The sequence below is a fragment of the Pseudomonas sp. NPDC089752 genome, assembly GCF_044748725.1.
Taxonomy (GTDB): Bacteria; Pseudomonadota; Gammaproteobacteria; order Pseudomonadales; family Pseudomonadaceae; genus Aquipseudomonas.
On sequence record NZ_JBIVGP010000002.1, the window covers coordinates 115,061 to 229,113 of the forward strand.

The 114,053-nt window shown below is 60.1% G+C and carries 99 protein-coding genes, 5 tRNA genes and 1 pseudogene (2 of these 105 running past the window's edge); 41 read left to right on the top strand and 64 right to left on the bottom strand.

From position 1 onward, the window contains the following. Positions 1-275, top strand: the 3' portion of a protein-coding gene (locus ACIPZF_RS03345; RefSeq protein WP_400795212.1) for an endonuclease. The gene continues 697 nt to the left of window position 1, outside the view; only the last 275 of its 972 coding nucleotides appear in the window; its start codon lies beyond the left edge, outside the window; its stop codon occupies positions 273-275. Between the two features lie 10 nt (positions 276-285). On the opposite strand, the gene ACIPZF_RS03350 is transcribed toward ACIPZF_RS03345, so the two are convergent. Continuing rightward, a tRNA-Arg gene (locus ACIPZF_RS03350) sits at positions 286-362 on the bottom strand. A gap of 112 nt (positions 363-474) precedes the next feature. Further along, entirely contained in the window at positions 475-1,062 is a 588-nt protein-coding gene (gene phnN, locus ACIPZF_RS03355; protein ID WP_400795214.1) for a phosphonate metabolism protein/1,5-bisphosphokinase (PRPP-forming) PhnN, read from the bottom strand. A 48-nt stretch (positions 1,063-1,110) separates the two neighbouring features. Between phnN and ACIPZF_RS03360 the strand changes: the two genes are divergently transcribed. Both ACIPZF_RS03360 and ACIPZF_RS03365 read left to right on the top strand, forming a co-directional pair. Beyond that, positions 1,111-1,419 carry a hypothetical protein gene (locus ACIPZF_RS03360; RefSeq protein ID WP_400795216.1) on the top strand — a complete coding sequence of 103 codons (309 nt, stop codon included), beginning with the start codon at positions 1,111-1,113 and terminating at the stop codon, positions 1,417-1,419. Next, on the top strand, positions 1,407-1,733 hold the full coding sequence (locus ACIPZF_RS03365) for an Arc family DNA-binding protein (protein ID WP_400795218.1): 327 nt from the start codon (positions 1,407-1,409) through the stop codon (positions 1,731-1,733). The genes ACIPZF_RS03360 and ACIPZF_RS03365 overlap by 13 nt, the downstream gene beginning before the upstream one ends. Positions 1,734-1,800: 67 nt before the next feature. On the opposite strand, the gene mgtE is transcribed toward ACIPZF_RS03365, so the two are convergent. The 8 genes from mgtE to alaS all read right to left on the bottom strand — a co-directional run bounded on the left by mgtE (position 1,801) and on the right by alaS (position 8,599). Then, positions 1,801-3,243 carry a magnesium transporter gene (mgtE, locus tag ACIPZF_RS03370; protein WP_400795220.1) on the bottom strand — a complete coding sequence of 481 codons (1,443 nt, stop codon included), beginning with the start codon at positions 3,241-3,243 and terminating at the stop codon, positions 1,801-1,803. Positions 3,244-3,654: 411 nt separating this feature from the next. Then, positions 3,655-3,731: transfer RNA gene (locus tag ACIPZF_RS03375), tRNA-Arg, on the bottom strand. A 72-nt stretch (positions 3,732-3,803) separates the two neighbouring features. Then, positions 3,804-3,880 (bottom strand) — tRNA-Arg (locus ACIPZF_RS03380). A gap of 71 nt (positions 3,881-3,951) precedes the next feature. Next, positions 3,952-4,028: transfer RNA gene (locus ACIPZF_RS03385), tRNA-Arg, on the bottom strand. A 106-nt stretch (positions 4,029-4,134) separates the two neighbouring features. Next, a tRNA-Ser gene (locus tag ACIPZF_RS03390) sits at positions 4,135-4,225 on the bottom strand. Between the two features lie 72 nt (positions 4,226-4,297). After that, on the bottom strand, positions 4,298-4,486 hold the full coding sequence (csrA, locus tag ACIPZF_RS03395; RefSeq protein ID WP_003254503.1) for a carbon storage regulator CsrA: 189 nt from the start codon (positions 4,484-4,486) through the stop codon (positions 4,298-4,300). A 167-nt stretch (positions 4,487-4,653) separates the two neighbouring features. After that, positions 4,654-5,889, bottom strand: a complete 1,236-nt coding sequence (locus ACIPZF_RS03400) for an aspartate kinase (RefSeq protein ID WP_400795221.1) — start codon at positions 5,887-5,889, stop codon at positions 4,654-4,656. A gap of 85 nt (positions 5,890-5,974) precedes the next feature. After that, positions 5,975-8,599: an alanine--tRNA ligase gene (gene alaS, locus ACIPZF_RS03405; RefSeq protein ID WP_400795223.1), complete on the bottom strand. Its 2,625-nt coding sequence runs from the start codon at positions 8,597-8,599 to the stop codon at positions 5,975-5,977. Positions 8,600-8,960: 361 nt separating this feature from the next. Here alaS and ACIPZF_RS03410 point away from each other — a divergent pair, with 361 nt between their 5' ends. Next, complete coding sequence (locus ACIPZF_RS03410) at positions 8,961-10,142, top strand: M91 family zinc metallopeptidase (protein ID WP_400795225.1); 1,182 nt, start codon at positions 8,961-8,963, stop codon at positions 10,140-10,142. A gap of 4 nt (positions 10,143-10,146) precedes the next feature. Here the strand turns inward: ACIPZF_RS03410 and astE are convergent, their stop codons facing one another. From astE to acs, 13 genes are all read right to left on the bottom strand, one after another. Continuing rightward, positions 10,147-11,154 carry a succinylglutamate desuccinylase gene (gene astE / locus ACIPZF_RS03415; protein WP_400795227.1) on the bottom strand — a complete coding sequence of 336 codons (1,008 nt, stop codon included), beginning with the start codon at positions 11,152-11,154 and terminating at the stop codon, positions 10,147-10,149. 10 nt (positions 11,155-11,164) lie between these two features. Beyond that, positions 11,165-11,455 carry a topoisomerase II gene (locus ACIPZF_RS03420; protein ID WP_274909289.1) on the bottom strand — a complete coding sequence of 97 codons (291 nt, stop codon included), beginning with the start codon at positions 11,453-11,455 and terminating at the stop codon, positions 11,165-11,167. A 14-nt stretch (positions 11,456-11,469) separates the two neighbouring features. Beyond that, entirely contained in the window at positions 11,470-12,819 is a 1,350-nt protein-coding gene (astB, locus tag ACIPZF_RS03425; RefSeq protein ID WP_400795229.1) for an N-succinylarginine dihydrolase, read from the bottom strand. Between the two features lie 23 nt (positions 12,820-12,842). Continuing rightward, on the bottom strand, positions 12,843-14,306 hold the full coding sequence (gene astD, locus ACIPZF_RS03430; protein ID WP_400795231.1) for a succinylglutamate-semialdehyde dehydrogenase: 1,464 nt from the start codon (positions 14,304-14,306) through the stop codon (positions 12,843-12,845). Continuing rightward, positions 14,303-15,334, bottom strand: coding sequence for an arginine N-succinyltransferase (gene astA, locus ACIPZF_RS03435; RefSeq protein ID WP_400795233.1), 1,032 nt, complete (start codon positions 15,332-15,334; stop codon positions 14,303-14,305). Before astA ends, astD begins: the two co-directional genes overlap by 4 nt. 54 nt (positions 15,335-15,388) lie before the next feature. Continuing rightward, positions 15,389-16,408, bottom strand: coding sequence for an arginine/ornithine succinyltransferase subunit alpha (gene aruF / locus ACIPZF_RS03440; protein WP_400795235.1), 1,020 nt, complete (start codon positions 16,406-16,408; stop codon positions 15,389-15,391). Positions 16,409-16,550: 142 nt separating this feature from the next. After that, on the bottom strand, positions 16,551-17,771 hold the full coding sequence (locus ACIPZF_RS03445; protein ID WP_400795237.1) for an aspartate aminotransferase family protein: 1,221 nt from the start codon (positions 17,769-17,771) through the stop codon (positions 16,551-16,553). 330 nt (positions 17,772-18,101) lie between these two features. Beyond that, on the bottom strand, positions 18,102-19,082 hold the full coding sequence (argR, locus tag ACIPZF_RS03450; protein WP_400795239.1) for a transcriptional regulator ArgR: 981 nt from the start codon (positions 19,080-19,082) through the stop codon (positions 18,102-18,104). A gap of 99 nt (positions 19,083-19,181) precedes the next feature. Beyond that, positions 19,182-19,946, bottom strand: coding sequence for an ABC transporter ATP-binding protein (locus ACIPZF_RS03455; protein WP_400795241.1), 765 nt, complete (start codon positions 19,944-19,946; stop codon positions 19,182-19,184). A 22-nt stretch (positions 19,947-19,968) separates the two neighbouring features. Continuing rightward, the gene (locus ACIPZF_RS03460; protein WP_400795243.1) at positions 19,969-20,667 is read right to left on the bottom strand and encodes an ABC transporter permease; all 699 of its coding nucleotides are present in this window, start codon (positions 20,665-20,667) and stop codon (positions 19,969-19,971) included. After that, positions 20,664-21,353, bottom strand: coding sequence for an ABC transporter permease (locus tag ACIPZF_RS03465; RefSeq protein ID WP_400795245.1), 690 nt, complete (start codon positions 21,351-21,353; stop codon positions 20,664-20,666). Before ACIPZF_RS03465 ends, ACIPZF_RS03460 begins: the two co-directional genes overlap by 4 nt. An 88-nt stretch (positions 21,354-21,441) precedes the next feature. Further along, positions 21,442-22,227 (bottom strand): ABC transporter substrate-binding protein, encoded by a 786-nt coding sequence (locus ACIPZF_RS03470; protein ID WP_400795247.1) that lies wholly within the window; start codon positions 22,225-22,227, stop codon positions 21,442-21,444. 496 nt (positions 22,228-22,723) lie between these two features. After that, a complete protein-coding gene (gene acs / locus ACIPZF_RS03475; protein ID WP_400795249.1) occupies positions 22,724-24,685 on the bottom strand; it encodes an acetate--CoA ligase in 1,962 nt (653 codons plus the stop codon). Positions 24,686-25,110: 425 nt separating this feature from the next. Between acs and ACIPZF_RS03480 the strand changes: the two genes are divergently transcribed. Then, positions 25,111-25,365, top strand: coding sequence for a DUF2790 domain-containing protein (locus ACIPZF_RS03480; protein WP_400795251.1), 255 nt, complete (start codon positions 25,111-25,113; stop codon positions 25,363-25,365). A 46-nt stretch (positions 25,366-25,411) separates the two neighbouring features. Here the strand turns inward: ACIPZF_RS03480 and ACIPZF_RS03485 are convergent, their stop codons facing one another. Next, the gene (locus ACIPZF_RS03485) at positions 25,412-26,971 is read right to left on the bottom strand and encodes a sigma-54-dependent transcriptional regulator (protein ID WP_400795253.1); all 1,560 of its coding nucleotides are present in this window, start codon (positions 26,969-26,971) and stop codon (positions 25,412-25,414) included. 254 nt (positions 26,972-27,225) lie between these two features. Between ACIPZF_RS03485 and phhA the strand changes: the two genes are divergently transcribed. The 4 genes from phhA to ACIPZF_RS03505 all read left to right on the top strand — a co-directional run bounded on the left by phhA (position 27,226) and on the right by ACIPZF_RS03505 (position 30,012). Next, positions 27,226-28,014, top strand: a complete 789-nt coding sequence (gene phhA / locus ACIPZF_RS03490; RefSeq protein WP_400795255.1) for a phenylalanine 4-monooxygenase — start codon at positions 27,226-27,228, stop codon at positions 28,012-28,014. 38 nt (positions 28,015-28,052) lie between these two features. Beyond that, a complete protein-coding gene (locus tag ACIPZF_RS03495; protein ID WP_003254532.1) occupies positions 28,053-28,409 on the top strand; it encodes a 4a-hydroxytetrahydrobiopterin dehydratase in 357 nt (118 codons plus the stop codon). A gap of 188 nt (positions 28,410-28,597) precedes the next feature. Continuing rightward, on the top strand, positions 28,598-28,723 hold the full coding sequence (locus ACIPZF_RS03500; protein WP_255212384.1) for a hypothetical protein: 126 nt from the start codon (positions 28,598-28,600) through the stop codon (positions 28,721-28,723). 89 nt (positions 28,724-28,812) lie between these two features. After that, entirely contained in the window at positions 28,813-30,012 is a 1,200-nt protein-coding gene (locus ACIPZF_RS03505) for an MFS transporter (RefSeq protein WP_400795257.1), read from the top strand. 125 nt (positions 30,013-30,137) lie between these two features. Here ACIPZF_RS03505 and ACIPZF_RS03510 read toward each other — a convergent pair whose 3' ends face one another. After that, the gene (locus tag ACIPZF_RS03510; protein ID WP_400795259.1) at positions 30,138-33,158 is read right to left on the bottom strand and encodes an FAD-binding and (Fe-S)-binding domain-containing protein; all 3,021 of its coding nucleotides are present in this window, start codon (positions 33,156-33,158) and stop codon (positions 30,138-30,140) included. 152 nt (positions 33,159-33,310) lie between these two features. On the opposite strand from ACIPZF_RS03510, the gene ACIPZF_RS03515 reads away from it, so the two are divergent. Next, positions 33,311-34,195, top strand: coding sequence for a LysR substrate-binding domain-containing protein (locus ACIPZF_RS03515; protein WP_400795261.1), 885 nt, complete (start codon positions 33,311-33,313; stop codon positions 34,193-34,195). A 63-nt stretch (positions 34,196-34,258) separates the two neighbouring features. Here ACIPZF_RS03515 and ACIPZF_RS03520 read toward each other — a convergent pair whose 3' ends face one another. The 6 genes from ACIPZF_RS03520 to ACIPZF_RS03545 form a co-directional block, all read right to left on the bottom strand. Then, a complete protein-coding gene (locus ACIPZF_RS03520; protein WP_400795263.1) occupies positions 34,259-35,680 on the bottom strand; it encodes an amino acid permease in 1,422 nt (473 codons plus the stop codon). A 628-nt stretch (positions 35,681-36,308) separates the two neighbouring features. Further along, the gene (gene rluB / locus ACIPZF_RS03525; RefSeq protein ID WP_400795265.1) at positions 36,309-37,376 is read right to left on the bottom strand and encodes a 23S rRNA pseudouridine(2605) synthase RluB; all 1,068 of its coding nucleotides are present in this window, start codon (positions 37,374-37,376) and stop codon (positions 36,309-36,311) included. Positions 37,377-37,649: 273 nt separating this feature from the next. Next, the gene (scpB, locus tag ACIPZF_RS03530; RefSeq protein WP_400795267.1) at positions 37,650-38,393 is read right to left on the bottom strand and encodes an SMC-Scp complex subunit ScpB; all 744 of its coding nucleotides are present in this window, start codon (positions 38,391-38,393) and stop codon (positions 37,650-37,652) included. After that, positions 38,380-39,105 (bottom strand): segregation and condensation protein A, encoded by a 726-nt coding sequence (locus ACIPZF_RS03535; protein WP_400796082.1) that lies wholly within the window; start codon positions 39,103-39,105, stop codon positions 38,380-38,382. The genes scpB and ACIPZF_RS03535 overlap by 14 nt, the downstream gene beginning before the upstream one ends. A 125-nt stretch (positions 39,106-39,230) precedes the next feature. Beyond that, positions 39,231-39,860, bottom strand: coding sequence for an L-threonylcarbamoyladenylate synthase (locus ACIPZF_RS03540; RefSeq protein ID WP_400795269.1), 630 nt, complete (start codon positions 39,858-39,860; stop codon positions 39,231-39,233). 13 nt (positions 39,861-39,873) lie between these two features. Beyond that, a complete protein-coding gene (locus ACIPZF_RS03545; RefSeq protein WP_400795271.1) occupies positions 39,874-40,734 on the bottom strand; it encodes a PHP domain-containing protein in 861 nt (286 codons plus the stop codon). A 67-nt stretch (positions 40,735-40,801) separates the two neighbouring features. On the opposite strand from ACIPZF_RS03545, the gene ACIPZF_RS03550 reads away from it, so the two are divergent. From ACIPZF_RS03550 to ACIPZF_RS03570, 5 genes are all read left to right on the top strand, one after another. Next, positions 40,802-41,395 (top strand): septation protein A, encoded by a 594-nt coding sequence (locus ACIPZF_RS03550; RefSeq protein ID WP_400795273.1) that lies wholly within the window; start codon positions 40,802-40,804, stop codon positions 41,393-41,395. Between the two features lies 1 nt (position 41,396). Further along, positions 41,397-41,696, top strand: a complete 300-nt coding sequence (locus ACIPZF_RS03555; RefSeq protein WP_400795275.1) for a YciI family protein — start codon at positions 41,397-41,399, stop codon at positions 41,694-41,696. 82 nt (positions 41,697-41,778) lie between these two features. After that, on the top strand, positions 41,779-42,456 hold the full coding sequence (locus ACIPZF_RS03560) for a response regulator transcription factor (RefSeq protein WP_400795277.1): 678 nt from the start codon (positions 41,779-41,781) through the stop codon (positions 42,454-42,456). Positions 42,457-42,584: 128 nt separating this feature from the next. Further along, positions 42,585-43,001, top strand: a complete 417-nt coding sequence (locus ACIPZF_RS03565) for a Spy/CpxP family protein refolding chaperone (protein WP_400795279.1) — start codon at positions 42,585-42,587, stop codon at positions 42,999-43,001. Positions 43,002-43,060: 59 nt separating this feature from the next. After that, a complete protein-coding gene (locus tag ACIPZF_RS03570; RefSeq protein WP_400795280.1) occupies positions 43,061-44,401 on the top strand; it encodes an ATP-binding protein in 1,341 nt (446 codons plus the stop codon). Between the two features lie 102 nt (positions 44,402-44,503). Here the strand turns inward: ACIPZF_RS03570 and ACIPZF_RS03575 are convergent, their stop codons facing one another. Beyond that, positions 44,504-45,061, bottom strand: a complete 558-nt coding sequence (locus ACIPZF_RS03575; RefSeq protein WP_400795282.1) for an NAD(P)H nitroreductase — start codon at positions 45,059-45,061, stop codon at positions 44,504-44,506. 102 nt (positions 45,062-45,163) lie between these two features. On the opposite strand from ACIPZF_RS03575, the gene ACIPZF_RS03580 reads away from it, so the two are divergent. Further along, on the top strand, positions 45,164-46,618 hold the full coding sequence (locus ACIPZF_RS03580) for a TrkH family potassium uptake protein (RefSeq protein ID WP_400795284.1): 1,455 nt from the start codon (positions 45,164-45,166) through the stop codon (positions 46,616-46,618). Here ACIPZF_RS03580 and ACIPZF_RS03585 read toward each other — a convergent pair. Next, positions 46,575-47,636 (bottom strand): AraC family transcriptional regulator, encoded by a 1,062-nt coding sequence (locus ACIPZF_RS03585; protein WP_400795285.1) that lies wholly within the window; start codon positions 47,634-47,636, stop codon positions 46,575-46,577. The two genes, ACIPZF_RS03580 and ACIPZF_RS03585, sit on opposite strands and share 44 nt — an antisense overlap. Before the next feature lie 152 nt (positions 47,637-47,788). Between ACIPZF_RS03585 and ACIPZF_RS03590 the strand changes: the two genes are divergently transcribed. Next, positions 47,789-48,100 carry an Mpo1-like protein gene (locus ACIPZF_RS03590; RefSeq protein ID WP_400795286.1) on the top strand — a complete coding sequence of 104 codons (312 nt, stop codon included), beginning with the start codon at positions 47,789-47,791 and terminating at the stop codon, positions 48,098-48,100. A gap of 4 nt (positions 48,101-48,104) precedes the next feature. Here ACIPZF_RS03590 and ACIPZF_RS03595 read toward each other — a convergent pair whose 3' ends face one another. Then, positions 48,105-48,917, bottom strand: a complete 813-nt coding sequence (locus ACIPZF_RS03595) for a UDP-2,3-diacylglucosamine diphosphatase (protein WP_400795287.1) — start codon at positions 48,915-48,917, stop codon at positions 48,105-48,107. A 217-nt stretch (positions 48,918-49,134) separates the two neighbouring features. Here ACIPZF_RS03595 and ACIPZF_RS03600 point away from each other — a divergent pair, with 217 nt between their 5' ends. Then, a complete protein-coding gene (locus ACIPZF_RS03600) occupies positions 49,135-50,025 on the top strand; it encodes a DMT family transporter (protein ID WP_400795289.1) in 891 nt (296 codons plus the stop codon). Here ACIPZF_RS03600 and ACIPZF_RS03605 read toward each other — a convergent pair whose 3' ends face one another. Beyond that, a complete protein-coding gene (locus ACIPZF_RS03605; RefSeq protein WP_400795291.1) occupies positions 50,026-50,307 on the bottom strand; it encodes a SelT/SelW/SelH family protein in 282 nt (93 codons plus the stop codon). A gap of 67 nt (positions 50,308-50,374) precedes the next feature. On the opposite strand from ACIPZF_RS03605, the gene ACIPZF_RS03610 reads away from it, so the two are divergent. Further along, entirely contained in the window at positions 50,375-52,570 is a 2,196-nt protein-coding gene (locus ACIPZF_RS03610) for a patatin-like phospholipase family protein (protein WP_400795293.1), read from the top strand. A gap of 31 nt (positions 52,571-52,601) precedes the next feature. On the opposite strand, the gene ACIPZF_RS03615 is transcribed toward ACIPZF_RS03610, so the two are convergent. Together ACIPZF_RS03615 and recQ are read right to left on the bottom strand one after the other, a co-directional pair. Further along, the gene (locus tag ACIPZF_RS03615) at positions 52,602-53,039 is read right to left on the bottom strand and encodes a MarR family transcriptional regulator (RefSeq protein ID WP_400795295.1); all 438 of its coding nucleotides are present in this window, start codon (positions 53,037-53,039) and stop codon (positions 52,602-52,604) included. Between the two features lie 139 nt (positions 53,040-53,178). After that, a complete protein-coding gene (gene recQ, locus ACIPZF_RS03620) occupies positions 53,179-55,323 on the bottom strand; it encodes a DNA helicase RecQ (RefSeq protein WP_400795296.1) in 2,145 nt (714 codons plus the stop codon). Positions 55,324-55,569: 246 nt separating this feature from the next. Between recQ and ACIPZF_RS03625 the strand changes: the two genes are divergently transcribed. Both ACIPZF_RS03625 and ACIPZF_RS03630 read left to right on the top strand, forming a co-directional pair. Further along, entirely contained in the window at positions 55,570-56,157 is a 588-nt protein-coding gene (locus ACIPZF_RS03625; protein ID WP_400795298.1) for a YecA family protein, read from the top strand. Between the two features lie 7 nt (positions 56,158-56,164). Further along, the gene (locus ACIPZF_RS03630) at positions 56,165-56,527 is read left to right on the top strand and encodes a YbaN family protein (RefSeq protein WP_400795300.1); all 363 of its coding nucleotides are present in this window, start codon (positions 56,165-56,167) and stop codon (positions 56,525-56,527) included. Positions 56,528-56,551: 24 nt separating this feature from the next. Here the strand turns inward: ACIPZF_RS03630 and ACIPZF_RS03635 are convergent, their stop codons facing one another. Beyond that, the gene (locus ACIPZF_RS03635; protein ID WP_400795302.1) at positions 56,552-56,821 is read right to left on the bottom strand and encodes a hypothetical protein; all 270 of its coding nucleotides are present in this window, start codon (positions 56,819-56,821) and stop codon (positions 56,552-56,554) included. A gap of 126 nt (positions 56,822-56,947) precedes the next feature. Then, complete coding sequence (locus ACIPZF_RS03640) at positions 56,948-63,859, bottom strand: retention module-containing protein (protein WP_400795304.1); 6,912 nt, start codon at positions 63,857-63,859, stop codon at positions 56,948-56,950. 467 nt (positions 63,860-64,326) lie between these two features. On the opposite strand from ACIPZF_RS03640, the gene ACIPZF_RS03645 reads away from it, so the two are divergent. The 3 genes from ACIPZF_RS03645 (at position 64,327) to ACIPZF_RS03655 (ending at position 69,339) form a co-directional block, all read left to right on the top strand. Beyond that, positions 64,327-65,700, top strand: a complete 1,374-nt coding sequence (locus tag ACIPZF_RS03645) for a TolC family outer membrane protein (protein WP_400795306.1) — start codon at positions 64,327-64,329, stop codon at positions 65,698-65,700. Positions 65,701-65,776: 76 nt separating this feature from the next. Beyond that, positions 65,777-67,912, top strand: coding sequence for a type I secretion system permease/ATPase (locus ACIPZF_RS03650; RefSeq protein ID WP_400796085.1), 2,136 nt, complete (start codon positions 65,777-65,779; stop codon positions 67,910-67,912). A 71-nt stretch (positions 67,913-67,983) separates the two neighbouring features. Then, a complete protein-coding gene (locus ACIPZF_RS03655; protein ID WP_400795308.1) occupies positions 67,984-69,339 on the top strand; it encodes an HlyD family type I secretion periplasmic adaptor subunit in 1,356 nt (451 codons plus the stop codon). Positions 69,340-69,455: 116 nt separating this feature from the next. Here ACIPZF_RS03655 and ACIPZF_RS03660 read toward each other — a convergent pair whose 3' ends face one another. From ACIPZF_RS03660 to ACIPZF_RS03675, 4 genes are all read right to left on the bottom strand, one after another. Beyond that, complete coding sequence (locus ACIPZF_RS03660; RefSeq protein ID WP_400795310.1) at positions 69,456-69,683, bottom strand: hypothetical protein; 228 nt, start codon at positions 69,681-69,683, stop codon at positions 69,456-69,458. A 472-nt stretch (positions 69,684-70,155) separates the two neighbouring features. Continuing rightward, positions 70,156-70,755, bottom strand: a complete 600-nt coding sequence (locus tag ACIPZF_RS03665) for a tRNA-uridine aminocarboxypropyltransferase (RefSeq protein WP_400795312.1) — start codon at positions 70,753-70,755, stop codon at positions 70,156-70,158. Between the two features lie 352 nt (positions 70,756-71,107). After that, positions 71,108-72,673, bottom strand: a complete 1,566-nt coding sequence (locus tag ACIPZF_RS03670; RefSeq protein ID WP_400795314.1) for a methyl-accepting chemotaxis protein — start codon at positions 72,671-72,673, stop codon at positions 71,108-71,110. A 139-nt stretch (positions 72,674-72,812) separates the two neighbouring features. Next, the gene (locus tag ACIPZF_RS03675) at positions 72,813-73,706 is read right to left on the bottom strand and encodes a LysR family transcriptional regulator (protein ID WP_400795316.1); all 894 of its coding nucleotides are present in this window, start codon (positions 73,704-73,706) and stop codon (positions 72,813-72,815) included. A 226-nt stretch (positions 73,707-73,932) separates the two neighbouring features. Here ACIPZF_RS03675 and speB point away from each other — a divergent pair, with 226 nt between their 5' ends. Both speB and ACIPZF_RS03685 read left to right on the top strand, forming a co-directional pair. Continuing rightward, positions 73,933-74,883 (top strand): agmatinase, encoded by a 951-nt coding sequence (speB, locus tag ACIPZF_RS03680; protein WP_012315641.1) that lies wholly within the window; start codon positions 73,933-73,935, stop codon positions 74,881-74,883. Positions 74,884-75,015: 132 nt separating this feature from the next. Next, entirely contained in the window at positions 75,016-76,395 is a 1,380-nt protein-coding gene (locus tag ACIPZF_RS03685; RefSeq protein WP_400795317.1) for a sodium:solute symporter, read from the top strand. A 67-nt stretch (positions 76,396-76,462) separates the two neighbouring features. On the opposite strand, the gene ACIPZF_RS03690 is transcribed toward ACIPZF_RS03685, so the two are convergent. Beyond that, positions 76,463-76,591, bottom strand: coding sequence for a PA1414 family protein (locus ACIPZF_RS03690; RefSeq protein WP_400795319.1), 129 nt, complete (start codon positions 76,589-76,591; stop codon positions 76,463-76,465). A 124-nt stretch (positions 76,592-76,715) separates the two neighbouring features. Continuing rightward, positions 76,716-77,609, bottom strand: coding sequence for a LysR substrate-binding domain-containing protein (locus ACIPZF_RS03695; RefSeq protein ID WP_400795321.1), 894 nt, complete (start codon positions 77,607-77,609; stop codon positions 76,716-76,718). Positions 77,610-77,715: 106 nt separating this feature from the next. Here ACIPZF_RS03695 and ACIPZF_RS03700 point away from each other — a divergent pair, with 106 nt between their 5' ends. Further along, positions 77,716-78,900, top strand: coding sequence for a YbfB/YjiJ family MFS transporter (locus ACIPZF_RS03700; RefSeq protein ID WP_400795322.1), 1,185 nt, complete (start codon positions 77,716-77,718; stop codon positions 78,898-78,900). Here ACIPZF_RS03700 and ACIPZF_RS03705 read toward each other — a convergent pair. After that, positions 78,851-79,777, bottom strand: a complete 927-nt coding sequence (locus tag ACIPZF_RS03705) for a DMT family transporter (protein ID WP_400795324.1) — start codon at positions 79,775-79,777, stop codon at positions 78,851-78,853. The genes ACIPZF_RS03700 and ACIPZF_RS03705 overlap by 50 nt on opposite strands. A 105-nt stretch (positions 79,778-79,882) precedes the next feature. After that, complete coding sequence (locus ACIPZF_RS03710) at positions 79,883-80,278, bottom strand: transcriptional regulator (RefSeq protein ID WP_400796088.1); 396 nt, start codon at positions 80,276-80,278, stop codon at positions 79,883-79,885. A gap of 227 nt (positions 80,279-80,505) precedes the next feature. Here ACIPZF_RS03710 and ACIPZF_RS03715 point away from each other — a divergent pair, with 227 nt between their 5' ends. Beyond that, complete coding sequence (locus ACIPZF_RS03715) at positions 80,506-80,808, top strand: type II toxin-antitoxin system RelE/ParE family toxin (protein ID WP_400795326.1); 303 nt, start codon at positions 80,506-80,508, stop codon at positions 80,806-80,808. After that, the gene (locus ACIPZF_RS03720; protein WP_400795328.1) at positions 80,801-81,094 is read left to right on the top strand and encodes an addiction module antidote protein; all 294 of its coding nucleotides are present in this window, start codon (positions 80,801-80,803) and stop codon (positions 81,092-81,094) included. The genes ACIPZF_RS03715 and ACIPZF_RS03720 overlap by 8 nt, the downstream gene beginning before the upstream one ends. 3 nt (positions 81,095-81,097) lie before the next feature. Here ACIPZF_RS03720 and ACIPZF_RS03725 read toward each other — a convergent pair whose 3' ends face one another. The 3 genes from ACIPZF_RS03725 to ACIPZF_RS03735 all read right to left on the bottom strand — a co-directional run bounded on the left by ACIPZF_RS03725 (position 81,098) and on the right by ACIPZF_RS03735 (position 84,046). Continuing rightward, positions 81,098-81,901, bottom strand: a complete 804-nt coding sequence (locus tag ACIPZF_RS03725; RefSeq protein ID WP_400795330.1) for a LuxR C-terminal-related transcriptional regulator — start codon at positions 81,899-81,901, stop codon at positions 81,098-81,100. Positions 81,902-81,977: 76 nt separating this feature from the next. Then, positions 81,978-83,210 carry an ethanolamine utilization protein EutH gene (gene eutH / locus ACIPZF_RS03730; RefSeq protein ID WP_400795333.1) on the bottom strand — a complete coding sequence of 411 codons (1,233 nt, stop codon included), beginning with the start codon at positions 83,208-83,210 and terminating at the stop codon, positions 81,978-81,980. A 71-nt stretch (positions 83,211-83,281) separates the two neighbouring features. Further along, positions 83,282-84,046, bottom strand: coding sequence for an SDR family NAD(P)-dependent oxidoreductase (locus ACIPZF_RS03735; protein ID WP_400795336.1), 765 nt, complete (start codon positions 84,044-84,046; stop codon positions 83,282-83,284). A gap of 156 nt (positions 84,047-84,202) precedes the next feature. On the opposite strand from ACIPZF_RS03735, the gene ACIPZF_RS03740 reads away from it, so the two are divergent. Beyond that, the gene (locus ACIPZF_RS03740) at positions 84,203-84,475 is read left to right on the top strand and encodes a hypothetical protein (protein WP_400795338.1); all 273 of its coding nucleotides are present in this window, start codon (positions 84,203-84,205) and stop codon (positions 84,473-84,475) included. A gap of 120 nt (positions 84,476-84,595) precedes the next feature. On the opposite strand, the gene ACIPZF_RS03745 is transcribed toward ACIPZF_RS03740, so the two are convergent. Beyond that, the gene (locus tag ACIPZF_RS03745; protein WP_400795340.1) at positions 84,596-85,918 is read right to left on the bottom strand and encodes a DEAD/DEAH box helicase; all 1,323 of its coding nucleotides are present in this window, start codon (positions 85,916-85,918) and stop codon (positions 84,596-84,598) included. 145 nt (positions 85,919-86,063) lie between these two features. Between ACIPZF_RS03745 and ACIPZF_RS03750 the strand changes: the two are divergent. The 5 genes and pseudogenes from ACIPZF_RS03750 to ACIPZF_RS03770 form a co-directional block, all read left to right on the top strand. After that, positions 86,064-86,768: pseudogene (locus ACIPZF_RS03750) on the top strand (mechanosensitive ion channel domain-containing protein); the annotation flags it as partial. Positions 86,769-87,846: 1,078 nt separating this feature from the next. Beyond that, positions 87,847-89,268, top strand: coding sequence for a tyrosine-type recombinase/integrase (locus ACIPZF_RS03755; RefSeq protein ID WP_400795341.1), 1,422 nt, complete (start codon positions 87,847-87,849; stop codon positions 89,266-89,268). A gap of 2 nt (positions 89,269-89,270) precedes the next feature. Continuing rightward, positions 89,271-91,178, top strand: a complete 1,908-nt coding sequence (locus ACIPZF_RS03760) for a hypothetical protein (RefSeq protein WP_400795344.1) — start codon at positions 89,271-89,273, stop codon at positions 91,176-91,178. Continuing rightward, the gene (locus ACIPZF_RS03765) at positions 91,175-93,184 is read left to right on the top strand and encodes a hypothetical protein (RefSeq protein ID WP_400795346.1); all 2,010 of its coding nucleotides are present in this window, start codon (positions 91,175-91,177) and stop codon (positions 93,182-93,184) included. Before ACIPZF_RS03760 ends, ACIPZF_RS03765 begins: the two co-directional genes overlap by 4 nt. A gap of 77 nt (positions 93,185-93,261) precedes the next feature. Then, positions 93,262-93,699, top strand: coding sequence for a hypothetical protein (locus ACIPZF_RS03770; protein ID WP_400795348.1), 438 nt, complete (start codon positions 93,262-93,264; stop codon positions 93,697-93,699). 451 nt (positions 93,700-94,150) lie between these two features. Here ACIPZF_RS03770 and ACIPZF_RS03775 read toward each other — a convergent pair whose 3' ends face one another. From ACIPZF_RS03775 to ACIPZF_RS03785, 3 genes are all read right to left on the bottom strand, one after another. Continuing rightward, a complete protein-coding gene (locus ACIPZF_RS03775) occupies positions 94,151-95,107 on the bottom strand; it encodes a hypothetical protein (protein WP_400795350.1) in 957 nt (318 codons plus the stop codon). Positions 95,108-95,920: 813 nt separating this feature from the next. Next, positions 95,921-96,241, bottom strand: coding sequence for a hypothetical protein (locus tag ACIPZF_RS03780; protein ID WP_400796089.1), 321 nt, complete (start codon positions 96,239-96,241; stop codon positions 95,921-95,923). A gap of 9 nt (positions 96,242-96,250) precedes the next feature. Then, positions 96,251-96,493, bottom strand: a complete 243-nt coding sequence (locus ACIPZF_RS03785; RefSeq protein WP_400795353.1) for a TetR/AcrR family transcriptional regulator — start codon at positions 96,491-96,493, stop codon at positions 96,251-96,253. Between the two features lie 458 nt (positions 96,494-96,951). Here ACIPZF_RS03785 and ACIPZF_RS03790 point away from each other — a divergent pair, with 458 nt between their 5' ends. Genes ACIPZF_RS03790 through ACIPZF_RS03800 form a run of 3 tightly spaced genes read left to right on the top strand, consistent with a single transcriptional unit; the run spans position 96,952 to position 100,266 of the window. After that, positions 96,952-98,466, top strand: a complete 1,515-nt coding sequence (locus tag ACIPZF_RS03790) for an APC family permease (RefSeq protein ID WP_400795356.1) — start codon at positions 96,952-96,954, stop codon at positions 98,464-98,466. A gap of 13 nt (positions 98,467-98,479) precedes the next feature. After that, a complete protein-coding gene (locus tag ACIPZF_RS03795; protein WP_400795358.1) occupies positions 98,480-99,391 on the top strand; it encodes an NAD(P)-dependent oxidoreductase in 912 nt (303 codons plus the stop codon). Positions 99,392-99,444: 53 nt separating this feature from the next. Next, a complete protein-coding gene (locus ACIPZF_RS03800; RefSeq protein ID WP_400795361.1) occupies positions 99,445-100,266 on the top strand; it encodes a substrate-binding periplasmic protein in 822 nt (273 codons plus the stop codon). A gap of 506 nt (positions 100,267-100,772) precedes the next feature. Here ACIPZF_RS03800 and ACIPZF_RS03805 read toward each other — a convergent pair. The 10 genes from ACIPZF_RS03805 to ACIPZF_RS03850 form a co-directional block, all read right to left on the bottom strand. Beyond that, positions 100,773-101,687, bottom strand: coding sequence for a pyridoxal-phosphate dependent enzyme (locus ACIPZF_RS03805; RefSeq protein WP_400795363.1), 915 nt, complete (start codon positions 101,685-101,687; stop codon positions 100,773-100,775). Between the two features lie 47 nt (positions 101,688-101,734). Then, on the bottom strand, positions 101,735-102,115 hold the full coding sequence (locus tag ACIPZF_RS03810; RefSeq protein ID WP_400795366.1) for a RidA family protein: 381 nt from the start codon (positions 102,113-102,115) through the stop codon (positions 101,735-101,737). Continuing rightward, positions 102,108-102,806 (bottom strand): transcriptional regulator, encoded by a 699-nt coding sequence (locus ACIPZF_RS03815; protein ID WP_400795369.1) that lies wholly within the window; start codon positions 102,804-102,806, stop codon positions 102,108-102,110. Before ACIPZF_RS03815 ends, ACIPZF_RS03810 begins: the two co-directional genes overlap by 8 nt. A gap of 169 nt (positions 102,807-102,975) precedes the next feature. Next, the gene (locus ACIPZF_RS03820) at positions 102,976-103,752 is read right to left on the bottom strand and encodes an aspartate/glutamate racemase family protein (RefSeq protein ID WP_400795372.1); all 777 of its coding nucleotides are present in this window, start codon (positions 103,750-103,752) and stop codon (positions 102,976-102,978) included. A gap of 20 nt (positions 103,753-103,772) precedes the next feature. Further along, positions 103,773-104,702, bottom strand: coding sequence for an electron transfer flavoprotein subunit alpha/FixB family protein (locus ACIPZF_RS03825; protein ID WP_400795374.1), 930 nt, complete (start codon positions 104,700-104,702; stop codon positions 103,773-103,775). Positions 104,703-104,716: 14 nt separating this feature from the next. Beyond that, a complete protein-coding gene (locus tag ACIPZF_RS03830; protein ID WP_400795377.1) occupies positions 104,717-105,466 on the bottom strand; it encodes an electron transfer flavoprotein subunit beta/FixA family protein in 750 nt (249 codons plus the stop codon). Positions 105,467-105,615: 149 nt separating this feature from the next. Beyond that, positions 105,616-106,776 carry an NAD(P)/FAD-dependent oxidoreductase gene (locus ACIPZF_RS03835; RefSeq protein WP_400795380.1) on the bottom strand — a complete coding sequence of 387 codons (1,161 nt, stop codon included), beginning with the start codon at positions 106,774-106,776 and terminating at the stop codon, positions 105,616-105,618. Between the two features lie 24 nt (positions 106,777-106,800). Continuing rightward, positions 106,801-108,306, bottom strand: coding sequence for an FAD-dependent oxidoreductase (locus ACIPZF_RS03840; RefSeq protein WP_400795383.1), 1,506 nt, complete (start codon positions 108,304-108,306; stop codon positions 106,801-106,803). A gap of 8 nt (positions 108,307-108,314) precedes the next feature. After that, positions 108,315-109,280, bottom strand: coding sequence for an electron transfer flavoprotein subunit alpha/FixB family protein (locus tag ACIPZF_RS03845; protein WP_400795386.1), 966 nt, complete (start codon positions 109,278-109,280; stop codon positions 108,315-108,317). Further along, positions 109,280-110,071, bottom strand: a complete 792-nt coding sequence (locus ACIPZF_RS03850; protein ID WP_400795389.1) for an electron transfer flavoprotein subunit beta/FixA family protein — start codon at positions 110,069-110,071, stop codon at positions 109,280-109,282. The genes ACIPZF_RS03845 and ACIPZF_RS03850 overlap by 1 nt, the downstream gene beginning before the upstream one ends. A 300-nt stretch (positions 110,072-110,371) precedes the next feature. On the opposite strand from ACIPZF_RS03850, the gene ACIPZF_RS03855 reads away from it, so the two are divergent. From ACIPZF_RS03855 to ACIPZF_RS03865, 3 genes are all read left to right on the top strand, one after another. After that, a complete protein-coding gene (locus ACIPZF_RS03855; RefSeq protein WP_400795392.1) occupies positions 110,372-111,484 on the top strand; it encodes an NAD(P)H-dependent flavin oxidoreductase in 1,113 nt (370 codons plus the stop codon). A 173-nt stretch (positions 111,485-111,657) separates the two neighbouring features. Continuing rightward, a complete protein-coding gene (locus tag ACIPZF_RS03860) occupies positions 111,658-113,340 on the top strand; it encodes a choline dehydrogenase (RefSeq protein ID WP_400795395.1) in 1,683 nt (560 codons plus the stop codon). Between the two features lie 142 nt (positions 113,341-113,482). After that, a protein-coding gene (locus ACIPZF_RS03865; protein WP_400795398.1) for an APC family permease crosses the window boundary here: on the top strand, positions 113,483-114,053 show its 5' end (the start). It continues 890 nt past the right edge of the window; only the first 571 of its 1,461 coding nucleotides appear in the window; the start codon lies at positions 113,483-113,485; its stop codon lies beyond the right edge, outside the window.

Below are 114,053 nucleotides of genomic sequence, written 5' to 3' on the forward strand. Positions count from 1 at the left end.
GCGAACGGACGTGGACACTGGGTTACAAGCCTAAGGGCGCTACCGACGTTACCGCATCGGTCGCCCCGAAGAGCGTGGAGAAAGAGGTGATTGTTCCGCCCCTGGTGAACCCGTCGATCGATGCTGCAATCTTGGGCAACCGCAACAGTCATGTCTATCACCTGGCGAGTGGTTGCCCAAGTTACAGCCAGATCTCGCAGAAAAATCAAGTGGAGTTTGGCACTGAGGCCGAAGCGCAGGCAGCCGGGTATCGTAAGGCGGCTAACTGCAAGTAGCAGAGGTATATGGCGTCCCAGGGCAGGTTCGAACTGCCAACCTTCCCCTTAGGAGGGGGATGCTCTATCCAATTGAGCTACTGAGACACAACGACCGGCAGCGAGCGCTGCACAGGTGGACGGCGAGCATGTTAACCAGCGGGCTGCCGTTTGTCATGCATCTATCGGGCTTTTTGCACGTAGGGGCTTTCCGACGCATTCAAACCGGCAGCCCCTCCTTGCGCAGCAGCTCGAGCAAGGCACTCACCGCCGTCGCCAGCGCTGCCGAGTTGTCCAGCCGATGCACTGCCGCGTCAGGCTCCGCCTGCAGCCTGGCGCTGCGCGCCAGGCGTTGGTCGACTTCTTGTGGTGTTTCACGCCCTCGAGCGAGCAGGCGTTCGCGCAATACCTCGGGCTTGACCTCCAGACACACGGCCAGAAGGTTCGGATAGCGCCGACGCGCCTCGGGCAGGTACGCCCTCGAACCATTCACAAGAACCGACCGCCCATGCCCAAGCCACTCATCCACTTGTGCGGGGATGCCGTACGCCAAGCCATTGGCTTGCCAACTCATGGCAAATTCCCCAGCCGCACGCATCGCCGCGAAGCGCTCCGGCGTGACACCCTGTGCCGCTTCCCCCTTGGCCTCGGCAGAGCGGGTAATCACCCTGCGGGCAATTTCCACTCCAGCGGCAGCCAGATCCGCTCGGGCAGCATCGATCAGTGAATCTTTTCCCGAACCAGACGGTCCCATCAGAAATATCAGGCGACCTGAGGCTTTGGTCTGGGCGCTTGCGTCATGTTGCATAGCCACTATGCTCTATGGAAGGAAACCCGCGCATTTTAGGGGTTTTCTGTGACCTTTGCTGCGTTTTACGGGTTTTTGACGGCAAAGGGCTGGCGGTACGGTGAACCTGAAAATGGAAAACTTTTCAAACCAGTACTCATTTCTGATAATTGGTACTGGCAAAAAGCCTTTATCGGGATCACTATTTGTCACAGAATTGACGCCAAGGAAACGGCGACCTTGAGGCAAGATGAGCACCAAATTTTCCAGTCGGTTGAACATTTTGTCGTCGCCACGGTCGTACCACCATCCCGTGCGGCCAATTTGAGAACCGCTTCCCCTGAACCAAAAACCGGTCAATTTATATGCGCCCAATGAAACAGGCTATCTATTCGAGCCGCACCGCTGACAAGTTCGTCGTCCGCCTGCCAGACGGAATGCGTGAGCGCATTGCCGAGGTATCGCGCAACCATCACCGCAGCATGAACTCCGAAATCATCGCACGCCTGGAACAGAGCCTTATCCAGGAAGGTGCGTTGGGTGACGAGCTGAGCATGCGCCTGGACAGCCCTGAACTGTCCTTGCATGAGCGCGAGCTGCTGCAACGCTTCCGCCAACTGTCCCATCGCCAGCAGAATGCGCTGGTCGCCCTCATCGCTCACGATGTGGAAATGGCCGCAGACGCTTCCTGAGGCGCGTAGCGAGCACAAAAAAGCCAGCGCAAGCTGGCTTTTTTCGTAATGTCGCACTGGCGTTGGATCAGAGCAGGAACAGCGTCGCCAGCCCCAGGAAGATAAAGAAACCACCACTGTCGGTCACCGCAGTGATCATCACACTGGACCCCATGGCCGGGTCGCGACCCAGGCGTGTCAGGGTCATCGGGATCAATACGCCCAAGAGTGCCGCCAGCAGCAAATTCAACGTCATGGCCGCAGTCATCACCAAGCCCAGGGACCAGCTGCCATACAACCAGAACGCCACCACCCCGATAACGCCACCCCAGATCAGACCATTGAGCAGCGACACCGCCAGCTCCTTGCGCATCAGACGGCTGGTGTTACCAGGCGACACCTGATCCAGCGCCATGGCGCGAACGATCATGGTAATGGTCTGATTACCTGAGTTACCGCCGATACCCGCCACTATCGGCATCAACGCAGCCAGGGCCACCAACTTCTCGATCGACCCCTCGAACAGGCCAATGACCCGAGAAGCGATAAATGCGGTTATCAGGTTAATTGCGAGCCACGCCCAGCGGTTGCGCAGCGAACGCCAGACTGAAGCGAAAATGTCTTCTTCTTCGCGCAGACCGGCCATGTTGAGGACTTCGCTTTCGCTCTCCTCACGAATCAGGTCGACCATTTCGTCAATAGTAAGACGACCAATCAGCCGGTCGCTCTTGTCTACCACCGGCGCCGAAACCAGGTCATAACGCTCGAAAGCCTGCGCAGCGGCATAGGCATCTTCCTCGGGGTGGAAGGACACCGGGTCGGTCGCCATGACCTCCGCCACCTTCTTGTCCGGGTCGTTGACCAGCAGGCGCTTGATCGGCAGCACACCCTTGAGAATGCCGTCGTAATCGACCACGAACAGCTTGTCGGTATGGTTCGGCAGCTCTTTGAGGCGACGCAAGTAGCGCAGGACCACTTCCAGGCTGATGTCCTCGCGGATGGTGACCATCTCGAAGTCCATCAGCGCACCGACCTGCTCTTCGTCGTAGCTCAGCGCTGAGCGCACACGTTCACGCTGCTGAGCATCGAGGGTTTCCATCAGCTCGTGAACGACGTCACGCGGCAGCTCTGGCGCCAGGTCGGCCAGTTCGTCGGCGTCCATCTCCTTGGCTGCGGCAAGCAGTTCGTGATCATCCATGTCGGCGATCAGCGACTGGCGAACCGAATCGGAAACTTCAAGGAGGATATCGCCGTCACGGTCCGAGCGTACCAGCTGCCAGACTGTCAGACGGTCGTCCAGGGGCAATGCTTCGAGGATGTAGGCGATGTCGGCGGGGTGCAGGTCGTCGAGCTTGCGCTGCAGCTCTACCAGGTTCTGACGGTGGACGAGGTTTTCCACCAGGTCGTTATGCTGACCTTCCTGACGATGGGTCAGGTCTTCCACTACGCGCTGGCGCTGCAAAAGGTCGACCACCTGGGCCAGGCGATCCTGCAGGCTCTCTTGCGCTTTTTTTACTTCTACTTCAGTCATAGGCGAACTCCACTCCCAGCAGCGGAGCACGCCGGGGGAATCAATCGGTCAGATCAAGCGGTATGAATCGTGTTAGGGAGTAACTACTGGGTAAGTCCATGGTGGTGTTCCACAAGCCCCGGCGGGGCTGACGGGCGCAATCATACACTGCCTAAGCTGTCAGATCGCTTAAATTTTTGGCCAGAACAATCGTTTGCGCGATAAAGCTAGGACAACGCTTGAAACCGTAGGTGCGATCATGCATGCCCCCAAGTCTCAATAATAGGCTAGGCACGTTGCAACTAATTGTAGGAGCGGATTTATCCGCGATGCGCTGCGCGGGCGGCGCTCGGTCTCGGAGGCGCAGAATGACTGGCGACGAATACAGCAGAAAACAAAAAGCCCGCTCAAATGAGCGGGCTTCTTGATATGTGGCGGACTCAGCAGGATTCGAACCTGCGACCGCTCGGTTCGTAGCCGAGTACTCTATCCAGCTGAGCTATGAGTCCGTGGTGGTAATTTTAGACCAGGTTACCACTGGTTTAGTGAAGCCGCCTTGCAAGCAGAGCCACTTCAAAAAGTGGCGGACTCAGCAGGATTCGAACCTGCGACCGCTCGGTTCGTAGCCGAGTACTCTATCCAGCTGAGCTATGAGTCCGCAATGGTAGTTTTAGACCAGGTTACCACTGGTTATTCGAAACAGCTTTGTAAGCAAAGCCACTTCAAAAGTGGCGGACTCAGGAGGATTCGAACCTCCGACCGCTCGGTTCGTAGCCGAGTACTCTATCCAGCTGAGCTATGAGTCCGTGTCTTGCCGCGCATTATAGGTCGCTGAAACATTTTTGCAAGAACTTTTTCGTTTAAAATCAACTACTTAGCGTTCTTACCGTTTACAGCGCCCTAAGCGAATAATGGCGGTGAAGGGGGGATTCGAACCCCCGATACCCTTATGAGGTATACTCCCTTAGCAGGGGAGCGCCTTCGGCCACTCGGCCACCTCACCGCAACACGAGGCGAATATTAAAGAACCTCTTTCACCTTTGCAACCCTTTTTTTGAAAAAAACTTCAAAAGAATTAAAGGCTTGGCTCTTCATCCTTCTCTTTCTTGATGCGCAGGTAGATTTCCTCGCGGTGAACGGCCACTTCTTTCGGAGCGCTGACGCCGATACGCACCTGGTTTCCTTTCACGCCAAGTACCGTCACGGTGATCTCGCCGTCTCCAATGATCAGGCTCTCGGCGCACCGACGAGTCAGAATCAACATAGCTTTCTCCTTACGCAAAACATTCTGGGATAACAGTCAGGGAACAATCGGCCCGGGTCGAGGACAGCGACGCAGGGCCTTGATGCTGGGCACGCTGGCAGGACAGGGCCTGCGCAACCCACAGAAACGCGAAGGGCGCGGCAAGCCGCGCCCCTCAAGGCAACGTCTTACTCACCCTGTCGGGCAGGAGCGTCAAGCTCGAACGCGGTGTGCAGTGCGCGTACGGCCAATTCCAGGTACTTCTCTTCGATCACCACCGAGACCTTGATCTCGGACGTCGAGATCATCTGGATGTTGATGCTCTCCTTGGCGAGGGCTTCGAACATGCGACTGGCCACACCGGCGTGGGAGCGCATGCCGACACCGACGATCGACACCTTGGCGATCTTGGTGTCGCCGATCACTTCGCGAGCACCGATTTCACGCGCAGTGTTTTCCAGCACGCTGTGGGCCTTCTCGTACTCGTTGCGGTGCACGGTGAAGGTGAAGTCGGTGGTGTTATCGTGCGAGACGTTCTGCACGATCATGTCCACTTCGATGTTCGAGGCGCTGATCGGGCCGAGGATCTTGAAGGCGACGCCAGGAGTGTCTGGCACGCCACGAATGGTCAGCTTGGCCTCATCACGGTTGAAGGCGATACCGGAAATGATCGGCTGTTCCATGGATTCCTCTTCATCAATGGTAATGAGGGTCCCTGGACCCTCCTTGAAGCTGTGCAGCACGCGCAGCGGAACGTTGTACTTGCCGGCGAACTCCACCGAACGGATCTGCAGCACCTTGGACCCGAGGCTGGCCATTTCCAGCATCTCTTCGAAGGTGATCTTCTCCAGGCGGCGGGCCTGCGGCACAACGCGCGGGTCGGTGGTGTAAACGCCATCGACGTCGGTGTAGATCTGGCATTCGTCAGCCTTCAGCGCAGCCGCCAGGGCCACGCCGGTGGTGTCGGAGCCACCACGGCCGAGGGTGGTGATGCTGCCGTGCTCGTCGACACCCTGGAAGCCTGCCACGACCACCACGCGCCCTTCCTTGAGGTCGGCGCGAATTTTCTGGTCGTCGATCTGCAGGATGCGCGCCTTGTTGTGCGAGCTGTCGGTGAGGATACGCACCTGGTTGCCGGTGTAGGACACCGCTGGCACGCCACGCTTGATCAAGGCCATGGTCAGCAGGGCAATGGTGACCTGCTCACCGGTAGACACGATCACATCCAGCTCACGCGGCACCGGCTGATCGGTGATCTGCTTGGCCAGGTCGATCAGGCGATTGGTTTCGCCGCTCATGGCCGACAGCACAACCACCAGGTCGTCGCCCGCTTCACGGTGTTTCTTGACCTTGTCGGCAACCTGCTCGATCCGCTCGATGGAACCGACAGAGGTACCGCCAAATTTCTGTACGATCAACGCCATTTCAATGGTGCCTCAGCCCATACAGGGCCCCAAAAAAACCATCCAACATGAAGGGGCAGGTGACTAGACCACCCGCCCCTTCATCTCAAAGTCCCTGCTCTGCGAATGGCACGGCCAGCGCCAGGGCCTGGTCCAGCGCAGCGACGTCGACGCCGCCACCTTGGGCCATGTCCGGACGGCCACCGCCCTTGCCACCGACTGCAGCAGCAGCTTGTTTCATCAGGTCACCAGCCTTGAGTTGGCTGGAGAGGTCCTTGGTCACGCCGGCCACCAGCACGACCTTGCCCTCATGCTCACTGCCCAGCAGGATCACTGCGTGGCCGAGCTTGTTCTTCAGCTGATCGACCAGGGCCAGCAATGCCTTGCCATCCTGCCCATCCAGGCGGGCAGCAAGGACCTTGGCGCCCTTGACCTCAACGGCCGCGTTGGAGAGATCATCCCCAGCGGCGCTGGCGGCCTTGGCCTGCAGCTGTTCCAGCTGCTTCTCCAGCTGACGGTTGCGCTCGAGCACAGCCGACAGCTTGTCGATCAGGTTGTCGCGGTTACCTTTCACCAGCTGCGCGGCTTCCTTGACCTGCTCTTCGGCAGCGTTCAGGTAGGCCAGCGCGGCAGCGCCGGTCACCGCTTCGATGCGGCGCACGCCAGAGGCGACGCCACCTTCGCTGATGATCTTGAACAGGCTGATATCGCCGGTGCGCTTGGCGTGGATACCGCCGCACAGCTCGACGGAGAAATCGCCGCCCATGCTCAGCACGCGCACGGTATCACCGTACTTCTCGCCGAACAGGGCCATGGCACCCTTGGCCTTGGCGGTTTCGATATCGGTCAATTCGGTTTCAACCGGGGTGTTCTTGCGCACTTCACGGTTGACGATGTCTTCCAGGGCCTTGATCTGCTCCGGTTTCACCGCTTCGAAGTGGCTGAAGTCGAAGCGCAGGCGCTGGCTGTCGACCAGCGAGCCCTTTTGCTGCACGTGCTCACCCAATACCTGGCGCAAGGCTTCGTGCAGCAGGTGGGTGGCCGAGTGGTTCAGCGAGGTGGCGTGCTGCACCTCGGCATCGACCTTGGCCTCGACCGGCGAGCCGATGACCAGCGCACCGCTGGCGACCACGCCGTGGTGCAGGAAAGCGCCGCCGGTCTTGGTGGTGTCGCGGACGTCGAAGCGTGCAGCGCCGGCCTGCAGGAAGCCACTGTCACCGACCTGGCCGCCGGATTCGGCGTAGAACGGCGTGCGATCAAGTACCACGACGCCCTGCTCGCCTTCACCCAGCTGGTCGACGGACTGGCCATCCTTGTACAGGGCGATGATCTTGCCCTGGCCTTCGGTGGCGTCATAACCAAGAAATTCGGTGGCAGTGTCGACCTTGACCAGGCTGTTGTAGTCCATGCCGAAGGCGCTGGCGGATCGCGCACGCTCACGCTGGGCGTCCATCTCGCGCTCGAAGCCGGCTTCGTCGATGGTCAGCTCGCGCTCACGGGCGATGTCGGCGGTCAGGTCCATCGGGAAGCCGTAGGTGTCGTACAGCTTGAACACCACGTCGCCCGGTACCACGTTGCTCTGCAGTTGGGCCAGGTCCTGTTCGAGGATGCGCAGGCCCTGCTCCAGGGTCTTGGCGAACTGTTCTTCTTCAGCCTTGAGCACGCGCTCGATGTGCGCCTGCTGGTTGCGCAGCTCAGGGAAGGCCTCACCCATTTCAGCGGCAAGGGCAGCGACGATCTGGTAGAAGAAGCTGCCCTTCGCGCCCAACTTGTTACCGTGGCGGCAAGCGCGACGAATGATGCGGCGCAGCACGTAGCCACGGCCTTCGTTGGACGGCAGCACGCCGTCGGCGATCAGGAAGCCGCAGGAACGGATATGGTCGGCCACTACTTTCAGCGAAGCCTGGGCGTCGTTGCTGCAACCGATGGCCTTGGCCGCGGCGCACAGCAGGTTCTGGAACAGGTCGATCTCATAGTTCGAGTGCACATGCTGCATCACCGCACTGATGCGCTCCAGGCCCATGCCGGTGTCCACCGACGGCGCTGGCAGCGGGTGCAGCACGCCGTCGGCGGTGCGGTTGAACTGCATGAAGACGTTGTTCCAGATCTCGATGTAGCGGTCGCCGTCTTCTTCCGGCGAGCCGGGTGGGCCACCCCAGATATCGGCGCCGTGGTCGTAGAAGATTTCGGTGCACGGGCCGCACGGCCCGGTGTCGCCCATGGTCCAGAAGTTGTCGGAGGCATATGGAGCGCCCTTGTTGTCACCGATGCGCACCATGCGCTCGGCCGGCACGCCAACTTCCTTGGTCCAGATGTCGTAGGCTTCGTCGTCGCTGGCGTAGACGGTGACCCAGAGCTTTTCCTTGGGCAGGTTCAGCCACTTGTCGGAGGTCAGGAAGGTCCAGGCGAAGGTGATCGCGTCGCGCTTGAAATAGTCACCGAAGCTGAAATTGCCCAGCATTTCGAAGAACGTATGGTGACGCGCGGTGTAGCCGACGTTTTCAAGGTCGTTGTGCTTGCCACCGGCACGCACGCACTTCTGGCTGCTGACCGCGCGCGTGTAGGCACGCTTCTCGGCACCGAGGAAGCAGTCCTTGAACTGGTTCATCCCAGCGTTGGTGAACAGCAGGGTCGGGTCGTTGTTCGGGATCAGCGAACTGGAGGCGACTCGGGTATGGCCCTGCTCTTCGAAGAAGCGAAGGAAGGCTTCACGGATTTCTGCGCTTTTCATAGGTTCTTCCACGGAAACGGCGGCCCTTTGGGGGCAAACACGTCGACGAAACGACGGCAAAGGGCCGCATTATATCGGTCCTGCAATCTCGGTGCAGTGTGTTTATGCGATAGAAAGCGTCGATCTGGCGGTTTTTCGAGCCTGAACAGATCAGAAGGCATATCCGTGATGCTAAAGGCAGCCTTTTGCAGCTGGCAAGCGAATTACCGCCCAACGTAGCGGAAAACGGAACAACCGGTTAATCAGCCTACGCGGGCATGCGTGTCAGCGTACCGGACCGGCCAGGTGCTACACCTGCACCGGCATGCCATGAGGCGCTCCTGCCAGTCTTGCGGCCCGTCACTGTCAGGAACCTTTCAACATGAACAACCGCACGCTCACGGTCTCCCACGGCCAGTCACCCGCCACCTCCAGCGCCCTGCCCTATACCGATCAACGGGTATCGATCAAGGATGCACCTTTCACTGTGATGATCGAAATAATGACCGAAGGTGCCAATCTACTCGTTCAAGCTTCGCCCCCAACGCTTGGCATTCAACTGGATGATGCGCATTACGACATCCTGTTCTCATCCAACGATATCGCGTACATCCGCACCGGCCACGGCAACGATGTGGTACAGGTAGACGCCGATGGCAGCACCCGGGTAGTTGTCGAAACCCGAGAGGGCAACGACCATGTAAAGGTCAACTGCACGCCTTCGATTGAAGATGACCTATGGACACGAGTGGTCGTGGACACGGGCCCGGGTGATGACCGCATCGAAGCCCATGGCATTCAGGAAGCGGAGCTCGACGGCGGGCCAGGCAACGACGAGATCAGCAGTTCTGCCGCCTATGGCATGCTTTACGCTGGGCCAGGCAAGGATAAGCTGACCGTCGAGGACGGGCGCGCCATCATCGAGGCGATGAGTGGGACCAATACGATTTACAACGGGCCACTGGACGACCGGATCTATGGCCATGCGCAAAGCATCGTCGCGGCGGGGGGAGATACGGCCCCACTGTTGCTGGAAGCCGGGAAGCAGACGCTTCCAGAACGCTACGCCGCGACGTTCGCCATTCACGGCGACGCGAATTACACCAACAAGATCCTCGTGCTGCTCAATATGCTCAAGAGCAGCCAGACCGCATCGGCATTGTTGGCCGACCTGGTCTCCAGGCATGCGAAGGTCACCATTCGCGATACGCCCGTCCTCTACAATGCCTATACCCGCAGCGATCGATCGCACGGCGACCCGCGCGTCCATGACGGACAGCGGGGGCACCCGGTCCTAGAGTGCGTGATCGAATTCAACCCGCTGATCAACGTCCGAAGGTCGCCCGCGGTGGTGGCCCTGTACCATGAACTCTGCCACGCGTGGAATCTGGCCACCGGCAGCATGCTGGGCAACAGAGAGCAGCAAGCCGTAGGGCTCGACAGCGGCGAAGCTTTCGATTTCGATGATGACCCCTCGACGCCACCGAGCAGCACCAACCCAGACCCCTTCAACGAGAATGCCCTACGCCGCGAACTTGGCTTGCCACTTCGCCTGAAGTACTGACCCGTCAGCCCAATCGGGCGCCGTTGTCAGGCACGATGAGGATGCCTGCCCGCAGGCCATTCTTGACCTTGGGGTTTGGGAAAATGATACGCGCGCCCTCCTCCTCGACCACCCAGCGCGTCTCAGCCAGGTCTTCGGCGAGCAGGTAACCCTTGCTCAATTCGGAGAAGTTCTCGATATCCGCCGGCAGGTGCAGGCGGAAACCCTCGCTGTGCTTGATGATCTCGCGGGATACGCTGAACAGTTTCAGACCATCCAGCGAGCTTTCGGTTTCCGGCTCGGTACCTTCGATGATCTGGATCAGACGCTCTTCGAGCTTGTCGAGGTTGACCTGCTCGTTTTGCCCGAACGGCCGCGCCTTGCCAAGCTCCAGGGTGAAGGCCTCTGCGTCCAGTTGTTCATAGGTGAAGGCGCTGAAAGTGATCGACGACTTGCTCTGCAGCAACACCGCCTCCATCCCGGCCGCCGCCAGCCGTGCCAGCTCACGCCGGGAATGCTGACGCCCCTCTTTATAGGGATACAAGGCGAACTGCTCGATCTTGGAACCACGAATGGCGGTATGCAGGTCGTAATGCAGACGGGTGCGCTCTGCTTTGCTGAAGAACACCCGGGCAAATTGTTCCAGCTCGGCGGCGCGCAACGCCTCGAAACCACTGGAGAGCTCGTGGCGGCCATTGAACAGGCGGTTGATGTCCTGCTCGATGAAGCGCTCGCCCTTGCGGATGGCCGCCGGGTTGCCGAACAGGAACAGCACCCGTGCACGCGGTTTGATCTTGCCGTTGGCGACGCCGTGCAGCAAACGCTCGAGCAACTCGATCGGTGCTGTTTCGTTGCCATGAATGCCCGCTGACAGCAGCAGGTCCAAACCGCAATCCTCGGCGTCCGGAGGACGAACTTCCAGTGCGCCGTCCCCCAGCCAGCGCAAACGCGCGCCCTTGGGTGTCACTTGGGTTTTCTCGGCCGGCTCGTGATCGGTCAGGGTCAGCTCAAGCAATTTGCCAAGGGCGAGCATAGGCGCTTCCTTAGTGGTGGTGGCCGCAGTCCGGGCCATGAACGTGATCGTCGTCTTCACCGACTTCTGCCGGTTCCATCTCCAGCTGCAGGCTGACCAGGTTGGTAGCCATGGGGCGCAGCAGCAGGTTGGCGTACTCGGTGTCGTTCTCGTCGACGTCGACACCGATCAGCAGCTGGCCACGGCCATCCTGCTGAATCCACACTTCCTTGCCTTGCCAGACCACGGCAAAACGGGTGCAGGAGGTCTCCAGCTGGGTGCCGTCTTCATCTTCAAGGATCAGGCGCAGGGCGTCGGTCATTACAAACTCTCTCTTCAAGGTTGGCGTTGGAACGGATAGACCGAACCCAACTTCAGGATCTGGGTCAACTCATCCAGTGCCGTACGGCATTCGACCAGCAACTGCGGGTCGGCAAGGTCCGCCTCGCCCAGGCGATCGCGGTAGTGCTTGTCGACCCACTGCAGCAGTGTGTCGTACAGCGGGGCGGTCATGATAACGCCTGGATTGACCGCTGCCAGTTCCGATTCCTGCAATGCCACACGCAAGCGCAGGCACGCCGGGCCGCCGCCGTTCTGCATGCTCTGCTTGAGGTCGAACACCTTGACCTCCTTGATTGCCCCGCCTTGGCTGGTCAACTGCTGCAAGTACGCCCAGACGCGTTCGTTGTTGCGGCACTCTTCCGGCACCACCAACAGCATCGAGCCATCGTCGCGGCTAAGCAGCTGGCTGTTGAACAGGTAGGAACGCACGGCATCCTCCACCGCCACCGCCGCCCGAGGCACGCGGATGGGCTGGAAGTTGCCGCCCTTGCTGGCCAGTTTAGCTTGCAGCTGGCCAAGCACCGCGTCGGTCTCGAGGAAGGCATCCTCGTGGTAGAACAGCACCTCGCCGTTGCCCACCGAAATCACATCGTTGTGGAACACGCCCTGGTCGATCACCGCAGGGTTCTGTTGAGCGTAGACCACTCCGTCATCACTCAGTCCATGCAGCCGCGCCACCGCCTGTGAAGCCTCCAGGGTTTGCCGCGCCGGGTATTTCTGCGGCGCCGGGTAGCGGCTGTCGAAGGCACTGCGGCCATAGACGAAGAACTCGACGCCAGCCTCGCCATAGCGACGGCAGAAGCGCGTGTGGTTGGCAGCGCCCTCATCGCCGAACTGTGCCACGGCAGGCAGCGCCGGGTGATGGGCAAAGTGTTTCTCGTTGTTGAACATGGCGGCCAGCACGCGGCTGGTGGTCGGATGCTCGATGCTGCGGTGGTACTTGCAGTTGAGGTTGGCGGCCGTGAAATGCACGCGGCCATCGGCGGTATCGGCACTGGGGCTGACAGTGGCGGCGTTGGCCACCCACATGCTCGACGCCGAGCAACTGGCGACCAGCAGCGGCATGGCCTCTTTGGCGGCACGCTGGATCACCTCGGCATCGCTGCCGCTGAAGCCCAGGCGACGCAGCGCGGCGACATCCGGGCGCTCCTGTGGTGCCAGCACGCCTTGCTTGAAGCCGAGATCGGCCAACGCTTTCATCTTCGCCAGGCCCTGACGCGCCGCTTCGCGCGGGTTGGACGCCTGCTGGCTGTTGCTCTGCGATGCCACGTTACCGTAGGACAGGCCGCCGTAGTTGTGGGTAGGCCCCACCAGGCCATCAAAATTCACTTCATAGGATTTCATCGGCTAGGCTCCGTGACCTGTTGTTATAGGGTGACGCCCGGCGTCAGGGTCGCCGGCAGGGCAAGGCTGGCGGTCTCCAGCGAAGCCACGGGGTATGCGCAGTAGTCGGCGGCGTAATAGGCACTGGCGCGGTGGTTGCCACTGGCGCCCACACCCCCGAACGGCGCGCTGCTGGCGGCGCCGGTCAGCTGCTTGTTCCAGTTGACGATGCCAGCGCGGCTGCGCAGCCAGAAGTACTGGTAGCGGGCACGTGAATCGGACAGCAGGCCGGCGGCCAGGCCGTACTGGGTATCGTTGGCTTCATCGATGGCGGCATCGAAGTCGGCGTAACGGATCACCTGCAGCAGGGGGCCGAAGAACTCTTCGTCACGGCGATCAGCGACCGCGGTGACATCGATGATGCCCGGGGTCAGCAAAGCGGCATCGGCTTGAGGCTGGGTCATCTGCAACAAGCTGGTGGCGCCCTTGCCGAGCAATTCGGCCTGCGCCGCCACCAGCGCCCGGGCAGCCTGCAGCGAGATCACCGCACCCATGAAGGGCGCAGGCTGCTGATCGAAGGCGCCGACCGTGATGGACTTGCACACCTCGACCAACCGCGTGAGCAACGCATCACCCCAGGCGCCCTGCGGCACCAGCAGACGGCGGGCACAGGTGCAGCGCTGGCCGGCAGAGATGAACGCCGACTGGATGATGGTGTACACGGCAGCGTCCAGGTCCTTGACCTCATCTACCAGCAACGGATTGTTGCCACCCATTTCCAGCGCAAGGATCTTGTCCGGGCGCCCGGCGAACTGCTGATGCAGCAGGTTGCCGGTGCGGCTGGAGCCGGTGAAGAACAGGCCGTCGATACCTGGATTGGCCGCCAGCGCCACGCCCGTCTCGCGCGCGCCCTGGACCAGGTTCAGCACACCGGCCGGCAGACCTGCGGCAATCCAGCAGTTGACGGTCAGCTCGGCGACTTTCGGGGTCAGCTCACTGGGCTTGAACACCACACAGTTGCCCGCCAGCAGCGCAGGGACGATATGACCGTTTGGCAGGTGGCCTGGGAAGTTATAGGGGCCGAACACGGCGACCACGCCGTGGGGCTTGTGCCGCAGCACGGCGGTGGCATCGGCCAGCGGGCCGCTTTTCTCACCGGTGCGTTCACGGTAGCTCTGCACCGAGATCGCCACCTTGTTGACCATGCTGGTGACTTCCGTGGCCGATTCCCACAGCGGCTTGCCGGTTTCCTCACCAATACAGTGCGCCAGCGCATCGGCGTGCTGCTTGAGCTGATCGGCGAACTTTTCCAGCACGTCGATGCGCGCCTCCAGGCTGAGCTGCGCCCAGGCCGGGAACGCCTGACGGGCAGCCGCGACCGCCGCGTCGACCTGGCCAGCATCGGCACCGCGTCCCTTCCAGACAATGGATTGGCTGACCGGATTGAGCGATTGCAGGGCTTCACCCTGCCCGGCCTGCCAGTTACCGGCGATGTAATGTGTGGTCATTTACTTGCCTCCCGGCTTGCCGACAGCGGCACCGCGCGCACGTTGTCGCCAGCGCCCATGCGCAGGCGCTTGGCCGTCAGCGGGTCGACCACCAGGGTCCCGGCAGCCAGGCGCGCGGGGGCGGCGGTAATGCGGCAGTCATCGCGCTTGCGGTTGTGGATGATGTAAGGGGTGGCGTCATCGCCCGGCGTGCCCACTGCCAGCACCAGCGTCTGGCTTTCGCGCACGGCGCGAATCTTCGAGGTTTCGCATTCGATGGCCGGGCCTGCATCGAAGATGTCGACATAGCCCTGGTAGTTGAAACCCTCCTGCTTGAGCATCGCGAGTGCAGGTTCAGTGTCGGTGTGCACCCGACCGATGACCTCGCGCGCCGCCTCCGACAGGAAGCAGGTGTACAGCGGGAACTTGGGCATCAGCTCGGCGATGAACGATTTGTTGCCCACGCCGGTGAGGTAGTCGGCCTGGCTGAACTCCATCTTGAAGAAATGCCGCCCCAGGCTTTCCCAGAACGGCGAGCGGCCGTGTTCGTCGGACATGCCACGCATTTCGGCGATGATCTTGTTGCCGAACAGTTCAGGGAACTCAGCGATGAACAACATGCGCGCGCGCGACAGCAAGCGGCCATTGAGCCCGGAGCGATAGTCGCTGCGCAGGAACAACGAGCACAGCTCGGAGTTGCCGGTCAGGTCGTTGGCCAGGAACAGGGTGGGGATCTCGCGGTAGATGCCCAGCTCCTGCGAGGCGCTGACGGTCAGGCCGACCCGGTAGTTGTACCAGGGCTCGCGCAGGCCGACGGCACCGGCGATGGCACTGATGCCGACCACCAGGCCTTCATCGTTTTCCAGCACGAACAGGTAGTCGGTGTCGCCACGCTCAGCTTCGCCACGGAAGGTCTTTTCGGCCCAGCCGACTCGATGCCCGAGGCGTTCCTCGTTGGCTGGCAAGGTAGTCAGCCCAGTGGTGCCGGTGCTGCGTGCCAATTCGATCAGCGCGGGTAAATCGCTGCTGCGTACAGGACGAACGATCATGCTTTCTCCTTGTGCGGCAGCTGCGGCCACCGCAAAACTCTCTGTTCCCAGGCGTCAGACCGCGACCAGGCGCACGCTGGCGCCCTCGCCCACACCCAATGCTTCGGCTGCCTCGGCACTGAGGCTGACCGGCTTGCCCGGCACCCAGTCCAGCTCCACCAGCACGGCCCGGTAATCCTGCAGCTGGCCGTTGCATACCAGGTACGGCCGACCACCTTTGACCGGCGCCTCATCCAGCCTGACCGGCACCACGCGGCTCTGGGCGATCGAGCGAATGCCCGAGGCGCGCGCGTGCAAGGTTGGGCCGCCGTCGAAGATGTCGATGTAGTGCTCGGTCTCGAAGCCTTCGCGCATGAGGATGTCGAAGGTGATCTGCGCCCGCGGATGCACCTGGCCCATGGCTTCCTGGGCGGCATCCGGCAGCAGCGGTACGTAGATCGGGTAATGCGGCATCAGCTCGGCAAGGAAGGTGCGGCTTTTGAGTCCACACAGGCGCTCGGCATGGGCGTAGTTGAGGTCGAAGAAGTTGCGACCGATGGCGTCCCAGAACGGCGATTCGCCCTGCTCGTCGCTGTAACCGACGATCTCGGTGACCACCGAATCGGCGAAGCGCTCCGGGTGCGCCGCCATGAACAGCAGGCGACCGCGCGAATTGAGCTCGGCCCAGCCACTGTCGACCAGTTCGGGCAGCACATAAAAGCTGGTCAGCAGGCTGTTGCCGGTCAGGTCGTGGCACAGCGACAGAACATGGATCTTGTTGTGAATCTTCAGCTCGCGCGAAGCGTGCACGAAGGTTTCGTTACGGAAACTGTAGAACGGCTCGGAATAGCCGGCCGAAGCGACGATGGCCGAGCAACCGGCCAACTTGCCGGTCTTGCTGTCTTCGAGCACGAAGAAGTAGCTCTCTTCACCGTTGAAGCTGACTTCGGCGGCGAACGACGTTTCCGAGGCGGCGATCTTGTCGCCCAGACGGGCAGTATCGTCCGGCAGCGAGGTGACACCAACGGGGCTGTCTGCAGCCATGCGCTGCACTTCGTTCAGATCAGCCATTTGCGCGGGGCGCATCACCAGCATGGTGTCACTCCTTTGGAAAAACGGGCCGCTCAGGACGGCACGGAAAAACGGCAGGCGCGTGATTGAATCTGCAAGCACGCGCCCACACTGGAATTCAGGTATCGCCAGCCCGCTCAGGGCCGGCGAAAGGACCGCAGGCGGTTCAGCCCTGGGTCAGCTTGGCCACGGCGCGCTCGAAGCGGGCCAGGCCTTCGTCGATGTCGGCATCCTCGACCACCAGGCTGGGTGCGAAACGCACCACATCCGGGCCAGCCTGCAGCACCATCACACCTTCCTTCTCGGCGGCGTTGAGGATGTCCTTGGCCTTGCCCTGCCAGGCTTCGGTCAGCACGCAGCCGATCAGCAGGCCGACGCCGCGCACCTGGGAGAACAGGCCGGTCTGTTGGCCGATCTTTTCCAGACGGGTTTTGAAGCGCTCGTGCTTGGCTTTGATGCCAGCCAGGGTCTCAGGGGTATTGATCACGTCCAGCACGGCACAGGCGACGGCGCAGCCCAGCGGGTTGCCGCCATAGGTGGTGCCGTGGGTGCCTACGGCCAAGTGCTTGGCCAGGTCTGTCGTGGTGAGCATGGCGCCGATTGGGAAACCACCACCCAGGCTCTTGGCGCTGGTGAGGATGTCCGGGGTCACGCCGTAGTGCTGATAGGCATACAGCGAACCGGTACGGCCGACACCGGTCTGCACTTCGTCGAAGATCAGCAGGGCGTTGTGCTCGTCACACAGCTTGCGCGCACCTTCCAGGTACGCCTTGTCGGCCGGCACCACACCGCTCTCGCCCTGGATCGGCTCGATGACCACGGCGCAGGTCTTGTCGGAAATCTGCGCCTTCAACGCTTCCAGGTCGTTGTAGGGCACATGGCTGATGCCGGTGATCTTCGGGCCGAAACCGTCGGAGTATTTCGGCTGGCCACCGACGCTGACGGTGAACAGGGTGCGACCGTGGAAGCTGTTCACGGTGGCGATGATTTCATGCTTTTCGGGGCCGAAGCGGTCATGGGCGACGCGACGGGCCAGCTTGAAAGCGGCCTCGTTGGCCTCGGCGCCGGAGTTGCAGAAGAACGCACGGTCGGCAAAGGTGGCGTCGACCAGCTTGTGCGCCAAACGCAGGGCCGGCTCGTTGGTGAAGACGTTGGACACGTGCCAGAGGGTATTGGCCTGGTCGGTCAGGGCCTTGACCAGTGCTGGGTGGCAATGACCCAGGGCGTTCACCGCGATGCCGCCGGCAAAGTCGATGAGCTCGCGACCCGACTGGTCCCAGACGCGGGAACCCTCGCCTCGCACAGGAATGAAGGCCGCCGGAGAATAGTTGGGGACCATGACCTGGTCGAAATCGGCACGTTGCACCGGGGCTTGCTCAACGGACATCTGAGTCTCCTGAAGAGGAACGCTGGCCTGGAAGTGGCGAGCGATGGGGGGATTGTAAGGACTGATCAGCGCCTGTCCTTGCGGCCAAGCGACAACTTGTTACAGCGCAAAACCCTGTTTTACCCAGGCTTTCGGCAATGCGACAAACACTGTCGCAATCGCGCAGTGTACGGGAGAGAGGGGGCTGGGTGAACGGGTGTACACATATGAGGGGAAGTTGCTTGTACCGACCCTTTCGCGGGACAAGCCCGCTCCCACAAAGTTGGCGCTCACCTCAACTTGTGGGAGCGGGCTTGCCCCGCGAATAGGCCGGCACTGACGACTAAGATCTCAACCCTTTTCGGCAGGCGCCGAGCTCAGCTCGAACGGGCTGCTGCTACGCCGCTGATTACGATCTTCCCGCGGCGTTGCGCCAAAGAAGTTACGGTACGCACTGGAAAAATGCGGCCCGGACGAGAAACCGCACGACAACCCGATCTGAATGATCGACTTGCTGGTCTGCATCAGCATCTGCCGCGCCTTGTTCAGGCGCAGTTCCAGGTAATACTGGCTCGGCACCCGATTGAGGTATTGCTTGAAGATGCGCTCCAGTTGCCGGCGCGACACGCACACATGCTGGGCGATTTCGTCGGTGGTCAAGGGCTCTTCGATGTTGGCTTCCATCAGCAGTACCGCTTGGGTCAGCTTCGGATGACTGGAACCGAGGCGGTTCTGCAGCGGAATGCGCTGACGCTCACCACCCTCGCGAATGCGCTCGACCACCAGTTCCTCGGACACCGCCCCGGCAAGCTCGGCACCGTGATCGCGCGCCAGCACCGCCAGCAGCAAGTCGGTCACGGCCATGCCGCCACAAGCGGTCAGGCGATCACGATCCCAGTCGAACAGGTGACTGGTGGCAATCACCTTCGGGAAGCGCTCGGCAAAATCATCCTGCCAGCGCCAGTGCACCGCAGCACGATAGCCATCGAGCAGACCGAGCATGGCCAGCGGATACACCCCTGCGGAAAGACCGCCGATCATGCAGCCGCTGCGAGCCAGTTGCTTGAGCCCCGCCGAAAGCGCAGAGCCCACCGCTTGAGGCACGTCGTCAGCCAGCAGAAACAGCTTGTGACAGCCTTCCAGGCGGCCACTCCAGGGCTCGCCCGGCAACCGCCAGGCGCCCTCCTCGGCCGGCTCCGCCTGCAGGAAGGCCAGCTCGTAGACCACATCGGGATGCACCCGCTGGGCCACCAGCAACACTTCCTCCGCCAGCGCCAGGGTCAAAGGCCTGGTGCTGGGCCAGATGAGAAAACCGATACGCTGGGTGGTCATAGGGTGCGGTCCGAAACCTGGGGTCGTTCGAGTCTGTAGCGCCGGGGCAGGCTGCGCTCGCTGCGCAGCATGCCCTATTCTGGTGCAAAGGTGCAGCCTTTACTTCAGGCTGCCGGAGAGAAACTGCTTGAGCCGTTCCGATTGCGGGTTCGCCAGCACTTCGCGCGGGCAGCCGGTTTCTTCGACCAGGCCTTTGTGCAGGAACACCAGCTGGTTGGACACCTCGCGGGCAAAGCCCATCTCATGCGTCACCACCACCATGGTCCGGCCTTCCTGGGCCAGCGCCTGCATGACCTTGAGCACATCGCCAACCAACTCCGGGTCGAGTGCCGAGGTCGGTTCGTCGAACAGCATAACCTCAGGCTCCATGGCCAGCGCGCGGGCAATTGCCACACGTTGTTGCTCACCGCCGGACATGTGCCCGGGGAAAGCGTCCTTGCGGTGCGCCACGCCTACCTTGGCCAGGTAGTGCTCGGCCTTCTCAAGGGCTTCCTTCTTGCTCACGCCCAGCACGTGCACAGGCGCTTCGATGATGTTTTCCAGCGCGGTCATGTGCGACCACAGGTTGAAGTGCTGGAACACCATCGACAGGCGCGAGCGCATGCGCTGCAACTGGCGGGGGTCGGATGCCTTCAGCGCGCCGTCCTTGCTGGCGACCAGCTTCAGCTCTTCGTTGTTGAGCAGGATCTTGCCGGCGTGCGGCTGCTCGAGCAGGTTTATGCAGCGCAGGAAAGTCGACTTGCCCGAACCGCTGGAGCCGATGATGCTGATCACATCGCCTGCCTTGGCCGCCAGGGACACGCCCTTGAGGACTTCATGGCTGCCATAGCGCTTGTGCAGGTCTTGGACTTCGAGTTTGTACATGCTGTCGGTTCTCACAGAGCGTTCAGTGCTTGCGCGGCGCCAGGTAGCCGAGCCAGCGGCGTTCGGCCATCTTGAACAGGCGCACCAGGATGAAGGTCAGGCACAGATAGAACACGCCCGCCGTGATGTAGGCCTCGAAAGGCAGGTAGTACTGGGCATTGACCGTGCGTGCGGCACCGGTGATGTCGATCAGCGTGACGATCGACGCCAGGCTGGTGGTCTGCAGCATCATGATCACTTCGTTGCTGTACTGCGGCAACGCCCGGCGCAGGGCTGACGGCAGCAGGATGCGGCGGTACATCTTCATGCGCGACATGCCCATGGCCTTGGCCGCCTCGATCTCGCCATGGGGCGTGGCCTTGAGGCTGCCGGCGATGATTTCGGCGGTGTAGGCACTGGTATTGATACCGAATGCCAGGCAGGCACAGAAGGTCGCACTGGACAGCAATGGCCAGAAGATACTCTCGCGCACCGCCTCGAACTGAGCCAGGCCGTAGTAGATCAGAAACAGCTGCACCAGCATCGGCGTACCGCGAATCACGTAGGTATACAGCCATGCCGTGAAGTTCACCACCGGTTGCCTGGACACGCGCATCAGGCCCAGCGGCACAGCCGCCAGCAGGCCGAAGAACAGCGATATCGCCAGCAACTTGAGGGTCGTCAGCAAGCCGCCAAGGTACAGCGGCATGGCTTCCCAGACGACGTTGTAGTCGAAGATCATAGTTCAGCCACCTTGACGCCCACCGAGTAGCGCTTCTCGAGATACTTCAGGGCCAGCAGCGAGACACTGGTCAGCACCAGGTACAACGCCGCCACCGCGAGGAAGAAGGTAAAGGGTTCGCGCGTGGCATCTGCCGCCTGCTTGGCCTTGAACATCATGTCCTGCAGGCCGACCACCGAGATCAGCGCTGTGGCCTTGGTCAGCACCAGCCAGTTGTTGGTGAAGCCTGGGATCGCCAGGCGGATCATCTGCGGCACCTGGATGCGGAAGAATACCTGACGGTTGCTCATGCCATAGGCCACGCCGGCTTCGGCCTGGCCCTTGGGAATACCGAGGAAGGCGCCGCGGAAGGTCTCCGACAGATACGCGCCAAAGATGAAGCCCAGCGTGCCGATACCGGCGACCAGCGGGTTCAAGTCGATGTAGTCGTCGTAGCCGAGCAGCGGCGCCACTCGGTTGATGATGTCCTGGCCGCCATAGAAGATCAGCAGGATCAGCACCAGGTCCGGAATCCCGCGGATCACCGTGGAATACATATCGCCCAACCAGGCCAGCCAGCGCACCGGCGACAAGCGCAGCGCCACGCCGATCAGGCCGAGCACGATGGCCAGGGCCATCGACGACAGGGCGAGCTGCAGCGTCAGCCACGCCCCGTCGAGGATGACTGCCCCGTAGCCTTTCAACATGATGAGGTCCTCGACCTAGAGAATGAAAAATGGTGCAAACCTCAGAGCCTCTGTTGTTTGCACCATTGCACAGGTGAAACTCGACGTCTTAGTTCGAGTCTGGACCGTAGATATCGAAGTTGAAGTACTTCTTCTCGATCTCTTTGTACTTGCCGTTGGCACGGATGGCATCGATGGCGGCATTGATGCGGTCGGCGTTGGCCTTGTCACCCTTGCGCACGGCGATACCGACGCCATCACCAAAGTACTTCACGTCGGTGAACGATGGGCCTACGAAGGCAAAGCCTTTGCCGGCGTCGGTTTTCAGGAAGCCGTCTTCGAGCAGCGTGGCATCGGCCACGGTGCCGTCGAGGCGGCCAGCGGCGACGTCCAGGTAGATTTCGTTCTGGGTGCCGTAAGGCACGACGGTGGCGCCTTGCGGGGCCAGCACTTCCTTGGCGAAGCGGTCGTGGATCGAGCCGCGCTGCACGCCGATCTTCTTGCCTTTGAGTTCAGCCAGGCTGTCGCTCACGGCAGTGCCTTCCTTCATCACCAGACGGGCTGGGGTCAGGTAATAGCGCTTGGTGAAGTCGACCGATTTCTTGCGGTCTTCGGTGATCGACATGGACGACAGGATGGCATCGATCTTACGCACTTTCAGCGCTGGGATCAGGCCATCGAATTCCTGCTCGACCCAGGTGCACTTGGCTTTCATCTCTTCGCACAGGGCGTTGCCGATGTCGTAGTCGAAACCGGCGATGCTGCCATCAGGCTGCTTGAAGGCGAAGGGTGGGTAGGCGGCTTCGATACCGATTTTCAACGGTTTTTCTTCGGCCTGCGACACCAGGGAAAACACGGAAAGCGCCAGGGCGCCAAGCAGTGCGAGCTTCTTCATCAGGTAACTCCATCGGTACGGGGCAATACAAGGCAGAGTAACAGCTGCCCGATATGCGAATGGGTACAACGCAAGCCGCGCAAGGTCGATCGATGACCACGAGCGAGTGAGTGGCATTTTAACGACAGCCCGATAGTCGATATTTCTTCAAAGCGACAACTACTTACAGAAGCGCTTGAAATCGCATCGAGCCAGGTTGACAGCCTTTGCAAAATATGCAAATGCGAGGGAAATAGAACCCATAGATCTAGCAATTACTGGGCCTATTATTGGCAAAGCCTTGTTCTACGGCAAGCGCAGCGTGCTGCGCTACACAAAATGCCAGGAAAAACGCACCCAAAGGGCACTCTATTGTTTCTCAGCACCCCATTTTTGTGCGAATTCGCTGACAGAAGAGTTACCGATGAATGTCGGGTAACAGAGCAAGACTTGATATTTCCTTGAAGCCATTCGCGGGCTTGCCCGCGAATGGGCTGCAGAGCAGCCCCAGTATCGGTCAGGCCGAAGCCAGGTTCATCGCCTTGTGGGTATCGATCAAATGCTGCACCACCCCCGGATCGGCCAGCGTCGAAATATCACCCAGCGCATCGTATTCACCGGTGGCGATCTTGCGCAGGATCCGCCGCATGATCTTGCCCGAGCGGGTCTTCGGCAGCCCCGGCGCCCACTGGATCACATCCGGCGAAGCGATCGGACCGATCTCCTTGCGCACCCAGTTCTTGAGCTCCAGGCGCAATTGCTCGCTCGACTCGACACCGGCATTGAGGGTGACGTAGACATAAATACCCTGCCCCTTGATGTCGTGCGGCACACCCACCACGGCGGCCTCGGCCACCTTGGCATGGGCCACCATGGCGCTCTCGATCTCGGCGGTGCCCATGCGGTGACCGGATACGTTGAGCACGTCATCGACCCGCCCGGTGATCCAGTAGTAGCCATCCTCGTCGCGGCGCGCGCCGTCACCGGTGAAATACATGCCACGGAAGGTCTTGAAGTAGGTGTCGACGAAGCGGTCGTGGTCGCCGTACAGCGAACGCGACTGGCCAGGCCAGGAATCGAGAATCACCAGGTTGCCTTCGGCCGCGCCGTCGATCAGGTTACCGAGGTTATCCACCAGCGCCGGCACCACGCCAAAGAACGGGCGGGTCGCCGAGCCCGGCTTGAGGCCAGTGGCACCCGGCAGCGGGCTGATCAGGATGCCGCCGGTTTCGGTCTGCCACCAGGTGTCGACGATCGGGCAGCGTTCCTTGCCCACGGTCTTGTAGTACCAGTTCCACGCCTCGGGGTTGATCGGCTCGCCCACCGAGCCCAGCAGGCGCAGGCTGGAACCGTCGGCGCCGGCAACGGCCGCCTCGCCTTCGGCCATCATCGCGCGGATGGCGGTAGGGGCGGTGTAGAGGATGTTGACCTTGTGCTTGTCGACGATCTTCGACACCCGGGTGATGTCCGGGTAGTTCGGCACGCCTTCGAACAGCAGCGTGGTCGCGCCATTGGCCAGCGGGCCGTAGACGATATAGCTGTGGCCGGTGACCCAACCGACGTCGGCGGTGCACCAGTACACTTCGCCCGGGCGATAGTCGAATACGCGCTCATGGGTCAGCGCGGCATAGACAAGGTAGCCGCCAGTTGTGTGCAGCACGCCCTTGGGCTTGCCGGTTGAGCCGGAGGTATAAAGGATGAACAGCGCTTCCTCGGCGCCCATCTCCTTGGGCGCGCAGTGGCTGGAGGCAACCTTCATCAAGTCTTCGTACCAGATGTCGCGGTGCTGGTGCCAGGCGATGTCGCCACCGGTGCGCTTGCACACGATGATCTTCTGCACGCTGTTGGTTTCCGGGTTGGTCAGCGCCAGGTCGACGTTGGCCTTGAGCGGGGTACGACGGCCACCACGCACGCCCTCGTCGGCGGTGATCACCACCTTGGATTTGCAATCGATGATCCGCCCCGCCAGCGCCTCCGGCGAGAAACCACCGAACACCACCGAGTGGATGGCACCGATGCGGGCACAGGCCAGCATGGCCACCACGGCCTCCGGGATCATCGGCATGTAGATGGTCACCACATCGCCACGGTGCACGTCCTGGCCACGCAGGGCGTTGGCGAACTTGCAGACCTGCTCGTGCAGCTCGCGGTAGGTGATGTTGCGGTGTTCGGAGGGGTCGTCGCCCTCCCAGATGATTGCCAGCTGGTCGCCGCGCTCGGCGAGATGGCGGTCCAGGCAGTTGGAAGAAACGTTCAGAGTGCCGTCGGCAAACCACTTGATATCGACATGATGGTCGTCGAAAGAGGTCTGCTTGACCTTGGTGAAAGGCTTGATCCAGTCCAGACGCTGGGCCTGCTCACGCCAGAAGCCGTCCGGGTTGATCACCGATTGCTGGTACATGGCCTTGTAGGTGGCCTCGTCGGTCAGGGTAGTGGCCGCAACCTCGGGACGAACGGGATACAGTGGAGCCGCACTCATCTGTGTTACCTCGGTGTAATAGTTGTTTTTGTATGGAACCGTTTGTAACTGTACCAGAGCGGCAAAAGCCATACGACGATGGTAGTAACGCGACCGAATGTAAACCCGGCAATTGGCGGAGAAGGCGCTAGGCCGCAGCCGGCGGCCCGGCGAGGGGTAAAAACGAAATATCCTGCCGATGGATTGTTACAGATTCTGTCAAAAGGCGAAAAAACTTTATCAAAACACCCTCTGTTTCCCTTAATTGGCCAGGCATAAGATTCACCTCGCCAGCAACGGCAAGGGATTAACAACTGGAAACAGTAACAGCCCCCACGAAGGCAACCTGTTAATCCCCTACTAATCCGATAGTTGAAAACTTGGCTTTATTCGCGGCGCCACACGTGCCGCGCGCCCCTTCACGACCTTAGACAGGTAAATAGAAAATGAAAGCTTTACTGGCATTGGTACTTGGCAGTCTTTGCAGCGCGGCGATGGCCGGCGAGGCAAACGATGTCGAGCAGATTCCGGTTGAACAGTACAGTTACTCGCAGCATCTGGACATCGCTCGCGTCATCTCCATGAGCGAAGTGCCGAATGTCTGCGAAGTCGTGCCTGCCCGCATGACCTATGAAGATTCCCAGGGCCAGAAGCACATTCTCGAATACCGCGTGATGGGCAACGGCTGCTCCAACGGCTGATCGTTTCGGCTGAACAGGGCCCCACGGGGGCCCGCTCGCGATCTAACTAATCTGCAGACTTGCCGAGCGAATAATCTCGCAACTTGTTGGCGATCGTTGTATGGGATACGCCCAAGCGTTTACCCAGCGCGCGACTACTTGAGTATTCGCCCAGCAAACTTTCCAATACCGCCTTTTCAAATCGTCCGACAATGTCTGAAAGATTTCCATCCAAAGAAAACTCACCCAGCGGTTGCCGAACCCCATAGTCTGGCAAGCGGATATGCTCGCTCTTCACCACCCCGCCTTCACACAATGAAACGGCTTGGAACAATACGTTTTCCAGTTGCCGAACATTGCCTGGCCAATGGTAGTGCGCAAGTTTGTCCATCGCCGCCGGCGCCAGGCGCGGCATGGCGCAACCGATCTGCCGGCTGGCCTGATCGAGGAAGTGCTGCACCAACCCCTCAAGGCCATCCATGCACTCGCGCAGCGGCGGTATGTGCAACGACAGCACATTGAGGCGGTGATAGAGGTCCTGACGGAACTCGCCACGGGCGCACAATTCGGACAGGTCCACCTGGGTTGCGCAGATCACCCGAACATCCAGGTACACCTCTTCATCGCTGCCGACGCGCCGGAAGCACCCGTCCTGCAGAAAGCGCAGCAGTTTTACCTGCAGCCGGGGGCTCATTTCCCCTACTCCATCGAGAAACAGCGTGCCGCCAGCGGTCAGTTCCAGCAGCCCAAGCTTGCCTTCGGCGCGCGCACCCTCGAAAGCCCCCGGGCCATAACCGAACAGCTCGGTTTCAGCCATGGATTCCGGCAGGCCGGCGCAGTTGAGCGCCATCAACGGCGCCTGGCCGCGCGGGCTGGCCAGGTGACAGGCGCGCGCCAGCAACTCTTTGCCCGTGCCGGTCTCGCCTTCGATCAGCAGTGGCGCATCCAGTGGCGCCATGCGCCGTGCCTCGCGCACCACCGCCGCCATCACCCGCGAACTCTGGAAGATGCTGTCGAAGCCGCGCAGTTCCTGCTTGCGCACGTTATAGATACGCTCGCCAATACGGTCAGCGCGGTGCAGTGTAAGCACGGCGCCAGCCAACGCTTCGCTTTCGTCATGTTCGGACTGCAGCGGTGCAATGTCGGCCAGAAACACATCGCCTTTGACCTTCACCCGCAGACCGTTGATGCGCGACTGGTTGGCCCGTACCAGCTCCGGCAGATCGAAATCCTCGACGTAGCGCGCCAATGGCATGCCGGGCACCTCGTCGACGCGCACGCCGAGCAACTGCGCGGCGCTACGGTTGGCGGCCACGATGCTGCCGCCCATATCCACCGACAGTACGGGGAAATCCAGCGCCCCCAACAGCGCATTGAGCTCCATGTGCCGCCGCTCGCTGGGCATCAGGCCTACGCGCTTGACTCCGAACACCCCGGCAATCGACTCGAATTTTGGCCGCAGTGCCTGGAACTGCAGATTGATCAGATTCGGGCAGTGCAGATAGATGGCGTTGCCATGGTCGCCCCCCACCTCACCACGCAGCACGTTGATGCCGTACTCCACCAGCAGGTTGAGGATGTCGCGAAGGATGCCGATTCGGTTCTGGCAGTGCACTTTGATACGCATGAAAGCTCTCGAAGCAGCGAAGTTTTTTAACTGCGCGCAGAAAAGTCGTAAAGATAAGCTGACAAAAAGAGCCCTAACGCCAGCCAGATGTGTCGAATTTTCCGTGATGACGGGCTTTTTGTAAAATTATCGTTACGAAACGCCCGCAAAAAACCTCGAATTGCACCCTGTGACCGCGTGCATTTGAGCGAATGAAGGGATATTCCTAGCGTATGTCGTGGACATAACAAGAAAGCCCTCACCAGGAGAGCCACATGAAACAGACGCAGTACGTGGCACGCGAGCCCGATGCGCACGGTTTTATCGACTACCCGCAGCAAGAGCATGCGGTGTGGAACACGCTGATCACTCGCCAACTGAAGGTGATCGAAGGCCGCGCCTGCCAGGAGTACCTGGACGGTATCGACCAGCTCAAGCTGCCCCATGACCGCATCCCGCAACTGGGCGAGGTCAACAAGGTGCTGGGCGCCACCACTGGTTGGCAGGTTGCCCGCGTGCCAGCGCTGATCCCCTTCCAGACGTTCTTCGAGCTGCTGGCCAGCAAACGCTTCCCGGTCGCCACGTTCATCCGCACGCCGGAAGAACTGGACTACCTGCAGGAACCGGACATCTTCCACGAGATTTTTGGGCATTGCCCGCTGCTGACCAACCCCTGGTTCGCCGAATTCACCCACACCTATGGCAAGCTCGGCCTGGCTGCAACCAAGGAACAACGCGTGTACCTGGCGCGACTGTACTGGATGACCATCGAGTTCGGCCTGATGGAGACCCCACAAGGTCGCAAGATCTACGGCGGCGGCATCCTCTCCTCGCCCAAGGAAACCGTCTACAGTTTGTCCGGTGAGCCGGAGCACCAGGCCTTCGACCCGGTCGAGGCCATGCGCACCCCGTACCGTATCGACATTCTGCAGCCGCTGTATTTCGTGCTGCCGAACCTCAAGCGCCTGTTCGACCTGGCCCACGAAGACATCATGGGCATGGTCCAGCACGCCATGCAGCTAGGGCTGCATGCACCGAAGTTTCCACCCAAGGTCGCCGCCTGAGCGGCCTTGCGACAATAACTCGAATCGGAAAAAAACCCATGAATGCCTTGAACCAAGCCCACTGCGAAGCCTGCCGCGCCGATGCGCCGAAAGTCACCGACGAGGAGCTGGCCGAACTGATCCGCGAGATCCCAGACTGGAACATCGAAGTACGCGACGGCCACATGGAGCTGGAGCGCGTGTTCCTGTTCAAGAACTTCAAGCATGCCCTGGCCTTCACCAACGCCGTGGGCGAAATCGCTGAAGCCGAAGGCCACCACCCGGGCCTGCTGACCGAATGGGGCAAGGTCACCGTGACCTGGTGGAGCCACTCGATCAAAGGCCTGCACCGCAACGATTTCATCATGTGCGCGCGCACCGACAAGGTGGCCGAAACGGCCGAAGGCCGTAAGTAAACACCACCGACAGGGCCGCAACGGCCCTGTTTTTTTGCCCGATAATGTCCGGTATCCGCCCGCAAAACCGACAAGCGACCGGGAAAAAATCCAAACTGTCATCCAGACTTGTGTATCCTGCCCCAGCTTTGCAAAGCTCCAAACGCGCCTGGCGCAGACTTTTCACTCACACTTGCGAGGACGACGAGATGCACGAGATCCCGAATCTTCCCTTCCCAAGCCTGAACCCAGAAGAGCCCACCGTTGCCGCCCACTCCGAACCGACGCCCGCCGTCGAGGATGGCGACGATCAATCCAGCGCTGACCAGGAATAACCGCGCATCCCCCCGACAGTGTGAAAACGGCTGATCTGCGGACTACCGCCTTCATCACGTTTTCACACCGTCCAGAACAGTAGGCCCCCATGCCCCACTCACCGCGCCCTCTTGCGGTCACCCTGCAAGTCGTCTCCATCGTCCTGTTCACCTTCATCGGCTACCTGAACATCGGCATCCCCCTGGCCGTGCTGCCCGGCTATGTGCACAACGACCTGGGCTTCAGCACCGTGATCGCGGGCCTTGTGATCAGCGTGCAATACCTGGCCACCCTGCTCAGCCGCCCCACTGCAAGCCGCATCATCGACAACCTGGGCAGCAAGAAGGCGGTCATGTATGGCCTTGCCGGGTGCGGCCTGAGCGGTGTGTTCATGCTCGCCTGCGCCTACCTCACTCACCTGCCGTGGCTGAGCCTGACCTGCCTGCTGGTCGGCCGCCTGGTGCTCGGCAGCGCCGAGAGCCTGGTGGGCTCTGGCTCGATTGGCTGGGGGATTGGCCGGGTCGGCGCCGACAACACGGCCAAGGTCATTTCCTGGAACGGCATCGCCAGCTACGGCGCCCTGGCCATCGGCGCCCCGCTGGGCGTGTTGATGGTCAAGCAACTGGGGCTGTGGAGCATGGGCGTGAGCATCATTCTGCTGTGCGTGCTCGGGCTGTTGCTGGCCTGGCCAAAACGCGCGGCGCCGATCGTCAGCGGCGTGCGCCTGCCGTTCCTGCAGGTGCTGGGCAAAGTGTTCCCGCATGGTTCGGGGCTGGCGCTGGGCTCGATCGGGTTCGGCACCATCGCCACCTTCATCACCCTGTATTACGCCAGCCAAGGATGGGCGAATGCAGCACTGACCTTGAGCCTGTTCGGCGCCAGCTTTATCTGCGCGCGGCTGTTGTTCGGCAACCTGATCAACCGGATTGGCGGGTTTCGCGTGGCGATCGCCTGCCTTTGCGTGGAGACCCTGGGCTTGCTGATGCTGTGGCTGGCACCCAGCGCCGAAATGGCATTGACTGGGGCCGCACTCAGCGGCTTCGGCTTCTCGCTGGTATTTCCGGCGCTGGGGGTGGAGGCGGTCAATCAGGTATCAGCGGCCAACCGTGGAGCGGCGGTGGGCGCGTATTCATTGTTCATCGATTTGTCACTGGGGATCACCGGGCCACTGGTGGGCGCGGTGGCGTCCGGGTTCGGGTTTGCTTCCATGTTCCTGTTTGCGGCAGCGGCGGCATTCTGCGGGCTTGGGCTGAGCTTGTACCTTTACAGGCAAGCGTGGCGGGCTCGAGATACAATGCAGCAAGTCTGATCCTGGAGTGTCTGCAGCGGCCCCTTCGCGGGCAAGCCCGCTCCCACAGGGTCAGCATCGCTGCAAATTTTGTGGGAGCGGCGGTCCGGCGATCCGGCTTGCCCCGCGAAAGGGCCGGTACTGACCTAGCGCTGCGCGTACTGCAGCACCACTTCCAGCGGGTGACGCATCTGCCGCTCGGTCATGCGCTTGACCTGGCTGCGGCACGAATAGCCCGTGGCCAGTGGCTCGCCCTCCTTGTCCAGCTTGGTCGCCCACGACTGCTCGAAGATGGTCCGTGACGTGCCCTGGTTACGCGCCTCATGCCCGTAGGTACCGGACATGCCACAGCAACCGGTGGCTTCGGTCGACAACTTCAGGCCCAGGCGCGCAAACACCATCTCCCACTGACGAGTACTGGCCGGCACGTTGGTCTTCTCGGTGCAGTGCGCCATCAGGCGGAAGGTGCCGGGCGCGGTCGGCGCCTGTTCGGGCAGCACGTCCATCAACCATTCCTGTGGCAGCAACACCTTCGGGCAACCTTCCAGGCCCGGCACTTTCTGGTATTCCTGGCGATACACCAGGGTCATCGCCGGATCCAGGCCCACCAGTGGCACACCGCAGTCAGCCAACGCCTTGAGCTGGGTGGCGTTGCGAATCGCCGCCTTGGCGAAGGCGCCGAGGAAACCCTGCACGTGCAGCGGCTTGCCATTGGCACTGTAGGGCGCCAGGAATACTCGGTGACCAAGACGATGCGCCAACTCGATGAACGCGGCCAGCAGCGGCGTCTCGAAATAGCGGGTGAACGCGTCCTGCACCAGCACGATGCTGCGCTCGCGCTGGGCCGGGGTCAGTTCACGCAGTGCCGGCACGCTGGCCACGCCCACTCGGCAGCGGGTCAAGGTGGCCTGGAAGTTGAAGCGGCTGATCAGCGGGCTGTCGACCATGCCGACCTTGTCCGCCAGCAGCTTACTCACCCACTTCGAGCCCATCACCGCGTTGTAAAGCCCTGGTGCGTGGGCCAGGTACGGGATGGTGAACTCCAGCGAGCCGATCAGGTAATCGCGCATCGGGCGCTGATAGCGGCCGTGGTAAAGCTCCAGAAAGCGCGAACGGAAGTCTGGCACGTTGACCTTGATGGGGCATTGGCCAGCGCAGGATTTGCACGCCAGGCAGCCGGCCATGGCGTCGTAGACTTCGTGGGAAAAATCTTCGTGACCCTGACTGCGGCCGCGATTATTGCGCAGCCGCTCTGGCAGCCCCTTGAGCCAGGACACCTTGTTGCGCGCCGCCGCCAGCACGTCGATATTCGCCTCGCCCTGCAGGCGCAGCCATTCGCGCATCAGCGAAGCACGGCCCTTGGGCGAATGCTGGCGCTCGCGGGTGGCCTTCCAGGACGGGCACATGGCGTCGTTGGGGTCGTAGTTGTAGCAGGCGCCGTTGCCGTTGCAGTGCACGGCACTGGGGAAATCCTGCCACACGCGCTCATCGATGGTGCGGTCGAGATCGCCGCGCAAGGTCACGCCATCCACCGGGGTCAAGCCCTCGGCGCTGCCCGGCGGGGTGCAGATCTTGCCGGGGTTGAGCTGGTTGTGCGGGTCGAAGGCGCCCTTCAGGCGCTGCAATGCCGGGTACAGCTCGCCGAAGTACTCCGGCACGTATTCCGAACGCAAACCCTTGCCATGCTCGCCCCACAGCAGGCCGCCGTAGCGCTTGGTCAATGCCGCCACTGCATCGGAGATCGGCTTGACCAATGCAGCCTGGGCCGGGTCTTTCATGTCCAGCGCCGGGCGCACGTGCAGCACGCCGGCGTCGACGTGGCCGAACATGCCGTAGGCCAGGCCGTAGCCATCGAGCAGCGCACGGAAGTCGGCGATGTAGTCCGCCAATTGCTCCGGCGGCACTGCCGTATCCTCCACGAACGGCTGCGGGCGCACTTCGCCCTCGACGTTGCCCAGCAGGCCTACCGAGCGCTTGCGCATCACGTAGACACGGGTAACGGCTTCGGCACCCTCGGCCAGGGTATGCCCAAGGCGCTCGACGCTGGTGTCCGCCTGCAGGTGTTCGACGAAGGCCTGCACCCGGGCATTGACCTCGGCCGGCTCGTCGCCGCAGAACTCCACCAGGTTGATACCCAGGGTCGGACGCTCAGGGTCGGCCGGGAAGTACTCGGCAACGCTGTGCCAGACAATGTCCTTCATCGCCAGCATCAAGACCTTGGAGTCGACCGTCTCGATCGACAGCGGCTTGTGCGCCATCAGCGCGTTGGCATCGCGCAGCGCGTCCATGAAGCTGGTGTAGCGAACGTTGACCAGGACCGCGTATTTCGGGATGGGCAGGACGTTGAGCTTGGCTTCGACTACGTAGCCCAGCGAGCCCTCGGCGCCACACAGCACGCTGTTGAGGTTGAAGCGGCCCTGCTCGTCGCGCAGGTGCGCCAGGTCGTAGCCGGTCAGGCAGCGGTTGAGCTTGGGAAAGGTGGTTTCGATCAGCTCGGCCTGGGTTTCCTGGATCTCGCGTGCCGTGCGATAGACCTCGCCGACCCGGCCAGGCGCGGCGCAGGCCTGCTCCAGCGCGGCATCGTCAATCGGCCGGCTGTGCAGACGCTCGCCACCGAGCAGCACGCTGTGCAGCTCCAGCACGTGATCGCGGGTCTTGCCGTAAGTGCAGCTACCCTGGCCGCTGGCGTCGGTATTGATCATGCCGCCGACGGTGGCGCGGTTGGAGGTGGACAGCTCGGGGGCGAAGAACAGGCCGTGGGCCTTGAGCGCGGCGTTGAGCTGGTCCTTGACCACACCGGCCTGCACCCGCACCCAACGTTCCTCGACATTGATTTCGAGGATGGTGTTCATGTGCCGCGACAGGTCGACGATGATGCCGTCGGTCAGCGACTGGCCGTTGGTGCCGGTGCCGCCACCGCGCGGAGTCAGCTTGACCTGCTGGAAGCGCGCCTCGCCCATCAGCGTGGCGACCCGCGCCACGTCATCGGCGTCCAGCGGGAACACCGCCGCCTGGGGCAGGCGCTGGTAGATCGAGTTGTCGGTGGCCAGCACCGTACGGGTGCCGTAGTCGGCGCTGATCTGGCCCCGGAAGCCGCTGTTGCGCAGGGCTTCGAGGAATTCGGGGTAGTTGGCGCTCGGTGCAACGGTCGGCAGCTGGGCGATCATCGAAGGATGGCCTCTTGATATTGGCTAATTCACGGAATTCCTGTCATGCCGGCATGGGTCAAGCCATGCGGGGATGACGCATAGGCCAATGTTCCTGTAGTTTCGCTTCAGGGGCAAACGGATAATCCTGCCGCTATCGATGACTTTTATGAATGAATTACCGCCACCTGACACCGTCCATGTCGCTGCTGCTGGCTTTCGAGGCCGCTGCCCGGCATGAAAGCTACACCCGCGCCGCCGCCGAGCTATCCCTGACCCAGAGCGCAGTCAGCCGCCAGGTGCAGGCGCTGGAGCAACAACTGGGCCTCACCCTGTTCCGCCGGGAAGGCCGCCAGGTTCAGCTCACCGATGTGGGTCGGCTCTACCAGCGCGAGCTCAGTGAGGCTTTGGGGCGCATTCGCAGTGCCACGTTGCAGGCCCTGGCTTACCAGTCCGGGGTTGGCACCCTGCGCCTGGCCACCTTGCCCACCTTCGGCTCCAAGTGGTTGCTGCCGCGCCTGCACGCCTTCTACAGCGCCCATCCGGGCATGCTGGTGCATATTCATTCACGCATCGAAGCGATCAACTTCGACACCAGCGAGATCGACGCCGCCATCGGCGTGGCCAGCCATGACCTGCCTGGGCTGATCTGTCATCGCCTGCATGCCGAGGAACTGGTGGTGATTCTGCCTCCAGAAGCCGGTGGCGACCCCCAAGGTTGGAACCCGGCACGGATCAGCGCCGAGGTGCTGCTGAATGTCGCCAATAATCCGCATGCCTGGGGAGAGTGGTTTTCGCACCATGGCTTGGCACACCGCTCCATGCGCCTGGGGCCGAGCTTCGAGCTGACGTCGCACCTGATCCAGGCGGTACGCGCCGGGATCGGGATCGGCTTGGTGCCGCGGATACTGGTGGAAGAAGAGTTGGCAAAGGGAGAGTTGTTCAGCCCCGGCGCGGCGATTGCCAGCCAGCGTAGCTACTACCTGATTTACCCCCCGAGAAATGAGGCGTTGCCTTCATTGCGGGCATTTCGCAGCTGGTTGCTGGAGCAGATCTGACCAGGCAACAAAAAACCCGATACCAGTGACCTGGCATCGGGTTTCGCTTACCGCCGGCAGCCCTTACTTGGCCACAGTACCGGCGGCCGCGCCATTACCCAACGTCCTGCGCTTGGGCTTGATCAGGTAGAGCACGAACATCCCCAGGATCCACACCGGCATCGCATACACCGAGATCTTGATGCCATCGATCTGCAGCATGATGCCCAGGATCAGCACCACGAACGCCAGACAGATGTAGTTGCCATAGGGGTACCACAGCGCCTTGAACAGCGGCTTCTGGCCGGTGCGGTCGAGGTGCTGGCGGAATTTCAGGTGCGAGTAGCTGATCATCGCCCAGTTGATCACCAGGGTCGCCACCACCAGCGACATCAGCAGCTCCAGCGCATTCTGCGGCATGAAGTAGTTGAGCAGCACGGCGATCACGGTCACCGCGGCCGACGCCAGGATCGAACGCACCGGCACACCGCGCTTGTCGACCTTGGCCAGGGCGGCCGGGGCGTCACCTTGTTCGGCCATGCCCAGCAGCATGCGGGCGTTGCAGTAGGTGCCGCTGTTGTACACCGACAGCGCCGCGGTCAGCACCACGAAGTTCAGCAGGTGCGCGGCCACGTCGCTGCCCAGCAGGGAGAACACCTGCACGAACGGGCTGCTGCCGTAGCTGCCGCCGGAGGCGTCGATGCTGGCGACCAGGTTGTCCCACGGGGTCAGCGACAGCAGCACGACCAGCGCGCCGATGTAGAAGATCAGGATGCGGTAGATGACCTGATTGATCGCCTTGGGGATCACGGTCTTCGGCTTGTCGGCTTCCGCTGCAGTGAAGCCGAGCATTTCCAGGCCGCCGAAGGAGAACATGATGAACGCCAACGCCATGACCAGGCCGCTGACCCCATGCGGGAAGAAGCCGCCATGCGCCCACAGGTTGGTCACCGAGGCATCAGGGCCGCCGCTGCCGCTGGTCAGCAGGTAAGCACCCAGGCCGATCATGCCGACGATGGCCGCGACCTTGATGATGGCGAACCAGAACTCGGCCTCGCCGAACACCTTCACGTTCATCAGGTTGATGAAATTGATCAGCAGGAAGAAGCCCGCCGCCGTCACCCAGGTCGGGATTTCCGGCCACCAGTAGTGAATGTATTTGCCGACCGCAGTGAGCTCCGACATGCCCACCAGGATATACAGCACCCAGCAGTTCCAGCCCGACATGAAGCCGGCGAAACCGCCCCAGTACTTGTGGGCAAAGTGGCTGAACGAACCGGCGACCGGCTCTTCGACGATCATTTCGCCGAGCTGGCGCATGATCATGAAGGCGATGAAGCCGCAGATGGCGTAGCCGAGGATCATCGACGGGCCGGCGTATTTCATCACACCTGCCGAACCGAGGAACAGGCCGGTACCAATTGCGCCGCCGAGGGCGATCAACTGGATATGGCGGTTCTTCAGGCCCCGCTTGAGCTCGCCTGAATGCATGTTGTGTTCACTCATGAACGTAGTCACCTGCATTGTTTTTATCTGTGACGGGATCGGACCCACCGCGCTCGTGGCGCAGCGGAATGGGCAAGGTGGTTACCTTGGGTTTCTTGAACACAGGTGCCGCCAGAGCGGCTCAGCCGGGTGTGAGCAAGAGTGCGCGGTACGCAAGAGGGTCACAGGTAAAACGCGGCGCACTGTATACCCCTGCAAGCGCGCAGGCGTCAACGCGTTGCGTTGCTCCCTTGGGAAAAAACGCAGCGATCCTGTGGTAGGTGCCTGGTGAGGCGGCGTGATCGGCGTACATGGCGCCTCCATTTGTTGTTTTGTCAGCCCGGCTCTGTGGACGGGCTCTTTGCACACGGCAATGGCCGCAATATCCCCGTGGCACGGGGGTTTGAGCAATAGGGGGACGGGCTGGAGCGGGGCTCTGCGGAGGGAGATGCGGCAAGATCTGTTTACAGAAAATCATTGAGACCCGCGAAATCTGGCGATTTCGTATAGATTTCTTTACAAGCCGGTTTGAAAACTTGCCAGTCGTCCGAAAAAATCTTTTTGTTCAATGTCTTGGCGCTGCGCGGCTGAACCGCAGGCACAAAAAAGCCAGCCCGAAGGCTGGCTCATTCACCACTGCACAAGCAGATCAGCCACGCGGCTTGCCGCGACCACCGCGACCTGCCGGCTTGTCACCGTCAGGCTTGGACTGGCGTTTGCGCATATCGCTCGGGCGCTCGGCCACGGCGCTGCCACGGCTGCCTTTACGCGGCGCTTCTTCACGCGGCTGGCGTGCAGGGCGCTCGGTGGCGCCAGCGTCCTGCGCCGGGCGCAGGCTGCGTACACGCTCGTTGCGGCCCATCGGGCGAGTGGACTTGCGCTGCAGGCGCTCCATCTTGTCCTTGGACTTGAGGTTCATGGCAGGCAAAGCAACCGGCTGCAGGCCCACTTCAGCGGCCAGGATGTCGATTTCACCCTGGGTCATTTCACGCCAGCGGCCCATCGGCAGGTCGGAGTTGAGGAACACCGGGCCAAAGCGCACGCGCTTGAGGCGGCTGACCACCATGCCCTGGGACTCCCACAGGCGACGCACCTCACGGTTGCGCCCTTCCATCACCACGCAGTGGTACCAGTGGTTGAAGCCTTCACCACCCGGCGCCTTCTGAATGTCGGTGAATTTGGCCGGGCCGTCTTCGAGCATCACGCCGGCCTTGAGGCGGTCGAGCATCTCGTCGTCGACTTCGCCACGCACACGCACCGCATATTCACGATCCATCTCGTAGGACGGGTGCATCAGGCGGTTGGCCAGTTCACCGTCGGTGGTGAACAGCAGCAGGCCGGTGGTGTTGATGTCCAGGCGGCCGATGTTGATCCAGCGGCCTTCCTTCGGACGCGGCAGGCGGTCGAACACGGTCGGACGGCCTTCCGGGTCGTCACGGGTGCAGATTTCGCCGTCGGGCTTGTTGTACATGATCACCCGGCGGGTGGCCTCGGCGGCCTCTTCGCGCTTGATCAGCTTGCCGTCGACGGTGATGGCATCGTGCAGGTCGACACGCAGGCCGAGGGTGGCCTCGACGCCGTTGACCTTGATGCGACCCTGGCTGATCCAGGCCTCGACGTCACGGCGCGAACCCACGCCGATGCGGGCCAGCACTTTCTGCAGCTTTTCGCCGGCTGGCGGGGTGATTTCGGTATTTTGCAGGTCTTGCTCACTCATCTGGGCACCTCCCGGTGTAGGAATGAAAACAGAGTTCTGGCGACGAACGCGCCAAAAGGCCGCGCATCATACGCGGTTCGGAGGGGGAACGCACTGCAGCGTAGAGGGTTTTGTGTGGGCGGGGATGGTTTTCTGCCAGGTGGTCGAGGTGCAGTCTGTGCCGGCCCTTTCGCGGGGCAAGCCCGCTCCCACAAATTCCGAGCTGGCCGCGGAAACTGTGGGAGCGGGCTTGCCCCGCGAAGAGGCCGGTACTGACCACCACAGGCTTCAGGGCTAAACCTCAGGCTCTTCTTCGCGCAAATCATCGAAGTCGGTCTTCAACCCCTCCTCCATGGCATCCAGCTCAACCAGCAGGCTGCGGAAGCTGGTCTCCTCCTTCGGCTCGGCCACCTCATCTCCCTCACCCAGGCTGGCATCGGCCAACGCCTGCAGATGTGCCGGCACCGGCGCTTCATCCGGGTCATCGAGCACTGGCGCCGGCTCCATCTCACGCAGCTCGGCCAATGCCGGCAACTCGTCCAGGCTCTTGAGGTTGAAATTGTCGAGAAACGCCTTGGTGGTGGCGAACATCGCCGGCCGCCCTGGCACCTCGCGGTAGCCGACCACGCGGATCCACTCGCGCTCCACCAGGGTCTTGATGATGTTGCTGTTCACCGCCACACCGCGCACATCCTCGATCTCGCCCCGGGTAATCGGCTGGCGGTAAGCGATCAAGGCCATGGTTTCGAGCAGTGCCCGGGAATAACGCTGCGGGCGCTCTTCCCACAGGCGGCCCACCCAAGGCGCGTAGGTCTCGCGGATCTGCAGGCGGTAGCCGCTGGCCACTTCCTTCAATTCGAAAGCACGGCCAGTGCAGGACTTGCCAAGCACTTCCAGGGCCTTCTTGAAGACCTTGGGTTCCGGGCGTTCGGCTTCCTCGAACAACTCGTACAGGCGCTCGAGGGATTGAGGTTTGCCCGAGGCAAGCAGAAAGGCCTCGATCAGCGACGCCAGGTCGCGGGGTTCATTCAGATTCATCAGCTTCTTCGACAGACTCGGCACGCACCCGGACATGGATCGCGGCGAAAGGCTCATTCTGCACCAGTTCGATCAGCGACTCCTTCACCAGCTCCAGAATCGCCATGAAGGTCACCACCACACCCAGCTTGCCCTCTTCGGCCGTGAACAGCTCGACAAAGGGCACGAAACCGCCGCCTTTGAGGCGTTCCAGCACATCGCTCATGCGCTCGCGGGTGGACAGGGTCTCGCGGGTGATCTGGTGGCTTTCGAACAGGTCGTTGCGGCGCATGACCTCGGCCATGGACACCAGCAGCTCTTCCAGGCTGACCTGGGGCAGCAGCTTGCGCACCTTGGCCTGCGGCGCTTCCAGGCGCGGTACGACTACATCGCGCCCCACCCGCGGCAGCTCATCGATGCCCTCGGCGGCAGCCTTGAAGCGCTCGTACTCCTGCAAGCGGCGGATCAGTTCGGCGCGTGGGTCGCCCTCTTCTTCCTCGATTTCGGCCGAGCGCGGCAGCAGCATGCGCGACTTGATCTCGGCGAGCATGGCGGCCATTACCAGGTATTCGGCGGCCAGTTCCAGGCGCACGCTCTTCATCAATTCGACGTAGCCCATGTACTGGCGGGTGATTTCCGCCACGGGGATGTCGAGGATGTCGATGTTCTGCTTGCGGATCAGGTACAGCAGCAGGTCGAGCGGGCCTTCGAAGGCTTCGAGGATGACTTCCAGGGCGTCCGGTGGGATGTACAGGTCCACCGGCATTTCGGTCAGCGCTTCACCGTAGACCAGCGCCAACTGCAATTGCTGGGGCGATTGGGCATCGATACTCGGTGCCTCGGGGCTCTCTACCTGGCTCACGCGTTGACCAGGAAGGGCGTCGGGTCGCCGCAGCCTTCACGGATCAATGCAGGCTCATCACCAGTCAGGTCGATTACCGTGGAGGCCTTGAGGTCACCAAACCCGCCATCGATGATCAGGTCGACATGGTGCTCCAGACGTTGACGGATCTCGTAGGGGTCGGTCATCGGCTCTTCATCGCCCGGCAGGATCAGGCTCACGCTCATCAGCGGTTCGCCCAACTCTTCGAGCAGCGCCAGGACGATCGGGTTGGAAGGCACGCGCAGGCCGATGGTACGGCGCTTTTCATGCATCAACAGGCGTGGCACTTCACGGGTGGCGTTGAGAATGAAGGTATACGGGCCGGGGATATGGGCCTTGAGCAGGCGGAAGGTCGAGGTATCGATCTTGGCGAACAGCCCCATTTGCGACAAGTCGCAGCACAACAGGGTGAAGTTGTGCTGCTTGTCCAGTTGGCGCAAGCGGCGAACCCGTTCAATGGCGGTCTTGTCGCCAATCTGGCAGCCCAGCGCGTAGGCCGAGTCGGTGGGATACACCACCACGCCGCCCTTGCGAATGATCTCGACGGCCTGTTTTATCAGGCGCGCTTGCGGGTTTTCCGCATGAATCTGGAAAAATTGGCTCACGAAGTCGTCCTGTTCATATCGCCATAGGCTGTTCATGGCTGAATCGACGCCACAAAGGTGGCAGATCCTCAGGCAATGGCCGGTAGGCACCGATCTCGCCCCAGGTGCCGGGGCCGTGGAAATCGCTGCCAGCGCTTGCCAGCAGGCCGAACTCACGGGTTAGGATGGACATCGTGCCCACCTGCTCGGCCGGCATCATCCCGTTGACCACCTCAAGCGCCTGCCCGCCTGCCTCAATATAGTTGGCAATCAGCCGCCTGCGCTTGCTGCGGGTCAGATCGTAATGCATCGGATGGGCCAGGCTCACCCAAGCGTTGGACTGGCGCAAGGTGGCAACGGTTTCCTCCAAGGTCGGCCAATGCAGTTTGACGTCACCCAGCTTGCCGGCGCCCAGCCATTTGCGGAAGGCTTCGCCGCGGTCCTTGACGTGCCCGGCACGCACCAGGTATTCGGCAAAATGTGGGCGCGCCGGGGCGTTGCCGCTGTCGCCGAGCTCCTGCTGCACGGCGCGGGCACCGTCGAGCGTGCCGACCATGCCCTTGGCCGCGAGCCGTTTGTCGATTTCCTCGGCGCGCAGCCAGCGGCCGCGGTGCAGCGACTCGATCGCTTCGAGCAACGGCGGCGCATCGAGCGGGAAATCGTAGCCCAGCACATGAATGGTCGCGCCCCCCCAGGTACACGACAGCTCCACCCCGCTGACCCAGCGCATGCCGCGCTCGGCGCAGGCCTGGCGAGCCTCGGCCAGGCCTTCGAGGGTGTCGTGGTCGGTCAGTGCCAGCGTCTGTACCCCGTGCTCGTGGGCCCGGGCGACCAGCACCGTGGGCGACAGGGCGCCGTCGGAGGCCGTGCTGTGACAGTGCAGATCAACATTCATGGAGGGGTGCTACCGCTGGAATCGATGTTTGTTATTATGCCGTCACATCCCGATTCTGGCTGCCATTGTGAAACAATTCATCGATTTCATCCCGCTGCTGCTGTTCTTCATCGTCTACAAGCTCGACCCGCGCCCCATGGAGGTCGCTGGCCACAGTTTCGAATTCGGCGGCATCTACAGCGCCACGGCCATGCTGATCATCAGTTCGCTGGTGGTGTATGGCGCGCTGTTCCTGCGCCAGCGCAAGCTGGAGAAAGGCCAGTGGCTGACCCTGGTCGCCTGCCTGGTGTTCGGCGGCCTGACCCTGACCTTCCACAGCGAGACCTTCCTCAAGTGGAAGGCGCCAGTGGTCAACTGGCTGTTCGCCCTGGGCTTCGCCGGTAGCCATTTCATCGGTGACCGGGTGCTGATCAAGCGCATCATGGGCCACGCCCTGACCTTGCCCGATGCCATCTGGGCCCGCCTGAACCTGGCCTGGATCGCGTTCTTCCTGTTCTGCGGCGCGGCCAACCTGTTCGTCGCGTTCACCTTCCAGGACTTCTGGGTCGACTTCAAAGTGTTCGGCAGCCTGGGCATGACCGTGATTTTCCTGGTGGCGCAGGGTGTGTACCTGTCGCGTCACCTGCATGACGACCCCTCCACTTCCAAGACCAAGGATTGACATGCTTTACGCCATTATCGCCAGCGACGTCGCAAATTCCCTGGAAAAACGCCTGGCTGCACGCCCGGCGCACATCGAGCGCCTGCAGCAACTGAAGGCCGAAGGCCGCGTGGTGCTGGCCGGCCCGCACCCAGCCATCGACAGCAATGACCCTGGCGAAGCCGGCTTCAGCGGCAGCCTGATCGTTGCCGAGTTCGACTCGCTGAGCGCCGCCCAGGCCTGGGCCGACGCCGACCCGTACATTGCCGCAGGCGTGTACGACAAGGTCATCGTCAAACCTTTCAAGCAAGTCTTGCCCTGATCGATACATAAAATGATGGCGTCTGCGGTATCTTTGCCACTGGCGAGCGCGTCAGACGCCGTCGTTTTGAATTGAGTGAGTCATGAGCGAGCTGTTACTGATTGATGATGACCAGGAACTCTGCGAGCTGCTCGGCAGCTGGCTGACCCAGGAAGGTTTTGTTGTCCGCGCCTGCCACGATGGCCAGAGCGCGCGCCAGGCCCTGGCCGAACACGCGCCGGCTGCAGTGGTGCTCGATGTGATGCTGCCCGACGGCAGCGGCCTGGAGCTGCTCAAGCAGCTGCGCAGCGACCACGCCGAGTTGCCGGTGCTGATGCTGTCGGCCCGCGGCGAGCCGCTGGACCGTATTCTCGGCCTGGAGCTGGGCGCCGACGATTACCTGGCCAAACCCTGCGACCCCCGTGAACTCACCGCCCGCCTGCGCGCCGTACTGCGCCGCAGCCACCCGACCGCCACCACCACCCAGATCGAACTCGGCGACCTGGCCTTCAGCCCGGTGCGCGGCGTGGTCAGCATCGACGGGCGCGAGATGAGCCTGACGTTGTCCGAAAGCCGTATCCTCGAAGCGTTGCTGCGTCAACCGGGCGAGCCGCTGGACAAGCAGGACCTGGCGCAGATCGGCCTGGGCCGCAAACTGACCCTTTACGATCGCAGCCTGGACATGCATGTCAGCAACCTGCGCAAGAAGATCGGGCCCCACGCCGATGGCCGCCCACGCATCGTCGCGCTGCGCAGCCGCGGCTATTACTACAGCCTCTGACCACCCCGGGCCGCACTGCGGCCCTGACCGTCTTTACCCTGCCTTTACCCTTCACTGACGGCGCTTGACCTCCATCTCCCTAGACTGAGCTCATCCGGTAACCACCGGCCCATGACAGGAGAGACACCATGCGCAAGACCCTAATCGCCCTGATGTTCGCCGCCGCCCTGCCGACCGTGGCCCTGGCCATGCCTGAAGGCGGCCCGCGTCACGACGGCCCGCATCATCGCGGTGACGCGCCTTTCGCCCAACTGGACCTGAGCCGCGAGCAGCGCCAGCAGATCGGCAAGCTGATGGGCGAGCAGATGAAAAACCGCCGCGACATCACCGAACGCTACCTGGCCAAACTGCCTGCTGCCGACCAGAAGGCCATGAAGGACGAGCTCAAGGCCAGCCGCGACAAGGCCGACAGCCAGGTGCGCGCCCTGCTCAAGCCTGAGCAGCAGAAGAAGTTCGACGAACTGCAGAAAGAGCGTGAAGCACGCAAGGCCGAATGGAAGGAATTCCAGGCCTGGAAAGCTGAAAAAGCCGGCAAGGCTCAGTAAGCTGTCCCCCACTGCCCGGCCCGCCCCCAAGCGGGCCGGGCTTTTCCCGTTTACAGGAGGTGCTCTTGCGTTCTCTGTTCTGGCGCATCCTGGCCAGTTTCTGGCTGGCCATCACTCTGGTTGCAGGCCTGTCGATCCTCCTGGGCCACATGCTCAACCAGGACGCCTGGATCCTCAGCCGTCACCCAGGCCTCAATACCCTGGCCAGCCACTGGGCCAAGCACTATGAACAGGAAGGCCTGGAGTCGGCGCAACGTTTCCTGGAGCGCCGCAAGGAACGCTTCAAGATCGACGTGCAGGTACTCGACGACAGTGGCGAGGCCGTGGTGCCCGGGACCTTCCCACGCCGCGCCGCCGCCTTCGAGGCGCGCCAGCACAATGACGAACGCCGCCTGCCGTGGCGCCGCCTGACCGAGGAATACACCAGCCCCGACAGCGGTGAAACCTACCTGCTGATCTACCGCATTCCGCATCCGGAACTTAACGCCTGGCACCGCGAAAGCCTGCTCTGGCCGTTGAGTGCGTTGGGTATCGCCCTGGTAGTCTTGACCTTGTTCAGCCTGCTGGTAACCCTGTCCATCACCCGCCCGCTGAGTCGCCTGCGCAGTGCGGTGCACGACCTTGGCCAGGCCAGCTACCAGCAGAACAGCCTGGCCCGCCTGGCCGCCCGGCGCGATGAATTCGGCGTGCTGGCCAAGGACTTCAACAAGATGGGCGCGCGCCTGCAAAGCCTGATTGGCAGCCAGCGTCAGCTGCTTCGGGACGTTTCGCACGAACTGCGATCACCACTGGCACGCCTGCGCATCGCCCTGGCCCTGGCCGAACGTGCCGAAGCAGAGCAGCGCCAGGCCCTGTGGCCGCGCCTGACCCGCGAATGCGACCGTCTGGAAGACCTGATCAGCGAGATTCTCACCCTGGCCCGGGTCGATGCGGAACAAGCGCATGCCGAACCTGTCGACCTCAACGCCTTGCTCGGCAGTGTGCGTAAAGACGCCAAGCTCAGTGCGCCGGAGCAGGAAGTACGCCTGGAGGCGCAGCCGGGTTTGACGCTGCAGGGCTGGCCGACGTTGATCGAGCGCGCCGTGGACAACTTGCTGCGCAATGCGCTGCGGTTCAATCCAGCGGGGCAGCCGATCGAGGTGCGCGCTGTGCGCGAGCAGGAGCGCATCGTCGTGAGTGTGCGCGATCATGGGCCTGGGGTATCGGCAGAGCACCTGGCGCAATTGGGCGAGCCATTCTTCAGGGCGCCCGGGCAGGAGGCGGCGGGGCATGGCCTGGGGTTGGCGATTGCGCGCAAGGCGGCGGAGCGGCATGGCGGGAGTCTGGTACTGGACAATCATCCCCAGGGTGGTTTTGTGGCCCGGTTGGAGTTGCCGCTGGCTGTAGAGATCGGCAGTTGAATTGAGGCTGGATCTCCGGGCCTCTTCGCGGGGCAAGCCCGCTCCCACAGGTAATATGCAGAACCTGTGGGAGCGGGCTTGCCCCGCGAAGGGTTCAACGCATTACTCGCCCCAGGCGCTGACGAACTCGGCCGTTTCCAGAATCGGTGCCGTGCGCGGCTCAGCCATCGGCGTGCCAACGTACAGGTAACCGATCAATTCTTCGTTCTCGGCCAGCCCCAGCCCCTTGTGTACATGGGCATCAAAGGCCATGTCGCCAGTACGCCACACCGCACCGATCCCCTGCGCATGCGCCGCAATCAGAATGCCATGCGCCGCGCACCCGGCCGCCAACCGCTGTTCCGACTTGGGCACCTTGTAGTGATCCTGCAACTTGGCGATCACCACGATCAGCAACGGCGCGCGCAGCGGCATGGCGCGTGCCTTGTCCAGTGCCGCCGGGGTCGCGTCACCCTTGTGCTGCACCGCTTCGGCGAACAGCTCACCGAGTTTCTCGCGCCCCTGGCCTTCGATGGTCAGGAACCGCCACGGCCGCAGTTGGCCGTGGTCCGGCGCACGCAGCGCCGCCTGGAACAATGCCTCACGCTGGGCGTCATTGGGCGCCGGCTCGGTCAGGCGTGGCACGGAAACACGGTTGAGCAATGCGTCGAGAGCCTCCATCGGCTACCCTCCTGGCAGGTGAATGTGCCGCCATTCTAGCGTTTACATCACCAGACCCATAGGTAGAATGGCGCCCTTCCGTTCAGAGTCAGAGCAGATCACATGGCGTTGCCGACCTTAAGGATCATTGGTTTCATCATCGGCATCTTCCTGATCACCCTGGCGGTCAGCATGGTCGTACCCATGGCGACCCTGGTGATCTTCGAACGCACCGGCGACATGCCGTCGTTCCTCTGGTCCAGCCTGATCACCTTCGTCGCCGGCCTGCTGATGGTCGTGCAGGGCCGCCCCGAGCATGTGCATCTGCGCCCGCGCGACATGTACCTGCTGACCGTGAGCAGCTGGCTGGTGGTGTGCGTGTTCGCCGCCCTGCCCTTTTTGCTGACCCAGCACATCAGCTACACCGACGCCTTCTTCGAGAGCATGTCCGGCATCACCGCCACCGGCGCAACGGTGCTCAGCGGGCTGGACAGCATGTCGCCGGGCATCCTGATGTGGCGTTCGATGCTGCACTGGCTCGGCGGCATCGGCTTCATCGCCATGGCGGTGGCGATCCTGCCGCTGCTGCGCATCGGTGGCATGCGCCTGTTCCAGACCGAATCGTCCGACCGTTCGGAAAAGGTCATGCCGCGCTCGCACATGGTCGCCAAGTCGATCGTCGGCGTATACGTCGGCTTCTCGGTGCTGGGTGCGCTGGCTTTCTGGTGGGCCGGCATGAGCCCGTTCGACGCCATCAACCACGCCATGTCGGCCATCTCCACCGGCGGATTCTCCACCTCCGACCAATCGCTGGCCAAGTGGGACATCCCGGCGGTGCACTGGGTGGCGGTGGTGGTGATGATCCTCGGCAGCCTGCCCTTCACCCTGTACGTGGCGACCCTGCGCGGCAACCGCAGGGCGCTGATCCGCGACCAGCAGGTGCAGGGCTTGCTGGGCATGCTGGTCGTCACCTGGCTGGTGCTTGGCACCTGGTACTGGTACTCCACCAACCTGCACTGGCTGGATGCCCTGCGCCACGTCGCGCTGAACGTCACTTCGGTGGTCACCACCACCGGATTCGCCCTGGGCGACTACAGCTTGTGGGGCAACTTCTCGTTGATGCTGTTCTTCTACCTGGGCTTTGTCGGTGGCTGCTCCGGCTCGACCGCCGGTGGCATCAAGATCTTCCGCTTCCAGGTGGCCTACATCCTGCTCAAGGCCAGCCTCAACCAGCTGATCCACCCGCGCGCGGTGATCAAGCAGAAGTACAACGGGCACCGCCTCGACGAAGATATCGTGCGCTCGATCCTGACCTTCTCGTTCTTCTTCGCCATTACCATCTGCGTGATGGCCTTGCTGCTGTCGCTGCTGGGCGTCGACTGGATGACCGCACTGACCGGCGCCGCCGGGACCGTCTCGGGCGTAGGCCCGGGCCTGGGCGAAGTGATCGGGCCGTCAGGCAACTACGCCACGCTGCCGGACGCCGCCAAGTGGATTCTGGCCGGCGGCATGCTGCTCGGGCGCCTGGAGATCATTACGGTGCTGGTGTTGTGCATGCCGGCGTTCTGGCGTCACTGACGCCTTCGCTGTCACCTCCCAGGCGGGCACGGTACTCGCTGGGAGTCACGTCGAACCAGCGGCGGAAGGCACGGTAGAAGTTGCTCGGGTCGGCGAAGCCCAGCAGGTACGCGGTTTCCAGCAGAGTCATGCCGGGCTGGGCAAGGTATTGCTCGGCCAACTCGCGGCGGGTGTCGTCCAGCAATGCCTGGAAGCTGGTGCCCTCTTCCTGCAGGCGCCGCTGCAGGGTGCGCTGGGACAGGTGCAGCGCCTGGGCCAGGGTTTCCCGCTTGGGTTCGCCTTGCGGCAGGATGCGGCACAGCACCTGGCGGACCCGATGGGTCACCCGGCTTTCCGAGAATCGCGCCAGATATTCCCCGGCAAAGCGGTCATGCAAGATGGCCATGGCTTCGTTGGCCGTTGGCAGGGGGGCTTCCATGTCGGCGCGTTCGAATACCAGAGCGTCGTGAGGTGCGCCGAACACCAGTGGGGAATGAAACGCCACCTTGTAAGGCTCGATGTTCTTCGGTTGCGGGCCCTGGACCAGTACTCGCCGTGGCTGGATCGGCCGGCCACTGAGCCATTTGCACAATGCCAGCGCGCAGGCGAGCGAAGCCTCGGCGCTGTGCCGGGTGGGTGGGAGGTGATCACCGTGCACGGTAAGAATCAGCGAATAGCCTTCTGGCCCCAGGCGGAAACTCAGGTCGGAGCTTTCGGCAATGATGCGCTGATAGCGCACAAGGCGATCAAAACCTTCAGCCAGGGTACGGCTGGACATCAACGCATAGCCGACCACATGGAACGAAGCAGGCCGCACTACCCGCGCCATGTTCAGGCCAATGGCTTCGTTGCCCGACAGTTCGACGGCCAGTTGCCAGAGGCGGGTCATGGCGTCTTGTGGGAAGCGGGCGTCCGGGTCATCAAGTGCGGCGAAATCCAAACCGAGCTGCCTGAACATGGCCGGGCAATCGAGCCCTTCCAGCTCCAGCGCTTTCACAATCCCTGATGCCCAGCTGGCAGACGTTGTTCTCTCACTCATGACAGGCTTCTTCTTACCGCTTCATGCGGTGAACTCCAAGGATACTCAAATGGCGCCCGTGGTCACTGGCGAGCCCCGTCAATGACTCTAGACTCGATTCAGGCTCCACGCCGTGTATCCTGTCAAAAAGTGTTAATCCCGGAGCACTGCCCATGAACAGCACAGCGCAGTTTCGCAGTTTTGCCGAGTTCTACCCCTACTACCTGGGGGAGCACAACAACCCCACCTGCCGGCGCCTTCATTTTGTCGGCACCAGCCTGGTCATCGCCCTGTTGGCGTACACGATCGGTAGCGGCAAATGGTTGCTGCTGTTGGCGGTACCGCTGTTCGGTTATGGCTTCGCCTGGGTCGGCCACTTCTTCTTCGAGAAGAACCGCCCGGCCACCTTCAAGCATCCTCTGTACAGCCTGATTGGCGATTTCGCCATGTTCCGCGACATTCTGCTCGGCAGAATCAGCCTGTAGCTAGCTAGGCAGGCTCGCGCAGCGCCGCAGCAGCTACAGCCTGCCGCGCCTGCGCGTCGGCCAGGCGGTACAGCTCGATGCTGCCGTCCCAATGCTCGATCAGCGCCGTGCACGATTCCACCCAATCGCCACAGTTGAGGTAATCCACCTCGCCGACCTTGCGGATCTCGGCATGGTGAATGTGCCCGCACACCACCCCGTGAAAGCCCCGTTTGGTGCACTCATGGGCAATGGCATCCTCGAAGTCGCTGATGAAGTTCACCGCGCCTTTGACCTTGTGCTTGAGATACGCCGACAACGACCAGTACCCATAGCCGTAGCGCGCACGCCAATGGTTGAGCCAGCGGTTGAGCACCAGGGTGAACTCGTAGGCGCGATCACCGAGAAAAGCCAGCCAGCGGTGATAGCGGGTGATCACATCGAACTGGTCGCCATGGATGACCAGCAGCCGGCGGCCATCGGCTGTCAGGTGCTCTGCTTCGTCCACCAGCTGGATATTGCCAAGAATCAGCTTGGAGTAGCGGCGCAGGAATTCGTCGTGGTTGCCGGTGACGTAGATTACCTCGGTGCCGCGCTTGCTCAGGGTCAGCAGACGGCGGATCACGTTGGTGTGGGCTTGTGGCCAGTAGATGCCGCTGCGCAGCTTCCAGCCATCGATGATGTCACCGACCAGGTAGATGCGGTCGGCCTGGTAGCCCTTGAGAAACTGCGACAGGTGTTCGGCCTGGCAATCACGGGTGCCCAGGTGCACGTCGGAAATCCACAGGGTGCGCACGCGTTGCTTGCGCGACGGGCGAGAGAGTTCGGCATGGCTCATGGGCAGGCTCCGGCGCTGTTTGCTGGAGACTGGCAGGCGTACATGACAGGTTGGTGGCAGCCCTGTGACGGGTGATGGTCAGCCCACAATGCGGCACACTGTGCCTGTTCCGGCGTCATCGCGGATGAATCCGCTCCTACAGGTTGTGGGGTATCTGTAGGAGCGGATTCATCCGCGATGACGCCGGCACTGACAACACACTCGCTCAAGGACCACCATGAACCACCGCACCGCCCTCGGCGCGCTGCATATCGGCGCGCTGTTCTTCGGCCTCACCGGAGTCTTCGGCAAACTGGCCGCCAGCGCCAGCCCCTCCATCATCGTGTTCGGCCGCGCCGCCTTCGCGGTGCTCGCCCTGGCCCTGTTCGCCAGCCTGGCCGGCCCGGGCTGGCAGCGTCTCAGCGGCCACGACGTACGGCGCTTACTGCTCGGCGGGGTGCTGCTGGCCGGCCATTGGGTCAGCTTCTTCATCGCCGTCAAAGTCGGCGGCGTGGCCATCGCCACCCTGGGCTTTGCCAGCTTCCCGGCGTTCACCGTGATCCTCGAAGGGATACTGTTCCGCGAACGCATACGCCGCAACGAAGCGGTTCTGGTGGTTCTGGTGAGCCTCGGCCTGATACTGGTGACCCCGTCATTCGACCTGGCCAGCGAAGCCACCGGCGGCCTGCTCTGGGCCCTGCTTTCCGGCCTGCTGTTCTCGCTGCTGTCGCTGACCAACCGCGCCGGCTCCGGCCGCTTGCCGGCCGTGCAGGCAGCGCTGTGGCAAAACCTGGTGGTCGGCCTGTGCCTGCTGCCGTTCGCTGCCCCAGGCCTTGGCGCTGTGGCCGCCATGGACTGGCTGTGGATCGCCCTGCTCGGCATCTTCTGCACCGGCGTCGCCCACAGCCTGTTCGTCGCCAGCCTGGCGGTGATCAAGGCGCGTACCGCCGCCGTGGTGTTCGGCATGGAGCCGGTCTATGGCATTGCCGTGGCCTGGTTGGTGTTCGCCGAAACGCCAACCCTGCGCATGTTGCTGGGCGGGGCGCTGATCATTTTCGCCATCGTGCTGTCCAGCCGCCTGGCGGCCGAGCAACCACCCAAGCAGCGCGAAGTGGCCGAGGGCATCTGATCAACGATCGTTGTGGCCCAGGTCACGCTGCGGGTCGATCTGGTCGCGCACGCGCTGCTTGAGCACTTTGGCTTCGGGGAAGCCACCGTCGGCTTTGCGCTCCCAGATCTGCACGCCGTCGCAGGTGATGCTGAAGATGCCGCCAGTACCCGGTTCCAGCGCCACCCGGGCCAAATCGGTGGCAAAGGTGCTGAGCAGTTCCTGAGCCAGCCAGGCGGCGCGCAGCAGCCATTGGCACTGGGTGCAATAGGTAATTACGATTTCGGCTTTTTTGACGGCCATGGCGAACGTTCTCAACTAGAGGGGCCGCTTATACTAGCGGTCTTTAGCCCTCTGTTTGAGACTCACGATGCGCCGCCTGCTGTTCTGCCTTTTGCTGACGCTCACTTCGCTCACTTCGCTCACGGCGCTTGCCGCCGAGCCGCCCCGCCCCAAGGTCGGCCTGGTGCTCTCCGGCGGCGCGGCCCGTGGCCTTGCCCATATCGGCGTGCTCAAGGCCCTGGAAGAACAGGGCGTGCGCATCGACGCCATTGCCGGCACCAGCATGGGCGCCGTGGTAGGCGGGTTGTATGCGTCTGGCTACAGCGTCGAAGAGCTGGAAAAACTCGCCACCACCCTCGACTGGCAGCAGGCACTGTCCGACGCTCCGCCGCGCAAGGACGTGCCGTTCAGGCGCAAGCAGGATGACCGCGACTTTCTGGTGAAGCAGAAGCTGAGCTTTCGCGACGACGGCAGCCTGGGCCTGCCATTGGGGGTGATTCAGGGCCAGAACCTGGCCCTGCTGCTGGAAAGCAAGCTGGCCCACACCGCCGACACCCGCGATTTCGACAAACTGCCGATCCCGTTCCGCGCCGTGGCCACCGACATCGCCAGTGGCGAAAAAGTGGTGTTCAGCCGCGGCCACCTGCCCCAGGTGATCCGTGCCAGCATGTCGATCCCGGCCGTGTTCGCCCCGGTCGAGCTGGATGGCCGGCTGCTGGTCGATGGCGGCATGGTCGACAACATCCCCGTCGACGTGGCGCGAGAGATGGGTGTGGACCTGGCCATTGTGGTCGATATCGGCACCCCGCTGCGCGACCGCAAACAGCTGGCGACGGTGGTGGATGTGCTCAATCAGTCGATCACCCTGATGACCCGGCGCAACTCCGAGGAACAACTGGCCAGCCTGCGCCGCGACGACATCCTCATCCAACCGCAACTGGCCGCCTTCGGCGTTACCGACTTTGGCCGCGCCCGCGACATGATCGACGCCGGCTACCGCGCCACGCGCCTGCTCGACCCGCGCCTGGCCGCACTTCGCCAGCCCGAAGGTGACGCCGGGCTGGCCGTCGCACGCTCGCCCCGCCAGCGCACCCCGGTGATCACCGCGATCAGAGTGGAGAACGATTCCAAAGTCAGTGACGACGTGATTCGCTACTACATACGCCAGCCGATCGGCGAGCCGCTGGAGCTGGACCGCCTGCAGACCGACATGGGTACTCTCTACGGCCTGGACTACTTCGACCGCGTGCAATACCGCGTTGTGCACAAGGGCGACGACCATACCCTGGTGATCAACGCCCGTGGCAAACGCGGCGGCACCGATTATCTGCGCCTGGGACTGAACCTGTCCGACGACCTGCGCGGCGACAGTGCCTTCAACCTGGGCGCCAGTTACCGCGTCAATGGCATCAACCGCCTGGGCGCAGAGTGGCTGACGCGTGCGCAGATCGGCGACCAGCAGGAACTCTACAGCGAGTTCTACCAACCGCTGGATGTGGGTTCGCGTTGGTTCATCGCACCTTACCTGGACTTCGGCTCGCAGAATATCGAGGCCACCCTGGACAACGACCCGGTCGCCGAGTACCGCCTGGAACGCTACGAATTCGGCCTCAACGTCGGCCGCCAGATCGGCACCTATGGCGAAGTCCGCCTGGGCGCGGGCAAGGCCTGGGGCGAAGCCGAGGTGCGCATCGGGGCCCAGGATCTACCGAAGGTCAGCTTCAACGAAGGTTTCTATGAGCTGAAGTACTCGTTCGACACGCTAGACAACGTGTACTTCCCGCACAGCGGTGAGGACATCGGTCTGACGCTGCGCAAGTATGACCAGTCGCTCGATTCGGACGTGGATTACCGGCAGTGGCTGTTCAACCTCGACAAAGCGATCAGCAGCGGGCCGAACACCTGGGTGCTTGGCGGGCGTTATGGGCGCACGCTGGACGACACCGAGGTGGTGCCGTCGAGTTTCGTAATGGGCGGTGCGCGCGAGCTGTCGGGGTTCCGCCAGGACTCGGTGTCAGGGCAGAACATCAGCCTGCTGCGCGTGGTTTATTACCGGCGCCTCACCCCGCGTGGCTACCTGCCGCTGGACTTCCCGCTGTACATCGGCGGCTCGCTTGAGCGTGGGCGGGCATGGAACAACGACAATGAGTTCGACAGTGGCTACATCAATGCGGCGAGTGTGTTCCTTGGGCTGGAAACACCTTTGGGGCCGCTGAACCTGACGTATGGGGCCAACAGTGCGCATGAACAGGCGGTGTATCTGAACCTGGGGAATACCTTCTAGATTGCCGGGGGCGCAAAGCGGCCCCGACCTTTCAAGACTTTTCCAGGTTCGCAAGAATCTTCGCATGCACGCGCATGCACACTTCCAGATCCGCCTCGTCCACCCCGGTGAACAGTTCCAGGCGCAGCGCATTGGCAATGGTCTCAATCTGCTCGATCAGAGGCTTTGCCGGTGGGCACAGCTGAATCTTCTTCGCCCGCCGGTCTTCCAGCACGGCCTGACGCCGCACCAGGCCCTGGCTTTCCAGGCTGTCGAGCAGGCGCGCAAGGGTCGGGCCTTCAACGCCGACGCTCTGGGCCAGTTCGCGCTGGGTCGGGGCCTCTTCGAAACGCGCCAGGTGCAGCAACACCAGCCAGCGCGCCTGGGACAGGTTGAGCCCGGCCAGGCGGCGATCCAGCTCGGCGCGCCAGCCGCGGGACATCTGCGCCAGCTGCATGCCGAAGCGGTGTTGATTGTCGGTCAGGGGCATAAGCAACTCATTGACTAGAACTAATTATTAGTCAGCTAACCATGCCCCGGATCATCAGGCAAGGCTGCCTGATGGGCAAACGACCGATAATCGTCAAAAAGGATGACAACGGTCAGAGGATGTCCGAAATGTCCCCCGATCAGAGCTCGAATTCAGCCGCCAGCGCCGCACGTACGCAATAGAGCACTCCCTCAGGGACGCGGGCACCGAATAACGGTGCGATAGTCGACACCGGCGGCAGCTCCCCTTCGCCGTCGAGGAAGGCGTCCTGCACTTCCATCAACAGGTCTTCGGGCAAGTCCAGCGCCTGATCCAGGCTCAATTCGTGGCGGCCAATGGCTTCGGCCAGCAAGCTGTAGACGTTCTTCTCGCTGCAGTTGAGCTGGCCGGCGATCTGTGCCGGCGTCATGCCGGCGCGGGCCAGGCTGACCAGTTCGTGACGCAGGTCCAGAACCACTTTGGGCGCCTCCTGCGTGCCACCGGCGCCATTGAGCACCTCGAGGAACGCCTGGCCGTAGCGCTCCAGTTTGCGCGCACCCACACCGCTGACCTGGGCCATGTCGCTGAGGCTGGTCGGCTGGCTGCGCAGCATCTCCAGCAGGGTGGAATCGGGGAAGATGACGTACGGCGGCACGCTGTGCTCCTCGGCCAGTTTGCGCCGCAATGTGCGCAGCTCCTCCCACAGCTCGCGCTCTTCGGCGCGCACCAGCTGGCTGGCCGGGCTGCCGCCGCTGGAGGAGGACTTGGCCACGGTCTGCGGCTTGAGGTCGCGGCGCAACTGCAAGGTCACCTCGCCACGCAGCAGCGGCCGGCAGCTGTCGGACAGGCGCAGGCCGCCATAGCCCTCCAGGTCGATGTCCACCAGGCCTCGCGCCACCAACTGGCGGAACAATGAACGCCATTCCACCTCGGCGACCGCCTTGCCCACCCCGAACACCGCCAGTTTCTCGTGGCCGAAATTGCGCGCTTTTTCGGTGTCTTTGCCCAGCAACACGTCAATCAAGTGGCCGACACCGTAGCGCTGCCCGGTACGGAACACCGCCGACAGAGCCTGGCGCGCAGGCTCTGTGGCATCCCAGGTCTGGACCTGGTCGACGCAGTTGTCGCAATGCCCGCAGGGCTGTTCGAGCACTTCGTCGAAATAGGCCAGCAACGACTGCCGGCGGCAGCGGGTTTCTTCGCACAGCGCCAGCATGGCGTCGAGCTTGTGCTGCTCCACGCGCTTGTGACGCTCGTCGCCTTCGGAGTTCTGCAACATCTGCTTGAGCATCACCATGTCCTGCAGGCCGTAGGCCATCCAGGCATCGGACGGCAGGCCATCACGGCCAGCACGACCAGTCTCCTGGTAGTAGGCTTCGAGCGACTTGGGCAGGTCGAGGTGGGCGACGAAACGAACGTTGGGCTTGTCGATGCCCATGCCGAACGCGATGGTGGCGACCATGATCAGCCCTTCCTCATTGAGGAAGCGGTGCTGGTTGGCCGAACGGGTCTCGGCCGCCAGGCCGGCGTGGTACGGCAGCGCCGGGAAGCCCTGTTCGCACAGGTAGGCTGCTGTCTCATCGACCTTCTTGCGCGACAGGCAATAGACGATACCGGCATTGCCACGGCGCTCGGCGAGAAACGCCATCAGCTGCTTGCGCGGCGACTCCTTGGGCACGATGCGATAGAAGATGTTCGGCCGGTCGAAGCTCGACAAGAAACGTTCGGCGCCCTGCAGGTGCAGGCGCTGGACGATCTCCTCGCGGGTACGCATGTCGGCGGTGGCGGTCAGGGCGATGCGCGGAACGTGCGGGAACAACTCGGCCAGCTGGCCCAGCTGCAGGTATTCCGGGCGGAAATCATGGCCCCATTGCGAGACGCAGTGCGCCTCGTCGATGGCGAACAAAGACACGTCCAGCCCGCTCAAGAAGTCCAGCATGCGCGGCTGCACCAGGCGCTCCGGCGCCAGGTACAGCATCTTCACTTCGCCACGGCGCAGGCGCCCGGCCAGGTCGCGCTGCTGCTCAGCGCTCAGGGTGGAGTTCAGCGCAGCCGCCGCAACGCCGAGTTCATCGAGGGTGGCGACCTGGTCGTCCATCAGCGCGATCAGCGGCGACACCACCACGGTCAGGCCTGGGCGCAACAACCCCGGCACCTGGAAGCACAACGACTTGCCGCCGCCGGTGGGCATCAACACCAGGGCATCGCCGCCATTGGCCACGCATTCGATGATCGCTGCCTGGCGCCCGCGGAAACTGTCGTAGCCGAAGATATCCTTGAGAACGCGCTGAGCCTGTTCGAGCATGTGCAACTCCACAAATCGCCGTACCATCCTGGACACAGGCTGGACGAAAAACCCGCTCCGCACACGCCGAATGCGTAAGCGGCTTTTACCAGAGGGCCGGCAAATCAAGCCCCTGGGTGAAAAACCGCGAAGTATACCCCAGTGCCGAGCCGCGCAGGATGCCCCGGTGACAGACGTTCCCTTTGCCCCGGCATCGCCGCAAGGTGCTAGAATTCAGCATCGTATATTCCCCAAGGTAGCCCTGTAATGTCCTTCGCCGAGCAACTGACCCGCCTGCAAGCCTTCCTCGACGCCGACGAACTGCACGAAGAAGCGCTGGACTACGTCGCCGCCCACGGCTACCTGACCGCGCTGTCGATCTGCTCGGAGGAGGTGCCTGAGCGTGAATGGATCGACGCGCTGTTCGCCGAAGAACCCCATTACGCCAGCGATGCCCAGCGCACCGAAATCGAAGCGACCCTGGTCGCACTGAAGGGCCACATCGCTCGCCAGCTGGCCAGTGACGACGAATTCGACCTGCCGTGCGAGCTGGACCTGACCGACGAGCCGGACGATTCCGACCTGCGCGGCTGGTGCATCGGTTTCATGGAAGGCGTGTTCCTGCGCGAAGAGGCCTGGTTCGAGAACGCCGAAGAAGAAGTCAGCGAGATGCTCCTGCCGATCATGGTCGGTTCGGGCCTGTTCGACGAACAACCGGAGTTCGCCGACATCGCCAGCAACGCCAACCTGCAGGACGACATGATCGTGCAGATCCCGGAGGCGTTGAGCGCACTGTTCCTGCTGCTGCACGCCCCTGAAGAGAAGCCGGCGCTGCTCAAGCCACGCCACCACTGAGTTGGCCGTGCGCTACCTGCTGCTGGCCATCGGCTGGCTCAGCGTCGCGCTGGGGGTGCTGGGGATCTTCCTGCCGGTGTTGCCCACCACCCCGTTCCTGCTGTTGGCGGCGGCCTGCTTTGGCCGCAGCTCGCCACGCTTTCATCACTGGTTGATCAACCACCCCCAGCTGGGGCCGTGGATCCGTGACTACCTGAGCGGCGCAGGCATTCCGCTCAAGGGCAAGGTCTATGCGATCGGGCTGATGTGGGCGAGCATCGGCCTGTCGTGTTACCTGGTGCCGCTGTTCTGGGCGCGGGTGTTCATGCTGACCACTGCGGTGTTGGTAAGCCTGTACATCCTCAGGCAAAAGACCCTGCACCGCCCCTGACCGGCCCCACACGAGTGGTTTGGTTCAGATTTCACATTCACGCATGAACATGATGAACTCTCGGCCCTCGATGTTTTTGACATCGAAGGTGCGCAAGCCGACGAGCGTGCCGTTGAGCAGCGTGCAGGCTCGTGCCAGGTCGGACTCAGCGGTCGATAAGTAATCGTTGATCGATGGGTAGATTCCGGTCTGGAAGGTGGCAAAAACAATCCGTGTCGATGTTTCGGCCATGACAGCAGGCGCCAATACCGACAAGGCAAGCGATGCCAGCACGGATGGAATACGTCGTTTCATGGTGGTCCGTCCTGATGAGCGGCCAATCGCCGCACATCAAACTTAACCATTCCCCGTGCTTCAAAAAGCAGGCCGCGCCCGCGCGCACCGTCAGACACGGCCTGCTTTACGCTGCGAAAATCGCCCTCATACGGTATCCACTTTCAGCGAATGATCATCCAGCATCCCATTGATGATGGTCGCCGTATCATGCCCCGCCGATATCACCCCACCCGCCCCTGCCGTTACCCCGTAGTGCTGGGCCAGGTCGACCCCGGCCAGGTCGATGGTCTGAATCGGCGCAGCCCCCGCCGCGCTGCTGACCTCTATGGTCGACACCACGTTTTCCCCCGAGCCACTGACTTTGAAGTGCAGGTAATCATCCAGCGATGACGCCGTGGCGTGCTCCCCCTGCAACAGCTGAGACAGGTCCAGCTTGTCGCTGCCGGGGGTGAAGTCGGTCACGGTGTCGTGGCCGCCGTCGCCCTTCTGCCAGACGAAAGTGTCGTTGCCATTGCCGCCCGTCATCCTGTCGTTGCCTGGCCCGCCAATCAGGATGTCATTGCCGTCCCCGCCCTTGAGCACATCGTTGCCTGCACCGCCATTGAGCACGTTGTCGGCGCTGTTGCCGATCAGAGTATCTCCGTAGTCTGAGCCGACCAGGTTATGGATACCGTTCAAGGTTTCCACACCGGCACCTCCGGTGTCCTGTGGCCCTTCATGGCTGAGGTCGATGGTCACCGCACCCTTGGCCAGGGCGTAGTTGGCCGTGTGGCCGTTGTGCTCGTCGCCAGCAGGGGCGTGCGCTTCCAGCGAAGCGATGTCGACAGGGCTGGAGAGGCCGGCAGCGCCGTGGTCACTGCCGACACCCATGTGCGACGCCGGGTCCTGCGCATTGGCATAGTCGAGCACCAGACTCAGCTTGTAGCTTTCGCCACCCTTGCTGGCACCCTGCGGGTCGCTGACGTGAATGCTGTACACCCCGTCGTGGCTGGCCGTGAAGCTGTCGCCGGCAGCGATGGACTGATAGGTGCCACCGGCATCCTTCCATTCCAGCGCCAGGTTGCCATCGTGCGCGTCGTGGTTCAATTGCAGGGTTTCGCCTTTGCGCAGGCTGACGTTGATCACTTCTTCGGCATTGCCCTGAGCGGCGGCAGCACCGGTGGCGCCGAGATAGCCGAGCACCACCAGCGCGGCGGTCATGCTGCTGGCATCGAGGGTGAACGCGCCGCGCTCGACGACCCGCTGCTCCTGGCCCCTGCCATAACCGTCGGCACATCCGGACATGGAATTGTCGTGCACGTTGATGGTGATCACTGCCGTGCTTTCATCACCGTCGCCATCGCGGATGGTGTAGACGAAGGTGTCAGTAGCGTCGCGAGGCGCCGCCACGTTCGGGTCGGAGTGGTACACCGCATTGCCTTGGGCATCCAGGGTGAGGTAACCGAACTGACCCGCGACATGGCTGCCGAGTTGGCCGATGGCCGAACTGGACGTATCGTGCCCGGCACGCACACCGACAACATAGCCGCAGTCGGCGGGCACGTCGGCTCCGATCGCATCGTTGTACAGGACGTTGCCGCGCACTTCATCGCCTTTGCTGACGCTGACGAAGTCGCAATGCGCTTGCGGCACGTCGTCGACAACGGTGATGCGCACGGTGCTGGTGGTCCAGTTGCCGACCGTGTCTTCGACTCTGTAAGTGAAAGACTCGCTGACGGTGTTGGCACCGTCGTTGGCGTGCGGCTGCGAATTCGCTGGCGAGGTCAACGTGTAGGTGTAGGAGCCATCCGCATTCAAGTGAATCTGGCCGAACTGGCCGACGGCATTGCCGACCAGCGTGTAGGTCAATGCCCCCACGCCACCGGCGACCTGCCCGACCAGACTGCCGGACGCCGTTTCTGCAGGCGAGCAAGGGTCACTGCCGTTGACGCTGCCAGCCGCGAGGTCGTGGCCGTCCCTGTTCAGGTCCAGCGCGCTCTCGTAAACCCACACGCCACCGTCGCCACACGGCTGCAGCGCTGGGTTGTGCACGTTGATGGTGACCGTCGTGGTGCTCTCGTCACCGTCGGCGTCGCGAATGGTGTAGACAAAGCTGTCCAGAGCATCACGCGGTGCCACGGCATCGGGATTGGAGTGGTAAACCGCATTGCCCTGCCCATCGAGGGTCAGGTAGCCGTACTGGCCCTGCACCTGGCTGTTGAGCTGGCCGATGGCGGATGTGGACGTATCGCTACCCGCGCGGACGCCAACCACATATTGCCCGTCACTGCGGGTATCGGCGCCGACCACGTCGTTGTACATCACGTTGCCGCACACCACCTCGCCCTTGTACACACTGACGAAGTCGCTGTTGGCCGTGGGCACGTCGTCGACGATGGTGATGACGATGCTGCTGGTGGTCGAATGGCCGAGCGAATCCTGCACCTGGTAAGTGAAGATTTCGGTGACGCTGTTCGCACCATCGTTGGCGTGGATCGGCGAGTTGGCCGGCGAAGTCAGGGTGTAGGTGTAGGATCCATCGGCATTCAGATGGATCTGGCCGTATTGGCCTACAGGATTGCCAACCAACGTGTAAGTCAATGCACCCACACCGCCGCTGGTCGAACCGGCCAGGGTCCCGGAGGCCGTCTCCTGGGTTGAGCCCGGTTCACTGCCGGTCACGCTGCCAGCGGCCAGATCATTGCCGTCTTTGTGCAGGTCCAGGGCCTTCTCGTAGACCGTGACGTCGCGGTCTTCGCAGGTCATCAACGCCGTGTGCACGTTGATGGTGAGGGTTGTGGTGCTTTCATCGCCGTCGGCATCGCGAATGGTGTAGACGAAGGTGTCGACGGCATCCCGTGGCGAGGCGACATTCGGGTTGGAGTGGTACTGCGCATTACCGTAGGCATCGATGGTCAGGTAGCCGTACTGGCCGTTGACCTGGGTATTGAGCTGGCCGATCGCCGAGGTGGAGGTATCGCTGCCCGCGCGCACGCCGACCACATACTGGCCATCTGCACGGGTATCGGCGCCGACCACGTCGTTGTACATCACGTTGCCGCGCACCACATCGCCCTTGAACACGCTGACGAAGTCGCTGTTGGCCGTGGGCACATCGTCAACGATGGTGATGACGATGGTGTTGGTGGCCGTGTTACCCAGCGAATCCTGCACCTGGTAGGTGAAGGTCTCGGTCACGGTATTCGCCCCATCATTGGCATGGGTGGGCGAATTGGCCGGAGAAGTCAGGGTGTAGGTGTAGGAGCCATCCGCGTTCAGCTGGATCTGGCCGTATTGGCCTACAGCGCTGCCGACCAGGGTGAAGGTCACGGCACCCACGCCGCTGACCACCACCATGCCCGAGGCCGTCTCGTGGGTGGAGCCAGGGTTGCTGCCGGTCACCGTGCCCGTTGCCAGGTCGTTACCGTCCTTGTGCAGGTCCAGCGCGTTTTCATAAACCGTGACATCGCGGTCCGCGCACACGATCAAGCCGTTGTGCACGTTGATGGTGAGGGTCGTCGTGCTTTCGTCGCCGTCGGCGTCACGGATGGTGTAGACGAAGGTGTCGATGGCATCGCGTGGCGAGGCGACATTGGGGTTGGAGTGATACTCCGCATTGCCGTAGGCATCGATGGTCAGGTAGCCGTACTGGCCGTTGACCTGGGTATTGAGCTGGCCGATGGCTGAGCTGGAGGTATCACTGCCGGCACGCACGCCGACCACATACTGGCCATCGCCACGGGTATCGGCGCCGACCACGTCGTTGTACATCACATTGCCGCGCACCACATCGCCCTTGAACACGCTGACGAAGTCACTGTTGGCCGTGGGTACGTCGTCGACGATGGTGATGACGATGGTGTTGGTGGCCGTGTTACCCAGCGAATCCTGCACCTGGTAGGTGAAGGTCTCGGTCACGCTGTTCGCCCCATCGTTGGCGTGGATCGGCGAATTGGCCGGAGAAGTCAGGGTGTAGGTGTAGGAGCCATCCGCGTTCAGCTGGATCTGGCCGTATTGGCCTACAGCGCTGCCGACCAGGGCGAAGGTCACGGCACCCACGCCGCTGACCACCACCATGCCCGAGGCCGTCTCGTGGGTGGAGCCAGGGTTGCTGCCGGTCACCGTGCCCGTTGCCAGGTCGTTACCGTCCTTGTGCAGGTCCAGCGCGTTTTCATAAACCGTGACATCGCGGTCCGCGCACACGATCAAGCCGTTGTGCACGTTGATGGTGAGGGTCGTCGTGCTTTCGTCGCCGTCGGCGTCACGGATGGTGTAGACGAAGGTGTCGATGGCATCGCGTGGCGAGGCGACATTGGGGTTGGAGTGATACTCCGCATTGCCGTAGGCATCGATGGTCAGGTAGCCGTACTGGCCGTTGACCTGGGTATTGAGCTGGCCGATGGCTGAGCTGGAGGTATCACTGCCGGCACGCACGCCGACCACATACTGGCCATCGCCACGGGTATCGGCGCCGACCACGTCGTTGTACATCACGTTGCCGCGCACCACATCGCCCTTGAAAACGCTGACGAAATCGCTGTTGGCGGTGGGAACGTCGTCGACAATGGTGATGATGATAGTGCTGGTGATCGAGTTACCCAATGAGTCCTGCACCTGATAGGTGAAAGATTCGGTCACGGTATTCGCGCCATCGTTGGCATGGGTCGGCGAGTTGGCCGGGGAAGTCAGGGTGTAGGTGTAGGAGCCGTCCGCATTCAGCTGGATCTGGCCGTATTGGCCTACAGGGTTGCCGACCAGAGTGTAGGTGAGCGTGCCAACACCGCCGCTTGCCGAACCGACCAACGTACCGGTTGCAGTTTCCTGGTTCGAGTTCGGGTCGCTGCCGATGACGCTGCCCGCCGCCAGGTCGTTGCCATCCTTGTGCAGGTCCAGGGCTTTTTCGTACACCGTGACGTCACGGTCTTCGCAGGCCATCAACGAGTTGTGCACATTGATGGTGAGGGTCGTGGTGCTCTCGTCGCCGTCGGCATCGCGGATGGTGTAGACGAAGGTGTCGACGGCATCCCGCGGGGAGGCGATGTTGGGGTTGGAGTGGTACTCGGCATTGCCCTGGGCATCGATGGTCAGGTAGCCGTACTGGCCGTTGACCTGGGTATTGAGCTGGCCGATGGCCGAGCTGGAGGTGTCGCTGCCGGCACGCACACCGACCACATACTGGCCGTCGCCACGGGTATCGGCGCCGACCACGTCGTTGTACATCACATTGCCGCGCACCACGTCGCCCTTGGCCACGCTGGTGAAGTCGTCATGTGCCTGCGGAAGATCATCGACGATGTTGACGTCCAGGCTGCCGGTGGCGGTGCTGCCGTCGACATCCTTGGCGACCACCTGGAAGTGTTCGCTGATGCTATTGCTGCCGTCGCCGTTGGGGTGGGTTTCGTTGTCCAGCAGGGTGTAGCTGTAGCTCACCACACCGGTTGCGGGGTTGTAGCCGATGATGGTCAGGGTGTTGCCTTCGGGCGTGACGATCGACTGCGGGAAGCCCGCCGCCACTCCGCCACTGACCACGCTGATGCCGCCCACCGTCAGGCTCTGCAGGCCGTCTGGCGCGGTGATCTTGAAAGTGCCTTGCTGGGTCAGCGCGCCAGCATCCGGAGCGCTGCCGTCGGGCAGGTTCTTCTCGTAAACCGTCACCTCCCCGCCCTGCGCCTCGAGGCCGTCGAGTTTCACCGGGTCGTCGAGGTTGTCGATATTCAGCGTCAGTGTCGCACTGCTGCTGTCGCCGTCGGCGTCCTTGATCGTGTAGGTAAAGGTTTCCACGCCATGGCCGCCACCGCCCAGGTTCTTGAAGTCCGGGTCGCTGGTGTTGAGCGTGTAGGTGTAGGAACCGTCTGCAGCCAGCACCAGCGTGCCGTAGGTGCCGGTGAACGTACCGGCGATTACCGGGCCGCCGGGAACGCGATCGGCGCCCTGCACATCGTTGCTCAGCACATTGCCGGTCAGCTCAGTGTGTTGCTCGGTGGCCGTGAGCGGGTTGCTGTCGTCGACCGCCTTGGGCACGTCGTCACGAATGATCACATCCAGCGACCCTTGGGCGACATCGCCGTCGCTGTCGCTTACCAGTACCGGCAGGTGCTCGCTCAGGGCGTTGGTACCTGCCCCGTCAGCGTGCTGCTCGGCGCCGGTCAGGGTGTAGCTGTAGCTGACCACACCCGTGGCCGGGTTGTAACCCGTGATGGTCAAAGTGTTGCCCAGGCCGGTGGTGATCGACTGGCCGACGCCGGTCACCACGCCAGCGGTGACCACATTGATGCCGCCGACGCTGAGGTTGTGCACGCCGTCCGGGGCCACAACGGTAAAGCTGCCGGCCTGGGTCAGGGCTGCTGGATTGCTGGCCGAGCCCAGGGGTAGGTTGGCTTCGTCGAGGACCAGTTCGCCAGGGTTGACATCCAGACCACGCAGTTCGACCGGGCGATCCGGGGTGTCGGGTGTCAGTGGTGGGTTGGGCTGCTCGGGAGGATTGGGTTGACCCGGCGGATTGGGTTGGCCGGGGGGCAACCCACCGTTGCCACCATCGTCTGATTCCAGCACGTCGCGTCCACGGCCACTGTCGAGATCCCCGACATAGCGGTTGGCAAGCTCCGGAATGCCATTGAAGCCTGCCGTAGGGAAACCGATCTGCGGGTCGACCCGCGCAGCCACTTCGGTCAGCAGGACAAAACTGTGGCCACCGCCCAACGCGCCCGGAGCACTGCTGCCATTAGGTCCGGCAGCAGGTGCTTCGGCGGTGGTAGTGGGGTCGTCACCTGCGGCAATCGCCTGCTGGATGCGCTCGACATCACTCAGCTGAGCATCGCTTGGCGCGCCGTCCTGAGTCTGTACATGAGCCGCCTGGTTGGCCAGCAAGTCTGGAGTCATGGTCAAACTGCTGTCGCGCCCCAGTGTCAGCTCGGCGCCATTCTGCAAACGCACGGCCACGGCGCCAACGGCCCCTGTTTCCAGCTGCTCGCCCGCGAACAGGCGGTCGCCCTCGATCAAGGGGCGCCGGCTACCGTCGCTGCCAACGGCGAATACCTGACCTACCACCTTGCTGACCACACCGACCAATTTAGCCATGAGCGCACGCCTCCCCTTACCGATTGGCTACACAGCCAACGACATGGCGGGTGGGGTCAACGGTTGCGCGCCCGAGTGTTTCAACGGTGAGAATCGTTCTCTCAGGCCACTACTTTGGCGATAGTCACAATGTAGGTTTGCCATCATCAGATGCCAAAATTTTGTCGCCAAATTCCGCTTTCACCTAACCGTCTTGCGTCCTTAGCTGGAAAAAATCTGGAACTCGCTCCGACGCCGGAAACTCGCATGCTGCGGCGGCATCCGAAATCGCTTGAGTGAAACAATGTCTCGGTTTTTGATAGATCGCATAAGTTTTTTTTCGCATAGCCCTTATGAAAAAATCTTCTTAGCTCGCGCGTTAAATGTTCTTAGCTCTGTTGTTACAAACGTGAAACTATTTAAATTATAAAAATCGTCATTTTATTGGCGATTAGCAAGGCCATTTTAGGACCAGGGAGAAGTACCCCATGCGCGTTTTAACCCCCATCACCAGTGCAATTCTGTTGGCCATGGCGTGCGCCAACGTTCAGGCGATGTCACTCAACGAGGCTGTCCAGAGCGCCGTGGACTATCACCCGGAAATCAGCTCCAACCGCAACAGCAAGCTGTCGGCTGATGAGGATGTGAAATTCGCCCGTGGCGGGTACTTTCCCACCGTCGATCTGGTGGCCGGTTACGGCAGGCAGCGTTCAGACAACATCAACACCCGTGGAGTGAATGCCGATGGCACCCGCAACCACAACAAGGAGACGCTCAACTACACCCAGTCGGAGCTGCGTCTTCGGCAAATGATCTTCGACGGCTTCAACACCTCCAACGAAGTCGGCCGTACACAGGCCGTGGCCACGTCGCGTGCCTACTACACCCAGGCGGTCGCCCAGGATGTAGCCCTGCGCGCCATCGAGGTGTACCTCGAGGTGCTCAAGCGCCGGGAGCTGGTGACCCTCGCCAAGAACAACCTGCAGGCTCACTTGCGGGTCAACGACCAGATCGGCTTGCGCAGCGAGCGCGGCGTCGGCAGCACTGCAGACCTCGACCAGTCCCGTGCCCGTCGCGCCCTGGCGGAGAACAACCTGGACACCGCCGAAGTCGACCTGGCCGATGCCGAGGCCAATTTCTACAGCGTGGTCGGCCGCCTGCCTGACGAACTTGAAGGCCCGCAATCGGTGAAGGTGGAAATGCCCGGCACCCTCGACGAAGCCCGCGAAGGCATGCGCCAGAACAACCCGTACCTGAAATCCGCCCAGGCCGACGTCAACGCCGCCGAGCAGCAGTACGAAGTGGCCAAGTCGCCGTTCTATCCGCGCCTGGACGCAGTGCTGGCCACCGGCGCCAACAACAATCTGGGCGGTGAGAAGGGCCACAGCAACAACGACTGGCAGGCCGGCGTCGAGCTCAGCTACAACCTGTTCCGGGGCGGCAGCGACAAGGCGCGCCTGCAGTCCGACGCACACAAGATCAACCAGGCCCTGGATATCCGCAACAACGCCCTGCGCGAGCTGACCGAAAACCTCAGCCTGGCCTGGAACGCCATGAACAACGCGCGCAAGCAGACCCCGACCGCGCGCGAATACGCCGAGACTACCCAGCGCGTGCGCGCCGCCTACCAAGACCAGTTCGGCCTCGGCCAGCGCACCCTGCTCGACGTGCTCGACAGCGAAAACGAGCTGTACAACGCCAACCGTCGCTACACCGAAGTGCGTTACACCGAGGAGTACTCGATGTACCGCGTGCTGGCGACCATGGGTGAGCTGCTGAGCAAGCAGCGCATTTCCCTGCCGCCGGAAGCCATCGCCACCAACGAAGTGCGTACCGAAGCGCGGTTGCCCGACATGCGTTGACGCCAGCGCTCAGCAGGCACGGATCGCCAGGCATCACCCCCATCCACCGAGGCGGGAGTAGTCCATCGTGACCAGTATGCAAAGCGCGCAGCCGCGCCCCGATGTCGATGATCCGCTGCTCGATGGCCTGTTGATCCTCTGCCGCCTGCACGGCCGGCCGGCCAGCCGCGCCAGCCTCAGCAGCGGCCTGCCCCTGCTGCACCAGCGCCTGGGGCCGGACCTGCTGCCACGGGCGGCAGCCCGCGCCGGTTTGCAGGGGCGCGTGCTGCAGCGTGAGCTGGAAGCCATTTCGCCCCTCAACCTGCCGGTGCTGCTGTTGCTCAACGACGGACGCAGCGCCGTGCTGCAGCGCTGGGGCGACGATGGCCGGGCGCTGATCCTGCCCTGCGAAGCCGAAGGCGGCGAGCAATGGGTCGAGCGCGAGGCGCTGCAGCAGGCTTACAGCGGCCACGCCCTGTTCGCCCGCCCCCGCCACACCCTCGAAGAAGTACGTTCGCCGCTGCTGCCACGGGTCGAAGCCTGGTTCCGCGACACCCTGCGTCACTCCCGCTGGCTGTACGGCGATGCGCTGCTGGCCAGCCTGCTGATCAACCTGCTGGGCCTGATGGTGCCGCTGTTCGTCATGCAGACCTACGACCGCGTGGTGCCCAACCAGGCGCTGTCGACCCTGTGGGTGCTGGTGGCCGGCCTGTTCATCGGTACCGCCTTCGAACTGGTGCTGCGCATGGTCCGCGCCCACCTCCTGGACCAGGCCGGCAAGAAGACCGACCTGATCCTCTCCGCCACCCTCTTCGAGCGCATCACCGGCATGTCGATGAAAGCCAAGCCCGCCAGCATCGGTGGCTTCGCCCAGAGCATTCACGACTTCCAGGGGCTGCGTGAATTCCTCACCGCCGTAACCCTGACCAGCATCATCGACCTGCCCTTCGTCGCCCTGATGCTGTTGGTGATCGGTCTGCTTGGCGGCTGGCTGGTGGTCATTCCGCTGATCGCCTTTCCGTTGGCCGTGGGCTTTGCCCTGTTCATCCAGGCGCGCCTGCGCGACACCGTGCAAAAAAGCCTCAGCCTTGGCGCCGTGCGCCAGGCACTGCTCATCGAAACCCTTGGCGGCCTGGAAACCCTCAAGGCCTGCGGCGCCGAAAGCGAGCGCCAGTACCAATGGGAACACACCAACGGCGCCATGGCCCGCCTCGATGCCCACGCCCGTAACTTGTCGTCGCTGGCCAGCAACGGCACGCTGTTCATCCAGCAATTCTGCGGCATGGCCACCATCGTCGCCGGGGTGTACAGCATCATCGCCGGCAACCTCAGCGTCGGCGCCCTGGTCGCCAGCTACATGCTCGGCAGCCGCGTGCTGGCGCCACTCGGCCAGATCGCCGGGCTGATCACCCGCTACCAACAGGCGCAGCTGACCATGCGCAGCACCGATGCGCTGATGGCCCTGCCGCAGGAGCGCCAGGCCGAACAGCAGGCCCTGGAGCACACAACCCTCAAGGGTGGCCTGACCCTCAGCCATGTCAGCTTCCGCTACCCGGCGCAGACCAGCCCGGCGCTGCAGGATGTGAACGTGACCATCAAGCCCGGCGAGCGCATCGGCATCATCGGCCGCAGCGGTTCGGGCAAGAGCACCCTGGGCCGCCTGCTGATGGGTTTCCATCACCCGGAAGAAGGCCAGGTGCTGCTGGACAACCTCGACCTGCGCCAACTGGACATCGCCGACCTGCGCAGCCAGCTCGGCTATGTCGCCCACGACCTGCCGCTGCTGGCGGGAAGCCTGCGCGACAACCTGACCCTCGGCGCACGCCACATCAGCGATGCGCGCATGCTCGAAGTGGCCGAGCTGACCGGCGTCAGCGAGCTGGCCCGGCAGCACCCGCACGGCTTCGACCGCCCGGTGGGCGAGCGCGGCCAGCTGCTGTCCGGCGGCCAGCGTCAGGCCGTGCTGCTGGCCCGGGCCCTGCTGCTGGAGCCGCCAATCCTGATCCTCGACGAGCCCACCAGCCACATGGACAACAGCAGCGAAGAGCAACTGCGCCAGCGCCTGCTCAGCTGGGTGCCGGGCAAGACCCTGCTGCTGGTCACCCACCGCACCTCGATGCTCAGCCTGGTGGACCGGCTGCTGGTGCTGGACAACGGCAAGATCGTCGCCGACGGGCCGAAGGATGCGGTCATCGACGCCCTGCGCAAAGGCCGTATCGGTGCAGCACTGTAGAACGGCAAGAGCCGCTCCCACCGGGGCCAGTCAAACCAGTCAGTCATGTTGATTTCTGTGGGAGTTAAGCCATGACCACAAGCCACAGCGTACGCAGTGCACACGCAGGCTCCAGCCCGCGCAGCGAACGCGACTACATGCCGGAGCTGGCCAGCGCCACCCTGCAGGATTCCCCGCGCCTGTCGCGCCTGACCGTGTGGCTGGCGGCCGCTTTGCTGTTGGTCGCCGTGGTCTGGGCCAGCCTGGCGGTGCTAGACGAAGTGACCGTCGGCGAAGGCAAGGCAATCCCGTCGAGCAAGGTGCAGGTGGTACAGAACCTCGAAGGCGGCATCGTCACCGAAATCTTCGTGCGCGAAGGCCAAATGGTGGAAAAAGGCGCCACGCTGCTGCGCCTGGACGACACGCGGTTCAAATCCAATAAAGGCGAAAGCGAGGCCGACCGCTATGCCCTGACCGCCCAAGTCGAACGCCTGTCAGCCGAGGCTGAAGGCAAGCCTTTCGTGCTCTCAGACGAAGTACGTGCCAAGGCGCCGCAAGTGGCCGAGGACGAGCTCTCGCTGTACGACTCGCGCCAGCGCCGCCTGGCCAGCGAAAAACAGACCCTCAACGAGCAACTGCGGCAGAAGACCCAGGAGCTGGCCGAGTTCCGTTCCAAGGTCGAACAATACCGCTCGGCCGTCAGCCTGCTGCAGCAAGAGACGGACATGTCGGCGCCGCTGGTGAGCAAAGGCGCCATCTCGCCGGTGGAAATCCTGCGCCTCAAGCAGCGCACGGTCGAAGCCCGCGGCCAGCTCAACGCCACCAGCCTGGCCATCCCCCGCGCCGAGGCGGCCGTGGCCGAGATCCGCAGCAAGATCCAGGAATCCGACGCCAGCTTCCGCTCCGATGCGGCCAAAGAACTCAACGACAAACGCACCGAGCTATCGAAGATCACCGCTACCAGCATCGCCATCGATGATCGGGTAAACCGCACCACCGTGGTGTCGCCGGTGCGAGGCATCGTCAAGCTGCTCAAGGTCAACACCATCGGTGGCGTGGTGCAGCCGGGCAGCGACCTGGTGGAGATCGTGCCGATCGAGGACAACTTGCTGATCGAGGCCAAGGTGCGGCCGCAGGATGTGGCGTTCTTGCATCCGGGGCAGCCGGCGATGGTCAAGTTCAGTGCCTATGACTACACCATCTATGGGGGTTTGAAGGCCAAGCTTGAGTTGATCAGTGCCGATACCGTGACGGATGAGAAAGGCAATGCGTTTTACCTGATCCAGGTGCGGACCGAGAAGAATCACCTGGGGGGGGACAACAAGCCGCTGTTGATCATTCCGGGGATGGTGGCGACGGTCGATATCATCACCGGACAGAAGAGTGTGCTGGATTACCTGCTCAAGCCGGTGCTCAAGGCACGGACTGAGGCGTTGCGGGAGCGGTGAGTTGTCATGGCGGCCTCTTCGCGGGGCAAGCCCGCTCCCACAGATATTTCACAAAACTCAGAGTAGCGCCGTCCTGTGGGAGCGGGCTTGCCCCGCGAAGAGGCCGGTACTGCCAATCAATCTGGCACAGACTGACCCTTCATCTGCTCCAACTTGCCACACTGCTCACTGGCCAGGCGACTAATGATCCGGATCGCTTGATGAATACCGGCAGTATTGCGAAAGCTGAGATGAGGGTTGTGCTCGCACTCCAGCATCTCATCATGCTGGACCAGCGCCTCGCCTAGCAGTTCGAGGGTCCAGGCATAGTTTTGAATATTGGACAGGCGCTCATGATCAGTCATGTGGTACCTGCCTTGCTGCGCCTGCGGAGCGGGTTTGGCTGTGGATCGGATAAAACCGATGTGCAGCCTGCGCCGGCGATTTACGGCGGCGGAGAACGAATGCGAGGATCCTGGCAAAGCTCAAGGTAAGCATGCATGAAACTCCAAGTTAGGTTGGAGCTGCCACGCATCGTCGCCAAACAATTGGGTGGCAGCTGTACGCAGGTTGGCGAACCGGGAACTTGGAACCCGGCAGACCCGAAGGTCTCCCACGCACAGCCGCCATGGCACGAGGCTGCGGACGCAAAAAAAGCGCCTGCAATCGTGTGGGGCGCTGTTGCGCCAAGTTATCCGGGTCGCCAAACCCGATCGCGGAATTTGCCGCGACACAGGGAATCTATCCCCCTGTGCTCGCTATCGCAAGCACCAATGTTGTGTGAATCGGATTCAATTTCCGTAAGAGCGAAGAAGCCTGCACGGGCAACCGTGAATTTCAGCCTTCACCGTGATTTCGCTCGAATGTCTCAGCGCCCATCGCCCTGATCTGCCCCTCGATCAACGCCTCGAACGGCCGCAGCAACCCATCGAAACTCGCCGGTTGCTCTAGCACGTTCAACGCCTGCACCACCGCTTCGATGGTCGACACCGCTCCCGGCTCCGGAGCCTTGCGCAGGCGGTAGCGTGAAGGGGCCACCTGCGCCAGTGTCACCCGGGGCAGCGCGTCCAGCAGCGGGTTGAGGTATAGCAGCTTGCGCGCCTTGCGCCAGGTGCCGTCGGGTACGATCAGCAGCAGAGGCGTGTCGTTCGCTTCGCCATAGGTAGTCAGCACCTGGGCATCATCGCCAGGGAACAGCAGCACCGGCCGGTAGCCTGGCGCTTGCAACAACTCGCCAAGGTCCTCGAACACTTCACCAATGCGCAACTCGGCATTGACCAGGCCAAGCGCGGCCAGCCGAGCGGTATTCAGGGCGTGCGAGGTTTCACTGGGGTGCTGCAGCAGGAACACGCGGGTGCGGCTGTCGAGCGAGGGGATCAGTGGGCAAAGGCAGTGATCGAGCGGGCGCTGGCAGCGCTCGCAGCGGGGTCTGGGCATGGGGGTCTCCGGTGGCGGAGGGATTTTGCCATAGAGGCGGGGCCGACGGGCGCTAGGCTTTGGTCTTTTGGTGTTCATGAAATCGAGCGCCGCCCGCGCGGCGCATCGCGAGCAACGCTCGCTCCTACGTTTGTTTCGGGCCAGTAACGCCAGTGACAGTCGCGCGCGACCGCCTTTGTGGAACGATGCTACATTGCGCCATGCGCCAAAGCGGCCGCGCGCAAATCCCCCAGAAATAATTGGCCCGAAACAAACGTAGGAGCGAGCGTTGCTCGCGATGCGCCGCGCGGGCGGCGCTCGATCTCACATACGCTAAACAACCAACGTCATGCACCCCCGCCCACTCCGCCAATCAGCGGTTGAACCGCTCCGCCAGACTATGCAGATATTCCGCCATACGCTCCAGGTCCTGGCTGATTTCCGCCCCCTGCTTGGCCTGCCCCGCCGTCTGATCGCACAGCTGAGCAATACGCACGATCTGCTGATTGATATCTTCGGCCACGTGACTCTGCTGCTCGGACGCCGTAGCCATCTGCTGGCTCATGCCGGTAATACGACTGACCGCCTGGGCAATCCCGGCCAGCGCCGACTGCACCGCCTCGACACTGTGCACGCTGTCCCGCGAGATCTGCTCGCCACGGTTGGCGGTGCTAACCGCACGTTCAGCACCTGCGCGCAGGGAGGCGATAATATGGTGGATCTCATCGGTAGAGGACCGTGTGCGCTGAGCCAGTGAGCGCACTTCATCGGCGACCACGGCAAAGCCCCTGCCCTGCTCACCCGCGCGCGCCGCCTCGATCGCGGCGTTGAGCGCCAGCAGGTTGGTCTGTTCGGCAATCGAGGTGATGGTGTCGACCACGCTGCCGATCGATTGGGTTTGCTCGGCCAGGGCATTGACCGCCTGGCCGATGTCGCTGACCGCCTCGCTCATGCTGCCCATCGCCTTCAAGCTCTGCTGCGCCAGCTCGCTGCCCTGCTGGGCCAACTGGTCGGCATCGCCTGCCGCATGCGCGGTGCTTTGCACGTTATGCGTGACCTCCTGGATGGTCGCCGCCATCTGCGCGATGGCCGTGGCCGACTGGTCGGTCTCGCTGCGCTGGCGATCGAGCATCTGTGCCTGGGCATCGGACAAGTCGGCAGACTGCGCGGCCCGTGACTTGACCCCGACACCGGCGTCCACCAGGCGGGTCAGTGCGGTTTGCAGGCGCGCTTCCTCGCTGAGAATCGCCAGGTCGAGCTGGCCGTGAAGGCCAGGGTTATCGCTGTAGGTCAGCGCCACCAGCGGGCTGGTGAAGGCCTTGGGGTGCTCGGCCAAGGTACGGCGAATGGCCTGATTCTGCCGCTGTTCAATCAGGTACCAGGCCACCAGCAAGCTGGCCATCAACACGCCCAACGCTGCATAAGGTGGTAACCACAGGTAGCCGGCCGCCGACAGCAGACCCGCCCCGAGCAGCGGCCAGCCATTGCCCAGGCCATGCCCCAGGCGCACCGCCCAAGGCACCGCCGAGCGGCCGGCGCGCAAGCGCGCATACAACGCCTCGGCGCGGCGGATCTGTTCGCGTGTCGGCACCGAGCGCACCGACTCGTAACCGCTGACCCGGCCGTTCTCGTAGATCGCCGTGACGTAGGCGCTCACCCAATAGAAGTCACCGTTCTTGGCGCGATTTTTCACTACGCCCATCCAGGGTTTGCCCTGCTTGATGGTGTCCCACATATGGCCGAACACCGCCGGCGGCATATCGGGGTGTCGGACCAGGTTGTGGGTCTGGCCGACCAGTTCGTCGTAGGTGAACCCGCTGATCGCCACGAAGGCGTCATTGCAGTAGGTGATGCGGCTGTTGAGGTCCGTGGTGGAGATCAGGCGCTGGTCGCTGGAAAACGTTCTTTCGTGCTCAGTGACGGGCAAATTCATGCGCATCTTGGGCGGTCCTTGCTTGTATAGATGAAAGGGAAAATCATCAAAGCAAGTAGAGGTTTAGCAGAGGGCTAAAGGCACAGCGGTCAGGTTTTGCAGGAAAAGCGCTTATCCCGACGGAATGACTGAAATAGCGTGCGCATCAGCCGACGTTAAGCTGGCTTTTGAGCAAATCCCGGAACGTCTGGATCAACGGCTCACGGCTGCGACCGCGCCGGATGATCAACGAAAATGGCGCTTGATAGCCGAAAGTAGCCGGCGATAGCACGCGCAAATCGCCCTTGTCGACCCATGCCTGGGCGTAGTGTTCCGGCAGGTAGCCGATATAGGCGCCGGACAGGATCAAGATCAACTGCGCCTCCATGCTCTCGACTGTCGCCGCACTGTGCTTGAAGCCATGTCGTGCCAGTTCCGCCTGGCTCCAGTAACCACGCCCCACCATGCGCTGCTGGGTGACGACCGGTTCGTGAATGCGCCGCTCGGCAAACAAAGGGTGGCGGCTGCTGCAGTACAGCCAATGCTGCTCGCGATACAGCGGCTGATAGACCAGGCCACTCATGCGTGAGGAAAACGCGCCAATGGCCAGGTCCAGGCGATTGTCCTGCACCCCCAACTGCAATTCGTAAGGGCTGGACACCGACAAATGCAGGTGCACCGCCGGGTGTTCCTGGCTGTAGGCACCAATCGCCTCGGCCAGGGGCAGCGCGCGGTCGCCGACGGTGGAGTCGATCACCCCGAGATTGAGGGTGCCGCGCAGTTCGCCTTTGAGGGCAGCGGCATACTGCTCGAAACCATCCAGCTCGGCCAGCAGGCGCAAGGTCTCCTGATGAAACAGTTCGCCCTTGCTGGTCAGGCTGAATCCGCCACGGCCACGGTGACACAGGACAATACCCAAAGCGCCTTCTAGCTGGCTCATGTAAGTGCTGATGGCCGAGGTCGACAGGTTGAGCTCGCGCTGGGCATTGGCGAAACCCTGGTGGCGCACCACGCTGACGAAGATGCGCAGCAGTTTCAGGTCGGGCAAGGTCGAGGCCATGGTGCAACGGGTCCGTAGGTAAATTTTTTGCGCAGTCTAACTGCTCTGGCAGCCTTTAGTTTAGAAATTCCTGAAGTAAGTTTTTGCCGGTAGCGATTTTTCCCACGCACTACCTTCCAGCAGACTTGGCCGAAATGTCCCTGCCCGCCGGCACAACCCCACTACAAGGCGCGCGGCGGCACAGGTTCGAACAAACAAAACAATCGACCGACTGATGAGGCCCACCGTGGACAAAGTTCTCCACCAACCACTGGGCGGCAACGAAATGCCGCGTTTCGGCGGCATCGCCACCATGCTTCGCCTTCCCCACCTGCAAAGCGCCGAGGGCCTGGACGCCGCGTTCATCGGCGTGCCCCTGGACATCGGCACCTCGCTGCGCTCCGGTACCCGCTTCGGCCCCCGGCAGATTCGCGCCGAATCGGTGATGATCCGCCCGTACAACATGGCCACCGGCGCCGCCCCGTTCGACTCGCTGTCGGTGGCCGACATCGGTGACGTGGCGATCAACACCTTCAACCTGCTCGACGCCGTGCGCATCATCGAAGAAGCGTACGACGAGATCGTCGAGCACAACGTCATCCCGATGACCCTGGGTGGCGACCACACCATCACCCTGCCGATCCTGCGCGCCCTGCACAAGAAACACGGCAAGATCGGCCTGGTGCACATCGATGCCCACGCCGACGTCAACGACCACATGTTCGGCGAGAAGATCGCCCACGGCACCACCTTCCGCCGTGCCGTGGAAGAAGGCCTGCTCGATTGCGACCGCGTGGTGCAGATCGGCCTGCGCGCCCAGGGCTACACCGCCGACGACTTCAACTGGAGCCGCCGCCAGGGCTTCCGTGTAGTGCAGGCCGAAGAGTGCTGGCACAAATCGCTGGAACCGCTGATGGCCGAAGTGCGCGAAAAAGTCGGCGGCGGCCCGGTATACCTGTCGTTCGACATCGACGGCATCGACCCGGCCTGGGCACCTGGCACCGGCACCCCGGAAATCGGCGGCTTGACCACCATCCAGGCGATGGAGATCATTCGCGGCTGCCACGGCCTGGACCTGATCGGCTGTGACCTGGTTGAAGTCTCCCCACCTTACGACACCACCGGCAACACCTCACTGCTCGGTGCCAACCTGCTGTTCGAAATGCTCTGCGTGCTGCCGGGCGTCGTGCGTCGCTGATACCGCTACACCCGGGCAGGAGCCATGAGGGAGGGCCACTGAGGCCCGCCAACACAAGACAAGACCGCCGGGCGCCGTAAGTACGCCCGAGCGGTCGATCTCGCCATAATAAAGATAATCGGGAGACCCCCAATGGCCTTGGACATCATTGTTGTAATGATCTATACCGCCGGCATGCTCGGGCTTGGCTGGTATGGCATGCGGCGCGCGAAAACCCACGAAGACTACCTGGTGGCGGGGCGCAACCTGGGCCCAACCCTGTACATGGGCACCATGGCCACCACCGTGCTGGGCGGTGCTTCCACCGTTGGTACCGTACGCTTGGGCTATGTCCACGGCATCTCCGGCTTCTGGCTGTGCGCGGCCCTGGGCCTGGGCATCATCGCCCTCAACCTGTTCCTCGCCAAACCGCTGCTGCGCCTGAAGATCTTCACCGTGACCCAGGTGCTGGAGCGTCGTTACAACCCCATGGCCCGCCAGGCGAGCGCCGCAATCATGCTGGCCTACGCGCTGATGATCGGCGTGACCTCGACCCTGGCCATGGCGACCGTACTGCAGGTATTGCTCGACTTGCCGTTCTGGATGTCGCTGCTGCTCGGTGGCGGCGTGGTGGTGGTCTACTCGACCATCGGCGGCATGTGGTCGCTGACCCTTACCGATATCGTCCAGTTCGTGATCAAGACCGTGGGCCTGATGTTCATCCTGCTGCCGGTGTGCCTGTACAACGCCGGAGGCTGGGACACCCTGGTCGCCAAATTGCCGTCGGCCAGCTTCGCCTGGACCACCATCGGCTGGGACACCATCATCACCTACTTCCTGATCTACTTCTTCGGCATCCTGATCGGCCAGGACATCTGGCAGCGGGTATTCACCGCCCGTGACGAAAAGGTCTGCCAACGCGCCGGCACCACCGCAGGTGTGTACTGCGTGCTGTACGGCCTGGCCTGCGCCCTGATCGGCATGGCCGCGCATGTGCTGATGCCGGACCTGGCCAACCCGAACAACGCGTTCGCCGAAATGATCAAGAGCCAGCTGCCTGACGGCATCCGTGGCCTGCTGATGGCCGCTGCCCTGGCGGCGATGATGTCGACCGCCAGTGCCGGCCTGCTGGCCGCCTCGACCACCATCACCGAAGACCTGCTGCCCAAGCTGCGTGGCGGCAAGCAATCGAGCCTGAGCGTGAGCCGCCTGTTCACCCTGCTCACCGGCCTGGTGGTGCTGGGCATCGCCCTGGCGGTGAACGATGTGATCAGCGCCCTGACCCTGGCCTACAACCTGCTGGTCGGCGGCATGCTGATCCCGCTGATCGGGGCGATCTTCTGGAAGCGTGCGACTACCGCAGGGGCCATCGCCAGCATGTCGCTGGGCTTTGCCACCGCGCTGCTGTTCATGTTCAAGGATGGCTTGGATGCCAACACGCCGATCTACTACAGCCTGGCGGTTGGCTTGGTGAGTTTTGTAATGGTCAGCCTGTTGTCGCGCAAGACCGTAGGTGTTGCGAAGCTGGCCTGATCAACGCAATAACCTGAAGAAGCAAAAAGGCCGCGGCATCATCACTGATGCGGCGGCCTTGATGTTTTCAGCGGCGGCGCGGCTGGCGCCGGCGTTGTTCTTCATCAGTCGGGATCGGCACCGGCTGCAAGGGTGGTGGTATCAGCCCCAAGGCAACAGCCAAGTCGTGGAGCCAGTTGAACATTTGGTTTCTCATATTGCCCCCTTGACGGGTCAGCCTCACGGTCAATCAATCCTGCGATGTTTCATACAGATCATAGTCCGATGTCCCATCTTACGCATGCCCTTGTTCTTACAGATAGGGGCGAGTTTGACTCGGATCAAGCGGAAATGCCCGATTCCGACGACTGGTTAATCGTTTCGCTTTGTTGCAAGTCGACCCACGCCTGCAAATTCGCACCGCGCATCCCCTGCCGCCACATCAGCCAGGTCACCGCCTGATCGAACGGCGTCTGCAGGCGATGGGCGCGTACGCGGTCACGCCCAGGCAGGCTGTCGAGCATCGACTGGGCCATCAACGCAACGCCCGCGCCGGCGATTACACAGGCCAGCATGCTCTGGTACGACTCTATTTCCATCACCCGGCCCATCGGTGTGTGGGCATGGGCGTACCAGGCTTCCAGACGCATCCGGTAGGAGCAGCCTTGGCGGAAGGTGAACACCGCCTTGCCCGCCACATCCCGGGCAGTGTGCACCGGCGGGTGTTCAGGGCTGGTGATCAGCACCAGCTGCTCTTCGCACAAGGGCACGCCATCCAGCCCGGCCAGGCTCGGCGGGCCATCCACGAACGCAGCATCCAGACGGTGGCTGAGCAAGCCTTCGAGCAGATCACCGCTGGGTGCGGCCTGCACCTGCAGGTTCACCGCCGGATACGCCTGGTGGTAGCGGGCCAGCAACGCCGGCAGGTGGATGGCCGCGGTGCTGTACATCGTGCCGAGCACGAAATCACCCGCTGGCTGGCCGCCTCGCACCGCCGCCATGGCTTCGTCACGCAGCGCCGCCAGGCGGTTGGCGTAATCGAGCAGCACCTTGCCAGCGGGCGACAACTGCAAGCGCTGCCGTTCGCGCAGAAACAGCTCGACGCCCAGTTGCTCTTCGAGCTGACGCAGTCGAGTCGACAAGTTCGAGGGCACGCGATGCAAGCGCTCGGCGGCACGGGTGACAGAACCTTCCTCGGCGACGGCCTGGAAGATGCGCAGCTGGCTGAACTCCATGACATTCTCCAAAACAGAACAACTTGATCATCATTATTCAATTTTATTGAAAGGAAAAGCGCCATACCCTGCCATCCATCGCTTACATCCGTGCAGGAGCTTTCTCATGTCGCCCTTCGTACAACTGCTGGCCAGCGCCGTAGCCCTGATGATGGCCATGGGGATCGGCCGCTTCGCCCTGACGCCGCAACTGCCGCAGCTGATCGCCGAAGGTCAGTTCGACCTGACGGCCGCTGGACTGGTTGCGGCGGCCAACTACCTCGGTTACTTCATTGGCGCGGCCGATGCGATGTTCGCCCGCAAGCCGAACCAGGTCAGGCTGCGTCTGCAGGGTGGCCTGTGGCTGTGTGTAGTGCTGACCCTGGCATCAACGGCCGCTGACGGGTTCTGGGGCCACTTGCTGCTGCGCTTCGGTACCGGCGTCGCCAGTGCCTGGGTATTGGTGATGATTACCAGCCTCAGCCAACAGCTCGCCAACGCCCACAACCGCCAGCGCCTGGGCGCCCTGGTGTTCGCCGGTCCGGGGCTGGGTATAGCCCTCACAGGCCTGCTGGCACTGGCTGCCCACGTGCTGGGGATGGGCTCGGCGGCGCTGTGGCTGATCTACGCGGTTGCAGCGCTGGCCATGCTGCTGGCGGTGCGCCCTTGGCTGCCGCGTGCGTTGGAACCCGTCGTGGTGCCGGGCGTGACGCAGCAAGGGGCATCGCGCAGCGTGGGCATTGGCCGTCTGGGCCTGGTGTATGCCTTGTACGGGGTGGGCTATATCTTGCCGGCGACTTTCCTGTCGCAAATGGCCAATCAGCAGTTCCAGGGAAACTGGATGGCCGACCTGTTCTGGCCGGCCTTTGGTTTAGCGGCGGCATTGGGCGTGGCGCTGGTGAGCCTGCGGCGCAGCGGCCGGACGTCAACCTGGCTGATCGCGACCTTGTGGCTGCAGGGCTTGGGCGTGTTGGCCTGCCTGATGGGCGGCGGCCTTGGCCTGGCCTTGGGGGTGGTGTTGTGCGGTACGCCGTTCCTGGCCTGCATGCAGCTGGTAATGCAACGTTCGCGAGAGCTGGCGCCGCATGCGACTCAACGCAATGCCGGGCTGCTGACCGCCTGCTTTGCCCTTGGGCAGCTCAGCGGGCCCTTGCTGGCGGCGTTGAGCAACCATTACAGCGCCAGCCTGCAGCCGGCTTTACTGTTGGCGGCTGCAGGGCTGGGGCTGGCAGGCGTGCTGGTACTTGCCGGCACCAGCAGCCTTAACCAACGAACTTGCGCAGCTGCTGCTTTACCCAGGGCTCGGCACTGACCAGCACCACCCCGAGCAGAACCATGACGGCGCCGAGCACAAAATTCACGCTCAGCGGCTCGTCCAGCAACAGCACGCCAAAGGTCACCCCAAACAAAGGCGTGATGAACGAAAACACCGCCAGGTTCGATGCCAGGTACTTGCGCAGCAACCAGAACCAGGTCAGGTAGCTGATGAAGGAAACCACGATACCCTGAAACAGCACACTGCCGATCGCCAAAGGCGTCCACGACACCTTGCCGATCTGCCCGCTGAGCAAGGCAATCAGCAACAAGCCGACAAAGCCCACTGCCAGTTGATAGAACAAGGTCAAGGTCGCGGGCGCCTCGGACAAGCGCGAGCCACGCACCACCACCGTGGTCGCGCCCCAGGCCAAACCGGCCAGTACGCCGAAGGCATCACCCAGCAGCATGCGCCCGTCCATCTCATCGAACGACATGCCCCCGGCAAACGCGGTGGCAATCCCGCCAAACGCCAGCAGAATACCCAGCCACTGCAGCAACCGTAGTCGCTCGCTGGGCAACATGAAGTGCAGTCCAAGGGCTGTGAATACCGGCGCGGTATAAAGGAACACCGACATGTGCGCCGCCGACGTCAACTTCAGGCCCTCGGCGATGAACAGGAATTCCAGGCCAAACAACCCGCCTGCCAGCAGCCCACCGCGCCAGGTATCGCTCACCTGCCCCCAGCCGCCACGCCAGCAGATCAGCAGCCCCACCAGCACGGCAGCCAGGCAGTTACGCAGCGCCGCCTGCATCACCGGGGCGATATCGACGGCGGCCGTCTTGATCAGCACCTGCTGGCAACCCCAGATCAGGCATAGCCCGAGCATCACCTGAAAAGCAAAGGCGTCGGGGTTCTTGCGGGCCGCGCTCATGGGCGGCCCTCCAGGGTAATCGATGGCATGGGCAAGGCTCGGCAGTCTTCAAGGAAGACCGATTATCGGGTTTCCCGGGCCGACCTTGCCAGCCTCAAAACGACTTCAAGCGATCTGCGCTTTTGCAGACACGTGCTCGAAAGTGGTTTCGTCCAGCGCATCTTCCTGGTCGTCCAACACCTGCCGAGGGTGCTCGAAGCCGGGGATGCTGCTGTCGATCAGGCTCATCAACCGCGATCCGCGCTCGGTCAGCACGAAGTTCTCACCGTTGCCGCCATCTTCCGGCGACCGGGTTTCGATGAAGCCCCGCTCGAAGAGCAGTTTTTCGTACTCGCAGGCACGGGTTTTCAGATGGTCCACATCCCCCACCGGCTGACCACTGGCGGCCAGCGCTGCCGCGTGCTGCTCGGCATAGGGGCGTGGGGTGAAGCTTTGACCGGCGCCGTTTTGCACTTCGTGCAGCAAACGCTCGATCAGGTCCCAGTCGTAGGTGATGCTCATGGAGTTGGCCTCTTGCTGTGGACGCATGGGGTACACAGCTTGGGACCTGATGGCGGGCAAATGTGTTCCGAAAGAAATCTGGAATACAGCATTGACGCCTTGTACTACAACGCAATCCGATTCCGGAACAGGGCAATACAAGCGTATCAATATCGTGCATCGGGCGGCAAAAACCAGAAACCAATTGCGGTATCCCACGAATGTATTTTATAAACTACATTCGCTCGATGAATAAAATCGAATCCACCAGCTTCAAAAAATGGGTGATCGGGCTTCGAGATGCCAGTGCACGCGTCAGGATCATTTCTCGTATCAACCGACTCATGGAAGGGGTGCCTGGCGACGTCTGCCCCATTGGCCGTGGCATTAGTGAGCTCAGGATTCACTACGGCCCAGGTTACCGGGTGTACTTTCACCAATCGGGCGATACATGGGTGATTCTGCTCTGTGGTGGTGACAAGGGTAGCCAGCAGCGCGACATCAAGGCTGCTCACCAGATTCTGCGTTCGTGGAGGATGCAAAATGACTGAGATGTTCTTCGAATTCGATCCGGCCGAATACCTGACCACGCCGGAGGCCATAGCGCAGTTCATGACAGATGCTCTGGAAACGGGCGATGCCTGCTATGTTGCCAAGGCTGTTGGGGTAGTGGCACGGGCCAAGGGCATGAGCGAGCTGGCTAAAGAAACTGGCCTGTCTCGTGAGCAGCTTTATCGTTCGTTCAGTGAGCATGGCAACCCAACGCTGAAATCCTTCCTCGCCGTGATGAAGGCGTTGGGCATTGATATGGCAGCCAAACCTCATCTTGCCCATTGAGATTCAGCTGATTTTCACCAAGTAGTTGATAAACAACCGAAACAGCTCCGCATTCCCGGCAATCCCCAGCCGCTGCCAGATGTTATGCCGGTGGACTTTCACAGTCCCCTCGGAGATCCCCAGCTCCCGCGAGATCGACTGACTGCTGTGCCCTTGCAGAATCAGTTTGGCCACGTGCCGCTGAGTTTCGGTCAATTGGCCCTGGAGGATGTCGACGAAGGCATCCTCCAGCTGGCTATCCGAATCCTGCGGGTCGGCCAGATCACTCGCATGCGCCAGCTGCAGGTGCTGACTGAAAATGGCATCGATCAACGGTGTCAACGCAGCGAGGCGCTGCACTTCATCGGCTTCAAAAGCCCCTTTGTCCAGGCCGCGCATCAGGGAAAACACCAGCGCCGAACGTTGCCGTACAGGGACGATGAAGCCGATCTCTTCGATCAGACTGCCGTGGTGCGACGAGACACAGGGGTGGATGTCGGGCGAGATGGAAAAGCCCGAGGCGTAAAAGCTGTCAGGCGCCAGCTCGCTCATGCGCCACAACCCTGCAGGGTGATTGTTGGTACAGGCGACATAGAACGGGTCAAGCAGGTAACCGCCGCGCAGGTAGGCCTTGAGCGTGCGCTCGGTCACCCGCTGCTGGTAGCCGTCGTGCACCAGCAGCGCCGGCTGGTTGAAGCGAAACAGGTAGGCGCAGCTCATGTCGAAATCGACCACACCCTTGAGCGCGCTGTCGATGGCCGGGCCCAGGGCATCGCTGCCAATGCTGCGGATCACCGCGGCGAGGCGGTTGGCGTGGTCGCTGTTCATGGCTGCGGCCTGCGTGATTGGGGTCAAAGGCGCGGGGAAGCCGCGCCCGGAAAGCATTGAACGATGCCTGACCTCATCAATGCAACGGTGCGCTCACCTGCAGCAACCCGTCCTGTTCTTCCTGACGACCCAGTTCCTCTGCCTTGGGCACCGCCAGCCAGTAGGCGAGCAGCATGCCCAGCAAGCCGCCGGCGAGTTTGCCAATGATCAGCGGCCCGATCAGCGTCGGCTGGAAGTTCGCCGAGTAGGCCAGGTGGTCACCAAAGGTGAACGCTGCGCACACGGCGAAGGCGATCACCAGCACCTTGTCCTTCGGCGGCATGTCGGCCACCAGGCGGAACATCGCAAGGATGTTCGCCGAGGCGGCGAGCACGCCGGCAGCGCCCACTGGGGACAGGCCGAACCGGGAGGCCACCGCTTCGATCGGCCGCGACAGGAACCGCTTGATCAGGTAGACCATCGGGAATGCCCCGCACAGCATGATGCCGACGTAACCGGCAATTTCCAGCGCACGGAACTGGTCGTCCTTGTCGGCAATGATCGGCGCAAAACCCCAACCACCGAACAGCGCGGTAAATACGCCAGTGAAGTACTCGACGATCGACGCCACCAGCACCAGCGTCACCGCCGCATACATCAGCTGCCCCAGCTTGAGGAACAGACTCACCATCAGGTTGGGGAAGTAACGCAGCGCTGCCGCCAACGCCACGCAGAACAGGATCAGTGGCGACAGGTTGCGCAGTAACGTCGGCAAGGTGAAGTGCAGCGCCTGGGTCGCCGCGCCCGCCGTGGCGATATCTGGGCGTACCCCCAGGCCCATCGTCTGCATGCCCATGGCGATCAGCACGATGCTGATCGGGATGCTCAGCAAACCCGCCATGATGCCCAATGCCATATATTTGTGGTCAGCCTTGTTGAGCATGGCCAGTCCTACCGGGATAACGAAAATCACGGTCGAACCGCACTGAAAACCGGTGATCAGCCCGAGAATCCAGCCTTCAGGGCTGTGCGACAGCGCCTGTGCCAGTTGGTAACCGCCAAGGTCCGAGGCGATGAAGATTGGCCCGGCAATGCCGGCATCCGCGCCCATTGCCTGGAACAGAGGGCCAATGAATTGGCTGATGAAGCTGGAGATGAACGGGATGGCGGCCATGATCCCGGCCACCGGGATGAAGATCGGGCCGATGCTGTGCAGGCCGGCGGTGAACTCCTTGGCCAGTTCCGATTCAGCGTTGATGATTGACGCAATGGCGCCGACCACCGCGCATGCCATGATCACGTAGATGACGTAAGTGCCTAGGTTTTCCATCTGCTGCCTCTGTGTTGTTGAAGTTGGCTTGGGGCAGAATTGAAAGGTGCTGCTGTTCTTGTTGTAGGGCCTTACATAGCGGTGTAGGCGTTGTCGACGAACAGGTGCGAGCCGCTGACGAAGCTTGATTCGTCACTGGCGAGGAACAGCGCGGCAGAAGCCACTTCGGCGGGGTCGCAGAGCCGGCCCTGCATGGTCTTGATCGCCTCGTCCGAGGCATCCACGCCGTAACCGCGCAACAGGTCGAGTTCTCGCCGGCCGTGGGCGGTACCGATGAAGCCTGGGCAAATGGCGTTGCTGCGGATGTTCTGGTCGCGGTATTCCACGGCCAGGGCACGGGCGAACATGTGGCAGGCGCCCTTGGTGGTGCAATACAGCACCTCCATCGGCGTGCCGACCACAGCCGAAATCGACGAGGTGCAGATCACGCTGCCGCCACCGGCGGCGAGCATGCCCGGGAGCACCGCCTTGGTCACCAGGAACATGCTTTTCACGTTGACGCTCATCAAGCGGTCCCAGTCGGCCTCGCTGGTTTCGAGGAAGGGGCCGGCGGCGATGATACCGGCGTGGTTCATGAGCACCGTGATCGGGCCGAAGTGCGCCTGGGCTTGAGTGACGGCGCGGTGCACCTGGTCGGCCTGCGACACGTCGGCGGCGACGAACAGCGCCTGTCCCCCTTCGGCATTGATACGCGCCGCTACCGCTTCGCCCTGGCTGGTGGGCAAGTCGAGGATTGCTACCTTGGCGCCCTCGGCGGCGAACAGCTCTGACGCGGCCAGGCCACATCCCCCTGCTCCGCCGGTAATCAGCGCCACCTTGCCTTTCAATCGATCCATGGGTGTCTTCCTCAGTTGTTGTGCTTGTGTGACCAAACTAGAGCTGAGGATGAGCTCGGTAAATATACCCAGGGGTATAGCCGCCAGTCCTGGCCATTGAACTAACCGTCAAGCACAGGCCTCCACCGGGCATCATCAACGCCGGAGGTATAAAGGATGAAACCGCTGCTGCGCATCGCCTGTGCGACCGCCCTGTCCTGCGCCCTGCCCGCCTGGGCTTGTACGCCGGAAGAAGCGACCCAGAAACGTGAAGAGCTGGCCGGGCTGGTGAGCCAGCTGACCGAGCAGAACCCGCAGAAGGCCAAGGAGATCAATGATGAGCTCCAGGGGATGGAGCTGGGGACGGCTAGCAAAGACTTGCCTGATAAGTGTCAGCTGATCGACAAGCGGATCAAGGAGCTGAAGGTGGCGGAGAAGAAGGCAGATTAATGGATGTCAATACCGGCCTCTTCGCGGGCAAGCCCGCTCCCACAGGATTACCACTGTTCTTGAACACTGTGGAGAACCTGTGGGAGCGGGCTTGCCCGCGAAAGGGCCAGCCCAGACTAATTACTCAGCCGCAGGCTTACGCTTCTTCAACGGCGCCAACCCATCGCCACTGGCCAGCGGCGCATTCGGCCGTGGTTTGGCGGTCGGCTTGCGCTTAGCCGCGACCTTCTTGTCACCGGTCTTCTTGTCACCCTTCTTCTTCTTGGTGCCAACAGCCTTGCCCGACGCTTTGACCTTCTTCGGTCCGCTGTAGGTGCCTTTGACTTCCTTGATCACCCGGCGCTCGAACTGCTGCTTGAGGTACCGTTCGATGCTGGACATCAGGTTCCAGTCATTATGGGTGATCAGCGAAATCGCCAGGCCTTCGCCGCCAGCACGGCCGGTGCGGCCAATACGGTGCACGTATTCGTCACCGCTGCGTGGCATGTCGAAGTTGATCACCAGGTCCAGGCCGTCGATGTCCAGGCCACGGGCCGCGACGTCGGTGGCTACCAGCACCTTGGAGCCGCCCTGCTTGAAGCGTTCGATGGCCAGCTTGCGGTCTTTCTGGTCCTTTTCGCCGTGCAGCACGAAGGCCTTGACGTCTTTGGCCACCAAGTGGCCGTAGATGCGGTCGGCCAGTGCACGGGTGTTGGTGAAGATGATTGCCTTGTCGAAGGTCTCGTTGGCCAGCAGCCACTGCACGATCGCCTCTTTATGCTGATCGTGGTCAGCGGTGATGATCTGCTGGCGGGTACCTTCGGCCAGTTGCGAGACGCTGTTGAGCATCAGGTGCTCAGGGTCTTTCAGCACCTTGCCGATGATGTCGCGCAGCGCCGCGCCGCCCGTGGTGGCGGAGAACAGCAGGGTCTGCTCGCGGTTTTCGCACTCCTTGCACAGGCGCTCCATGTCTTCGGCAAAGCCCATGTCGAGCATGCGGTCGGCTTCGTCGAGGATCATCACCTGGACGTGGGACAGGTCGAGGTTGCCGGCATTGAGCTGCTCGAGCAGACGGCCTGGGGTGCCGATCAGCACGTCCGGCACCTTGCGCAGCATCGCGGCCTGTTCCTTGAAGTCTTCACCGCCGGTGACCAGGCCCGACTTGATGTAGGTGAACTGGGAGAACAGTTGCACTTGCTTGAGGGTCTGCTGGGCCAGCTCACGGGTCGGCAGCAGGATCAGCGAGCGGATCTCGGCACGCGGGCCTTTCAGGTCGACCAGGCGGTTAAGCAACGGTAGGACGAACGCGGCGGTCTTGCCGCTGCCGGTCTGCGCGGTCACGCGCAGGTCACGCCCTTGCAGGGCCAGGGGGATGGCCGCGGCCTGCACCGGGGTTGGCTCGACGAATTTAAGCTCGGCCACGGCTTTAAGCAGGCGTTCATGCAGGGCGAATTGGGAGAACACGGAGGTAACCTCAGGCAAGTGCGGGGAAATTCAGTTGCATAGGGTAACGTTTTCTGCCGCCGGAGCCGAATTTCTTTTGGCAACTTTGTCGCCATCCGCGCTCTAATGGCACTTCGTTTCGCAAGCAAAGACCGTTCTGACGCTCATGGATATGCAAAAAATCTGGCGTGACAGCCTCGACCTGTGGGGCACACTCGACCAACACCCCATGCTCCACGCCGCCATCGGCCTTGCCGTGCTGCTGCTTATTTCCCTGGTCATCGGCCGCCTGGCGCGCTTTCTGGTCCTGCACGCCACGCGTCTGCTGGCGCGGCAGCAAGCGCTCAAGTGGCTCGACGACCTGCGGCATAACAAGGTGTTCCACCGCCTCGCACAGACCACGCCGTCGCTGGTCATCCAGTTCGGCCTGAAGCTGGTGCCAGAGCTTTCCGACACCGCCCAGCACTTCCTCGGCAATGTCGCCCTGGCCTTTACCCTGCTGTTCATGACCCTGGCGCTGTCGTGCCTGCTCGATGGCCTGCTGGACATCTATGCGCGCACCGAGCATGCCCGTACCCGCTCGATCAAGGGCTACGTGCAGCTGGCCAAGATGATGCTGTGGATCTTCGCCTCGATCGTCATCGTCGCCACGCTGATCGACCGCTCGCCGCTGTTGCTGCTTTCAGGCCTGGGTGCGATGTCGGCGGTGCTGCTGTTGGTGTACAAGGACACCCTGCTGTCGTTCGTCGCCAGCGTGCAGCTCACCAGCAACGACATGCTGCATGTCGGTGACTGGATTGAGATGCCCCAGGTTGGTGCTGACGGCGATGTGGTGGACATCACCTTGCACACGGTGAAAGTGCAGAACTACGTGTGACCTTTCCCCAAAACACGCATCGTGTGAATGAAGGTCATAAATGGACAGCTCCCCCTCTCATGACTCACCTACTCCCGCCTTGCTCTCAGGCATCTTCAATCAATCCCAAGCTGGTTATGTCTCCGACCTGACTACAGCCTTGGTGGCCAGCCCTCAATCACTCCCTCCTACATCAATGGTGCGGAAATCCTAGATCACCATCACGCAGGGGCTGCTCCAAAAGAGAAAACGATTACCGCCTGGGACGCGACGATGAAACCGGGGCGTCATAGCTTTCACTAGCTCGCTGAATCACATGAGGGGTATGCCTTAAACCACTCAAAAATCCAGGCGAGTGAGGTTTTGCGGTCGTTGCGGGGAGCAGCAAAGAGCCTCCATAGCGATGCTCCAGAGAGCCTTACTTAGATGATCGGTAGGGAGAGCACTGGTCGCAGTACGCGATCGAATTCCACCAACGCCCTCTCGTGGCGAACGGCTACTCATAGGGTCACAGCCAACCAAAGTCCTTGAATTGGAAGCTGAGACTATTCAGCGGTGGAACGAATTGCAGACTCCCCTTTGACTACGAGGCTTGCAGAAACCCACTGAGCCCCGTCAACCCCACAGAGCATGCGACTCCCTCCCTTCTTCATCAGCCTCTAATGGGCTGTCTTCCCCCCATAGACTATGGCATTTGCGCAACGGTGCAGACGGTATAACCACGCCATTGAGCACTCAGCGAGCACCATTGCTCGGCCCTGAGACAACAGATCAATACAAGGCTAATTCGCAAATTTAATCCACCATCTTAAAACAATAATCCATTAAACCGAATCAAAACAAAAGCAAAGCAAACAGCAGAAACAACCTCAACAAAAAAATCACAGTATCAATATATGCAAAAAGGCAACTACCACTCGTCGGACTGACACGACATCTTATTCGGAATTGAATAGGATGCGAACCGTTACCGCGCTTGGACAAAGAGCCTTATAAACAAACCTCAGCATCTATCCATACAAACCATATCTATCGTTTAACAGTTCGTTTAGACCAACTGCTGACACACTCACCCTAAACCTGGAAAACATATATGGTTTTGAAGCCCTCTATCGCCCCTAAGAAAGCGAGCGCAGATGATCTGCATGCACCTAGGTATAAAGCACTCAAACTATATAACGTAGATCTCTTCAAACGCTGCGAAGAGTCCGAGGCAAGGGGCTGGATTCAGTCCGAGATCCAAGAAGGCACCGCATACCCTGTAACCTGCCTTGATCACCCTGTTCAAGTCTTGGCCTCGCACGCGGTGATCCTGTGCCCAGATGGTTCGATATGGAAGGAAGGATCCTTATTCCTGCTTCGCTTAGCACTGGATGATGACTCCAAAGACCCAGAAACACTGCTTGGCATGGCCGGTCATCTGGCGGATTTCATGAACACTTTGGCTGGGGAGGAGCGACACTTTCTCGATTTTAGCGGCCACCGCTTTGAAAGGCCAACTTACATCTACAAAGAAAAATTTAATTTACCCATTAAAAAAGCTCAGATATCCGTTTCAACCGCCAATGCAAAAATTAGGACGGTGGTAAGTTTCTACAAAGACTTAATGGAAATTCGAAACTTCACACCTGAGCAAGCACCTTGGAAAACCAGGCGCACCGCCATTCAATATGAAGACTCATTTGGATATGAGCGAACAAAGTACGTCACGCATACAGACTTGACGTTCCCCGCTATTCGCTGCAACTCAATGGGTCAGTACATCATGGATGGTGGAAAGCTAATACCACTCAGCAAAGATGAGCAGCAAGCCTTGCTTGAAGCTCTTGTCGAGACGGGCCACCCCGAAATGCTCTTGATTTTTACAATAGCATTAGTTACTGGAATGCGCATACAAACCATATTAACACTTAAAACGTCATCCATCGCAACTGGAGAACGCGACAGCTTCGACCTCATACCTGTACGCGCAGGCAGAGGAACGCTAGTTGACGCAAAACGCGACAAATCTCAGGCGTCGCTAATGCCCTCTTGGCTTCACTACAAGCTCAGCACTTATCTTCACTCAAAGCGATACGAAGACAGAGCTGGCCTAGCCTTAGAGCAAGATACCGGCGCGCAGTATATTTTTCTCTCCAATTCTGGAAAACCTTATTACGTAGGAAAAAGCGATCGCCATCGACTAGAAAGCAATGAAAAAGGTTCCTATATCAGGCACTTCATCACTGACCAGTTAAGGCCACTTATGCAGCAGCGCGGTTGCGATTGCATTTTCAGTTTCCATGACCTCCGCGCAACATTCGGTATGAATTTAGTAGAGGAAAGACGTAACATGCTGAACCATGGCCAAATCAACCTCCTTCAACTTGTTGATTACGTCCGAAAAAGGATGAATCACAGTAAGTCAGAGACCACCCAGGAATACCTTAACTTCCAGCAAGATAAAGAAATCTTGTACCAGGCTGACAAAAATTATCAAGAGCACATACTTCGCATGAGCATTGGTAAAGTATAAAGATGCGCAACCAAGATAGCATCACGACAATAGATTTGCACATTGACACCCAGCAGGGGCTTCACAACGGCCTGCGCACATCAGTTCATTTACAAAACATATTAAAATCCAAAACAATAGAAAATATTATAGTCCGCTCCGCGCAAAGGAAATACCACGACGTAGGTGCTTGGTGCTTTGCAGGCAAAAAGAGCGTGCGACTACCAAAAACTGTTGATATTACACAGCATAGACCTGAACGTTCCACCCCCATTCAAAACCTGGTAAGTGAAGTCATCACAATGGCTTGTTCTGACAAAACAGCAGCAGGGGCAGGTTCAAAACTTGCAGACTTCGCTGTAATCCTCGACTTTTGCAACAGCAACGATCTTGTAGACTTTCTAAATTGCCCTGAAAGTTATCAGGACGCCTTGGAGAAATTTACTCTTCACCTAAAAGAAAGTAACCGCAAGGCAGTTACTCAGGCCAAGTTGCAGTCAGTCACGATCGAATGTGGCTCATATCTTTTCCCGTTTTCAAAAATTGACTTCAGCGCCGGCATTGAACGAATCCAATCTGTGGTAGACAAGTCCTCTAGTACAAAGCCGCCACCGGAGGCCCCTGTAAGTCGATTCGTAAGTGTTTTTGACAGCGTATTCAATGAGCTGGCTGATTTTATTTTAAATAGGAAAAACTTTCCTCAAGCCATAACAATCGATGGTGAACCAGCCATTGTATCGTCGGAGGCTTTTGCAATCATGTCAGAAAGCCAAGCAAAAACAAAAGCCTGTAGAGGCCCAATGAGCCCTTACGTTGACTATACGATTGGCAGATGTAAACCCTGGACTACTGTGCTCGCCGAACTGCCATCTACTGAGCTGAAACTCTACCGTGAATTTGTAAAGAAGTCCCTGAGCAATCTTGAAGAAGGCAACACTCAACTTTACTGTCAAAAAAGACGGCGATTACACAAGCTCGCACATGATAGCTTTGTGGCCCTTTTTGCTATCAACAGTGGCGAAAATGAATCTGTACTCATATCCACCCCATGGGATGACCACTATGATATTTCGAAGGGGGCAAATGGAACGCGCATCATTAGCTTCAAACTCAGAGGCGGATTACAGCCTGTAAACTTTACGGTGACAGCACCATTCATCAAACAGTTTAAAAAATTCATTGCACTGCGCAACCATATTCTTGACAACCAACATCACAACAACCTGTTCCTAGGCTTTGATTACAGGACTTTCAGCGGCTTTCGCCAGCTTGACGAAAACTGCATTAGAAACCTTTGCATTCAAATGCAAAGTATGGTTGATCCTGCATTTCCTATCCTAAGCTATAAAAGGCTCCGGGCATACAAGGACTCATGGGTTGTCAAGAATTACGGCCACGACACTGCGGCTGCCCTATTGCATCACTCAGATAAGACACAGCGTGACAACTACACCAACGTTGAAGAGAAAGAAGCGGTCGATAGCGTGGTCATTGCTGTCAGAAAAGTTGTTAGCTTTCTAAACTCCGAAAAACACGCTTCAATCCCATCTGGTGCTTGTAGCGGAGCAAATCCGACAAGTTCAATTCCAATTCCCTTAGGATATCAACCAGATTGCAAAAATAGTCGAGGCTGCCTGTTCTGCGATGAGTACCGTACAACCGCCGACGAAGAGAGCATCCATAAACTATACAGCCTCGAATACATCACCAAAAAATTCTTGGGGACATGTGATGACCTGGATCAATTCAACCTAATACACAAACCCGCACTTGATATTATTGACTTAGTACTGAGAAGAATCATAGCTCTCAAACCTGAGCTAAGCGATGAATCTCAAGCCATCCGGAGAAAGGTGTATCAAGACCAGGTACTCACCGAGTATTGGGAGATATATCTTTCACGCCTTATGAAGATAGGAGTCATCCGATGAGTTCTCTCAAGCACCTGCCCACACAAGAGCAACCTTTATGCTCTACACCTGACAAGACTGACAACAACTGCACACCTAAGGCATTTAAACCACAAGTACGATACGGAATGTCTTTTGACGATCTCCCAGACGACCTAATTCTTTCTGTCGACAGCTCTGAACAACCCTTAACAAGACTACAAGATCTCATTTGGGAGTTTCCGCAACTAAAACTTGTAATTACCGACAATGTAACATACTCATTTGCAGGACTGAAAACCGACAAGCCGACCAACGCCAGTAACATAAAGCTTGTTCAACTATTATTCTTGATGCGCATGTTCTCAAGCAAAGGAACGACCAAGAGATTAAGAGCAAGCAGTTTGTTTTCCGGGCTTCATTCTTTACTATTTCTATGCAGACATGCAGATGATAAAAACGTTCGAATACGCGACTTCGTGCAGAGCCCGGAGCTTTATAAGCCAATGCTCGAAGGAATGACCCACGGCCGCGCAAGTGTGCTGTGGCAAATCCTGCGAATTTTTAATATCACAAAATGCCCAAGCCATTGGTTCTCGGTACCACGCAACTTTATGAACGCCCTGAAAAAAGTTTACAAAGGCCGTTCGCACCACGGGACAAAACAGCACCCCGTTATCCCTCCTCGCATCCTAAATCAGCGCTGGGCTCACTATCACGAAGTCCTTAAAGACTTTAAAAGACACCAAAACCAGCTTTGTGAATTTCTTCGACTCAGCGCAACTAATCGTTTGTACGCTAGAGGTAATCATGCTCAGCAGCTTATCAAGAAGGCTGACCAAGCTTGTCCGAACGCGAATACTGAACCAGACTTCGAGGAAGCAGCAAGGGCCCATGGCCTTTATGAGTTATTTCAGAAATACAAGACCCGAGATGTGGCCTCTGTGCCTTATTTTCTGGGCTTGGCCCAGTACTGTGCCAAAGCCTTGATTCATATTTTAACTTTCATGCGCAGCGGCGAAGCCTTACTTCTTGAACACAAGTGTCTTGAGGCTGCGAGCGGGTGGTGCGAAGAAGGCTTATATGTGATTGGAATCTCAACTAAGTCTACTGGCACGGCCCAAGACACCAAGTGGATCACCATCGAAGAAGTTCAAGCTCCGTTGAAAATCCTTCTCGACATCTTTGACATAGTACACCCTTACCTCCCTGACGAACACAAGACGGTCAGAAACTTATTCATTACTCCGACGCACATTCCTATTACTCGACAAAAAGTCGTCCCACTTTTTAATAAATGTACCTCTCTGCGTTATGAGCAGTACCTACCCGCCATCCAAATTGAAGAGGAAGATCTTTTCAGCCTAGAACTGATTGACCCTAGCCGAGATTGGCGTGCCGAGGAAAAATTCAAACTCGGCAGGCCCTGGAGCTTCACTACCCATCAATTCCGCCGCACGATGACCGTTTACTGCGCTGAAGAGCGGCTCATGGGTTTGGGCCCGCTAAAGCGAGTACTGGGACATTTATCGGCCAGAACCTCTGAACACTATCAAAAAGGTTGCTCTGCCGGCCTTCTAAAAATGAGCGAGTACTCGCCAGAAACGATCGCTGATTTCAAAGAGGCAGCACTGGAAGCCAGTAATGCCATCTACATCCGAGACATTCTTTACTCTGAGGAAAAACTTCATGGTGTAGAAGGTCGTAAGATCCAGGCCAGCAAAGACTTACATGAGATTGTATTAGAGGATAGGATCGAAGACCTTCTGGCTCGTAAAAAGAAAGGCCTAATCGCATGCACCACCACACCGATTGGTCTGTGCCTTTCACTTCTACCATGCGAAAAGCGCGCCCACGCAGACTTTACGACTTGCGATGGCTGCAGCGAATCGGTAATCAAACTCAGCAAATTGGACTATGTGATCGAAGTCATGACCTATGACCTAGAGGCCCTGAACCCTGAAACAATTGAATACCGCATGGATTCTCAAAATTTACAGGACTTGGTAAAAATGCGAGAGCGTCTTGTTGCGAAGTCAGCACGATGAGCAACCCAATAAGACTCAGTGACATTCCTATCGACACTCGCTCCAAGCAATTACCTAAGCCATACATGAGAAAACCCATGGCCAATGCAAAGCAAGTTATCACTAGTGTAAACACCTCGGATGGCATCTTCCAGCTCTTCGAAGCGCTTATGCGCATAGTACAAGGCCGACCAATCCGAGTTCCAACTGGAACTGCAATCACTTTAAAATCTGTTGCCCTAGAAGCAGGTAAAAGTCCCGGAATCATAAAAAAGCAGAGACCTGTGTATGCTGAACTCATTAAAGAGATCAAGCGATGCGCCGCCGAGCAAAAGGAACGAGGCAACCCCAAAAAGCTGGTCAATGAGGCTACTCGCCGCTGGAAAGAGGAAGCAGAGCGCTCTAAGAATCTCTACCATCAATCATTAGCTCGCGAACTTATGCTCTTACATCAGCTGGATGAAGCAGAGCACCTGCTGCGAAACTCCGAAAACGTACTTAATTTTCCTTCGAGATCCGACGTGACTGGCTCCTAGATAAACCCACCTACCTCGAAGCGAAATGGTTAAAAACACACTAGCTAAAAGCGACCCAAAGGGCCGCTTTTAGCACACCCCTACAAACCATTGACACCACTTTAACCACTCAATGCCCACCCAAAACCTCTTGAACAATATACAACCCGAAAAACAACCTCACGACATATACAAACAAACTAAATACCTACAACAATCAAAGATAAGACATGATTTCTAAAAATCACCATCCCAGCACAGTTTAAAAAATCCTTCAGCTCGATATCACATGTCACTTCACCCAACGGAAGACGCCCTCAAACTCAGTACATTCCTGGTGACATAGAGAAGGGTACGGCTAATAACCGCAACTTCTACATCAAGCCAACCCGACCTAGACCTTCCGAGTTCAAAAGCATTCCAAATTAGCACCTCGTCGAAACATGATCTTCATCGAATCCACTACCGTTTACTAGACTCCCTGCCCCGGAATTTGAATAGGCAATGCTTTAGGGATGAGCACACCTCCCTGACTCATATAAACATCTTTGACCACTTCCATGCTGAGAGCGTCATACACATCTGCAGTCCATGCAGCGCCTGCGTGATAGCACCCGCTCAGGTAAGCGCTATATTCTTCGATCATTTGTTGATCGATACCAAGCCTTCCCGGATACGTAATACGCTGAGACACATATGCGTACTCTTCAAGCGTTATCTTACCAGAACCTAACAGATTACTAAGAATCGTCTGACACACACTGTAGCTATGCTGTCCACTTGGATGATTAAGCAGTGTTAAAACATGGGTATACTCACCATTAAGGATAGGCTGAATAATCTGGGCCATCTCATTACAAGTGATAGCCTTAACCTGAATTCCGGCTTCAATCTTGGTATCTTTAACGGTAGCAATTTCAGGAAGCTCATGCTGTGGATTGATGCTATAAAACTGAACATCAAAAGGGCAACCGGTATTGTAAAGAATTGCCGTTTCGCGCTTATCCAAAAGAGATTTATCACCTCTAACAAATACAGTAAACTTCTGATAAAACGCGTCAGATATTTGGTTAGGATTACGACCGGTGCACCAACCAAATGCTTGCTTCCCAATTTTCTCTGGTTGCTCCCGACACCAGCGAGCCAACGCTGCTTCGAAAACAAACCCTTTCCAAGCTTGTTCAGACCTCTTAGTCCGGAACATTAGGATGCCAGTGACTGGATGCACGATGAGATTACCTGTACCGAAAGCGTCAAGGTAGGTCACATTTCGGTACATAGTATCGAGAACTTGATGTCTCTCAGCTTCTGATAAGGAAGGGTGCAAGGCTTTAACAGCGCTTGTCGCTACGATCACTTTAGCTTCCCCTTGGCTTTGGGGAAGCTGGAAATTTCCAGTAGAAATTAGTTGCGGTGGGATGGATGACATCTGACGCTCTCTCTAGACTACAAATCAAAGGCAGCTCTGTAGGTATTATAGTCTAGCTCAGTTACTGAAGAGCATCTCCTCTGCATGAGTGCCAACTGCCCCACTCAGGTGCCTCAAAAGGCTCGTAGTTAAAGAAGCCTGATTAGCCCCGCGACAATCATTGCCAACGCATACGCAGTGCGTTGATGACCTCCAACAGTTCAACCACCTGCTCGACACTCCTACATCGAAGTTTCCTTGGTCAGCCACTTCATGGGCGCCCTTGTCCAGGTAACCCCAGATCAAGGTCTGATCGTCATTTCACGATGCGGCCACTGGGTTATGACTTCCAGCAATCAGCACCACTGTCAGCCTCGTTGAAAGCGATGCGCAAGGCCTACGAATCTATGGAGCCCGTCCAACAGATTATGGTGCTGACCTTGATCCATCTGTATAGCCCAGGAGCAGACATGTTTTTCCTAAAGGGAGGTTGTCCCACCCAAATCCCTGCTGCGAAGGCGCTTGATATTCTTCGCAGAAGCGGTCAAGCGTTAGCTATCTGGGCACACCTCTTGGGTCATTATGCGGGGTGGTGATGAGTCCGCGCCCTACCTGCTGCCTAGGCGCCTTGAATGATTGTGTGAGTGCCCTTCTTGTACTGCGCCTCGACACGGGAAGATCAAGGTCAACCAGGGATGCCATCAGGATGGCTTAGAAGCGCTTGGTGTGGGTATCCGAAGGCAACGGCTTCCAGAAGATCCCTGCTCCCTCGCTTAGACCAGTCAATTCGAAACTGGCCTGGATGCTTCCCAATAGCCGCACGACATGACCGGCCTATTGCTTCCGCCCGGCAGCAGCAAATTGAATCACCATCAGCTGCAAAAGCGGGATCGACTCGATGAGTTGGGCAGTGGTCAGAGTGCGGTTCGCCAAGGTACCCTCCAGCGTTGCGAGGATCACCTTCGCAGAAAACCTCAGGTCAGGCAGGCGGAACACCTTCTTAGCTTGTCCCACTGCAGTGATCTCCCATACTCGCGTGACAAGCTTGTCTCGGATCCCTCGGATCGAATGTTGGTGTGCCTGGGAGAGCAGATGCATGTCTCGTCGAGCCAGCAAGAGGTCTGTACGGCGTGTAGCTCCGTACTTGATGTAGATCTCAGTGAATCAGCGCATTGCCGTCAGGCAATCGGTCGACCTGGGAAGCTGCTGCTTGATCTCCTCCAGCAGGCCGTGTTCGAACCTAACCAGGAGCTGGTAGAGCAGATCGTCTTTGCTTCCTACCAGCTTGTGCAGCGATCCCTGGGGGACTCCAGCCGATTCAGCGATCTTTCGCAGGCTCACCGACTGAAATGTATTGGCGAGGAAGAGGGTCGTCGCGGCCTCGTAGACACTCTGCAGGCTGGACATCTCCTCAGAATACTGGGCTGCAGGGTCAGCCTGGTGAGATAGGGGGCTAGGCATTAGGGCGTCGAAAAACCAATGGGCACCATCCAATGGCGCTGTTCTCGTTGGACAAGCGGCACGCGCTAGCTAAGCTGTCGACGCATACCCATAAATCTAATTATTAGACCAAATGGTACGAAAGCTAGCCGACTTCTGCAAGAAGCTAGCTTGCCTGCCATAGCCACCGTGGCCCTTACCACCTGCGTGCCAACCTTTTCATCCTCAATTCCCCATCAGTCACGACCCAGACATTCCTAAAAACGACCTTTTGACACCTTTTGCGTACCCGTGAGACAGTTTTACTGTCCACCGAGTTGACAGTTTTATGGTCTGGTGAGATGGTCAATTGGGGCCCAGCCATGCACAAGGCATATCGGGGCTATAACAACGACTAGGTAGTTGCAGCACGGGAGTGTCCGAAAATGAGCGAACAAAAGGGCGGTCAATCTCTGCCCAATAAAAATCACGCTTCACCAGGATTAACAGGTCAGTTGGGCACCTTGGACATCGCCTTGACTACGCTCGCCTACGCGGGCCCACTGGCAGGGACTGCCGGCTACATCACCTTCGTTGTGGGATTCGGGAATGGGCTAGGTGCGCCAAGTGCATTCCTGGCCGTGATGGTCGCGTTCTTGATTTTTGCGGTCGGTTACAGCGCTTTGTCGCGATACGTCCCTAACCCAGGGGCTTTCTACGCCTACATCACTTCAGGCTTGGGTCGAAGTGCAGGTCTGGGTTCCGCATTCATGGTGCTCGGCTCCTACTTCTGCATCGGGGTGGGCTTCTACGGATTTGCAGGACTCGCATTTCAGGATCTGGTTGTGGGCTGGGGAGGCCCGAAAATCGAGTGGTACTTCTACTCGCTGATCTTCTGGGCGACCGTGGGCACCTTGGCGTATTTCCACATCGCAGTTTCCGCTAAGGTTCTGGGCGTTGTACTGATCGTTGAAGTGGTGCTGGCTCTGATTTTTGATGGCGCGGTAATGGTGCAAGGTGGGGCTGAAGGCATCTCTCTTGAACCCTTCACCTGGGCTGCTTTTAACAGCGGGAACGTCGGACTAGCGCTCATCTTTGGTGGTGCACTTTTCTGCGGTTTTGAAGCGACAGCGATCTATAGAGAGGAAACGAAGAACCCTGACAAGACCATTCCACGCGCCACTTACCTGGTGGTGGTTTTCATCGGCGTGTTCTATGCGATGACGTCCTGGGCGCTCATCACTGGCCTTGGTAATTCGCAAGCCGTCGCGCTCTCTACGGCAAACACTGCGACCGCCTTCTTTGACGTCGCCAAAGTCTTTGTGGGTGATTTCTTCTACAAAGTCGTAACCCTGCTTTTGCTGACAAGTATCTTCGCGTCCCACCTGTCAATTCAAAACGCGACGACCCGCTACGTCTACTCGCTGGCCATCGACGGCGTATTCCCTCGGGCACTGGGCAAGGCGCATCCGAAACACCGTTCCCCTGCTCGTGCTTCGCTAACCTGCAGCTTGATCTACCTGGGCCTGACGGCAGCCATGATCTTCGCCGGCCTGAGCGCGACGAAAATCTACTCGTGGTTCTGTGGCCTCGCGTCGTTCTCCATCCTGATCGCCATGGCAATTACCAGCCTGTCGGCCATCGTGTATTTCCGCCGCAATAAACACCACCCGGTGAATGCGTGGCAGAGCTTGATCGCCCCGGCGCTTTCGGTACTGACACTGGGCGGGATGGTGCTCCTCGCGGCTCAGAACTTCGCGACTCTAATCGATGATTCCCAGGCGCTGGCCGACACCATGATGTGCGCAGTGGTCAGTACGTTCGTCCTGGGCTTCGTCTACGCCTGCTGGTTGAAGAAGTCGAAGCCAGCCGTGTTTCAACGTATCGGTCGGCAGATGCGTGAAGACGCATTAAAGGATCTGACTGACTTCAATACGCTGAAACCGCTGAACGTTCGATAACAGGAGCGCCACCATGCTAAAGAAGCGCTCTCAGGTTGTCGTAGTAGGATGTGGCTTGATGGGATCAGCCATCGCCAAGGCATTGAGTGCTTCTGGGGTCAACGTGGTGGCCTGGAACCGCAACCCGGATGCTGCCGACCAGCTTGCAGAGTTTGGGGTCACGCCCGAACGCTCTCTGGAGGCGGCCATCCATTCATCCTCATGTGTCTTAGTCGTCCTCAGCAACTACGACATATGCAGTTCGGTGCTCTACACCCACCAATCCCTGCTGCGTGGCAAGGTCGTGGTGAACCTCTCAAGCGGTACCTGCGAGCAAGCGGACGAGTTCGGTCGATGGATTCGAGGTTTGAAGGCTGACTACCTCGACGGTTCAATCTGGGCACTGCCAAAAGGAATCGGCGAGCTTGGAACCTGCTTGTGCTACTCGGGATCACGTTCCGCGTGGGAACGCTGGCACCCGGTGCTCAAAGTCCTGGGTGGCGCATCCAGGTACGTGAGTGAACGGTTCGGGGCGGCAAATGCCCTCGAAGCTGCCTTTCCAGGCACCTTCTACATGACAGCCATCCTGAGTTTTATTGAGGGGGTTGCGCTGTGCCGGGCGTATGAGATCTCCGACGATGTGGTGCTGGACTCCGTAGACCCGACCATGGTGCTACTTCATAGCAGCCTCCTGCAGACGATGCAGAAGATCAGCAACAAGGACTACAGCACGAATCAGGCAACGCTGAAGGTATTCCAAGACGCTGTTTCTAGCTATCAGCGGAACACCCTCTCTCCAGTGAAAGACTCCCCGCTCAGCACAGCCCTTCGCCAGACACTTGAGCATGCCTGCTCGACAGGCATGCACGACAAAGACGTCGCAGCGACGATCAACCGATGGGGGATATCCCAGCTGACTTCGAACACACCATTACCTGTCGCTTGAGCGCCAGAAGCACTCATTGCCAACGGCATTTCGCATCCTAGGAGAAAAACTACATGCTCCGTCAGCTCACTCTCGCTATTGCTGTGATTATCAGCGTCACAGCCCAAGCAGCCAATGCTTGTACCCCGGTTCATGAGTTCAAAACCGTCACCCCCGGAAAACTCACCGTGGCGACGATGATGATTCCTCCTTTCCTCATTCCAGAGAATGGAGGCCTAAAAGGCGTGGACGGCGACTTGATCACCAAGATCGCGGAAATGGAATGCCTGACCATCACGCCGATCGTGGTCGATACGCGCGCAGTTATGCAGTATGTGGTTTCCGGCCAGGCCGATGTAGCCGTAGGTAACTGGTTCCGCACTGCCACGCGCCTTAAGTCGATGGAAATGACAAACCCTGTGTACTTGGACAGCCTGGCTATTTACACCAAGGAGGGTACGCCATCACTGGCCGCACTGGTTGAGTCTGGGAAAGTCGTCGGGACTGTCCAGGGCTACAACTGGGTGAGCGACCTGCAGAAGCTGTTCGGCTCCAAGATCAAACTGTATCCAAGCCCGGTGGCGCTGGCTCAAGACTTGGAAGCTGGCCGCATCGAGGCTGGCCTGGACAGCCTCTCGGGAGGCCTGTACGCCCAGCAACAGGGCGGATTAAAAGGTTTCAAGGTTGTTCGTGCTGAGCCTGATCAGCGCGTACGCGCCTCGATTGAGGCAGCCCAGATCGCGTTCGCCTTGGCCAAGGGTAATGACGAAGTCACCAAAGCCATCAACGAAAACATCGCAAAGCTGCGCGAGTCGAAAGCGATCGATGGTGCCCTGCAGGCTTATGGGCTGAGCGCAGAGGACAGCAAAGTTGGGCCACCACGGGCAATTGAGTAAAGATCGGATACTGGCCGGGCCCCCTCGCCCGGCCTTCTCGGCCCCGTTTTCTCACTCCCCTTATCTGGACGTTTGCCTCGCGTTCCACTTTGCCGCCTTCCTGATGAGGCGTCTTTCAAAAAAAACGAGATGATTTCAGGCTGCTCTCTGGAACCGCGTCGTAAACATAGATGCATGCAGCATCATTGCTGTCGAAAATCAGTCGGCTGTGATTCGCCTCATTTCCATTGTCTCGAATGCATTTCCAGGGCTGCCATCGCACTGTGTCACAGCATTAAAGCCATTGGAGTTCGCCGCTGGAGTTTACTTTGGAGGGCGCCACATTAGGTACAGTACGCAAGCTGATATGAGGGCGAACGGCACGCCAAGCACGGCGGAAATTTTCAGCGTGAAAAACCAGCCGAAGGGAAAGCTCATCCCAGCTGCGGCGACAAGGAAAAAGGTGTCCGACCCCCTGTGTTGGGGCCGGATAGTCATGTCAAACACGCGGCTCAAGACAGCTTGCGTCATTGGTCTGCGATCCAGGTGCGGATCTGAGCCAACGTAACAGTCGCTCCACCGCACACGACCATAAGAACATTTCTATACCTACTCAGTACTTCTCCTTGATAAGCCAGCGATAGCGCCGCACCGCACGCTGGTTCGACTAACACACGATGATCCAGCAAGAAGCGCTCGCAGGCCTCTAGAGCATCAATATCGCTTACAACGAAGCTTTCGATTGGGTGCGAGTCAAGATATCGAACCGCTTGCTCGCACACCCGCTTTGCGCCTAAAGATGTCGCGATTGAGCTGATGCGATCAAGCTCCACTGCCTGGCGTGCGACAGTGGCGGCCCGAAACGAAGCTGCTCCTTGGGTCTCCACGGCAATCACAGGGACATCAGTCCAGCCATTACGGTGCAGACCCTCGATAACGCCGCAGAGCAAGCCTCCACCTCCAACGGAAAGCACCACTGCATCAGGCTTGTTACCCGCCTGAGCAACCTCGTCGATCAGCGTGGCATGGCCAGACCACAAAAGAGGATCATCGAAAGGATGGATGAAAGCATCGGTTGCTGTCGTTAGCGATTGTGCGAGCTGGTTAGCTTCTTGCCAGGAGCTTCCATGAACAATGACTTCAGCGCCCTCCAGCGCCAGTAAATCCTTGGCCCTTTGGGTAGTGGTCTCCGGAACGACAACTGTCACGGGTACCCCAAGTGCGCGCCCTGCATATGCCACGGCTAGCCCTGCATTTCCACCTGATGATGAGACGAATTTTTGTGCGCCATTGCCATGGTGAATCTCGCAGGCATGGCCTACACCGCGAAGCTTGAATGAGCCGCAAGGTTGCAGAGCGTCCATCTTCAGTCGAATAGTACAGTTGGCTTCTGCACTCATTGGCCGCGATTCAATTAGAGGGGTGTGGATATGTAGAGGCATAGGTCTGGTATCCGAATTACGCTTCTTGGGTAAGTATGAGGAATTGATCAGCGCTGGCTGGGGGCTATTGCCTGTACCTCGATCTCTACATCGAGTTCAAATGCAAGCTTCGCACCTACCACTGAGCGCACCGGAAATCTCTCACCGAAATATGGCCGGTAAACCTCGTTGAAGTCCGAGAAATGCTTCATGTCCGATAGCCAAACGGTGACCTTGAAAACGTCCTCCAGCGTGGAATCGAGTGATTCAAGCGTGGAGGCGATGTTTTCCATGATGATTTTTGTTTGAGATTTCACGTCGCCGTAAATTGGCGTCGCATCAGGGGCCATCGAGACCTGACCGGACAGATAGAGGATTCCCCCCACCTCGACCGCCCGAGAAAAAGGGAAAGGAAGATGACTCGGGTGATGCTTGATCAGCTCATTCATTTTGTGGGCTCTTTTGCATATTGCGAATTTCTTCGAGGTAGTTGTAGATGGTGAAACGAGTGACTCCAAGCGCCGCTGCGGCTTTCTCAACGCCGCCTTTCACGATGAACAGTCCTCGCTCCTGCATCGCTCGAACCGCTTCTACTTTGGCGCGCTTGTTCATCTTGCCCAGGCCTAGGCTGTTCGACGAAGTCTGGATTATCTGAGCCATGAGCAGCTCCATATCCGCAGGATCTGAACGGGTATCGTCTCCGCCGGTTGGTGCTGGTTGCAGATTCTCCAGAAATCGCTGGGCAAGATTTAGGTCTGTCAGGTCGGCGTTTATACAAAAACTGGCGAACGGCGTTCCGGAGGAATCTCGGAACACAGCAGTCACGCTTCGTAGTTCTCGGCCACCGATAACGGTGTCGTAGGTGTCAGTGATTACGGGGCCCGTCGTATTTGAAGACGCGGCATCCATGACCAGCGCAAACCCTTTGTCCTGTTCTGGGCCACCCAGGATAGGGCTTCCAAGCTGTCGGCCTGAGATATGGCCATTTGCTATGGCTACCACTGAATGCTCAGGAGTTTCCAGATTGTGTAGAAGCAGTTCTGTGTTCCTGCCGATCACGCTTGAGAGCGCTGCGATAGCCGTTTTAAGGATTGAGAACGTCAGTTGACGCTCTTGGGCTAATGCCAAATCCGTGACCATGGGGAGGGCTCATTCAACGATTTGTTGAAATATACAACATTTGTTGATTTTGTCCTAGATGGAATTTCCCACGACCATGCCCTCAGGGGTCGATGCGATCCCAGGCGGCATATCAGATGGCGAACGAAAAAGCCCAGCATCACTGCTGGGCTTTCTTTGACGTCGAACCTTACTTACCGCGATTGGCAAACTGCCTGCGTACGCCTGCGAACTCGTCAGCGTTACGATCCTTGAGGTTCTGGTAGTAGGCACGACGGCTAATGGCGTAAGCACCTTGCTGCTTCAACTCAGCCAACGACTGAGCCATTTTCAGCGCCATGGTGTTTGGATTCAGGATGGCCACATCACGCGGGGTGCCTTCCATAATCGCCTTCTCGTGGGAGGCCGAAATGATCGTGCAGCCCAGAATGCAGACGTCAGCCTCAGCTTCACGGCGAATCTTGTCTGCAGCGGCCACAGCATCGCGCGCGACGCCAGCGGTGTCTTGGATCATGTCGGTCACCCACCAGTCAATGCAGTCGACCTTCCGGCAGTGAGCCTCCTCCCCATAGAGCCGAACCATGTCGCGCAGGTACGGAACCGCCTTATGGTGGTCGGTGACGAGCACATACTCGTGTCCATAATAGGGTGCCATCTGCATGGTTGCTTCAAGCGGGCCGATCACGGGGATATCGACCAGCTCGCGTGCAACGCGCACACCTGGATCGTAGCAGCAGCCTACAATCACTGCGTCGAAGCCGGCTTTTTCTGCCTCGATGCAGCTTTCGAAGATGGCCTCCTCGATCAGATGCTTGCTGTAGTAGTAATCGATGTTCTCAGGGCAATTCTTGGTGTTGGTTACAACCAGCTCTGCCCCACCGGTCAGATACGGGCTCATGGTCTCCATGATCAAGCCGTTGTAGGCATCGGTACCGAACGGGTTGATGAAATTGATTTTTACGCCCATTACGCTCTCCAGAATAGAAATTACAGCGCGTTAGTAAGTTCGGGAATGAGTTCGAAAATATCACCAACCAGACCGAAATCAGCCACCTGGAAGATCGGGGCCTCTTCGTCCTTGTTGATCGCGACGATGACTTTCGAACCGGTCATACCTGCAAGGTGCTGGATAGCACCGGAAATACCAAAGGCAAAATAGAGCTCAGGGGCAACGATCTTGCCGGTCTGGCCGATCTGCCAGTCGTTCGGGGCGTACCCAGAATCCACTGCCGCGCGAGATGCACCAATGGCGGCGCCCAGTTTGTCAGCGAGCGGGCTCAAGGTAGAGCTGAACTTCTCTGCAGAGCCCAGGGCACGACCACCCGCTACAACGATTCGAGCCGAAGCGAGGCCTGGACGCTCACTTGTAGCAAGTGCGTTACTCACGAAGGTCGTGGGGTTCTTGATGGCCGAGACGGCAACAGCTTCGATGGTTGCGTTACCCGATGCGCCTACTGCGTCGAACGCAGTGGAGCGGATGGTCAGAACCTTCTTGGCATCGGAGGACTGTACGACCTGGATGGCGTTGCCGGCATAAATCGGACGAGCAAAGGTGTCAGCCGAAATCACCTCGATCACTTCCGAGATCTGCATGACGTCGAGCTTCGCAGCAATGCGCGGGAGAACGGATTTGCCGGCAGTGGAGGCTGCCGCCAGGATCACGTCGTACTGAGGCGCCAGGCCGACGACAACACTGGCCACTGACTCGGCGAGTGCATGCTCCAGAGACGGATCGTCGGCCAGCAAAACCTTGCTCACGCCTTCCAGCTTGGCAGCCTGGGCTGCAACGGACTCAACAGCATGGCCCGCAACGAGAACGTGAACGTCTTTCTGGAATTTGGTTGCAGCACCTACAGCCTTGGCAACGTCATCCGCCAGGACGCCAGCGGTGTGATCAGCCAGAATCAAAACAGTCATAATCTTCCCCTACCTCAACCGATGACCGAGACGGCTTTGAGCTTCTCGACCAGCTCTGCAACCGAAGAAACGCGAACGCCTGCCTTGCGAACTGGCGGCTCTTCAACCTTCAAGACCTTCAAACGTGGCGCGGTGTCGACGCCGTAATCACCCGGTGTCTTCTTATCGAGCGGCTTTTTCTTGGCCTTCATGATATTCGGCAAAGATGCATAGCGCGGCTCGTTCAGTCGCAGATCGGTGGTGATGACCGCCGGCAGCGTGACGCGAACAGTCTGGGTGCCACCGTCCACTTCGCGGGTAATCAGCGCGCTCTCGCCTTCAATCGAAACCTTGGACGCGAAAGTGGCTTGAGAGGCGTCAAGCAACGCAGCGAGCATCTGGCCGGTCTGGTTGCTGTCGTCGTCAATGGCTTGCTTGCCGACGAAGATCAGACCAGGCTGCTCGGCATCGCAAACGCCCTTGAGGATCTTGGCCACCGCGAGAGGTTCGACATTCTCCTCGGTCTGAACCAGGATCGCGCGGTCAGCGCCCATGGCCAGTGCAGTGCGCAGGGTTTCTTCGCACTTTGCTGTCCCGATGGACACAACGATGATCTCAGCGTCGAGGCCGGACTCTTTGAGACGAACAGCCTCTTCCACGGAGATCTCGTCGAAGGGGTTCATCGACATTTTGATGTTATCGAGATCAACAGCCGAGTTATCGGCTTTGACTCGGATCTTGACGTTGTAATCCACGACGCGCTTTACGGGAACAACAATCTTCATGCCTGCGGCTCCTATCTAACTTTCAAAAGTCCAGTTTCAGGCAAGCCGCACCCCAAGGCACCCATATAATCACTTGGTGAAAACATGGGCACCGATGAGTACTTACCAACAAACTGACTGCAGAGATTAGTTACATAAACTTAAAAGCTTCAGGTGTTATAGCCACCTGGTTGCCATTTACGCTGCGCCTTCCAATCAGCTGGGAGGTCTTTGAAGCGATCAAGCTTCAGGGCGCTTATTGGCATCGAAGTCTGCCCCTCCAGTGCTAGATCTTTCACAGCAACACCCACACTCACTGCCATTCCAAAACCGTGTCCAGATGTGCAGGCGATGATCAGCCCCTCAGGGTCGCTGAGCCGGTCAACGATACAGACCTGATCTGGAGTGACATCGACGATACCTGCCCAACTGCGGAGCAGTGGGATGTGAGCGATCGAAGGCATCAATTCCGCGAGGCGACCTGCAATGTTTCGCACGATCGGCGTGTTCGGCTTGGCGGACTCTTCGGTCAGACTGACGTCAATCCATTCGTGAGGCCCACCATTGAAATGGATGTTGCCTCGACGGGTTTGACGCAGCGACAGACCGTTCCCCACCATCGCAACATCGAAGAGCGGAGGCAGCGGCGCCGTGACCATGGACTCCAGGCGCACCGTGGCGATGGGAATATCCACGCCCACCATCGCACCTATTTTTGCCAATTGCGGGCCGGCGCAGTTCACCACGACCGGCGCGTAGATAGTCGAATCAGGTGTGCGGACACCTTTGACTCGGCCACCCTCGACCAGAATATCCACCACAGGGCTGTTTTCGAGGATGACGCCACCTCGATCCTGGAATGCCCATGCGAATGCCTGGGAGGTGCGCTGAGGGTTACCGTGCCCTGACCGGTGAGTGTGGATGCCGCCTACGATGCCAGGCATCAGTGAGGGGGCAATCTTTCTGCACTGCTCACCATCGATCAATTCGAATGGGATCGCCGTGGTGCAGAAATGCTCATAGGTCAGTTGCATGTCTGCCCATTCCTGAGCATTGGTGGCGACCCACAGCCGGCCTTCCTGCTTCCACTCAGTGGGATATCCCAATTCCTCGTCCAGGGTATCCCAGAGCTTTTCAGCTTCAGCTGCCAGGGCTGACTCCATCGGCTGTTCGCCACGAAGGCTCAGAAAGCCAGTGGCACGCGAGGAGGCCTCCGCTGCCGTACGACCTTTATCGAGCACAATTACTTTCGCCCCGGCTTTCGCAAGCCAGTAAGCGGAAGACAAACCCGTAATCCCTGCGCCGATAATCACAACATCTGCATTTTGCATACAAACCTCTTACCTGCAGGCTACTCAGTGAACGCCACCAATGGTGTCTTCGACCGGGTGCAACCACGTCGGCCAGTTATCACGCATCTCTTTGGGTTCATCGTGAGCACGGATGATGTTCAACGGCAGAGGACGTACAGGCACTCGATAGCTGCCTGGGGCGACCTTGCTCAATTCAACTCCCGCAATGCCTGCAAGCAGCATTGCCGAATGCTCACGGCAACGGCGACCTTGGCAGTGCCCCATGCCGACGCGGGTCATGCGCTTGAGCATGTCCTGACTCGCTTGCCCTTCGGCAACGAAGGTTTTGGCCGCATCGCAGGGACTGCTGTGCGTGGAGGCGAGGTACTTGGGCGCGCGAACCTCGATGAGCTCTTGGCGTGAAACATCTTCACACTGGCAAGCCATGACACCCATGCCGCCAGCCTTGACCAGAGCATCCAGCCAGTACTGTGGCGGATAAACAGAACGAGAATCCGACTGCACCTGGGGTGCCTCGATCTCGTCCTCCACAGCCTGCCCTTCCCTCGCAGCAATCGCAGCTGCGATACGCTGACCTTGATAGATCGACACGTCCGGGTTGATGAGCGAGGCTTCAGTCACACCGCTACCATCACCGGCCACGAACACGTTCGAGATAGTGCTTTCGAATTCCGAGGTGAGCCGAGGAGCCCAGCCACCTTGAGCGGCATCGTAGTCAAGCGCAGCGCCTGCAGAAGCAACCAACTCGACGTTGGGTACCACGCCGTAGGCCATGCAGACGGTGTCACAGATAATGTCGATAGTCGGCAACGACTGATCAGTAACTGGCACCAATACGGCCCCACTGACTTCGTTGACGCCCGTGGTGTTCTTGATGCAATACCCCGTGAAAACAGGGACACCCTGATCTTGGAGCGAGGAAGCAAGGTCGGAATCACCCTGTAACTCATCAGCGGCTTCTACGATGCCGACGACCTTGATACCCAGCTCGATGGCTTGGCTGGCCAGCTGAAGGGCCACGTTGCCCGAGCCCAACATCAGTACCTGGTTGCCACCCAGTGCCTGGTACTTGCCCATCAGTGTCGTTGCGCCTTTCGCCGCGAGCACTCCGGGGAGGTGCCATCCCTCGAAGGACAACACCAGATCACGAGCACCTGCCGCAACGATCAGATAGTCGAAACCAAGCATCCAGGATTTTTCAGCATCGGCCAGACCGACCTGATTACATTCCAGATGTTCGTTGTTTGCCCCCGAGACAAAGAGGCCCCAGACGCAGGTGTTGGTCAGTACTTCAACACCCGCCTCAAGGCACTCCATGAGGAGGTCGTTGGAACCCAAGACTCGGTCAGCGATGGTGCCTTCATCCGACAACACCGGCGCGAGTCGAGCGCCGTAGAAATACGGCGCATCCAGGCTCATCGCAGCGGTATTCTGCGGGTGCTCATCAATCAGGGTCACGGTCAGTCCCCGACGAGCAGCCTCAAGTGCTGCGGTACAGCCCGCAACACCTGCACCGATGACGACAACTTGTTCTCTTGTAATAGTCATGGCAACACCTACTTGCTACGCAGCTCTTGTACACGCGCGACGAAAGCCGGCAGGACGGCTTTGGCGTCCCCCACTACACCGTACTTGGCAACGCTGAAAATGTTGGCCTCAGCATCGCTGTTGATAGCCACAACGTTCTTGACGCGGCTGATGCCGGCCAGGTGGTGGATGGCGCCCGAGATACCTGCAGCAATGTAAAGATCTGCAGCCACTTTCAGACCGCTGAAGCCGACTTGCTTCGTCGTAGGTGCCCAGCCCATTTCTACTGCAGCACGAGTCGCACCAACAGCAGCATTGAGACCTTTGGCGGATTCTTCAATGATGCTCCAGTCGCCAGCGCTGCCGATACCAATGCCGCCCGAGACCACCACTTTTGCGGTACGTAGCGACGGGCCATCGCCCGCTTCTTCGACGATTGTTTCAATCAACGAGACGGGATTGTCGATCACTCCCAGCGATACCTTCTCAGCCGGTGCTGCAGCGCCGCTGGCTGCCGGGGCAAAAGCACCTGCGGAAACCGTCACAACCTTCAATTCACTGGTCAGTGCATATTGCGCCTGAACAGCACCGCCGCATACAGGCTTGGTCGCCAGCACACCGCCTTCGGTTTTTTCCAGCGCGTTGCAGTTGGTCGCCAGGGCAGCGTTCAAGCGTGCTGCCAAACGAGGCGCCCACTCCAAGGCATTAGAAGTGTGAGGCACGATGATCAGCTCGGCGCCGGCCTGCTTGGCAATCTCTGCTGCGGCACTGACGAAGGCCTCGCAGGTGTAGTCAGCGACCTGACCATCGTCGACAACAAGCAGGCGGTCGACGCCCGCGACCGAGAAGGCGCTGTCAGGGATTCCGCTTCCGATCAGGGCGGCAATGACCTGCGAACCAGCGTCACGTACAGACAGGGCAGCAGTGATAGCTTCAGCCGAAACCTGGGCCAACACGCCATTCTGAAGTTCGCCAAAAACGACAATGCTCGACATTACATTACCCCCTCTTGAACCAGACGGTCTGCCAAGGCACGACCATTCGCTTCGTCGGAGCCCTCGGAAATCATTACGGTGTCCACTTTGACGGCAGGCTTGATAAACAGCCGTTTCAGTTCGCTCGCTGGTGCGTTCGAGCTACCGCCAAGGTCAGCTTCAGTCCAGGTAGGAATGGCGACCTTTTTGGCCATCATGACGCCCTTGAGGCCAGCGGTTCGAGGCTTGTTCGCTTCGTTGGAAATCCCCACCAGAAGAGGCAGGCGCGCCCTCAGGCGCTGGGTGACGTCTTCACCCATCCGCTCGACAGTCATGACCTGAGCCTCGACCTGGGTGATCGCTTTGACAGGAGAAACGGAGGCAAAGCCCAGCTTTTCAGCAAGGATGAGGTGCGTTTGACCTGCGTCGGTATCGGACGAAGCCTTACCTGAAAGTACCAGATCAACATTACCCAGCTTCTGGATCGCCTTTGCCAACTGGTCTGCGATGACAAAACTGTCGCATTCAAGACCAACGGCGCCCTTGATATGAACACCACCGTCCGCGCCCATCGCGATCGCCCGACGCAACTGGGCGATGGCCTGGTCATCTCCGACTGTCATTACAGTCACGGTGCCGCCGACAGCGTCTTTGATTTTCAGGGCTTCTTCGACAGCATTGGCGTCGTATCCGTTGAGAACAGGACTCATACCTGAACGCATCTCAATGGATTTTTCGTCCGGAGCAACCTGCAGCAAAACAGGCGGAGTGTTTGGGTCAAAGACTTGCTTGAGAGTTACAACGATATGCATGCGATGCTCCTACGGTGCCAGCATTTCATACGGTGAAGTAGTCCTCGCCTCCTGACTGCCCTCGTCTATTCCCCGCATGGCAAAGCCCCTAGATAGCGGGCTTTTGCTTACTCATGGGCCCTTTTCTGGAGGGCTGGCGAAGGTGGCTTGAGATCGAATGTACAACCTTTTGACTTTGCAGTATACAAAAAAGACTCACGGGTCTAAGATATTTTCCAAGGAGCCAGCCGACCCCTTCGGCCTGCCCTTTTTGAATAAAGAAGCGCCGCGTCAGGCGGCAATACCAGAGGTCGTTTCCTTATGCGTACTGCAGTCACTGAAATGTTTGGGATCGACATCCCGCTCTTCGCTTTCTCTCATTGCCGCGATGTCGTGCTCGAAGCCTCCAAGGCCGGTGGCATGGGGATCCTGGGTGCTGCATGGATGACTCCAGAAGAGCTGGAGGTCTCGTTGAAGTGGATCGACGAGCGCATCGATGGCAAACCCTACGGCGTAGACATCGTGTTCCCTGGCACCTTCGCCCCACTGACCGATGATCGCGATCCAGCCAAAATCCTCCCGGAAGGTCATCGCCAATTCGTCGACAACATGATGAAGGAAGCAGGCATCCCCGAGCTGCCTGACGACGACGCGAAGGCGTTTGCTCAGGAGCACGCCGACAAAATGAAGATGACTCCGAGCGATTCCGAGCGCTCGCTGCAGATTGCTCTGCGTCATCCAGGCGTGAAGTTCATTGTCAGCGCCATGGGCGCGGCCCCGAAGCACGTGGTGGACATTGTTCACGAACATGGTCTGAAGGTCGGTGCCCTGGTGGGCAACATTGACCACGCGATCAAGCAGAAAGACGCAGGCGTCGACGTACTGATTGCCCAGGGTGCCGAAGCCGGTGGCCACGTAGGTCGCGTGGGTTCGATGGTGCTGTGGCCTCAACTGGTCGATGCGATGGCTCCAATCCCAGTACTGGCAGCTGGCGGCATCGGTCGTGGTCGTCAGTTCGCCGCAGCAATGGCACTGGGTGCTGCAGGCGCCTGGTGTGGCTCGATCTGGCTGGGCACTCGCGAAAGCGATCTGACCCCGAACATGAAGGAGCGGATGTTCGAATCGAAGTCCGAAGACGCGGTAGTGAGCAAGGCGTTGACCGGTAAGAACTGCCGGATCCTGCGCAGCAACTACACAGAAGCCTGGGACAAGGCAGAGACCCTCAAACCTCTGACCTTCCCACTGCAATCGATTCTGGGTGGTGTACCGCTGCGCCGCGCTGAACGGGTGCGTCGCTTCGACTACTGGACGTATGCCGTGGGCCAGATCGTTGGCGACATGAACCAGGAGACGACTGTTCGCCAGATCTTCGCGGAGATGCTGGGCGAGTACGTTGAGGTCATGGAGCACCTGACCAACCTGCTCGAAGACTGATTACCACTGCTTCGAAGGGACATCCCTGTGAAAGCGGTAGCCACTAATCGGCTCCGCTTTCAAATGTTCACACCAGTAGGGTGAGCCATCACGGAAGGCACTCAATAAGGCCTCGCACCAGTGCGAATCCTCGCACCCGTGCACGTACCGAATCGACGTTCTTGGAGTAAGAAATGGGAATTGTATCGAAGGCCCTTCAGCAGTATGACTACGTCGTAGTCGGCGGTGGGTCGGCAGGTTGTGTAATCGCCTCGCGCCTCTCAGAAGAGCCCAGTGTCAGCGTCCTCCTCATTGAGGCGGGGCCGACCAACAAGAGTTGGACGATCGATATGCCACTGGCAGTTGAGCGTTTGCTTGTTGACGATAAATACAACTGGGCCTACGAGTCAGAGCGCGACGCGTCCATCAACGACCGGCAGATTGCCCATCCTCGTGGCCGTGTTCTCGGCGGCTCCTCCTCGATCAACGGCATGGTGTACACGCGTGGTCACGCGCTGGACTATGAGAACTGGGAACAGAAGTACGGCTGCAAGGGCTGGGGTTACGCTGGCGTACTGCCCTATTTCAAAAAAGCTGAGACCAGCCTGGGCAACAAAAACGATTATAGGGGCACCAAAGGCCCCTTGTTCGTGAATTGCCCTGACGTGATGGCTAACCCCATCAATAAGGCGTTCATGCTTGCGGGCGCACAAGCCGGCTATCCGGTCACCAAGGATTCCAACGCTTTCCAACAGGAAGGCTTCGGCCCCAACGAATGCACTATTTATAAAGGTGAGCGTTGGAGCACGGCACGCGCCTACCTCTCCAGCACGGTGATGAAGCGCAAGAACCTTCACGTCATCACCGGTGCCCTGGCGGAAAAGATCATCATCACCGACAAGACTGCCAAGGGTGTCATCTACCGTCACGAAGGCAATCGACTCCAGGTACTCGCCAGCCGTGAGGTGATCATCAGCGGGGGGGCCTTCAACTCTCCACAACTCCTCCAGCTGTCCGGCATTGGCCCGCGCGATGTGCTTGAAAAAGCAAATGTACCTGTTGTCCATGAACTGCCGGGGGTGGGGGCAAACCTGCAAGACCATCCTGACTTGGTGATCAAATGGCAGTGCAAGACGGCTGCAGGCCTGGGCACGATCCTCAAGTTCCCAAAGAAACACCTCACGGGTATTTCCTGGTTCCTGAATCGATCGGGAGCTGCTTCGAGCAACCAGTTCGAAGCTGCAGCATATCTCCGCTCCCGACCAGGCCTGAAGTACCCCAACTTCAAGCTTGAGATGCTGCCACTGGCGTTCCAGAACGACACCTTTACGCCATACAAAGGCTTCAGCTTCCAGATCCACATGACGCTGATGCGAGCAGACAGCCGGGGGCATCTGAAGATCACTTCCGCAGATCCGAGCGTGAAGCCAGACATCAAGTTCAACTACCTCCAGGAAGAGAGCGATCTCGTGTCGCTCCGGGAAGCACTGAAACTCACCCGCGAACTCGTTTCCCAAGAGGCGTTTGACGGGCTGCGTGGCGAGGAGCTTGAACCGGGCATCGATTGCCAAACCGATGAGCAACTTGACCGCTGGATCCGCAAGGTCGTTGCAACGGCGTACCACCCTTCATGCACCTGTCGCATGGGCACCAAAGATGACCCGATGGCGGTAGTCACGCCAGATCTACGGGTACGCGGGATTGCCAACCTGCGGGTGGCCGACGCATCGGTAATGCCTGAGGTCATTGCCTCCAATACCAATGCTCCAACGATCATGATCGGTGAAAGAGCCGCTGATTTGATCAAAGGCAAAAGCCTCGCGGACGAGCAGAAAAACTACTTCGTGTCGCCTCAGTGGCAAAGCAGCCAGAAGTAGAGCTTCGAAAACTAAAACTTATCTACAAAAATAAGATAGCCATGAACAGTCCCAATAACACTGCCATTTATACAGCGATGCCATGCACGCTGACTTTCCCATGTTCATCTGCCACCGCGCACCAACCAGGAAAGCCACTTAAATGTCTGCAGTGAACACTCAAGTTGCATCCGATTCAACACGTTCGAGTCATGAAGGCAAGCTCTCAGGCGACCTCAAGCTTTTTGATATCGTCTGCAGCGTACTCGCCTACACAGCCCCATTGTCCGTAGTGATCGGCTACATCCCACTCATTATCGGCACGGGCAATGGCCTTGGCACTCCGCTGGCTTATCTGGCCGTCGGCTGCATGCTTCTGCTATTCGCGATCGGCTTCTCCCAGATGTCCAAGCGCCTGCCGAATGCCGGCGCGTATTACGCCTACATCACTGCTGGCTTGGGACGCCCGGCAGGCTTGGGCTTCGCGCTTCTCGCGATCCTATGTTATGGGCTGGCCTTGATCTCGACCTACGTCTATGCGGGCATCCTTTACGTGCCTCTGCTGCCAAACCATTTCGGGCTGAATGCCCTGCCATGGTGGCAGTGGTCATTGATTCTGGCGTGCCTGGTAGCATTGCTGGGCTATTTCCGGATCGATTTGTCAGCAAAGGTGCTATCGACAGCACTGATCCTCGAAGCAGGCATCGTGGTCGTCTGGGATTGCCTCGTCGCCG

What these genes read in the sequence shown, in the direction of transcription:
- phnN (WP_400795214.1), bottom strand. Translation starts at nt 1,062, where the DNA reads ATGCAACATGACGCAAGCGCCCAGACCAAAGCCTCAGGTCGCCTGATA.
- ACIPZF_RS03365 (WP_400795218.1), top strand. Translation starts at nt 1,407, where the DNA reads ATGCGCCCAATGAAACAGGCTATCTATTCGAGCCGCACCGCTGACAAG.
- mgtE (WP_400795220.1), bottom strand. Translation starts at nt 3,243, where the DNA reads ATGACTGAAGTAGAAGTAAAAAAAGCGCAAGAGAGCCTGCAGGATCGC.
- csrA (WP_003254503.1), bottom strand. Translation starts at nt 4,486, where the DNA reads ATGTTGATTCTGACTCGTCGGTGCGCCGAGAGCCTGATCATTGGAGAC.
- ACIPZF_RS03400 (WP_400795221.1), bottom strand. Translation starts at nt 5,889, where the DNA reads ATGGCGTTGATCGTACAGAAATTTGGCGGTACCTCTGTCGGTTCCATC.
- alaS (WP_400795223.1), bottom strand. Translation starts at nt 8,599, where the DNA reads ATGAAAAGCGCAGAAATCCGTGAAGCCTTCCTTCGCTTCTTCGAAGAG.
- ACIPZF_RS03410 (WP_400795225.1), top strand. Translation starts at nt 8,961, where the DNA reads ATGAACAACCGCACGCTCACGGTCTCCCACGGCCAGTCACCCGCCACC.
- astE (WP_400795227.1), bottom strand. Translation starts at nt 11,154, where the DNA reads ATGCTCGCCCTTGGCAAATTGCTTGAGCTGACCCTGACCGATCACGAG.
- ACIPZF_RS03420 (WP_274909289.1), bottom strand. Translation starts at nt 11,455, where the DNA reads ATGACCGACGCCCTGCGCCTGATCCTTGAAGATGAAGACGGCACCCAG.
- astB (WP_400795229.1), bottom strand. Translation starts at nt 12,819, where the DNA reads ATGAAATCCTATGAAGTGAATTTTGATGGCCTGGTGGGGCCTACCCAC.
- astD (WP_400795231.1), bottom strand. Translation starts at nt 14,306, where the DNA reads ATGACCACACATTACATCGCCGGTAACTGGCAGGCCGGGCAGGGTGAA.
- astA (WP_400795233.1), bottom strand. Translation starts at nt 15,334, where the DNA reads ATGATCGTTCGTCCTGTACGCAGCAGCGATTTACCCGCGCTGATCGAA.
- aruF (WP_400795235.1), bottom strand. Translation starts at nt 16,408, where the DNA reads ATGCTGGTGATGCGCCCCGCGCAAATGGCTGATCTGAACGAAGTGCAG.
- ACIPZF_RS03445 (WP_400795237.1), bottom strand. Translation starts at nt 17,771, where the DNA reads ATGTCCGTTGAGCAAGCCCCGGTGCAACGTGCCGATTTCGACCAGGTC.
- argR (WP_400795239.1), bottom strand. Translation starts at nt 19,082, where the DNA reads ATGACCACCCAGCGTATCGGTTTTCTCATCTGGCCCAGCACCAGGCCT.
- ACIPZF_RS03455 (WP_400795241.1), bottom strand. Translation starts at nt 19,946, where the DNA reads ATGTACAAACTCGAAGTCCAAGACCTGCACAAGCGCTATGGCAGCCAT.
- ACIPZF_RS03460 (WP_400795243.1), bottom strand. Translation starts at nt 20,667, where the DNA reads ATGATCTTCGACTACAACGTCGTCTGGGAAGCCATGCCGCTGTACCTT.
- ACIPZF_RS03465 (WP_400795245.1), bottom strand. Translation starts at nt 21,353, where the DNA reads ATGTTGAAAGGCTACGGGGCAGTCATCCTCGACGGGGCGTGGCTGACG.
- ACIPZF_RS03470 (WP_400795247.1), bottom strand. Translation starts at nt 22,227, where the DNA reads ATGAAGAAGCTCGCACTGCTTGGCGCCCTGGCGCTTTCCGTGTTTTCC.
- acs (WP_400795249.1), bottom strand. Translation starts at nt 24,685, where the DNA reads ATGAGTGCGGCTCCACTGTATCCCGTTCGTCCCGAGGTTGCGGCCACT.
- ACIPZF_RS03480 (WP_400795251.1), top strand. Translation starts at nt 25,111, where the DNA reads ATGAAAGCTTTACTGGCATTGGTACTTGGCAGTCTTTGCAGCGCGGCG.
- ACIPZF_RS03485 (WP_400795253.1), bottom strand. Translation starts at nt 26,971, where the DNA reads ATGCGTATCAAAGTGCACTGCCAGAACCGAATCGGCATCCTTCGCGAC.
- phhA (WP_400795255.1), top strand. Translation starts at nt 27,226, where the DNA reads ATGAAACAGACGCAGTACGTGGCACGCGAGCCCGATGCGCACGGTTTT.
- ACIPZF_RS03495 (WP_003254532.1), top strand. Translation starts at nt 28,053, where the DNA reads ATGAATGCCTTGAACCAAGCCCACTGCGAAGCCTGCCGCGCCGATGCG.
- ACIPZF_RS03500 (WP_255212384.1), top strand. Translation starts at nt 28,598, where the DNA reads ATGCACGAGATCCCGAATCTTCCCTTCCCAAGCCTGAACCCAGAAGAG.
- ACIPZF_RS03505 (WP_400795257.1), top strand. Translation starts at nt 28,813, where the DNA reads ATGCCCCACTCACCGCGCCCTCTTGCGGTCACCCTGCAAGTCGTCTCC.
- ACIPZF_RS03510 (WP_400795259.1), bottom strand. Translation starts at nt 33,158, where the DNA reads ATGATCGCCCAGCTGCCGACCGTTGCACCGAGCGCCAACTACCCCGAA.
- ACIPZF_RS03515 (WP_400795261.1), top strand. Translation starts at nt 33,311, where the DNA reads ATGAATTACCGCCACCTGACACCGTCCATGTCGCTGCTGCTGGCTTTC.
- ACIPZF_RS03520 (WP_400795263.1), bottom strand. Translation starts at nt 35,680, where the DNA reads ATGAGTGAACACAACATGCATTCAGGCGAGCTCAAGCGGGGCCTGAAG.
- rluB (WP_400795265.1), bottom strand. Translation starts at nt 37,376, where the DNA reads ATGAGTGAGCAAGACCTGCAAAATACCGAAATCACCCCGCCAGCCGGC.
- scpB (WP_400795267.1), bottom strand. Translation starts at nt 38,393, where the DNA reads ATGAATCTGAATGAACCCCGCGACCTGGCGTCGCTGATCGAGGCCTTT.
- ACIPZF_RS03545 (WP_400795271.1), bottom strand. Translation starts at nt 40,734, where the DNA reads ATGAATGTTGATCTGCACTGTCACAGCACGGCCTCCGACGGCGCCCTG.
- ACIPZF_RS03555 (WP_400795275.1), top strand. Translation starts at nt 41,397, where the DNA reads ATGCTTTACGCCATTATCGCCAGCGACGTCGCAAATTCCCTGGAAAAA.
- ACIPZF_RS03560 (WP_400795277.1), top strand. Translation starts at nt 41,779, where the DNA reads ATGAGCGAGCTGTTACTGATTGATGATGACCAGGAACTCTGCGAGCTG.
- ACIPZF_RS03565 (WP_400795279.1), top strand. Translation starts at nt 42,585, where the DNA reads ATGCGCAAGACCCTAATCGCCCTGATGTTCGCCGCCGCCCTGCCGACC.
- ACIPZF_RS03575 (WP_400795282.1), bottom strand. Translation starts at nt 45,061, where the DNA reads ATGGAGGCTCTCGACGCATTGCTCAACCGTGTTTCCGTGCCACGCCTG.
- ACIPZF_RS03580 (WP_400795284.1), top strand. Translation starts at nt 45,164, where the DNA reads ATGGCGTTGCCGACCTTAAGGATCATTGGTTTCATCATCGGCATCTTC.
- ACIPZF_RS03585 (WP_400795285.1), bottom strand. Translation starts at nt 47,636, where the DNA reads ATGAGTGAGAGAACAACGTCTGCCAGCTGGGCATCAGGGATTGTGAAA.
- ACIPZF_RS03590 (WP_400795286.1), top strand. Translation starts at nt 47,789, where the DNA reads ATGAACAGCACAGCGCAGTTTCGCAGTTTTGCCGAGTTCTACCCCTAC.
- ACIPZF_RS03595 (WP_400795287.1), bottom strand. Translation starts at nt 48,917, where the DNA reads ATGAGCCATGCCGAACTCTCTCGCCCGTCGCGCAAGCAACGCGTGCGC.
- ACIPZF_RS03600 (WP_400795289.1), top strand. Translation starts at nt 49,135, where the DNA reads ATGAACCACCGCACCGCCCTCGGCGCGCTGCATATCGGCGCGCTGTTC.
- ACIPZF_RS03605 (WP_400795291.1), bottom strand. Translation starts at nt 50,307, where the DNA reads ATGGCCGTCAAAAAAGCCGAAATCGTAATTACCTATTGCACCCAGTGC.
- ACIPZF_RS03610 (WP_400795293.1), top strand. Translation starts at nt 50,375, where the DNA reads ATGCGCCGCCTGCTGTTCTGCCTTTTGCTGACGCTCACTTCGCTCACT.
- ACIPZF_RS03615 (WP_400795295.1), bottom strand. Translation starts at nt 53,039, where the DNA reads ATGCCCCTGACCGACAATCAACACCGCTTCGGCATGCAGCTGGCGCAG.
- recQ (WP_400795296.1), bottom strand. Translation starts at nt 55,323, where the DNA reads ATGCTCGAACAGGCTCAGCGCGTTCTCAAGGATATCTTCGGCTACGAC.
- ACIPZF_RS03625 (WP_400795298.1), top strand. Translation starts at nt 55,570, where the DNA reads ATGTCCTTCGCCGAGCAACTGACCCGCCTGCAAGCCTTCCTCGACGCC.
- ACIPZF_RS03635 (WP_400795302.1), bottom strand. Translation starts at nt 56,821, where the DNA reads ATGAAACGACGTATTCCATCCGTGCTGGCATCGCTTGCCTTGTCGGTA.
- ACIPZF_RS03640 (WP_400795304.1), bottom strand. Translation starts at nt 63,859, where the DNA reads ATGGCTAAATTGGTCGGTGTGGTCAGCAAGGTGGTAGGTCAGGTATTC.
- ACIPZF_RS03645 (WP_400795306.1), top strand. Translation starts at nt 64,327, where the DNA reads ATGCGCGTTTTAACCCCCATCACCAGTGCAATTCTGTTGGCCATGGCG.
- ACIPZF_RS03650 (WP_400796085.1), top strand. Translation starts at nt 65,777, where the DNA reads ATGCAAAGCGCGCAGCCGCGCCCCGATGTCGATGATCCGCTGCTCGAT.
- ACIPZF_RS03655 (WP_400795308.1), top strand. Translation starts at nt 67,984, where the DNA reads ATGACCACAAGCCACAGCGTACGCAGTGCACACGCAGGCTCCAGCCCG.
- ACIPZF_RS03660 (WP_400795310.1), bottom strand. Translation starts at nt 69,683, where the DNA reads ATGACTGATCATGAGCGCCTGTCCAATATTCAAAACTATGCCTGGACC.
- ACIPZF_RS03665 (WP_400795312.1), bottom strand. Translation starts at nt 70,755, where the DNA reads ATGCCCAGACCCCGCTGCGAGCGCTGCCAGCGCCCGCTCGATCACTGC.
- ACIPZF_RS03670 (WP_400795314.1), bottom strand. Translation starts at nt 72,673, where the DNA reads ATGCGCATGAATTTGCCCGTCACTGAGCACGAAAGAACGTTTTCCAGC.
- ACIPZF_RS03675 (WP_400795316.1), bottom strand. Translation starts at nt 73,706, where the DNA reads ATGGCCTCGACCTTGCCCGACCTGAAACTGCTGCGCATCTTCGTCAGC.
- ACIPZF_RS03685 (WP_400795317.1), top strand. Translation starts at nt 75,016, where the DNA reads ATGGCCTTGGACATCATTGTTGTAATGATCTATACCGCCGGCATGCTC.
- ACIPZF_RS03690 (WP_400795319.1), bottom strand. Translation starts at nt 76,591, where the DNA reads ATGAGAAACCAAATGTTCAACTGGCTCCACGACTTGGCTGTTGCCTTG.
- ACIPZF_RS03695 (WP_400795321.1), bottom strand. Translation starts at nt 77,609, where the DNA reads ATGGAGTTCAGCCAGCTGCGCATCTTCCAGGCCGTCGCCGAGGAAGGT.
- ACIPZF_RS03700 (WP_400795322.1), top strand. Translation starts at nt 77,716, where the DNA reads ATGTCGCCCTTCGTACAACTGCTGGCCAGCGCCGTAGCCCTGATGATG.
- ACIPZF_RS03705 (WP_400795324.1), bottom strand. Translation starts at nt 79,777, where the DNA reads ATGAGCGCGGCCCGCAAGAACCCCGACGCCTTTGCTTTTCAGGTGATG.
- ACIPZF_RS03710 (WP_400796088.1), bottom strand. Translation starts at nt 80,278, where the DNA reads ATGAGCATCACCTACGACTGGGACCTGATCGAGCGTTTGCTGCACGAA.
- ACIPZF_RS03715 (WP_400795326.1), top strand. Translation starts at nt 80,506, where the DNA reads ATGAATAAAATCGAATCCACCAGCTTCAAAAAATGGGTGATCGGGCTT.
- ACIPZF_RS03720 (WP_400795328.1), top strand. Translation starts at nt 80,801, where the DNA reads ATGACTGAGATGTTCTTCGAATTCGATCCGGCCGAATACCTGACCACG.
- ACIPZF_RS03725 (WP_400795330.1), bottom strand. Translation starts at nt 81,901, where the DNA reads ATGAACAGCGACCACGCCAACCGCCTCGCCGCGGTGATCCGCAGCATT.
- eutH (WP_400795333.1), bottom strand. Translation starts at nt 83,210, where the DNA reads ATGGAAAACCTAGGCACTTACGTCATCTACGTGATCATGGCATGCGCG.
- ACIPZF_RS03735 (WP_400795336.1), bottom strand. Translation starts at nt 84,046, where the DNA reads ATGGATCGATTGAAAGGCAAGGTGGCGCTGATTACCGGCGGAGCAGGG.
- ACIPZF_RS03740 (WP_400795338.1), top strand. Translation starts at nt 84,203, where the DNA reads ATGAAACCGCTGCTGCGCATCGCCTGTGCGACCGCCCTGTCCTGCGCC.
- ACIPZF_RS03755 (WP_400795341.1), top strand. Translation starts at nt 87,847, where the DNA reads ATGGTTTTGAAGCCCTCTATCGCCCCTAAGAAAGCGAGCGCAGATGAT.
- ACIPZF_RS03760 (WP_400795344.1), top strand. Translation starts at nt 89,271, where the DNA reads ATGCGCAACCAAGATAGCATCACGACAATAGATTTGCACATTGACACC.
- ACIPZF_RS03765 (WP_400795346.1), top strand. Translation starts at nt 91,175, where the DNA reads ATGAGTTCTCTCAAGCACCTGCCCACACAAGAGCAACCTTTATGCTCT.
- ACIPZF_RS03770 (WP_400795348.1), top strand. Translation starts at nt 93,262, where the DNA reads ATGGCCAATGCAAAGCAAGTTATCACTAGTGTAAACACCTCGGATGGC.
- ACIPZF_RS03775 (WP_400795350.1), bottom strand. Translation starts at nt 95,107, where the DNA reads ATGTCATCCATCCCACCGCAACTAATTTCTACTGGAAATTTCCAGCTT.
- ACIPZF_RS03785 (WP_400795353.1), bottom strand. Translation starts at nt 96,493, where the DNA reads ATGTCCAGCCTGCAGAGTGTCTACGAGGCCGCGACGACCCTCTTCCTC.
- ACIPZF_RS03790 (WP_400795356.1), top strand. Translation starts at nt 96,952, where the DNA reads ATGAGCGAACAAAAGGGCGGTCAATCTCTGCCCAATAAAAATCACGCT.
- ACIPZF_RS03795 (WP_400795358.1), top strand. Translation starts at nt 98,480, where the DNA reads ATGCTAAAGAAGCGCTCTCAGGTTGTCGTAGTAGGATGTGGCTTGATG.
- ACIPZF_RS03800 (WP_400795361.1), top strand. Translation starts at nt 99,445, where the DNA reads ATGCTCCGTCAGCTCACTCTCGCTATTGCTGTGATTATCAGCGTCACA.
- ACIPZF_RS03805 (WP_400795363.1), bottom strand. Translation starts at nt 101,687, where the DNA reads ATGCCTCTACATATCCACACCCCTCTAATTGAATCGCGGCCAATGAGT.
- ACIPZF_RS03810 (WP_400795366.1), bottom strand. Translation starts at nt 102,115, where the DNA reads ATGAATGAGCTGATCAAGCATCACCCGAGTCATCTTCCTTTCCCTTTT.
- ACIPZF_RS03815 (WP_400795369.1), bottom strand. Translation starts at nt 102,806, where the DNA reads ATGGTCACGGATTTGGCATTAGCCCAAGAGCGTCAACTGACGTTCTCA.
- ACIPZF_RS03820 (WP_400795372.1), bottom strand. Translation starts at nt 103,752, where the DNA reads ATGGGCGTAAAAATCAATTTCATCAACCCGTTCGGTACCGATGCCTAC.
- ACIPZF_RS03825 (WP_400795374.1), bottom strand. Translation starts at nt 104,702, where the DNA reads ATGACTGTTTTGATTCTGGCTGATCACACCGCTGGCGTCCTGGCGGAT.
- ACIPZF_RS03830 (WP_400795377.1), bottom strand. Translation starts at nt 105,466, where the DNA reads ATGAAGATTGTTGTTCCCGTAAAGCGCGTCGTGGATTACAACGTCAAG.
- ACIPZF_RS03835 (WP_400795380.1), bottom strand. Translation starts at nt 106,776, where the DNA reads ATGCAAAATGCAGATGTTGTGATTATCGGCGCAGGGATTACGGGTTTG.
- ACIPZF_RS03840 (WP_400795383.1), bottom strand. Translation starts at nt 108,306, where the DNA reads ATGACTATTACAAGAGAACAAGTTGTCGTCATCGGTGCAGGTGTTGCG.
- ACIPZF_RS03845 (WP_400795386.1), bottom strand. Translation starts at nt 109,280, where the DNA reads ATGTCGAGCATTGTCGTTTTTGGCGAACTTCAGAATGGCGTGTTGGCC.
- ACIPZF_RS03850 (WP_400795389.1), bottom strand. Translation starts at nt 110,071, where the DNA reads ATGCATATCGTTGTAACTCTCAAGCAAGTCTTTGACCCAAACACTCCG.
- ACIPZF_RS03855 (WP_400795392.1), top strand. Translation starts at nt 110,372, where the DNA reads ATGCGTACTGCAGTCACTGAAATGTTTGGGATCGACATCCCGCTCTTC.
- ACIPZF_RS03860 (WP_400795395.1), top strand. Translation starts at nt 111,658, where the DNA reads ATGGGAATTGTATCGAAGGCCCTTCAGCAGTATGACTACGTCGTAGTC.